Source organism: Hymenobacter sp. YIM 151858-1, assembly GCF_025979705.1.
Lineage (GTDB): Bacteria > Bacteroidota > Bacteroidia > Cytophagales > Hymenobacteraceae > Solirubrum.
The window spans coordinates 1478270-1592808 of record NZ_CP110136.1 but is presented as its reverse complement, the minus strand read 5'-3'; the positions used below and the strand labels follow the sequence as shown (position 1 = coordinate 1592808).

Sequence of the window (114539 nt, the reverse complement as noted above, 5' to 3'; positions counted from 1 at the left end):
GCGAAGGATACGGGGACAGCAACGCATACGCACAATGTTAGGTGCCGCAGTACCTAGGGCAAGTGTTTATGCCAGGCCTCAGCCGCTGGTAACCCAAACGCAAGCGGGGCCGCAGGTTCAATACCTGCGGCCCCGCCCGGCCATAGCTCAGAAAGGAGGGAGGCTTAGTGCATGATGAGGGCGGTAGTACCCAGTTGGGTAGGCTGAATCAACGCTAGCGGGCTTTGCTCCGATGGCAGGCTAAGCGGCTCGAGCTGCACTTTGCCCAGGTTGACGCGTGGCTGCAAAGCATTTACATTCAGCATGGTGTGCGGCTCCTCGTAGCCCAAAATAGTGGTGCGGAGCTTGTACTGGCCGAAGGGCAAGTTCCGGAAGCGGAAGCTGCCATCGGGGGCGGTGGTGGCCGTAGCTACGTAGGCGTTGTCGCGGGCCCGGAGCAGCACCACGTGGGCTCGCGGAATGCTTTCCTTGGTGGCCGCATCGAGCACGGTGCCCGTTATCTGACCTGTTCGGGAAGTAACGGCGGCGGTGGCGTAGAGGGCCAGCATGAGGGCGAGGGCCGAAAGAAGGGAACGGAAGGCTGCAGTCGTTTTCATGGTAGTGGTTGGTCGAAGTTGTGATGCTGGAGGGGCGGTGGCCCGAAGCAGCCGCGGTACTGCTCGTGGCCGGTGCCCGAAGGATGCGAAGCGAGAGCGGTTGGCAGGGCTGCCGGGGGCGGTTGGCGCGGTGGCTTTCAGTTGCTTACCGGGCGCCTAGGTTGCTCTGAGCTAACGTTACAAAGGTAGCCTGGCGTGGAGGCGCGTATCAATCGCACGATGATGTGATGCAATTGAAAATGTGCGTTTTAAGCGCGCAAGAGCGGTTTTTGCTGTATCTTTTTTCTGGGTATTTTTCACCTAGGGGCCAGCTCGGCAGCGGGCCCACATTATTGGGTGAGGCGCCGTTGCGCTAAGCCGGTAAACAGCGGGGCTGCCTCCCTACGGAAGCAGCCCCGTTGCACGTCGTTTCAGCAGGAGAGAAGCGGGCGTGGGGCTGCTTAGCCACCGAAGCCGCCACCGCCGCCTTGCGGCTGGTTTTCAATCTTTTTGGGCGGCTTGTTTTTGCCCATGTACCACGAGAAGCCGAGGTAGCCCACGCGCGACTCCCACTTGTTGTACATGGTGGCGCGGTAATCGGTAGTCGGCGTTTGGGCAAAGGCCTCCACGCGGTTGCGCTGCGTGTCGAAGATGTCGGACACGCGCAGGGTAAGCGCGGCTTTATCGTTGAAGAGGCGTTGGCGCAAGGCAATATCCACCGAGCCTACGGGCGCTACCCGGCCTTGCGCCGTGAGTACGGCCGCGCGGTAGTTGCCGGTGAGCTGCACATCGAGCTTGGGCGTGGGGCTGAAGGAGTTCATCAGGCGGGCCGTGCCCGACACCGTGCGGCGGCTCGATTCGTTGCCCGTGGCGGCCGTTACGTTCGTCTGAAACAACGAGCCGTTGGCCGTTACGCGCCACCACTTCGCCAGCGGCTGGTTCCAGGACATTTCGGCGCCGTAGCTGTAGGCCTGGCCAAAGTTGTCGGCGTACTGGCCCGTAATAACCGCACCGTTGCCGTAGAGGCGCGTAGCCAGCGTATCAATTTTGGTGAGGCGCTGAATGGCGTTGTTCGTTTGGCGGTAGAACAGCGTCGAGCTTAGGCTGGCCTGGCCCAGCGTAATCTGGTGGCCCAGCTCCAGGGCATTGATGTACTCGGGGCGCAGGCTGGGGTCTCCGATGCGGTAGCTGCGCTGATCCTGGTAGAGCGGGAAAGCCAACAGCTGCATAAAGTTGGGCCGGTTCAGGCGGCGCGAGTAGCTTAACTGCACGCGCTGGTCGGCAGTAGGCAAGGTGCGCACCACCGTTGCCGACGGAAACAGGTTGAGGTACTCCAGCTTGAAGGGGCCTTGGCCGTTTTTCACGGCGCCGCTGGTGTTGGTGTACTCGGCGCGCAGGCCGCCCTGCACGTTCCATTTGCCTACTTCGGTTTGGTAGGTGGCGTAGGCGGCTTGGGTGTACTCGGTAAAGGTGTAGGCGTACGAGCGGTCGGCTACGCGCTTGGCCTCTTCGCCTTCGGCGTCCTGGCGCATGAAGTCGTAGGTGCCGTCGTTGGTTTGCCACTGGCCCTTCAGGCCTAGGTCGAGGCGGGTTTTTTCACCTAGGGGGTGCGCATAGTCGGCCTGCCCAGCCACACCGTGCAGGTTCACACCGATGTCCTGCTTCCACTCGCGCAGGTCGTCGGTAACTTGGCCTTCGGTGTTGCGCTGGCCCACTACCACGTTGGCCATCAGGTAGGTGTAGCCTAGGTTAGCCGTCAGCTCGCGGCCCTTGTGCTGCTCCCAGGTGCGGCGGTAATCGGCGGAGGCTTCGTGGTTGTCTACGTTTTCGCGCACACCTAGGGTGCTGGCAATGCGGCGCGAGCCGGCGGCATCGGTAAGGGTGGCTACTTGCCAGCCGGTGTTGCGGCTGCGGTTCAGGTTCGGCTCAAAGGCAACGGTCAGGCTTTGGTTGGCGGGCAGGTTCAGATCGAAGCCCAGGCGGCCGTTGTAGGTTTTGTTTTGGCGCAGGTTGCCGCCCTGCTGCGCGGTGCGCAGCGCGTAGCCCTCCACGGTGGTGTACTGGTCCATCCACATCGTCGAGCGGAAGTCCATATCGCGCACATCGGCCGAGGCAAACAGGTTCAGCTTGCCAGCGCGGCGGTTCAGGCTTAGGCTGCCGTTGTATTTGTCGCGGGTGCCGATGGTGGCCGTAGCCTGGCCGTTCCAGCCGTCTTTCTTCTGCTTTTTGAGAATGATATTGATGACGCCACCCGCGCCAGCCGCATCGTAGCGGGCCGAGGGGTTGGTTACTACCTCCACCTTCTCGATGCTGCTGGCCGGGATTTGCTCCAGCCGGTTGCCCACGCCGCCGTTAGCCGCGCCGGTGGGCTTACCGTCGATAAGGATGGTGATGTTGGAGCTGCCGCGCATGCTCACGGTGCCATCGGGTGATACGGCCACCGAAGGCACGTTTTGCAGCACGTTTACGGCCGTGCCACCTACGCTCGTCAGGTCTTTCTCTACGTTGATGACCTTTTTATCCAGGTTATCCTGCACAGCGGCGCGCTCACCCGTTACCGTCACGCCCTTCAGCTGTTGCGTGGTGGGCTGCAGCGTCACCGTGCCCAGCTCCACATCCCCGCCGTTGGTACCCACCGTAACCGTGCGGCGCAGCGGCTGATACCCCAAAACCGTGGCCCGCAGGGCGTAGGTGCCGGGCGCTACTTTATCGAGCTTGAAGCGGCCGGTTTCGGAGGTAGCCGTGCCGGTTACCAGTGTCGAGTCTTGAGCACGAAGCAGTACCACGTTGGCGAAGGGCAGTGGCTGGTTGTTGGCCTTGTCGAGCAAAGTGCCGGCTACCGAGCCAGGAGCTTGTTGGGCCTGAGCGGCCATCGACGTGCAAACCACTACCGGAAGAGCGCACCACAGGGCTTTGGATGAGTATAGTGCAAACATGAGCTTGAATGGTGAGGTGAGGGGCAGCGCGACGGCCGCTTATCTGTTTGTGTATTAGCATGTACCTTGTTAAGCAAGGTACATGGCGGAAAAAAATGCGGATCGGATCCGCGAATAGGTTAGCAAAGGGGGCAGCCAGGTGGCCCTTCGGCCGGGGAGCAAGGCGGTTTTTCCAATGCTTGCTCCCCGGTTGGGCTAAATAGCGTGCCTAAGCACGAATAGGTAATTGAAGCGCGAAAGGAGGGAAGGAGACGCATACGAGGCAGGTAGCAGGTGATTAATCCTGAGCTACCAGCGTCATTTTCGGCGGCGTGGAGTTGGCAGCTACTGCCTTCAGCGGGATGAGGCCGTAGCTGCCTAGGTCCACTACATCGCGGCCGGCAGCAATGATTACTTCTTCGTGAAGAGGCTCGTAACCAGCAACTTCTACGTGCAGCATGTAGCGGCCAAAGGCGGCGCGGTCAAGGCGAAATTCGCCGTTGTCAGCCGTTACGGCACCGGCAATCAGCTGTTCGTTGTCTTGGCGCATCAAGGCTACGGTGGCCTGGTTTAGCGGGCGGCCAGTGTACTGGTCGATGAGCGTACCGCTGAAGGAGCCGGTGATTTGCACGCCGGTGTGGGTGCTGGGTGCTTCCGAGAAGTTGGCGGCAGCGGGTTGCGAAATGGATGCAGCGAGGAGGCCAGCACCCATCAGGGCGCGGTTGAACATTGAAAGTAACATGACTTGAGAGAGAAAAAGGTTACACGAACGGGGGTGCCGTCGGGCAGCCAGTGGCCGCGGTTCCACTCTGTGCTGTCCGTCCGACCAACGATGGCAGACGCAAGACTATCGGTTGATCTTCAAGGAAGTATCGGTAGTTGATAGTCGCCAAATACCGTGTGCGGGTTGCAGCCCGTTGGTGGGCGGCTGGCAGTCCGGTCGGTTACCGTGCCCCGCATGCGGCTTACTCTTTCAACGTTTCAAAGGTAATAATAGGTACTTTGTAACGCAAGGTACTTGCTATATTTTTTTATTGTTAATCTTCAATTCGCCTTCTGCTATGCTTGTGGGGCGTTTTCAGAAGGGTAGATGGAAAGTCGGAGAGAGGCGTTGCCTAGGTAATAAAGTTTTTTCCTAGGTGCTGGGCCAACTAAGTTGCTGCCAGCAGCATGCGGATTACCAGTACAGCCTAGTTGTAGGCCAGCCGGAGTTCGGTAAGTACCAACAGCCGCAACAAATTGGCTGATGGGTAAGCCGAACGAGAGCGGGTAGAACGACGGCCGCGGTCCGCCGTCCTTTTCACTCACCATTCAAACCAAAGACTACGAACAATTTCGTAGGATGCATCTGGCGGTAAAATTTTTTTCGATGCCTGAATGCGAAGGTGGAAACTCCGACCTAGGGCAATGGTTACAGCGGCCCCTGATTTTTTCATTAACGCTGCAGCCCCCCCTAATTATATGCTACATCATATATAAATGTGCAGGGCGCACCCCACTCTTTCGCCGAGGCCACCTAGGGCAAAAAAAACCGCCAACCCGGTACGGGTTGGCGGTTGTGTTTGTAACCGAACGGGCTGCGGTTTACTTGGTGCCGGGGGCAACTACCTGCCCGTTCCGGAACGTCTTCTTTTCCGATACAGCTTTGCCATCGGGGCCAAAGTAGCTCCATACGCCCGTTTCGCGGTTGTTGCGGAACTGGCCCTGCACCTCCAGGGTGCCGTCTTCGCGCAGCTGCCGGTACGGGCCCGATTTCAGCCCCGCTTTCCAGGCAGTTTCGCTGCGTAGCTTGCCCGATTGGTAGTATTCCTGTTCGGTGCCCACGGCTTTGCCGCCCTCGTAGTTTAGCTTGCGCTGCACCTGGCCCGAGGCGAAATAGGTGGTTTGCTCGCCCACCAAACGGCCGTTGAGGTAGGTTTCCTTGCGCTGCACCTGCTTGCTGTTGGGGAAAAAGGTGCGCCACGTGCCGTTGCGCTGGGTGTTCTTGTACTCCTGTTCTTCTTTCACGCCGCCTTCCTCGAAGAACACGGTCACTTTGCGGTCTTTGGCCGCGTTGGAGTACACCACTTCCTGCTCGGGCTTGCCCGAGGGGTAGAAGTAGCGCGACAGGCCCGTCAGCAAACCGGCTTTGTAGTTCTGCGTGCTTTTCAGCTTGCCGTCTTCGTAGTAGGTTTTTACGGCGCCTTCGAGGTTGGCCGTACCGGGGGCCAGCTGCTGGGCACGCTTGGTAAGGTCGTCGCCGAGCTGGTTGGTTACCTGGCGGGTAGCGGCGGTGGCAGGCACGTAGTTGCCCTCGGTGCGTAGCTTGCCCGTGGGGTAGTACGTGCGCATGGTGCCGCGGCCGGTGTTATCCATGGTCACCTCGGTTTCGAGTTGGCCGTTGCTGTACCACGTTTTGTAGCCGCCGGCCAGCAGGCCGTTGCGGTAAGCGCCTTCGCTCTGCAGCTGGCCATTGGGAAAATAGGTGCGCACCACGCCGTTGGGCTGCCCGTCTTTGTAGGTCATTTCAACCTGGGGCTTGCCCGAGGCATATACCTGGCGCACCACGCCGGAGGGTTGGCCCCGGTCGAGTGTGGTTTCAAGTTTCAGCTCGCCCGAAGGGTGGTACATCTTGATGTTACCCGTGGGCTGATCGTCGACGTAGGAGCCCTCCTGCGCTACTTTGCCCGTGGGGTAAAACGTACGGAAAGGCCCTTGCCGTTGGCCTTCCCTGAAGGTTACTTCCAGGCGGCGCTGCCCGCTCTCAAAAAACTCGACGTAGGCGCTATCGAGCTTGCCGCCGCGGTAGCTGGTTTGCACCTCCAGCTTGCCCGTGCGGTAAAAGCGTTTGTAGGGGCCTTCCAACACGGTATCGGCACCAACCAGGGCGCGGTATACCTCGCGCTTTTTGGTGTGGGTGGTATCGTAGTACGTGGTGAAGACGCGGGGGCGCTGCGCCCAGGCCGGAGCCGCCAGCAGCAGGAGGGAGCCCGCCAGCAGTAGTTTGTTCATGCCGTCAAATATGCGCTTTCGAATTAATAGCGCTGGTGCAGGAAAAATTGTGCCGAAGCTGAAGATGCGCTGTCGGGTAGTGGGCTCAACAATGCATTTGGCGTAAAGGTGCTGCAAACCTGCTTCTTACAACTCAGCCCCGGAGCACCTAGGGCACAACACAGCCCTAGGTAAAAAAACAGGTGCCGCGGCCCATGGGCCGCGGCACCTGTTTGGTTGTTCGCAAATACAGCGGCCTGGCAGGCCAGCAAAGGCGGCCAAATCCGGCGGGTTTGCGCTTACAGCTTCTCGAACACGAGGCTGCTGGCGCCACCGCCACCGTTGCAGATGCCGGTTACACCAATCTTGCCGCCTTCGTTGTTCATCACGTTCAGCAGGGTGGTTACGATGCGCGCACCCGAAGCCCCCAGCGGGTGGCCCAGCGACACGGCACCGCCGTACACGTTCACTTTCGAGCCTTCGAGGTTCAGCAGCTTGTTGTTGGCCAACGATACCACCGAGAAAGCCTCGTTGATTTCGTAGAAATCCACCTGCTCGGGCGTTACGCCAGCGTACTTCAGGGCCTTCGGAATAGCCAGCGAGGGCGAGGTGGTGAACCACTCCGGCGCCTGCTCGGCATCGGCAAAGCCCAGTACCCGCGCCATCGGCTTCAGACCTAGGGCTTCGGCCTTCTCCTTGCTCATCAGCAGCACGGCGGCGGCGCCGTCGTTGAGGGTAGAGGCGTTGGCCGCCGTTACGGTGCCGCCCTCTTTGATAAAGGCCGGCTTCAGGCCCGGTACTTTGGCGAAGTCGACTTTGGTGTACTCCTCGTCGTCTTCCACCACCACGGTTTTGCCGCGCTGCTCAATCGTTACGGGAATAATTTCGTCTTTCTTCTTGCCGGCTTTGGCCGCGTTAGCGCTGCGGGTGTAGCTCTCAATGGCAAAGGCATCCTGCTCTTCGCGGGTGATGCCCATTTCCTTGGCCGTGTTTTCGGCCGCGTTGCCCATGGCGTAGTTGTGGTACGGGTCCCACAGGCCGTCTTTCATCAGGCCGTCGATCATCTGACCGTGGCCGTATTTCGCGCCAAAACGGGCTTTGTCGAGGTAGTACGGCACGTTCGACATGCTTTCCATGCCGCCGGCCAGCACCACATCGGCGTGGCCCAGCATAATGGCTTGGGCGGCCATCATAATAGCTTTTGAGCCCGAGGCACACACTTTGTTTACGGTGGTGCACTCTACCTCGTAGCCGAGGCCGGCTTTAAGGGCGGCCTGGCGGGCCGGAGCCTGGCCCAGGTTGGCCGAAATCACGTTGCCCATGATTACTTGCTGCACCTCTTTGGGCTCAACGCCGGCTTTCTCGAGGGCGCCTTTCAGGGCAATGCCGCCAAGCTCGGTAGCTGAAAGCGAGGCCAGGCTGCCACCAAACGAGCCGATGGGCGTGCGCACCGCCGAAATGATATAGACTTCTTTAGTCTGCATGAATGTAAAAAGGGTGGGGTTGTAGTAGAAAGTAGGGCTGAGGCTGCCGGAGGCAGCGACAAGCCAAAAGTAGTAGGAATTTTCGGGTGCCTGGCTGCACTGCGCACCCAAGCCCCTAGGGCTACCAGGCGGGCTTGCGCGGATCGGGGCGCTGCGTACCCTTGTGCGGTATTTGCTGCAAATACTGCTGCTCGGCGGCTTGCAAAGCATCGAGCAGCTGCCGGGCCTGGGCTTCGTTGAGGTTCAGCGGAGCGAGGCGCTGGCGCGTAATCACGCGGTTGTCGTTGGGGTTGGCCGCTTCGCCACTGGCAGCACCGTTTCGGTTGCCCGCATCGGTGCCTTCGGCGCTGGTATCCAGTCCGCGCGTATTGCCTGGACTGTTGCCCTGTGCCGTTTCGCGGTTGGTGTTGCCGCCCAGGTTGCCGGCTTTGCTGCCTTGCCCGGTTCCCTGGTTGCCGCTGGCCGGGGCCGGCTGCGGCGGTGCCTGGCCGGGCTGCGTTTCGCCCGATTGCTGATCGGAGCCGCCTGGCTGGGGTTGGCGTTCGGCAGGTGGGGGTGGAGGCGGGGGAAGTTGCGGGTCGTTGCGGCGGCCGTGGTAGAGGCGGAGCAACTCGTAGTTGTAGCGTGCAGCCGTGTTGCGCGGGTTATCAAGCAGGGCTTGCCGAAGCAAAGTTGTTGCCTGGGGGTAATTCCCTTCGGTGGCAGCCAGTACGGCCAGCTGCTGGCGTGCCACGCTACGCACTTCCAGCGAAGCGCTCTGCAACAGGCCGCCGTAGGCCTGGCGGGCTTCGGTAGTGCGCCCGAGCCGGGCGTAGGCATGCCCTAGGTTTAGCAGTACCGATTCGTCGTGGGCACCTAGGGCGCGGGCACGGGCGTAAGCGGCGGCGGCGGCGGCGTAGTCGCGCCGGGCGTAGGCACCGGCACCCAGGCGCAAGGCCTGGTTGGCATCGTGAACGCGCTGCAAAGCGCCCCACCAGCCGCCGGCCAGCAACAGCAGTACGAGTAGCAAACCGCGCATCAGGGCTTCACAACGGTTACGGAAATCACCACATCGAGCGCCAGCAACAACAGCGCCGCCGCCAACGGGTACACAAAGCGGTTGTCGGCTACGGTTACGGTGCGCACCTGCTGCGTTTGGCCTTCTAGGCGCGAAATAGTCCGCAGCAGCAGCGGAAATTCGTTGCGGCGGTCGGTTAGCTCTACGTAAACCCCGCCGGTAGCTTCGGAAAGGCGGCGCAGCATGGCCGGTTGGAGGCGAGTAAGGGCCGGTTTGCCTTGGGCATCGCGCACGTAGCCGCCCGCCCTAGGTATGCGGCCGCCGGCCGTTGTGCCCACCCCAACGGTGTAGAGGCGCATGCCGCTGCGTACCACTTCGCGCAGCACGCCTTCCACGTTTTCGCTGTAGTCTTCGCCGTCGCTCACCAGTACCAAGGCAGTTGCCCTAGGTGCGCCGGCGCTGTCGGGCTTAATGGCCGAGGTGGCCATGCGCGTAAGCGCCAGCTGCAGCGGCTCGGCCAGCTCGGTGCTTCCTCGGGGCACAAGGCGCGTGTCGAGGGTGTTGAGCAGCAGCAGCAAGGCTTCCTGATCGTAGGTGAGGGGGCAGTGCACAAACGCTTCGGAGCTGAACACGATCAGCCCGATGCGGTCGGCCGGAAAGCGCTGCACCAGCTCCGTTAGCTCGGCCTTGGCTTTCTGCAGCCGCGAAGGGGCCACATCGGTAGCATCCATCGAGCGCGACAAATCGACGAGCAGCCACACATCTTTGCCGGCGGTGCGCACGGCCCGCTGCGTAAGCCCGTAAGCAGGACCCAGTAAGGCCACCAGCAGCAGCCCGAAGGCCAGCATCCGGGGAAAAGCTTTCCAGGCCAGGCGCCACCCCGACATACCTAGCGGCCGCGAAAGACGCACCGTGCGCCACACGTAACCAACATAAAGCACCAGCACCCCAGCGGTCAGCAAGGCTTCCCAAATAGTCCAGGAATACAGCCACGTAAGCATGCGAATGAAGCCGGTTGGGGCGGTGGTAGAGGTCAAAGATAATGGCCCTGCTGAGCTGAAACGTAGATTTTTTTTCGCTCAACAATTGTTTTCCGAATGCTGCTTGTATATTTGCGGCACCTAAGGGCAAGCGGCCAGTAGGTTATCAGCCTCAAATACGGAGAGGTGGGTGAGTGGCTTAAACCAGTAGTTTGCTAAACTGCCGTAGACCTAAAGTTTACCGGGGGTTCGAATCCCCCCCTCTCCGCCACGGGCTTCCCGTAATTCGGGAAGCCCGATTTTTTATAGCGTGGCAACATTTGCTGCCGCACTCGGGGTGTAGCGTAGCCCGGTATCGCGCCTGCTTTGGGAGCAGGAGGCCGCAGGTTCGAATCCTGCCACCCCGACAACTTTCGGAAGCCGTCTGCCCGCCTTGTGGGGTGGGCGGCTTTCGATGCTTAAAGCCAGCTACTTGCGTCGTGATAAGTACGCGGCTGAAGTAGCGACTTAAGCTTCTGATTCTCGTAAAGCCAAACATAAGCTCCCGTAGCTCAGCTGGATAGAGCATCTGCCTTCTAAGCAGACGGTCGCACGTTCGAATCGTGCCGGGGGTACCACTTACCATCAGCCACTTAGCCGCCGGGCCAGGTGGCTGATTTGTGTTTGGTGCTGAGGAGATTGGCTATCTGAAAGCTGTGCAGTAATCTGCTCAACGGAATGGCGGCTGATGCGTATCTATTAGCCTAACGCCACTCCACTATGAAAACACTGTACCTTACCGCATTAGCAGCACTGCTCTTTGTCGCCTACAGCCGTGGTTCCGAACAGGAAGCCGCACCAGGGCCCGCTACCTCCAGTAACTCCGTTGCTGTTAGCCGCGCCTGAACGGGCCGGCCTCCATGGCAACTGACAGACTGAAGCACCGCCCAAGTAGAGCACCCCGCGCCGCTTCGCAGTAGCACTGCGAAGCGGCGCGGGGTGTATTGTTATTCAAGGCGCGACAGGTACTGCAAAGGCAACAAGGAGTTGCCCCTACGCCCGGTGGTGCGTATGCAACCCTAGCGGGTTGCCCTAGGTGGAAATTGAAGCTGCGGCAGCGGGGCACCAAGAGCATTGCGCTTGCTTCTGGGTTTCCGGCGTTGAGCGTAGGTACGCAGTAAGTTGTTTACTACTGGTGCCGGATCGAGTATTCGGTTTTGTAAGAAAGCGGGGTGCCAGCCGCTGCCGCCACACCCGCCATGTAGTAAATGGCGGGCATGTTGCTGGTTACTACCCCATCGATGGAATACGAGCCCGTTACCCGGTAGCCCAAGCCGGCGCCCTGCGGCGGGGCGGTTTTTACTGTTACCTCACCGATAAGCACCGGCATGGGTGCGCCTTCGTAGGTATCGATAGCGGGCAGGTTGAAGTAACGCATGTACGGCTTGAGGGCCGTAGGAGGCAAAATCAGCTCGGCCGGTTTTAGCTCGAAGCCGCCGGCCGGCAGTGGTACCACCCGCCGCACGCTCACCGATACGAGCGGGTCTTCGGAGGGCAGCTGGCTGGCGTCGCCCTCGCTCATTACCAGCGCCGAGAGCAGTACCGTGTGGCTTTTGGGTACGGGGGCGGGCGCTGGTTTGGGCTTCGGAGCGGGCTCGGGCAGCGTGATGGTGCAGGCTGTGAAAGCCAGGGAAGTAAGCAGCAGTAGGTGTTTTTGCATGGGGGCGGAAATCACCTCAACAATACAAAAACAACCGCTTAAGTTATAGTGCAAGCGGCGGGCCCGTGGGGGCTTGCTTCCGAAGCAAATACAGGCTTCAGCAACGGTTATTCGCCGCCTATTGCGGCCTGCGCGCGCGGGGTAGTAAGCGTGGCGCCCATGCTGGCAACCACGATAAATGCAACGGCCAGCCATTGCACCAGCGTAAGCTGCTCGCGCAGAAACAGCCAGCCCGAAAGCGCCGCTGCCACGGGCTCCAGGCTCATCAGGATGCTGAAGGTGCGCGTGGGCATGGCCTTAAGTGCCTGCATTTCAAGCGAAAAAGGCAACACCGACGAGAACACCGCCAGCAACGAGGCCAGCACCAGCAGCGGCACCGTAAGCAGCTGCAACTGGCCACCGGCAATGCCAAACGGCAGCACCTGCAGCAAGGCGAACAGCATGCCAACGCTCACGGCCACCGGGCCCGGCAGTAGCGCGGCAGTGCGTCGGCCAAGCACGATGTACACGGCCCAACAGGCGCCCGCACCGAGGGCAAAAGCCAATCCCAGCACATCGATGCCGTGGCTGCTCCAGGGCGTGATGAGCGCGATGCCGCTGCCGGCCAGCGCCACCCACACCACATCGAACCAGCGGCGCGAGCCAGCCAGCGCCAACGTGAGGGGCCCAACAAACTCCAGCGTTACGGCCAAGCCCAGCGGCACCCGTTCGAGCGCGCAGTAAAATAGAAAGTTCATCAGCCCCAGGGCCAGGCCGTAGGGCGCCACGGCCTGCCATTGCGCTTTGCTGAGCTGCCGCAACCCGGGGCGCACAAGCAGTAACAACAGCAGGGCCGAAACCCCGATGCGCATGCTGGTGGTGCCCGCTGCCCCAAGCACCGGAAACAGCCCTTTGGCAATGGCCGCACCGCCTTGCACGCTTACAATGGCCAGCAATACGGCCACCACCGGGGGCAGCGAAACACGATTCGTACGGGGCATAAATTGGGGGGCAACTACAACTTCGCAAAGTAAGCAGCTGCCGCAATGGCCCGCAGGCCCTGGCCGGGGCTATTGCCCGGCATGCTAAGTTGGTGGCTACGGGTTGCTGGTCTTTCAACCCAAGCCCAGAGAATGAACCTAGGGCCAGGGGGCCTAGGTGCCGAGGCGGTTGAGGGGGAGCAGGGCAGCAAGCGACGGGGCAGCCTGGCCGAGGCTAAACCAAATGCCGGGAGGCAACGGGCACCTGGCGGCGCAGCCAGCCGAGGGCGGTGGCCTCGTCGGCGAAGGTGGCGAACTGGGGCGCCTCGGGCACCGGGGGCCACTTCAGTGCCTTCATGCAGGCCAGGGCCTCGGGGTCGGTGGGGGGCAGCACGGCGGCGTAGCGGTAGTTGCCCTGCACCACGGAGCGCGGCAGCCAGTCTTCGGCAATCCAGCTTTCTTCGGCGGGCGACAGGGTTGCCATGTTTCGCTGATCGACAAGCACTTTGCCCGTGCCCTGGCGCCGGCAGGCCTGCAGTAGCACGTTCATCACCAGCCGAAAGTCGTCGAAGTTGCGCGGGCCGCTCAGCCAGGTGAGGCGCAGGCAGTTATTGCAGTCGTTGATCAGCTCGGCAGCGGCATTGGCAACAATCAGATCGGCAACAGCAGGGGCTTCCATGTCCGAAAGTATAAATTATTAATTGCTAAATAGAATTTCGACTATTCTTGGTCGGGCGTACGGCCGCGCAGCGCGGCAGATTCGTAGAAGACACCACTCAAATTCTGCCGACGCATGAAGCGCCCGATGAGCATAGCTGGCCGCAAGCACGCCGCGGCAATTACTGCGCCGGCACCGCCAAAAAGCGCACTGGAGCAGCCGGCCTACGCCGAAGGCTTTGCCGAGTGGCTGGCTTATGTGTTTGCGCAACGCGCCAGCACCGCTGTGCAGGCAACGCTGGACTACTATTTCCCTGATGCCGACCTTATCGACTGTGCCTACGTGCTGGAGGTGCTGCACAGCATCGAGCAAACGCGCTACTGCGAGCGGGGCGTTGGCTGCGGAAGCGAGTTCGTGTTCTGGGGTACCCAATACGCGGCCCCAAGCATGGCCCAAGCGCGTGCGTGGGTAGCGGCCCGGCAGGCTCAGCTCGGCCGCGGGCAACCCTAGGTCGCAGCCGCGGCGGCAGCAGGGGCAGTCAGGCTACTTGCAAGTCGTCTTCGCGGTAACAATCCCAGTACCCGTCGTTCAGGCGGTACACGTTTACGCGGTGCACCAGGCCGGTGGCCGGGTGGCGCTCCTTCACTTGCCCGCGCCAGATAATGCGGTGCGCCCGTTTGTTGTAAGCTGCCTGAACGGCCTGCCCTAGGTTGAAAGCAAAAATGGTGGCCGGGGGGTAGTAAAACGTGGGGCTGGCGGTTGGGCCTTCGTCGGGGTCCGGAGCGCTTTCGGGCTGCGTGCTGAAGCAGGGCGTTTCGTGCCAGCCCAGCGGTTCGGCGCACAGCGGGCAAAGCGAGGCATCAACAGCATCGGCGGGCAGTGCTGCCTCCGGCGTTCGTTGCAGAGTATGGGTTGCCTCCGCGCCGCTGCCGGCCGCTTGGCCGGCTTCCGGACCTAGGGCAAATTCCTCCACAAGCACGCCCGACTCCCGGACTTTGGAAACGTTAGCCATTGCAGATTAGCTAAAAATTTGGGCTAATTTACCGGCTGCTAACGTATTTGGCAAAACTGGGTTTGCCTCAGGCCCGAATGCCAGGCCAGGTGGTCGCTTGCTCAATTGGCTTTTGGTCGGTGATGGGAAGCAGTTTGATTTGCCGGGGCTTTTCGGGAGTTATTTGCCCGGGCAAACTTGTTAGGCCACCAAGGCCTGGCCAAAATGGTTGTATTCCAAGTTTTAGTTGGGTATATTTTCAGGCCGCACCCATCCGTATTTCAGACTATTTATCCAATTCGGCATCGCGCTTATGAATATTATCCAGCGCAATAACGTGCATGTGCTTGGGAAAGGAGAGCAAACCCTGCTGTTTGTGAATGGCTTTGGCTGCGACCAAACCATGTGGCGCTACCTGCTGCCCGCGTTTTCCCAATCCTACAAAATGGTGCTGTACGATCATGTAGGAGCCGGTTTATCGGCCAGCGAAGCCTACATGCCCGAGAAATACAACAGCCTGCAGAGCTACGCCGACGATCTGTTGGAAATTTGTGAGCAGCTGCAACTCGAGCAGCCGGTGCTGGTGGGGCATTCGGTAGGGGCTATGATCGGAGCCCTGGCCGCCATTGCCCGCCCCGAGCAGTTCAGGCACGCCATTATGATTGGGGCTTCGCCTTGCTACATGAACGTGAACGGGTACCACGGCGGTTTTGAGCGCGCCGATCTGGAGGCCATGCTGCAGTTTATGGAGCGCGACTACGTAAGCTGGGCCGACACCTTTGGCCCGTTCATTATGGGCGCCCCCGACCGGCCCTCGTTGGCTGCCGAGCTTACGCACAGCCTTTGCCAAACCAACCCGGCCATTGCCCGTCAATTCGCGCGCGTCACTTTTCTCTCCGACAACCGCCAGGACGTAGCCCAGATACCCATTCCGTGCTTGCTGCTGCAGTGCGAACAGGATTTGATTGCTCCGCCCGAAGTAGGGGATTTTCTACAGGCCAATATTCCGGCTTCGCGGCTCATAACCTTGCCCGTTGCGGGCCACTGCCCTCAACTTAGTGCCCCGTCGGAAACCGCCGAAGCGATGGAGCTGTACCTGGCCGCCTAAGTGCTGTAAGGCGGGGCGCTGGCCGGGGAGGCTATGGCCTGCTGCGCATCTGGCCCAAACTTTGTACCCCGCACCGGTACATCATTTCCGCAACCTCATGAAACCCACTCTGCTGCTTGCCCTTGGCATATCGTTCGCTTCGGGGCCTGCCGTGCTCGCGCAAGGGCGCGGCCACGATAAAGACAAGAAAGAGTACAAGGGCGACAAGGACAAAGAGTATAAATACAAAGAGAAGGAAGCCAAAGACCGGTACAAGGACGATGACAAGCGCCGCCACGAAGGGCGCGACAACGACCGGTACGATACCCGCAGGGGCTCGGTAGGTGGCATTTTGGGCCGGGTGATTTTTCCGCCTGCCGGCAGTGCAGGGCCGCGGCGCCTCGAGGGCGTACCGCGCGGGCACTACCCGCCCCCTGGCCAATGCCGCGTTTGGTACCCCAACCGCCCGCCCGGCCATCAGCCACCGCCTACCGATTGCCGCAGCCTGGTTGGCCGACGTCTGGAGCCCGGTGCCTTTATTTTGCACGGCGACCAAGCCTACGACGCCGAGTACGACTGGCGCGAGGAGGAACGCCGCCGCCCAGGTACTGTGGTGCAGGATATTCTGGAAATTCTCTTCCCCCGAGGTTAGCTTACCTAAGCCCCGAACAGCAACGGCCGCCCGCTACATAGTAGCGGGCGGCCGTTGCTGTTCGGGGAGGTGCTAGTGCACAATAATCAATCATCCCAGCCTTTCCGGCCCTTCCATTTTTCTTTCCGTTTTTTGCCGCCTTCGCGCTCGTGTTCTTCGCGGCGTTTGGCTTCCTCGCGCAGCCATTCCTCCTGCTTTTTGCGCCTTTCGCGCGCTTTCTCAGCGTGCTTTTTATCGTACTCGCCGTCCTCGTAGCCGTGCTCGTCGTCTCCACCCAGGAAGTCTTCCAGCACGGCCCGAACCTGTTCGGCGGCTGGGTAAGCGGTGTATGCCTGGCGACGCTTGCTTGGCGAGGCCAGGGCCAGGCCACCGGCAGCAGGCACCACGCCCACCGCGTTGCCCTTGAGGTCGCAGCCCTGGCCTTCGCGTAACTCGGTGCGCTGGCCACGGGCATCTACCACAAAGCCATCCTTGGTGATAACCGAGCCGTTGGGCAAAGCCACGTCGTGCTGCATCGGGCGCAACTGGCCGTTGCGCAGCACGTGCATTTGCCCGTTGCGCCGCTGAAAGCCATCGTTGTTGGGGCGCTGGCCAACGGCTGTGCCCGCTGTAAGCACCATCAGGCCAATACTGAGCAGCAAATGTTTGCCCATAATCGGGGGAGAAGGAAAAGGTGTAGCCTTAAAAGCAGCAAATAAAACGCCAGCTTCGGCATTTAGGGCAGCTTTGGCGATACGCGGAAGGCTGACTTTGCGTGGTGGAGCGGAAGGGCCAGCCAAAATTTGTTAGTGCAGCGGGCGCTTTTTCACCATGCCGCCGCGCGTATCGCGCACGCTGTGCATCACCACAAAAGCCTGGCGGTCAATCTTGTCGATGGCATCCATGAGCTGCGTTACTTCCAGGCGCGTTACCACCGTGAAAACAATGTCGATGCTTTGGCTTTGGTGGCCGTGCGAGCCGTAGCCGCGCTTGCCGGCGTATACCGTGGCGCCGCGCCCCAGCTGCTCGGTTACCATGATGCGGATGGCCTCGCTGCGCGCCGAAATAATCGTAACGCCGGTGTACTCTTCGATGCCCTCGATGATGAAGTCGACGGTTTTGGCCGCCGAGAGGTAGGCCAGAATGGAGTACAGCGCCGTTTCGACGGAGAGCAACAAGGCCGCCGCCCCGAAGATGATCAGGTTGATGCACAGGATGATGTCGCCAACGCTGAGGGGCGTTTTCTTGCTTAGGTACACGGCCAGCACCTCGGTGCCATCGAGCACGGCGCCGCCCCGCACGGCCAGGCCGATGCCGGCACCCAGGAAGAAACCGCCAAACACGGCAATCAGCAGCTTATCCTGCGTGGGCGTCGGGAAACTAACCAGCAGCAGCACCACGGCCAGCCCCAGAATGGTAACCAGGGTTTTGACGGCGAAGCCCCGGCCCAGCTGGTAGTAGCCCATCACGATGAAGGGCACGTTGATGACCACGATCAGCACCGAAAGCGAAACGCCGGAAAGCTGATTAACCAGCAGCGAAATGCCCGTTACGCCGCCGTCGATGAAGTCGTTGGGCAACAAAAAGCCCTTCAGGCCGAAGGCAGCCGAAAACACGCCGGTTACCAGCATAAGTAATTGAACGAGCTGGCGCCGAAACCACGGCCGCGAGAGTAAATAACCCCACCGGATAGGGGGCGAAACCGCCGGGGCAGGCCGTTGTTGGCGCTGCCGCCGGAGGCGTTCAAGCAAGAGTTGCTGAATGAGCATAAGCTAGGAAGGATGCCCGCACGCCTGCCCGCAGTGCATTGCCACGCCGCTACCTAGGGCACATGCGCGGGTAGCAGCGGCCAATGCAACGCGAGCGGCCGCGGGATGAAACCAATTGGGCAAAGCCAGGCCCCCTGCGCACGGCGCAGGCCTGGTGTAGCGAAACCGGAAATCCTACCTAGGGAGCATTGGGGTAGATGGACGCCCGCAGCAGCCGCAACCGAAAAAAAGCCGGTACGGCTGCGGTGCTCAGCTGCACCTCGGGCGATACCACCACCCACCGCTTGCCAACCAGCAACGAAAGTGATGACAGCGTAGGCAACCACGGCAGCTTGCGCTCGGGCAGGGGCAGCGTAAGCCGCTGCACGCCGTGCGCCTGGTCGGAGCGTAGGTAATCGTGTTGCTGCAGGGCCTGGCGGCTGTGCGGCCGGCCCTGCTGTTGGCGCAGCACGTGGTTGCCGGAGCGCGTACCGGTCGGTTCGGCCAAATTGCCCGCGGGCGACGCACCCATGAACATGGCAACAAGCCACGTGCAGCTGAGGGCGAATATGGCAGAACGAAACAGGCTCACAGACTTCAAATCAACTGAAAATTTTGCCGGATGCGCGCTGCTGCTCCATTCGGGCCTTGGGCTGGCAACCACCTAGGGCCTAACAAGCGGGGCTGCTTGTAAGTATCTCGGAAGCCTGGATAAGCTGCCAAATCCTGTTTTATATAAGTTATGAAATATAATTATGCGTACTTTCATTTTCCGCGTCGGTAGTTGGCTTTGCTTGTGCCTGCCCGTTTGCCCCGCCGCCGGACTCACCACCATCCACGTACTCGTTGCCATGAAACAACTCCTACTCTCGCTGGCCGGCGCCATGCTGGCTTGCACCGCCGCGCTGGGCCAGGGCAGCACCCCGTTCTGGATTGCGCAAAACTTCGGCGCCAACGCCGTGCCGGCCAACCACATTGTGGAGCAGGTTACGGCCGTAAACGCCTCTACCGTGTGGGTACTGCTCAGCGAAAATGCGGAAGACGCCCTCGTGAACCGCTACGCCCGCTCGACCGACGGCGGCAACACCTGGACGGGCGGCCAGCTCACCGGCCTGCCGGCGGGGCTGAGCGTGGCCAACATCAGCGCCGTGGATGCCAACACGGCCTGGGTAGCGGCCTTCGCGGCCACCGAAACCGCCACGGCACCCGGCATCTACAAAACCACCAACGGCGGCCAAAGCTGGACGCGGCAGGCCACCGCCACCTTCAGCGGCGACGATGCCTACCCGAACGTGGTACACTTCTTCGACGCCAACCAGGGCGTGGCATTCGGCGACCCGAACCCCGGCGGCGCCGGCGCGCAGTTCGAGATATACACCACCGCCAACGGCGGCACCACCTGGACGCGCGTGAGCAACGCGCCCACCTCGGCCAGTGCCACCGAATACGGCATGACGGGCTCGTACTTTGTGCTGGGCAATACCATTTGGCTGAGCACCCTGGGCTCCAACAACGCCGGCGCCCGCCTGCTCAAATCGACTGACCGAGGCGCCACCTGGGCCGCCTACAACACGCCCATTACCGGCGCTATTCTCAACATTGCGTTTACCGATGCCCAGCGCGGCCTCCTGAACACAGGCTTTTCGTTGGCCAGCACCACCGATGGCGGGGCCACCAGCAGCACCCTCAACTACACGGGGCCGCTACGGGTGTTTGGGCTCGATGCCGTGCCCGGGCTGCCCAATACCTACATCAGCGTGGGCCAGAACGTGCGGCAGGCCAGCAGCATCAACGATTTCGGCAGCTCCATTTCGCGCGACGGCGGCCAAACCTGGACGAACATGGACATCGGCAAGTACCAGTTCGAAATCGACATGCTGAGCCCTTCCATCGGCTACACCGGGGGCTTTACCGGCGAGGCGGGCAGCGCCAGCACCGGCGGCATGTTCAAGCTCAACTCGGTAATCTCGTCTACGCGGGTAAGTGTGGCTACCGATGCGGCCGTTAAGGCTTTCCCCAACCCCAGCGCCAGCGGCCTGTTTCAGCTGAGCCTGGGCGAGCCCAACCTGCGCGTGCGCCGCCTGCAAGTAGCCGATGCCCTAGGTCGGGAGGTGTACAGCGCCACCCTGCAGCCAACGGCAGCCACCTCGCAGGAGGTGCTCATCGACCTGAGCCAGCACAAAGCCGGCCTCTACAACCTGCAGGTCGAAACCAACAAGGGGACGCTGGTGCGCAAGCTGGTAATTCGGTAGCCAAAGCAGCCGCAACCGCGGCACCGGCCCTAGGTTCGGCGGTGGCTTTCAGGGCTGTACGGCCTGGCTTTTTGAGGGCGCTGTTGGTTGCCACAGCAAGGGCCGTTTCGGGTAATCCGGAGCGGCCTTTATTTTTGGGTTTTTCTCACCGGAAAAGCCGGTTAAATCTAGTAAAAAAGGGATGTTTCGGTATCTTCGCGTGTTATACAGGAGCTGAACTTTAACCGCCGCACATGAGCGAAATTCAAGAGAAAAAAGCCCCCGCCGCATACTCGGCAGATAGTATTCAGGTACTGGAAGGGCTTGAAGCCGTGCGCAAGCGCCCGGCCATGTACATCGGCGACATCGGTATCAAAGGCCTGCACCACTTGGTATGGGAAGTAGTCGATAACTCCATCGACGAAGCGCTGGCCGGGTACTGCGACACGATTGACGTAACCATCAACGAAGACAACTCCATCACGGTGCGCGACAACGGTCGTGGCATTCCGGTGGATTTTCACCAGAAAGAAGGCCGCTCGGCGCTGGAGGTTGTAATGACCGTACTGCACGCCGGTGGTAAATTCGACAAGGACACCTACAAGGTATCGGGCGGTTTGCACGGCGTAGGCGTAAGCTGCGTGAACGCGCTGAGCAACCTGCTGCGCGTAACCGTGTACAAAAACGGCCACGTGTACCAGCAGGAGTACGAGCGCGGCGCTCCGCTGTACCCCGTGAAGCAGATCGGCGACACAGACCGTAGCGGCACGCAGGTAGAGTTCTGGCCCGACGACTCGATCTTTACCGAAACGGTTTACCGCTACGAAACCATTGCCACCCGTTTGCGCGAGCTGGCGTACCTGAACAAGGGCATCCGCATCAACCTGCTCGACCTGCGCGAGAAAGACGAGAACGGCGTTGCCCGCGGCGAGCAGTTCTTCTCGGAAGGTGGCCTGTCGGAGTTCGTGCAGTACATCGACGGCGAGCGTAACGTGCTCATGACGCGCCCCATTCACGTGGTGAGCGAGCGAGGCGGCACGCCCGTGGAGGTGGCCCTGCAGTACAACGACTCGTACCAGGAGCACATCTTCTCCTACGTCAACAACATCAACACCATCGAGGGCGGCACGCACGTGGCGGGCTTCCGCTCGGCCCTTACCCGCACGCTGAAGGCGTACGCCGACAAGTCGGGCATGCTGGCCAAGGCTAAGGTGGAGGTGCAGGGCGACGACTTCCGCGAAGGCCTTACCGCCGTTATTTCGGTGAAGGTGGCCGAGCCGCAGTTCGAAGGCCAGACCAAGACCAAGCTGGGCAACAACGAAGTAAGCGGCGCCGTGAACCAGGTAGTGGGCGAAATCCTCAACCAATACCTGGAGGAGAACCCCAAGGAAGCCATGGTGATTGTGGAGAAGGTGATTCTGGCCGCTAAGGCCCGCATTGCCGCCCGCAAAGCCCGCGAAATGGTGCAGCGCAAAACCGTGCTGGGCTCCAACTCGCTGCCCGGCAAGCTGGCCGACTGCTCCGAATCAGACCCGGCTATCTGCGAGCTGTACCTCGTCGAAGGCGACTCGGCAGGTGGTACGGCCAAGCAGGGCCGCAACCGTGCCTTCCAGGCCATTCTGCCGCTGCGCGGTAAAATCCTGAACGTGGAGAAGGCGCAGGAGCACCACATCTACGAAAACCAGGAAATCCGGAACATGATTACGGCCCTGGGCGTGAGCTTCGGGGTGCCGGCCGACCCGGAAAACGGCATCGAGAAGGATGATAAAGCGCTGAACATTTCGAAGCTGCGCTACCACAAGATCATCATCATGACCGACGCCGACGTGGACGGCTCGCACATCCGCACGCTGATCCTCACGTTCTTCTTCCGCTACATGCGCGAGCTGGTGGATAAGGGCTACATCTACATTGCCTTGCCGCCGCTTTACCTGGTGAAGAAAGGCAAGGAGGAACGCTACTGCTGGACCGAAGTGGAGCGCCAGGCGGCCGTGGAAGAGCTGGCCAAAGGCCGCCCCGAATCGGTGAACGTGCAGCGCTACAAAGGCCTAGGTGAAATGAACGCTGAGCAGCTCTGGACCACCACCATGCAGCCCGATACCCGTTCGTTGAAGCAGGTAACCGTGGAGTCGGCGGCCGAGGCCGACCACCTGTTCTCGATGCTGATGGGCGACGAGGTAGCTCCCCGCCGCGATTTTATCGAGAAGAACGCCAAATATGCCAAGCTGGACGTATAAGCAGCTTGCAGCCAGAAAAGCCCGCCTTGCGCGGGCTTTTTTGTTGCACACTCGGCATGCCGAGTAAAATTTCAGTGGCGGGCGGGGCCCAAGCGTAGCTAATGGCCACCCGGCAACCGGCGGGCCAGTCGGCCAACTACCCACGGCCCGCCCGACAAATAAGACAAGCACAATGCGACAACTGATTACATCAAATTCGCCTTGGGAGGACACCGTTGGCTACTCCCGCGCCGTGCGCGTTGGCAACGTAGTAGAGGTAGCAGGCACCACCGCGCAGGATGGGCCTACCATTACCGGCGGCGATGTGTACTCGCAAACCAAGCGCATACTGGAGAAGATTAAGGACGCGCTGGCCGAGGCCGGAGCGAGCCTGGAGCACGTGGTGCGCACGCGCATTTACATTACCGATATGCGGCGCTGGGAGGAGGTAGGCCGCGCCCACGGCGAGGTGTTCGATACCATCCGGCCGGCCACCACCATCGTGGAAGTGAGTGCCCTGATTGATCCGCGGCTGCAGGTAGAAATTGAAGCCACGGCCATTATTTCGTAACTCTGCGTAACTCCGTATCGCCTGGCCCGAATACGCAGGTAGGATTACTACTTTATGAAACTGTTTAAGTCGTCGGACCTCATCCGCAAGAGCAAATACATCAGCCGCGACCTGAGCTGGTTACGGTTTAATTACCGCGTACTCGACCAAGCCCGCGACTCGGCTCGCACGGTGCTCGATCGGCTGCGTTTCCTGAGCATCACGGCTTCCAACCTCGACGAGTTCTTCATGATTCGGGTGGGGTCGTTGTACAACTACCTCGACTACGGCAAGGTGCGCGTCGACTACTCGGGCCTGCGCGAGCTGCCGTTCCGGCGCAAGCTGCTCGACTTTGCGCACCGCTTCGTGCACGATCAGTCGCAGACGTATTTGCAGGAGCTGCGGCCGCTGTTTGCGCGCAACGGCTTCGATATTTTGCGGGTGGATGAGCTGACGGAAGTGGAACAGAAGAAAGCCGACGGCTACTTCAAGAACACGGTGTTTCCGCTGCTCACGCCGATGGTGTACGACTCGTACCACGGCTTTCCGCTGATGATGAACCAGCTGCTCATCTTCGGCGTGGTAACGCGCATGAGCGGCGAGGGGCCGGAAGAAGGGCAGGAGCGCCTCACCTTCGTGCAGATACCGGCCAACCTGGCGCGCTTTTTCGAGCTGACGCGCAAGGACAAGGTCATCTTCGTGCCCATCGAGGAAATCGTGCGCGCCAACCTAGGCAAGCTGTTCCGCAACGTCGATATCGTGTCGGCCACGCTGTTCCGCATCACCCGCAACGGCGACTTTACGCTCGAAGAATCCGACGACATCGATGTCGACTTTATCCAGGAAATTCAGCAAGGCCTGAAGACGCGCAAACGGGGCCGCGTGGTACGCCTGGAGGTGGAGCCCGATGCCTCGCACATTCTGATGCAGGTGCTGAAGGAGCGGTGGAAGATTGACAACGGCAACGTGTTCGTTATCAGCTCGCTCATCGACTTGCGCGGCGTAAACCAGATTGTGCGCCACCCTAGCTTCCGCGACAAGCTGCCTAGGTTGCTGGCGCCCGTGCAGCCCCTGAGCTTGCCCCTGGGTGCCGACGAGAACCTGTTTGAGTACCTGAAGCACCACGACGTGCTGCTGCACCACCCGTACAACTCCATTGAGCCGGTGGTGAAGCTGCTGGAGCAGGCCGCCGAAGACCCGCACGTACTGGGCATCAAGCAAACCATTTACCGCCTGGCCGATGACTCGCGCGTAACCGCGGCCCTGCTGAAAGCAGCCGAAAACGGCAAGCACGTATCGGTGCTGTTCGAGGTGAAGGCGCGCTTCGACGAGGAGCGCAACATCCGCGAGGGCGCCAAGCTCGAAAAAGCCGGCTGCTTTGTCATCTACGGGGTGAGCAAGTACAAGACGCACACCAAGATGGCCATGATTATCCGGAAGGAGGGCGAGAAGGTGACGCGCTACGTGCACATCGGCTCGGGCAACTACAACGAGCAAACCTCGCGCTTTTACACCGACGTAAGCCTGCTCACGACCAACGACGTGTATGGCCACGACGTGTCGGAGTTCTTCAACGTAATTACCGGCCACTCGCAGCCCGACGACTACGAGTACCTGATTACGGCGCCCAAGGACATGCGCCAGCAGCTCATTCAGCTCATCCGCGACGAGGGCCGCAACGCCAAGCGCGGGTTGCCTTCGGGCATCGTGATGAAGATGAATTCGCTGGAAGACCGCGACATCATCGACGAGCTGTACAAGGCCTCGAAAGCGGGCGTGCCCATCCGGCTGATTGTGCGCGGCATTTGCTGCCTGCGCCCGGGCCGGCCGGGCCTAAGCGAAAACATCGAGGTGCGCAGCATTGTGGGCGAATACCTCGAGCACACGCGCTTGTTCTACTTCCACCACGGCGGCCAGCCCAAGGTGTACTCGGGCTCGGCCGACGTGATGGTGCGCTCCTTCGACCGCCGCATCGAGGCCTTGTTCCTCATCGTGAACCCGCAGCTGCTGCGCGAGGCCATCAACATCCTCTACTTCAACCTGAAGGACAACTACAACACCTACCTGATGCGCGAGGACGGGGCGTACATCAAGCGCCACCCCGTTGACGGGGAGCCCGTGTTTAACCTGCACAAGGAGTTCTACCTGAAGAACTACGGTTTGGTGCAGGACACGGCCCTGTACCAGGATTTTCTGGCGGCTATGCCCATGGCCCGCGTGCCCGAAGGCGAAACCGTAGCGCCTTCGGAGGACAGCCTGATTGCCGGCGAAGAAGTGGTGCTGCCCGACGAGGACACCGATGAGCTCCTCGATGGCGCTGGCGAACCGGTGTTGGCCGTGGCGCAGTCCGATCCGCTTACGCCCGGCCCGGTGCCGCCGGTGGTGCCCGAGGAGCAGGACTAAGCACCTAGGGCAACTGCCTAGGTGCCAACAGCAGCCGCAACAAAAAGGCCCGCGTGCTCAGCACGCGGGCCTTTTGCTTTAGGCTCCTTCCGAATCGTTCTGAATTACCGGCACCGGCATTTTGTGCGACTGGTCGGTTATGGGCCTGATTTCTTCGAAGTGGTCTTCGAACAGCGCCTGCAGCATGCCGTCTTTTAGGCCTATATCGGGCACCAGCATGTCTTTGGCGCCCGACCATTCCATGGCCGACAAATAGATCTGACCGGCGGGCACGATGACATCGGCGCGGTCGGGGTTGAGCATGAGCAGGTTCACGCGCTCATCCATACTGAGGCTGCGCAAGTGGTCGAGGATGCCAGCGATGCGCTTGCGCTGAATGGGCTGCTCGGGCGGAAGCTGTGCCAGCGCGTAAATTTTGTTGATGTTGCCGCCGGTGCCGATGGCGCGGGTTACGTGGTAGCGCCGGGCGTTTTCCTTTACCCACGTTTCCATCTGCTGCCAGGTGTCCTGCAGTTGGGCGCCGGGCTGGCCGTCGTTTTGCAGGCGGCGGATGGAGCCCACCTCGAACGACTGCGACGCTACTTTACGGCGGTCGGAGTAGAGGTTAAACTCGGTGCTGCCGCCGCCCACATCGATGTGCAGGTAGTGGCGCTTGTCTTCGAGCAGCTGCATAATTACGCGGTTCACGTAAGCGGCTTCGGCCTGCCCGTCGATGATCTGCACCTCAATCCCTAGGTCGCGCTGCATGCGCTCGGCAATGGCACGGCCGTTTTCGGCGGAGCGCATGGCCGAGGTGGAGCAGATGAGGTAGTGCGCCACGTCGTGCACTTCCATCAGCAGCTTCAGCGCGTGCAGAAACTTCACGAACTTCTCTTCCTTGGTCGGCGAAATCCGGCCGGTGGCAAACACATCCTCGCCCAGGCGCAGCGGGTAGCGCACGTACTCCACGCGCTTCAGTCGGTAGGTGCCGCCAAACTCTAGCACGGCGGATATCTGACAGCGGACGGCGTTGGAGCCGATGTCGATGGCGGCTAGTTTCAGCAGCGGGTATTCCATGAGAGAGGCGGTAAAAGGCAGAAAACGGGCAAAGGTAAAAAGGCCGGGTTATTCCCGGCCTTTATTTACTCGGCATGCCTACTGTTACTGGTCGATGCGGAAACCTAAACCAAACTGCAGCAGGTACTTCTCTTCGGCCGAGCTTTGCACCGAAACGGATAAAGCCAGCGTTTCATACACGGGTGAGATGTAAAAACCGCCGCCGTAGCCGCGGTGCCACCCGCCCGCGGCCGCGCCTTTGTAGTACACCTGGCCCTGGTCGTAGAAACCGAACACGCCGTAGTAGAACGGCAAAAACTGGGTGTTGGCGTAGCCCAGCGACAGGCGAAGCTCGGAGTTCAGGTACAGCGAGGCGTCGCCGGTGAAGCGGTTGCGCACGTAGCCGCGCAGGTTTTGGCGCAAACCCAGTTGCGTGAACTTGTAAAACGGAATTTCATCGACGGGGCCGTAGTTTTTGCCGCCGCCGCCCTTTACCACCAGCGTTACCGGAATACCTAGGCGCGCCGTGCCGTAGTACTCGGCAAAGCCTTCGGAGAGGCCGAACGTGCGCTTGCCTTGGTTGAGCTGGCGCCAGGTGGTATGCTCGCCGTAGAGGCGCACGCCCTTGCGGGCGAATTGCTTCCGGTCGCGGAAATCCAGATCGAGCACGGCCCGGCCGCCCAGCAGGCGCTGGAAGGCCACATCGGGCACGGGGTCGTCGGAAGGAATGGGCTGGCCGTTCTGGTTTACCAGTTGCCCTAGGTAGCTGTTGCGGGCAAAGTCGCTTTGGTACTGTTCGTACACCGGGCCCACGCGCAACAGGCTTTTCTGCCGGATTACACGCTCAAAAAAGGCTTCGGTTTGGTAGCCACGGTAGCGCGCCCGGTAAAAATTGTCGTCGAAGAGGTCGTCGTCTTTGCGGGTGTTGTTGCCCAGCCCGAAGAAGTTGTAGAACGGGAAGTAGTTGCCGTAGGTGCCGCGCACGCCAAAATCGACTTTGCCGAAAAGGTAGCGCCAGCGCACGTTGCCCGTAAGCTGCCGGTTGCCGCCGGTGGTGTACTGCGCATCAATGCCGTAGCGCACGCGGTAATCGGGCTTGCGGAAACCCTGCTTTACCCAGTCGAAACCGGCTGCCACCCCGAAGCCGTCGTTGCGGTTGAACAAGATGGCACCCCGCGGCGCGTAGCCGTCGTACTCAAAAGCGTTGCGGTCGTAGTGGTTTATGCCCAGGCGGTTGGAGCGCCGATCGGCAGTTGGCGTGGTGGCTAGCAGCTCGGTGCCGGCTGCATCGTACACCTCGGTGCGGCCCCCGCTCGAGTTGTTGGTAATCTGGTCTTTGCCTTCGCCACCAATAACGCGCACCCGAATGCTACCCGATTCGTTGCCGGTCAGCCGAAACACGTCGCGGCCATCGAGCCCGTATAACCGGATGTCGCGCGTTTCGCCGCGCACAAACGTGCGGTCGAAAAAGGGCTGGCCTTTGGCATTGCCGTCGTCGTCGCGCTTGCTCACCTGCACCCGCACCTGGCCGCCGGCCAGGCGCTGCACCTCGAAGACCTCGCCCTTGTTCGAGCCTACCACGTCCACGTCGCGGGCCAGCATCAGGTAGTACTCGTCGAGGGCCTGGGGCAGCTCCTGAATGCGGCTTTTCAGCTTGCGGTTAATATCGCGGCCCGAAATACCCTGGATTTCCTGGGGCAGTTGCGCCGTAGCCGAGTCGATGGCGGCCGGCGTAATGCGCTGCTGCAGATACTGGCCGATGCGGCGCCAATCCTCGCGCGAGAGCGACTGCAGCAAGGCGCGGTCGAGGTGGCGAGCGGGCCAGTTCAGGCTTTCCAGGTCGCGGAAATGCTCGCCGAAATCCTCGATACTGGGCACGGCCCATTCGCGGTTGGCAATCCAGGTGAGGGCGCCGTTCCAGAGGGTGAACGACTGGTCACGGTCGCGCGGAATGGGCTTAAAGATCTTCTGCTTGCCTTCGTCGTACTCGGCCCATTTCCAGTTGTCGTCGTGCTTGCCAAAGTCGGCCACCAGCATGTCGAAAGCGCGGGCCTTACCTAGGGCCAGGGCATCAACGCGATTGTCGTTGTCTTTGTAGAGTTGCCGAAACATGCTGAAGGAGCGCCGCACCTCATCGGCGCCACCAAAGCCGTGCAGGTTGTATTTCTTATCCCAAGGGTCTTCCTCCAAGGTGCCGAGCAGCCCGGCGTATTGCTCCCGAAAGGTGCCGAGCTGTTGGTTGTCGGGCAGCGCAAACAACCTGGGGCGGGCGTGCAAAATGTCGGTGCGGTCGAGCAGCGGCGCCACCACCAGCGCCGAATACGGGTGCGCCGTGGGGGTGATGTCGCGCAGGATATCGGCCGCTACGGAATTGCGCAGCTCGGGCGGCAGAATTTTGGTGACGTCTTTATCAACCGAGCGGAAGGTGTACTCCGAGCTGTCGGCCGCAATAAACTTGAGCGACGTGGTTTGGCGTCCGCCGCCCCGTTTGTAGGGGCGCAGCCCACCTTTTTCGGTGCTGAGGTCGAGCACGGGTACGGTTACGGGCTGCGTCCAGGTGCTACGGTACAGCGGGCCCATCAAAGGCTTTTGCAAACCATGCGCCCGGTACTGCGGGCCTGGGGTTACAGTAGCGGTGGTGGCTGCAGAGCCCTCGGCCCTAGGTGCGCCAGCGGCGCTGGAGTTGGAGGGGCAGTTGGGCAGGTAGGGGTTGGTGGGTACGTCTTTGTTTTCGGGCAGGCAAGCCGACTGAAACAACGTAGCCGTAAAGGCCTCTTTTGTGGTGTCGGCGTTGCGCTTGTCAAAGGTGATGAACACGGCTTTCACGGTGCCATCGGGGGCGTAATCGAGGCGCGTATAGCCGGCTTCGGCCTCGTTGTAAAGCGACTTGGCGTTGCTGGCCACCGGCTCGACGTGCGAAAAGCTGCCCGACACCACATGGTAGTTACGCTCGAAGGGCGTAAGCTGCAGGTTGAAATCGTGGGCCGCAACGTACAGCGCGTTTGGGTGCTCCTTGAGCGTGCTCAGCATGGTTTTGCGAAACGCCTGATAACCAGGCGAGGCCATGTCGCGCGGGGTGCCCACGTTTTGCCGGTATGCCGCGTTTATGGTGCCGAGCACCGGCGGGGAGAGGTGGCGCTTAAGGGGCTGATAGCCGCCGTAGGTGCCATTGCTGATAACGGGCTGGTGCCCCACCAGCAGTACGTTGCGCCCGCGGGTTTCGTCGAGTACATCCTGCAGCTGCTCCCGAAACTCCCCGGCCGACATGGTTTTGCAGTCGGTATCGGGGGCCTCGGGCCGGTCGAAGGGGTGCGACCACCACGGCGTGTTCAGGGCAACGAGGCGCACCAGCGGCGCCACATCCACGATTTCGGGGCCGGGGCAGCCGTTGCTGGGCAAAAACACGTTCTGGCCGCCCAGCTGCGCTTCGATGTACTTCTCCAACCGCCGTACGCTCTTTTGCCCGTCGCGGCCCGAGTTGTTCCAGTCTTTGTCGCCGGGTACAAAGTAGATGCGGCCGTTGGGCAAATCTTTCACCAATGCCAGCAAGGCGTTGGCGCGGGCTTCGAGCGAGGCGCGGGTGGTATCCTGCTTTTCCGACAGGCCCTCGTTGCCTACGATGTCGCCTAGGTGCACCACCGTAAAGGGAGTCGTTTCCTGCTCCAGGGTGCGGCGCAAGGAGCGAAGCCGGGCTTCCGGAATGGGGCCGGCGGTATTGCCCAACAGGTACACATGGTGCGCGGCCGGCACCGACTGCGAACGGGCGGGCAAGGCAGCCGTCAGCAGCAAACCAGCCACAAGCAGCCGGCGGTAGATATAGCTCATAGATAAGCAGAAATGGAGCGGAAATGCCGCTGCCCACGGTGTGGTGCGCGGCACCAAATGCACTACCTACGCGAAAACTACCTAGGCGGATAACACGACAGTTGCGCCTGGGTGTGGCCACCCCACTTCGCCCGGTTATTGGTTGGCCGTTGCCCGATCGAGTAGCTCCTGCACGAGCCGCGGCACCCCAACGGTAGCCGGCTCGGCAATCAGCTCTACGTTGCCCCGCCGCGATACCCTCGGCAAGCTCGGATCGACGACGTAAAGCGGGCAGTTGCTGGGCAGGTAATGAATAAGCCCGGCCGCTGGGTACACCTGCAGCGAGGTGCCAATTACCAGCATTATGTCGGCCGTGGCGGCTTCTTCCATGGCGCGTTCCATCAGCGGTACGGACTCGCCAAACCACACAATGTTGGGGCGCAGCTGGTGGCCTCGTTCGCAGGTTTGGCCCAGCTCAATCCGGTCGCCCTCAACGGGGTACACCAGCTCCTCGAAACGGGTGCTGCGGGCTTCCATCAGTTTGCCGTGCAAATGGATAACGTGGCTGGAGCCCGCGCGCTCGTGCAGGTCATCGACGTTCTGCGTCACGATTACCACCTCGTAGGCTTTCTCTAGCTCAACCAATGCCAAATGGCCGGTATTGGGCTGCGCGTGGCGTGCGGCTGCGCGTCGTTGGTTGTAAAACTCCAGCACCAGCTTCGGGTCTTTGGCCCAGCCTTCGGGCGAGGCCACATCCTCCACGCGGTGGTTTTCCCAAAGCCCATCCGAAGCCCGAAAAGTAGCCAGGCCGCTTTCTGCCGAAATGCCGGCGCCCGTGAGTACAACGATTTTCTTGCGAGTCATGGTCCGAAATATAGTGGCTTGGCTTACCGCCCTGCCCGGTGCTGTTCAACGCAAAACCACCTAGGGCAGTTAAGCCGCTACTGCCAGCGCATCAGCTGCGCAGCCGTGAAATCCCACTCGGGCGTTTCAATCAGTTCGGCGGCGGGGTCGATGAGAAACCAGGCCCCCAGGCCCAGACCGGGGCGGTTGCGGAGCACGTGCATGTCCTGGGCCGGCATATAGCTTTGGGCCAGCAGCGCGTAGCGGCGTTTGGTGGTAGCGTGCTCGGCCACATCAAGCACCATTACCGCATGCCCCGGCGCGCCGCCCTTGATGAACACGTCGCCTGGCTGCACATCGTTCAGGGGCACGCGCCGCAGCTCACGGCTTAGCGAGAGCGAACCGGCGTAGGTGAAAATCTGATCGAGGTAGCGGCGCAGGGCGGCGTGCGTGGGTGCCTCGGCGGCCCTGGGTGCGGGCAGTACTTCTTCGCCCTGCACCCGGAAGCCCCGGCCCTCAACCCAGTCGCCGAACCAGATGTCGTGGCCGCTGGTCAGGTGAAAATGAATTTGCCGGTAGTTGCGGGTAAACTGATACTCGGCCCGCAGGCGCATCACGGCATCGGCGCACTGCTGCAAATCGCGCGGGCCCGTGTCGATATCGAGCACGGCGGCGTGCACGGTTTGCGGCGTTTTCAGGCGGCCGTTGTGCAGGTACACGGGCGTGTTTTTCGGGCGCAGCGGCAAGTGGCGCAACCACTCCGCAAAAGAGTTGGGTGCAGCGGCCACGCGCTGGCAACCCGCGGGCGGTGCAAAGCGTGCCGCCAACGTCTGCTGCTCGTGGTAGGGGTGCGTGAGCCAGCGGTAGGCGTTGCCGTCGGTTACTCCGGCCCTAGGTGGTTTGGGCTGGGCAACGAAATGGGGAGGGGCGAGGGGGCTGCCCGTAGCCAGGAGCAGTGCCAGACCTAGGGCCGGCAGAGGCAATGTCGAGAACATAAATCAGCAACGCAGCCCGCCTCGAATATTGTATAGGCTCAATACAGCAAAAGCCCCGCCGGCGGTTAGCGGCGGGGCTTTTTGGTTGAGTTGCCAGGGCTACTTAGCGGCTTTTTTGGTGGTGCCTGTAGCTTTCTTAGCGGCGGGCTTTTTGGCGGCTGCGGTGGCCTTTTTAGCCGGAGCTTTGGCAGCGGGTTCGGCCGTTTTCTTGGCCCCGAAGCGGCCGCGGGCGGGTTTATCGGGCGTAGCCTCGGCCAGCTCCAGGCAACGCGCTAGGCTTAGGCTACGGGGCTCTTCGCCTTTCGGGATTTTCACGTTTTTGCCGCCGCACACGATGTAGGGGCCGTACTTGCCGTTGAGCACCTGCACATCGGCACGGCCTTCGGGCTCAAACGTGAGAATCACCTTTTCGGCCTCTTGCTTGCGCTTGTCGGCGATTAGCTGAACGGCTTCTTCGGGCGTAACCGTATGCGGGTCCTGGCCTTTGGCCAGCGAGTAAAACTTGCCGTCGTGGCGGATGTAGGGTCCGAAGCGGCCGATGGCCGCCGTCATGTCCTTTTCCTCGTGCTGGCCCACCACGCGCGGCAGCTTAAACAACTCCAGCGCCTCCTCCAGCGTCAGGGTTTCAATAAACTGGCCTTTGCGCAGGTTGGCGTAGGCGGGCTTGGTTTCGCCTTCGGCTTCACCCAGCTGCACATAGGGCCCAAAGCGGCCCAGCTTGGCGTAAATCTTGTCGCCGGTTTCGGGGTGCTCACCCACCAGGCGCGTAGTGCCCACATCGGCGCGCTCCACCTCTTTGCCGCGCTCCACGGTTTCGTGGAAAGTGCCGTAGAAGCCCGCAATCATCTGCTCCCAGGCTTCCTGGCCCTCCGCAATACGGTCGAATTCTTCCTCCACTTTGGCCGTGAAGGAGTAATCGATAATCAGCGGGAAGTGCTCAACCAGAAAGTCGTTCACCACCATGGCCGTATCCGTCGGGAACAGCTTGCCGCGGTCGGCGCCGTAGACTTCGGTTTTGGTTTCGGTGTTTACCTGCTGGCCGTCGAGCGTCAGCACATGAAACTTGCGCTCCTTGCCCTCGCGGGTGTCTTTCTCCACGTAGCCGCGCTTCTGAATAGTGCTGATGGTAGGCGCGTAGGTCGACGGGCGGCCAATGCCCATTTCTTCCAGCTTTTTTACCAGCGAAGCTTCGGTGTAGCGAGCGGGCGGTTGCGCGTAGCGCTCCGTAGCCGACAGGCGCTGCAGCGGCAGCTGCTGGCCTACGTTGAGCGGGGGCAGACCCCGCGAAAACGACGATTCGCCGTCGTTATCATCCTCATCTTTCGATTCGCTGTATGCTTTCAGGAAGCCCTCGAAGGTGATAACCTCGCCCGTGGCCGTAAGCGTTACGCCCGGCTGGGTGCTGATACCAATGGTAGCGACCGTGCGCTCAATTTCGGCCTCGGCCATTTGCGAGGCCAGGGCCCGCTTGCGGATGAGGTCGTAGAGGCGCTGCTCGGCCGAATCTTCGCCGGCTTTCACCAACGAAAAGTCGGTGGGGCGAATGGCCTCGTGCGCTTCCTGAGCCGAAGCGGCTTTGGTTTTGAATTGACGCGTGTAGGAGTACTCCGGACCGTAGGCGCGGGTAATTTCGGCCTTGGCACCGTTCAGGGCTTCCTGCGACAGGTTCACCGAGTCGGTACGCATGTAGCTGATCTTGCCGGCCTCGTACAGACGCTGCGCAACGCTCATGGTTTGCGCCACCGAAAAGCCCAGCTTGCGCGAGGCTTCCTGCTGCAGGGTAGAGGTAGTAAAGGGCGGCGCGGGGCTGCGCTTGCCGGGCTTTTTCTCCAGCGTTTCGATGCGGTAGGCTGCACCTGCGCACCGGGCCAGAAATGCCTCGGCTTCCTCCAGCGTTTTCAGGCGCTGGGGCAACTCAGCCTCGAGCACGGCGCCGTTGCCCGCGTCAAAGCGTGCCACCACGCGGTAGGCCGACGAGGTTTTGAACTGCTGAATTTCCCGCTCGCGCTCCACCACCAGGCGCACCGCCACCGACTGCACACGACCGGCCGAGAGGCCGGTTTTCACCTTCTTCCAGAGCACCGGCGAAAGCTCGAAGCCCACGAGGCGGTCGAGCACGCGGCGGGCCTGCTGGGCGTTTACCAGATTCAGGTCAATCTCGCGGGGCGAATCGATGGCGTTCAGGATGGCGTTCTTCGTCAGCTCGCGGAAAACGATGCGCCGGGTTTTGGCATTCGTCAGGTCGAGCGTTTCGGCCAGGTGCCACGAAATGGCCTCGCCCTCGCGGTCGGCGTCGCTTGCCAGCCACACGGTTTCCGCTTCTTTGGCCAGCTTCTTCAGCTGAGAGATTACCTCGCGCTTATCGGGCGAAACGACATAAGTCGGTTTAAAGCCGTTCTGAATGTCAATGGCGTTGTTGTCCTTCGGTAAGTCGCGCACGTGTCCGAAGCTTGACTTAACGATAAAGTCTTTGCCTAGGTAGCCTTCAATCGTTTTGGCTTTGGCAGGCGACTCCACGATGACGAGGTTCTTAACCATAGAATAGGGGTGGGTAGTGGTAAGGCGCTAGTGGAGCTGCGGAGGTAAAAAAGGAAACGAAAAAGCTCAACAGGGTGTTGAACTCGGCCGCAAAGATGGGTGAATAATCCATCCTCGCTAGGAAACAGCGCCTAGGGCAAGTTCAACACCCATGTATCTAAAGGAGTTTCGACCTCCCGAAAGTATTGCCGATCAATACCCTGTCAACGATAAAAACCACGGCACCGATGCCAAAAAGAATATATAGTAGCGCGCAACCAACTGCGTTTGCTACTTTTGTCAGTGCTGCCCACTACCCCCAGCGGGCGGCCACCTGCCTTCACCGCGCTTTTTTGCGCTTCGACCCTTCCTTCTATGGCCTCCGGTAAGAACAGCAAACCTGCTACGAACCTTACGCCTCTCGACGACGACGCTGATCTGCCCGTTGACGCTGAGACGGGCAAGCCCGAAACGCCAGACCGCGTGAGCTCTGACCTGACGCGCAAGCGTGGGGCGGCTCGCGGCAGCTCGGCGGGTACGCAAGACCCTGACTACGTTAACGAGCAGCTGAACCGGGTTCTGTACGCCCTCGACGCCTTCAAAAAAGGCGACATTTCGGTGCGTTTGACCAAACAGAACGACGACATCTTCGCCGAAATAGCCGAAGCCTACAACTCGATGGTAGAGATGATCGGCGGCGTAGGTGGCGAGGTATCGCGCATCTCGAAAGTAGCGGGGGTAGAAGGCAACCTGAAGGCGCGCGCCTCCGGCGAAAACGCCACGGGCTTCTGGCGCGACATGATCAACAACATCAACGGTTTGGTTGACTCCATCGCCGTACCGGTGTTGGAGGTAGGCAAGGTACTGAAGAACATCAGCCGCGGTAACCTGGACGAATCGTTCCAGATTCCGGTGTCGGGTGACTTTAAGTTGATGGCCGAAACCATCAACAAAACCATCGACAACCTGAACGTATTCGCCAGCGAGGTAACCCGCGTGGCGCAGGAAGTAGGTACCGAGGGTAAGCTGGGCGGCCAAGCGTCGGTACCGAACGTAGGCGGGGTGTGGAAGGACCTCACCGACAACGTGAACACGATGGCCTCGAACCTGACCCTGCAGGTACGTGACATTGCCAACGTAGCAACGGCCGTAGCTAAAGGCGACCTGACGCAGAAAATCACGGTAGACGTGAAAGGCGAAATTCTGCAGCTGAAGCAGAACATCAACCAGATGGTGGACTCGCTGAACACGTTTGCCGGCGAGGTAACCCGCGTAGCACAAGAAGTAGGTACCGAAGGTAAGCTAGGTGGTCAGGCCGTTGTGCCCGGTGTAGGTGGTGTTTGGAAAGACCTCACCGACAACGTAAACAACATGGCCGCCAACTTGACGAGCCAGGTACGTGACATTGCCAACGTAGCAACGGCCGTAGCCAAAGGTGACTTGTCGCAGAAAATCACGGTTGATGTTAAGGGCGAGCTGTTGCAGCTCAAGATGAACCTCAACCAGATGGTGGACTCGCTCAACCTCTTTGCTGGTGAGGTAACCCGTGTGGCGCAGGAAGTAGGTACCGAAGGCCGTCTAGGTGGTCAGGCCAACGTACCGAGCGTAGCAGGTGTGTGGAAGGACCTGACGGACAACGTAAACACGATGGCTGCTAACCTGACTTCTCAGGTGCGTGACATTGCCAATGTAGCCACCGCGGTAGCCAAAGGCGACCTGACGCAGAAGATTACGGTAGACGTAAAAGGCGAGCTGCTCCAACTGAAGCAGAACCTGAACCAGATGGTGGACTCGCTGAACCTGTTTGCCGGCGAAGTAACCCGCGTAGCACTGGAAGTAGGTACCGAGGGTAAGCTAGGTGGCCAGGCCGTGGTGCCGGGCGTTGGCGGGGTTTGGAAAGAACTCACCGACAACGTAAACAACATGGCCTCCAACCTGACTTCTCAGGTGCGTGACATTGCCAACGTAGCAACTGCGGTAGCCCGCGGCGACTTGTCGCAGAAGATGACCGTGAACGTAAAGGGCGAAATTCTGGAGCTCAAGAACATCTTGAACCAGATGGTGGACTCGCTCAACATCTTCGGTGACGAAGTAACCCGCGTAGCACGCGAAGTAGGTACGGAAGGTAAGCTCGGCGGCCAAGCCGTTGTGCCCCGTGTAGGCGGTACCTGGAAAGAACTGACCGACAACGTAAACACCATGGCCTCGAACCTTACGAGCCAGGTGCGAGACATTGCCAACGTAGCAACTGCGGTAGCAAAAGGTGACCTGACCCAGAAAATCACGGTAGATGTTAAGGGCGAACTGCTGGATCTGAAGAACATTCTGAACCAGATGGTGGACTCGCTGAACATCTTCGCCGGCGAGGTAACCCGCGTGGCACGTGAAGTAGGTACCGAGGGTATCCTAGGTGGTCAGGCTAACGTGCCAAACGTGGGTGGGGTATGGAAAGACCTTACCGACAACGTAAACACGATGGCCTCGAACCTGACTTCTCAGGTGCGTGACATTGCCAACGTGGCTACCGCTGTAGCCCGCGGCGACTTGAGCCAGAAAATCACGGTAAATGTGAAAGGTGAGCTGCTACAGTTGAAGGAAAACCTCAACCAGATGGTGGACTCGCTGAACACGTTCGGTGACGAAGTAACCCGCGTGGCGCGCGAAGTAGGTACCGAAGGTAAGCTGGGTGGCCAGGCAGTAGTGCCGAACGTTCGGGGTACCTGGAAGGAGCTGACCGACAACGTAAACACGATGGCCGCGTCGCTGACCTCGCAGGTACGAGACATTGCCAACGTAACCACCGCCGTAGCCCGCGGCGATTTGAGCCAGAAGGTATCGGTAGACGTTCGGGGCGAGATGTTGGAGCTTAAGGACAACATCAACCGAATGGTGGACTCGCTGAACGTATTTGCCGGCGAGGTAACCCGTGTAGCTCAGGAAGTAGGTACCGAAGGCCGCCTAGGTGGCCAGGCCAACGTACCGAACGTGAGCGGGGTATGGAAAGACCTCACCGACAACGTAAACCGCATGGCTGCCAACCTTACCACGCAGGTACGTGGTATCGTGAAGGTAGTAACCGGTGTATCGCAAGGTGACCTTACTCAGAAGCTGACCCTGGAAGCCCGCGGCGAGGTGGCTGATCTGGCCGAAACCATTAACCGAATGGTGGACGACCTGAACCGCTTGGCGCAGGAAGTAAGCCGCGTAGCCGGTGTGGAAGGCAAGCTGACCGAGCGTGCCATGGTAACCGGTGTATCGGGCTCGTGGAAAGACATCGTAGACACGCTGAACGACCTGATCGAGTCGATTGCCTCGCCGGTACTGGAAGTATCGCGTGTGGTACGGGCCGTATCGGAAGGTGACCTGACGCAAAAGGTAGAAGTACCCACTGCGGGTGATATCTACGCCATGGCAATGGCCTTGAACACGGCCGTTGAGAGCTTGAACGAACTGCTTGCTGAAATCAACGACTCTTCGTTGGTAGTAGGGGCGTCGTCGGAAGAAATGGCGCAGAAAGGCCTCGAAATGAGCCGCGTAACGGTTGACGTATCGCTTGCCATGCAACAGATGGCAGAGGGTGCGCAAAACCAGGCTATGAAAACCGACCAGGCGTTTAAGCTGATCGAGGAAATCATGCAGGCCACGAAGGAAACCGCCAACAAGGCCGACGTGGTAAACAAAGCCGCCATCCTTGGTGAGCAAACCTCGCAGCTGGGTCTGAAAACGGTAGCGGAAGTGGTTAAGAACATGGAGGAAATCTCCAGCGCTTCGGCCCAAACGGCCAAAACCATCGATGTACTCTCGGTTCGCTCGCAGGATATCTCGAAGTCGCTGGGTGTAATCACCGACATTGCTGCTCAAACCAACTTGCTGGCGCTGAACGCTGCTATCGAAGCTGCCCGTGCTGGTGAAGCCGGCCGTGGTTTCGCGGTAGTAGCCGAGGAAATCCGCAAGCTGGCCGAAGGCTCGCGCAAATCGGCCAACGAAATTGCCACGCTGGTAGAGGACGTACGGAAAGACACCGCCTCGGCCGCAACCGCTATTTCGACCATGGAAGGCCGAGTACTGAAAGGGAAGAACGCAACCTTCGAGGCCAGCTCGGCCTTTAAGAACATTGCTACCTCTTCGGGCGAAATCCTTCGTACCTCGCGCGACATTCTCACGGCAACCGAGATTCAGAAGACCTCGATTGGCGACGTAGTAAAGTACGTAGAGGAAGTAGTAGCCATTGCCGAGCAAACGGCTTCGGGTACGCAGCAGGTAGCCAGCACGGCCAAGCAGCTTTCGAGCTCGATGTCGGAACTGACGGCTTCGAGCCAGAAGCTGACCGACATTGCCGACGACCTGCAGGTTGGTTTATCGGCCTTCCAGCTGATGGATCACCTAGCCGAAGACGTGTACTACGAGCCCGCGCCGCCCGTGCGCAGCAGCTTGCGGCGTATGCAGCAAGGGCATGTATCGGCACGCGAAGAGGTAGCGGCACGTGCAGCGCGCACGCCTAACCGTTCGGTAACGGCGGCAGCGGCGCGCACGGTAGCAAACAGCGGAACGGCCGTAACGCCCCCTAGCCGCCCAACTCGCCCGGTGCCAATGCCCCGTCCGCAATCGAACGGTACGCCCGAGCCCGCCCGTGCTACCCGCAAACCGGCAGCAGCCGAAGCGGCTCCGGCAGGCCCGGCTCCGCGAAAGGCTCCGGCACGTCGCCCGGCACCGCCGGCTCCTAATGGCGAGCCGCATGCTCCGGCTACGGCCAAGGCCGGGAAAGAAGAGGGCGAAGCACCCAAGGCTGCTCCCAAACGCAAGAATAAATAACTCGCTGTAAGGTAATTGGCGGGCAGAACGCATGAGTGCATGCGTTCTGCCCGACCAGCCTGCTCCGCTCAGCTACTCCTAGCGCATGACTGAAAATTCGGCTGCCGCAGAAAAGAAGCCACAAAAGTCAGAAGCACCTGTTCAGCTTATCGTTTTCCGCCTAGGTAACGAGGAGTATGGAATCCGCATTGAGCAGGTAAAAGAGGTGACGGTGACTCCGGAAATTGCCCGTATGCCCAAAACACCTCGTTTTGTCAAGGGCATCGCCAATCTTCGCGGCGACATTATTGCCATCATCGATCTGGAAGAGCGGTTTCGGTTGCGCCGGACCGATCAGCCCTTGCCGGCGCAAACCTTTACGCTGGCAATCGAAGCGCGTGATTATACCATCGGTATCATCGTGCGCGAAGTACCACAGCCAATCTCCATTCCGGCTTCCAGCATCGAACAGGCTCCTGACTTCATTCAGGACATCAACATTCACGACAAGTACATCGAGGGAATTGCTCGGGTCGACAACCGCATAATCATCGTGTTGGACATGCTCAAGTTGCTCACTCCCGAAGAAATCATGCAGCTCCGGCCTCGCGCAGCATCTTCTGCCAGTGCTGAGCGTAAATAGCCCTGATTTCAATCACATTTTCCCATCGAGTCTTCTTAATCCGACCCTATGAAAAACCGCATCCTCATCGTAGACGATTCTTTCTACATGCGCACGATGCTGAAGAACATGCTCACCGACGCCGGTTACGACGTGGTGGGCGAGGCCGCCAATGGCCAACAGGCACGGGAGCTGGCCTCGCAAACCAAGCCTGACCTGATTACGCTCGACGTAATTTTGCCTGATAACACCGGTTTGGAAGTACTGAAGGACATCCGACTGGAGCTGCCCGATGTAAAAATCGTGATGTGCAGCGCAGTAGGGCAGGAGGTTATTGTAAACGAAGCACTCGAAAGCGGTGCCATGGCTTACATCGTGAAGCCTTTCTCCGAGGACAAAGTACTCGAAATCGTGAGCAGTGCTTTGCAAGAAGCCGGTGGCGATTCGTCGGCCTCGGAAACCGCTGAGTAACAGTTTTTGCCTGAGCTTGCTTGCAGCTGCCCAATGCAGCTGCTTGGATGAGCCTACTTCAATCCACCAGTTTCGTTTTGCTTAATTCTTCCGTTGTGCCTGCACCCCTGACCATCCTACTTGGCGATTTGCCAGGTTTGGTGCGCCTGGCTGTGTCCAAGGTGCTGCGGACGGACAAAGACGTGCGGATTGTTGCCAGCACCTCCGGCGCCGACGACCTGCTCGATCAAACCAAGGCTTTGCGTCCTGATTTGGTTATTGTAGGAGATCAATCGGCTCCAATGCTGCACAAGCTGGCTACCTGCCACCGGGGGCCTGTGCTCTTGTATTCGGCTCAGCAACTGCGCACGGGCCTGCTGCGCGACACTGCCAAATGGGGCGTGTACGATCATTTCGGCCCCATGCCCGCCGCCTCGCACCCCGATCATGCGTTTGCTCGTCGGGAGCTGCTCAGAAAGGTACACCGCTCACGTCGGGCGGTTACGGCGTACGTTGGCCGCTCAGCCCATAAAGCCGAAGCTGCAACAGAGGTGGCTGCCTTCCGCCGCATTAGCAGTGCTCCACCTAGGGGAGTAGTGGTACTGGGTGGATCGACGGGCGGAGCCGCCGCGGTTGAGCAAATTGTGCGTCAGCTGCAATCCGGACTTCGGCATGCAGTGGTAGTGGCGGTGCACTTGCCTGCTTCTTTTACTGCTACGCTGGTGGAGCGGCTGCGCAAAGCCTCGGTGCTACCCGTAGTAGAGGGTGCTGCCGGCATGCGACTCGAACCCGGCAAAGTAGTGGTGGTACCCGGCGGCCGTCATTGGATGATTAAGGGTAACCTGCCGCAACAAATGTGGCTGGCTCCGGCTACTGAGCAGGCCCCCGCGCTCGACGAACCCAGCATCGACTTGCTGCTTAGCTCTGCTGCCCGTGCGGCGGGCCGCAATACCCTAGGTGTGGTACTAACCGGGCTCGGCAACGACGGTACGGTGGGCGCGCAGGTAGTGCGTCAGCTTGGTGGTACGGTGGTTGCCCAAGACGAAGAATCCTCAGTAGTATTCGGCATGCCCAAATCGGTGATTCGTGCCGGTCATGCATCCGTGGTGCTCGGCCTGGGCGAGGTACCACGCTTTATCACCGCCCACACGCAGTTGATGCGCCCGTGGCCGATGATTTCTCGAACCACTTCCGTTTCCCGCTCCTACACCCGATGAAATCGCGCGAACAGGAATACCGGGAATTGTTTATGGCTGAAGCCCTTGAGGCTTACGATGCCATGAGCCAGCACATTTCGGTGCTGGAGAAGCGCCCCGACGACGAGGCTGCCCTGCAGGAGCTGTTTCGCCTGATGCACAATCTGAAGGCCAACGCCCGCGCCATGGGCTATACCGAGATTGGCGAGGTGGCTCACCGGATGGAGACCATCTTCGGCGAAATCCGCAGCAAGGAGCGCACTTTCTCAGGTACTTTGGTGCCGGTGCTGTTTGCGGGCATCGATGCCCTAGGTGAAATGATCCGGGCAGTAGGCGCCAACCAGCCCTTGCCCGAAAGCACGGACTTGCTGGACAACCTCGACCGGGTGATGCGCGGGGAAGAACCCGTGCTGGATGCCAACCAGGTTACGCACTCCGACGAGGATGCCAACCGTAAGCTGGAGCTTTCCGACCTGGTTTACATCCCCATCAAAAAGCTCGACCACCTGCTCAATCTGGTTGGCGAGCTGATTATTGATCGGGACCGGGTGCTGACCCTAAGCCAGGAAATCGGCGACATCGGTTTGACGAGCGTAGCCGCGCACCTCAGCCGCCTGGCCGACGACCTGCAGTATTCCGTAATGGATGCCCGGCTGGTAGGGGTGGGTACGCTGTTCAACAAGTTTCCGCGGGTAGTGCGCGACGTAGCCACCGCCGAGCAGAAGCAGGTGGAGCTGACCATCAGCGGGCAGGATATCCAGATTGACCGGAACATCCTGCAGATTATCACCGATGCGTTGCTGCACTTGGTGCGCAATGCCATCGGCCACGGCATCGAAACGCCCGAAGAGCGTGCTCGGGCTGGCAAATCGCCGATGGGACATCTCACGCTTTCGGCCCAAACGGAGCGCGACGACGTACTGATCCGGATTATCGACGATGGCCGCGGCATCGACGTGGAGCGCGTGCGGCGCAAGGCGGTGGAGCGCGGTCAAATCCCAGCCGATGTTGCCAGTCGGCTGAGCGACGTTGAAGTGTACGGCCTGATGTTCGAGGCCGGGTTTTCGACGGCGGAGCAGGTGACCGAAATTTCGGGTCGTGGCGTGGGTCTTGACGTTGTTAAGCTCGCCATCGACTCCCTAGGTGGTCAGCTGCGCGTGGAGTCGCAGCTGGGCCAAGGCACCACCTTTACGCTGGTGCTGCCCACCTCAATTGCCGTTAAAGGCGCTTTGTTGTTCCAGCTCGATGGCCACTCGTACGCTTTGCCGCTGATGCACACCGATTCGGTGGTTTCGTTGCGGCCCGAGCAGTTGCACGCGGTTGGCGGCATGTTGCTGGCCAAAGTGCAGGAAGAACACATTCCGGTGGTGAAGCTGGCCGAATTGCTCGACGATTCCGACGAGCCATTGCAACCCGCCGACCGGGAGGCCCTGATGGGCCGCCAAGACATCATTATTACCAGCTATAATGGTCGTAAGCTGGGCCTGATTGTCGACCAGTTTCTGCGTCAGCAGGACATTGTAATTAAACCCGTGAGTCAGCCGCTCGACATGATTGATTTGTTTGGTGGCGTCACACTACTCGGCAGTGGGCAGGTGTGCCTGGTACTGGATGTACCAGCCCTGACGCGCCTTTTCATAGCCCGCCGCCCATGATACACGTACAGCCAAATTCGGGTCGCCGCCGAGTTGCCGCCGGCCTGCTACCTAACTGACCCACCCGTATGGACCTGCACATGAACGATCTGGAACGGGACATTATCCGCGAAATCCTCAACATCGGATTGGCGCGGGCAGCCGACTCGTTTGCTGCCATTGCCCAAGAAAGGGTGTTGCTGGAAGTGCCGAGCCTCGAGCTCGTCCGTCCGCGCGATATACTCAAGATGGTGAACAAGTACCAGGCGCAACACGTCGTTGTGCAGTCGGACATCAAAGGCGACTTCAATGGTACAACCCTGATGTTCTTCTCGGGGCAGCACATTCAGCGCTTATCGCGGGTGTGTTTGCGCCAAACGGTTGAGGAAACCCTTAACCTGAGCGAGATGCAGGAATCGTTGCTGCTTGAAATCAGTAACATCATCACTGGGGCGCTGGTAACGCAACTGGCCAACATTCTGAAGGCCAAGATTTACGGCGCCCCGCCGCGGGCCCCCAAAGGCGACCTGGCGCACGCCCTTGATAACCTGCTGCTGTCGCATCCGCAGATGCAGCCGCTGATCTTCTCGGTTATCACGCAGTTCTCCGATCAGAACAGCAACGTGGAACTGCCGCTCATGCTGTTCTTCGACCGCGCCACTTTCGACAAAATTCTTTCCATTATCCGCACCTACGACCTGCCCGGCAACGGCCCAACCGCCTAGGTGCCAGGTAGCAGTGCCTCTTACCGCATCCTCATGCACGACCCCATCACGCTTTCGCTGCAGCAGAAACTGGCCAACTTCGACCCGAATGCCGTTGGCGATACTTCGGGTGGCTTGTTTGGTTTGCCCTTCACCGTTGATGAGGCCCAAGTAGTTGTGGTGCCTGTGCCGTGGGAGGTGACGGTATCCTACCGCGCCGGTACGGCTCAAGGGCCCGCGGCTATTGCCGAGGCTTCTTCGCAAGTCGACCTCTACGATCCGGACATTGCCGATGCCTGGAAGCTGGGCCTGGCTATGGAAGCCGTGGACCCCGAGTGGGAAGCCGAAAGCAAAAAGCTCCGCGAAAGCGCCGAGGACTACATCAACTGGCTGGAGGATGGCCAACCGCAGGAAAACGCGGCCAACCTCCAGGTTATCCCGGCAAAGGTTACCGAGCGAGGCAAGGCGCTGCTGCAGTGGCTGAAAGAAAAAACCGGCCGGTACCTTGATGCCGGCAAAGCCGTGGTGGTACTCGGCGGCGACCACAGCACGCCCCTGGGCTACATGCACGCCCTGGCCGAGCGCCACGAAGAGTTTGGGATTCTGCAGATTGATGCGCATTGCGACCTGCGCGTAGCCTACGAAGGCTTCCAGTACTCGCATGCCTCCATCATGTACAACGCCTTGCAACTCCCGCAGGTGAAAAAACTGGTGCAAGTAGGCATTCGCGACTTGTGCCAGCAGGAAGCCGACGTGATTGCGCAATCGGGCGGGCGTGTAGTAATGTTCCACCACCGCTTTTTGCGCGACGAGATGTACGGCAAGAAGTCGTGGAAAAAGCAATGCAGCAAGATCATCGCCCAGCTGCCCCAAAAGGTGTACCTGAGCTTCGATATCGATGGACTTGACCCCAAACTGTGCCCCGGCACGGGCACGCCGGTACCCGGCGGGCTAGAGTTTGAAGAAGCGCTGTACCTGCTTCGGGCGGTGGTACGCTCCGGGCGCCAGATCATTGGCTGCGACCTGAACGAGGTTGCCCCCGGCGACACTGACTGGAACGGTAACGTGGGTGCTCGTTTGCTGTATCAGATGGCCAACTGGATGGCCGTTTCGCAAGGCCGGCTTACTGCCAACGGTATGGATGCCGTATAGCAGCTAAATATTTGCTTTTTCGTATAGTTGCCCATCAGCTCCTCCGTGCGAGCTGATGGGCAATTTCTTTTCCACCAAACAGCTGCTCATCATGGGCTTCATCCTGAAATTTATTCTTAGCGGCATCATCGCCTACGTGCTTACCAAAGTGTTGCCGGGGGCTCACCTAGGAAGCTTTGTAGATGCGTTGTTGTTGGTAGTAGTGCTGGGCTTGCTGAACGCGATTGTCAAGCCGATTCTCAAGTTCATCGGTTTTCCCATCACCATCCTGACCCTAGGTCTGTTCCTGTTGGTCATCAACGCCATCATCCTGCTGCTGGCCGATTGGATCCTGCCCGGCTTCAAAGTCGATGGCTTTATTTCGGCCCTTATCTTTAGCTTCGTGCTCACCATCGTCACGGCCATTGTCGATATGATTATTGACTGAGGCGACAGCGTTACATGCAGCAAAAAGGCCGCTCCTTCGCAAGTAGGAGCGGCCTTTTTGGTTTGCAGGAAATCAGAGGCCTTGGGGCCCCAGCCCTTTTATACGCGCTTGATTTGCGCACCTAGGGCTTGCAGGCGGCCGTCGATGTTCTGGTAGCCGCGGTCGATTTGCTCTACGTTCAGGATGGTGCTCTTGCCCTCAGCCGACAGCGCGGCAATCAGCAGAGCCACACCAGCGCGAATATCGGGCGAGGTCATGGTAATGCCGCGCAGGGCGTGGCGCTTGTCAAGGCCGATAACGATGGCACGGTGCGGGTCGCAGAGGGTGATTTGCGCGCCCATGTCGATGAGCTTGTCCACGAAGAACAGACGCGACTCAAACATCTTCTGGTGAATGAGCACGGTGCCTTTGGCCTGGGTAGCTACCACCAGCGCAATACTCAGCAAATCGGGCGTGAAGCCGGGCCAAGTGTGGTCGGAGATGGTAAGAATGGAGCCGTCGAGGTACGTGGCAATTTCGTAGCGGTCCTGGGCCGGCACAAAGATGTCGTCGCCGCGGTACTCCAGCTTGATACCCAGCTTGCGGAAGGTATCGGGGATGAGGCCGAGCTCCGGAATCTGGCAGTCTTTAATGGTGATTTCCGAACCCGTCATGGCCGCCAGGCCGATAAACGAGCCAATCTCGATCATGTCGGGCAGCATGCGGTGCTCGGTGCCACCGAGGCGCTCCACGCCTTCGATGGTAAGCAGATTCGAACCGATGCCCTGAATGTTGGCACCCATGCGCACCATCATTTTGCACAACTGCTGCAAGTAAGGCTCGCAGGCGGCGTTGTAAATGGTGGTAGTGCCTTCGGCCAGTACCGCGCCCATCACAATGTTGGCTGTGCCGGTAACGGAGGCCTCATCGAGCAGCATGTGGGCGCCGTGCAGCTTGCCCGGAGTCGAAATCTTGTAGAAATCGGTGCCCTCTACCTTTAGCTCGCCGCCCAGCTTTTGCAGGCCTACAAAGTGGGTATCGAGCGGACGACGGCCGATTTTGTCGCCGCCGGGCTTGGGCAGCTGGCACTTGCCGAAGCGAGCCAGCATGGGGCCCAAAATCATGACCGAGCCGCGCAGCTCGCGCGCCTGCTTCACAAACGCCGGCGTGTCGAGGTAGTCGATGTTCACGTCGTCGGCCTGAAAGCGGTAGGTATCGGCACCCAGGCGCTCCACCTTCACGCCCATGTCGGCCAGCAGCTCTATGAGCTTGTTGACGTCGCGAATGTCCGGGATGTTGGAAATGGTAACCGGCTCCGAGGTCAGGAGCACGGCACAAATAATTTGCAGAGCCTCGTTTTTGGCTCCTTGCGGCACGATTTCGCCGCGTAGCGGTTGCCCGCCGATTACTTCAAAAGCTGCTGACATGTACTCTATTGCGGCGGTTGTTGCTGGTCGCGTCCTCCTTTTTTGCCCCGGCGCTTGTCGCGGCGGTCGTTTTTACCACCGCCGCGGCGCTGTTCACGGTCGCCACGCTCGGCCCGTGGTTGTTGCACCACAAAGGCGCCGCCACGCCCGGCCCCGGCAGGGGCAGCGCCGGCGATGGTATCGAGGCCACCTAAGGTTTCAAGCTGGTTGATATCGAGTACCAGCTTGCCACCCGAAAGGTCTTTCAGGTGCTTCAGAATGGTTACATCCTTCGGCACATCCTTGCTGTGCATGCGGTATAAGAACTTCATCACCCGGCCAACGGAAAGGGCTGCCTGCTCGCGCTCGGTGGCATCCTCAATCTCGGTGGCCTTGGCAATAAGCTCCTCTACGTTTTTGCCGTAGGGGCGCAGCTTGGGCGCCTTGCTGGGGTAGGCAAGGGGCTTGGGTTTCTGGTTAAACTGATCGAGGCCAGTCAGCGGGAAAGGCGCGTCCACGTCCAGCTGGTTGCCGGTCATGGCGTAGAGGTGGTTCCAGAGCTTGTGCTGGTAGTCCTGCTGCTCGCGCACGCCCGGGTTCAGGCGAAACATCAGCTGCACTACCTGCTGGGCACGCTTCGTGCGCTCGGCGCGGTCTTCCAGCGTGAGCAGCGTTTGGGCCAGCTGGTAGGTGTTATGGCCGTATTCGCGCACCAGCAGCTGGAGCTGCGGAGGGAGGGTTTCAGTCATGGGTAGGTCAAGAAAGACTTCGGCGGCCCGAGGGGGCTCAGCTGAGCAAGTAAGCCAACCGAGAGGCCTGGCAAAACAGCTCGGCCATTTGAAGTGCTAAATATACGGCAGTTGCGCGGGTTCGGTACTTAGTGTATCGCTCCGCGCTTTCGCTTCGGATTGGTGGCTGGCACCGAGGCGCCAGCCACCAATCCGAAGCGAAAGTAATTTTTGTACGCGGCAGGCTTACAGAATCCGCAGCTTAGCGAAGCTCAGCAACAACGTCTTCTCGCCCACGCCCCCCTCAAACTGAATGGTGGCTTTGGTCTGGCCGGCTTGGGTTTCCACCTTCGAAACGGTGCCAAAGCCAAACTTGGGGTGCTCTACTTTATTGCCCGCGGCCAGGTTGCTCGTGTCCGAAGGCTTAAAGTCGGCCGAGGGCACGTAGGGCTTCACCGGAGCGGCAGCGGGCTTGATCTTCTGGGCACCTACCAGGTTGGAGCGGCGCTCCAGCACCGGAGCAAAGGGGCTTTCCTCGGTGCCGTACTTAAAGTCGACGTACGAGGGGTCGATTTCGTCGATGAAACGGCTTTTCTCGCAGCTGCGCAGGTTGCCCCACTGGTAGCGCGAGGTGGCGTAGCTTAGGGTTAACTTCTTCTCGGCGCGCGTAATAGCCACGTAAAACAGGCGGCGCTCTTCCTCCAGGTCGGCCCGCGACGTAATCATCATTTGGGACGGGAAGAGGTTTTCCTCCATGCCCACGATATACACGTTGCGGAACTCCAGACCTTTAGCCGAGTGAATGGTCATCAGCGTAACCGACTCGCCGTCGTCTTTGGCATCCTTCAGGTCGGTATCGGTTACCAGGGCAATGTCCTGCAGGAACGAAGCCAACGACTTGTCCTCGCGTTCGGGGTCGTCGACGTACTCCTTGATACCGTTCAGCAGTTCCTGAATGTTCTCGTAGCGCGAAAGGCCCTCGATGCTCTTATCGGCATACAGGTCCTCGATCATGCCGGAGTTTTTGGCAATGAACTTGGCAGCTTCGAAGGCGTCGTCTTTAGCGGCCACCACGGCGTAGCTCTTAATCTGCTCGGCAAAGCCCACCACGGGATTCGACACGCGCGCCGGCAAGAACTTCTCGGCGTTGGCCACCACGTCCCACAGCGTTTCGTTCGCCTCGTCAGCCGCGTTAATCAGCTTGCTGATGGTGGTGTCGCCGATGCCGCGCTTGGGGTAGTTGATTACGCGGCGCAAGGCCTGCTCGTCGTTGGGGTTTACGGTGAGGCGCAGGTAGGCTACGAGGTCCTTGATTTCCTTGCGCTGGTAAAAGCTCAGGCCGCCCACAATCTTGTACTTGATGTTGAGCTTGCGCAGGGCTTCTTCCATGGCGCGGCTCTGGGCGTTGGTGCGGTACAGGATGGCAAAGTCTTCGTAGGACAGATGGTGGTTCATCTTGTCCTCGTAGATGCCGTTGGCCACCAGCTTGCCTTCTTCGTTGTCCGAAGCCGCCCGAATCACCTCGATGCGCGGGCCTTCCTCGTTGTCGGAGAAAACGCTTTTGCGCAGCTGCGCCTGGTTGTTCTTGATTACCGAGTTGGCCGCCTTTACGATGTTCTTGGTGGAGCGGTAGTTCTGCTCCAGCTTGAAGATGGCCAGCTCGGGGTAGTCCTTCTCGAAGTTGAGAATGTTCTGAATATCGGCGCCGCGGAAGGCGTAAATGCTTTGCGCGTCGTCGCCCACCACGCAGATGTTGCGGTTCTTGGCCGAGAGCTTCCGCGTGATGAGGTACTGCGAGTAGTTGGTATCCTGGTACTCGTCCACCATCACGTAGTGGAATATATTCTGGTACTTGTTCAGGGCATCGGGGTGGTCCTTGAACAGCACGTTGGTTTGGTACAGCAGGTCGTCGAAGTCCATGGCGCCGGCCTTAAAGCAGCGCTGCTGGTACTGCTGGTAAATTACCCCAATCTTGGGGCGCATGGCGGCCTCGTCGTCCTGCCGGATTACGGGGTCATTCAGGTACTGCTGCACCGAAATAAGCTTGTTCTTGGCCGCCGAAATCCTACCCAAGACGGTACTCGGCTTATAGAGCTTGTCGTCAAGATCGAGCTCCTTCACGATCTGCGAAACGAGGGTTTTGGTGTCCTGCGTATCGTAAATAGTGAAGTGGCGCGGGTAGCCCAGCTTATCGGCTTCCGAACGCAGAATACGCGCAAAGATGCTGTGGAAGGTGCCCATCCAAAGGTTCTTCGCCTCGGGGCCAACAACCTTCTCAATACGGGCCCGCATTTCGCGAGCGGCCTTGTTGGTAAACGTAAGGGCCAGGATGTTGAACGGGTCGACACCCTTCTCCAGCAAGTGAGCAATGCGGTAAGTAAGTACCCGCGTTTTGCCCGAACCCGCACCCGCAATAATCATCGCCGGGCCTTCGGTGTGCAACACCGCGCCGCGCTGCGACTCGTTCAGTAAGTTCAGATAATCCAGTGCCATTCGCTTTCTCGTAGCCCGATTACAGGCTAAACAACAAAGGTAAGCCGAAAGCTCCGCCGGGGGAAAGGGAATGTGGTTTAGGTGCTCGGCCAATAGGGCATCTGGCTTACCTAGGCGAACTTCAGCTCCGGCTCAGGTGTTCCACACCGAATCTGCCGCTGTATCTTTGCGGTTCGCTTTTGCCTACTCCGATGATTGTCATCCAGAATACCATCGTTTCCGACGATGTCCGCGACCAGTTCTTCGTGTGCAACCTCGAGCGCTGCAAAGGCGCCTGCTGCGTGGAGGGCGACCTAGGCGCTCCGCTCGAAGAAGAGGAGCTGCGCATTCTGGAGCAGGAGTACGACAAGATCAAGCCTTTCCTGACCCTAGGTGGCCGCTATGCCATTGAGCAACAGGGGCTCTACATCAAAGACTGGGAAGGCGACTACAGCACCACCACCATTGATAACCGGGAGTGCGCTTACGCGCTGTACGACGAGCGCGGCATTCTGAAGTGCGGCATCGAGCAGGCGTACCTGGCCGGTGCCACCACCTTCAAAAAGCCCATCAGCTGCCACCTGTATCCCATCCGCATCAGCAAGTACGACGAGTTTGAGGCGCTGAATTATGAACGCTGGGAAATCTGCAACCCGGCCTGTGCCTTCGGGGCGCAGCTGGGTGTGCCGGTGTATAAATTCCTGAAGGAGCCACTCATCCGCAAATACGGCGAGGGGTGGTACCAGGAGCTGGTGCAGGAAATCGAGCAGCCCAAAGCCGCCGGGCCGCAGGCCTAGGTGCCAAAAGCCCAGAAACAAAAAAGGCCGGCTACGCTCGTAGCCGGCCTTTTTTTATGCGCCAACGCAGGCAATTACTGCCAGGTATCGGTGCGGGTTACGCTGGTGCCGGTGGGGGTAAAGGCGCGGTTGGAGCCGCCTTCCCACAGCACGTTGCCAGCGCCGTCCTTGCGAATGTATTTGTACTGCACGGCCGTGCCGCTGGTCAGGTTGATGGTGCCGCGCCACGTGGGCCAGGCGGCGCCGCTCAGCTTAATGGCGTTGGCCGTATTCCAGCTGCCCAGCTGCGCCGTGCTGCCGATTACGTACACATCCTGCCCGCTCACGGTGTTGCTGTAGTTCACCTGAAACGTTACGGCCGTGGTGGTGGTGCTGGGCGGCGGGGGCGTGGTGCTGCCGCTGCCGGGCACCCATACCGAGTAGCTGCGCGCATTTACCGGGAAGTTGCCGGTACCGTTGGCATCGGTGGTAACGGTGCCGGTGCGGTTGCCGGTTTTGTCCGTAAGGGTAGCGTTCTTGAAGGGCGTGGTCAGGGTTTTGGTGCGGGCCGTGGAGCCGTCGTTCAGCAGCAGCAGCAAGCCGGGGCGGGTGCCGTCGCCGGCGCGCGAGTAGGCGTACACGTCGGCGTCGTTGGCGCTGGTGTACTCGGCGCCGGCACCGTAGCCGTTGGCCCGCCGAATGTCAATCAGCTGCTTGATTTGCGGACCCAGGCCGTACTCGTAGTAGTCGCGGTAGTACACGCAGGGGTAGCCGTTGGCGCGCGTCAGGATGTAGGCATAGGCCAGCATCTTCAGGTTCACCACGGGCGAGTACAGGGCGCCGCCCTGGTGGTCGGTGTCGTGGTTGTCGACAAACGATACCGACAGCGTGGGGTTCGACTCGGTAAAGCCCGCAAACTGCAGCCCGCGCATATCCCAGGCGCCGTTGCCGTTGCTCATGTCCTGGAAGGTGTAGTGCAGCGGCACGTCGAAGAGGCTGGTGCGCCCGCCGGTAGCGGCGGCGTAGTTGCGCAGCTCCTGCAGGTTCCGGAACCAGGCCTCACTCACGGCAAAGCGGCCGCTCGTGCCCTTCACCGCATCCAGCCACTGGTTTACGTAGGGCGTGTAAATGTGCTTGGTGGCATCGAGGCGGTAGCCGTCGAGCTGCAGCTTGGTGGTCAGCCAGTTGCCCCAGTTAATGGTTTCGGTTTGGTTGGCCGGGTTGCCGTTGTACTGAATTTCCGAGCCCAGCAGGTTGTCGTATGCGTCGTTGTTGGCGTAGGGCTGAAAGTCCCAGCTTTTCCACTGGTACCAGCCGTTGTTGGGTGCCTGCTGCGTGCCCGTAAAGTTGGCGGAGCTCCAGCGGTAGCTGCTGTAGGTGCTGCCGCGGCCGGGGTAGTTAAACCGGGTGTACACCAGGTTGCCGTTCACGGTTTCCTGCGCATCGGCCCAGGTCAGGTGGTTCATCACGATGTCCTCGTATACCTGAATGCCCTGGCCTTTGAGCGAGGAAATAGCCGACTGCAGCTGGCTGATGGTGCCGTAGCGCGTGGCCACCGTGCCCTTCTGGTTGAACTCGCCTAGGTCGTAGCGGTCGTACACGCCGTAGCCAACGTCGGTGGCGCTGCCGCCTTTATAGGCTGGCGGCAGCCAAATGGCCGTAATGCCGGCAGCCTTCAGCTCGGCGGCTTTGCTGCCCAGGTTTTGCCACCAAGTGCCCGCGGGTGTGGTGCGGGGCACATCCCAGTAAAAACCCTGCATCATTACCCCGTTCACGGCTACGGCCGAGTTGGAGCTGGATGCTGCGGCTACCCGGGGCTGTACCGCTTGGGTAGCGTCTTTGTTGCAGGAAGACAACAGGCTTCCTGCAGCCAGTAGCCATGCGGCGGCTGCTAGTTGTTTCACCATCTGATGTTTTGGTTTGGTTAGTATAGTGGTGGTCAAATATGTAGCATCTTTTTAAAACTTTAAATAAATAACACAACATTGGTAAGGATTGCGGAGGCTTTAAGCCAGGTATAATACAATTCATATCCGGCTGAAAATGCCTTCCGGTTACATTCATTCTTCAGAAAAGGCAACGCACTTTTTTTCAGGTTTATGCCCGAGCGCTGGCTGCCGAAGACCGCATTGGTCGAGTAGGAGGGACAAGCTGCGCTAGGGATGATGCTGGCAGGTAGCACTGCCACGTAGCCCGCGGCCCTAGGTCGCCGTCGGGCGCACCAGCTGGGCACCCCGCTGGGTAGTGGCCCTTCCGCGGTGGTTTGCCAAACGGTTTTGGGTAGGCTCTGAAGCTGCCGTATGGCGCAGTCACTGCTCCCCCAACCCAGCTTTTGCCATTGGCTCCTGTCCGGCTTATTGATCATGGCCACCTAGGGCTTGCCTGTTTTGCGCCTGTGTCACAGCACTGCGCCCGTACGCGCTACCTCACGCTAAGCAAAGCGCCTAGGTGCGTGCATAAAAAAACGCCCGGCCAACTAGGCCGGGCGTTACTTGTGTATGCCGCTCTGAGCAGGTTTACAGCGTCGAGAAGTCAAACGACTCCAGGAACTTCGTGGTGAAGTTACCGGCCTTGAAATCCTCGTTGTCCATCAGCTTCAGGTGGAAGGGAATGGTGGTTTTGATGCCTTCCACCACGAACTCCGACAGGGCGCGCTTCATTTTCACCACGCACTCCTCGCGAGTTTGCGCCACGGTGATGAGCTTGGCAATCATCGAGTCGTAGTTCGGCGGAATCTGGTAGCCCGCATACACGTGGGTATCCACGCGCACGCCGTGGCCGCCGGGGATGTGCAGCACCGTGATTTTGCCGGGCGAAGGGCGGAAGTCCTTCGTGGGGTCTTCGGCGTTGATGCGGCACTCCATGGCGTGCAGCTTGGGCATGTAGTTTTTGCCCGAAATCGGAATACCGGCCGCTACCTTGATTTGCTCCTTGATGAGGTCGAAGTTGATTACCTCTTCCGTCACGGGGTGCTCCACCTGAATGCGGGTGTTCATCTCCATGAAGTAGAAGTCGCGGTTCTTGTCAACCAGGAACTCGATGGTGCCCACGCCTTCGTAGCCGATAGAGGCAGCGCCGGCAATGGCGGCCTGGCCCATTTTCTCGCGCAGCTCCGGCGTCATGAAGGGCGAAGGCGCTTCTTCAACCAGCTTCTGGTGGCGGCGCTGAATGGAGCAGTCGCGCTCCGAAAGGTGGCACACAGTGCCAAACTGGTCGCCGGCGACTTGGATTTCGATGTGGCGGGGTTCCTCCACAAACTTCTCCAGGTACACGCCGTCGTTGCCGAACGCGGCTTTGGCTTCGGTGCGGGCGTCGTTCCAGGCTTTCTCGAACTCCTCTTCGCTCTTGATGATGCGCATGCCGCGCCCACCGCCGCCGGCCGTAGCCTTCAGGATAACCGGGTACTTGATTTCGAGCGCTACCTTTTTGCCTTGCTCCAGCGAATCGAGCAGGCCATCGGAACCCGGAATGGTGGGTACGCCGGCCTTCTTCATCGTGTCCTTAGCCGAGGCTTTGTCGCCCATGGAGTTGATCATCTCCGGCGAGGCCCCGATGAACTTGATGCCGTTTTCGCGGCAGATGCGCGAGAACTCCGCGTTTTCCGACAAGAAGCCGTAGCCCGGGTGAATGGCATCGGCGTTCGTGATTTCGGCGGCGGCAATCAGGTTCGGAATGTTCAGGTACGAGTCGCGCGAGGGCGCCGGCCCGATGCACACGGCTTCGTCGGCGAAGCGCACGTGCAGGCTTTCCTTATCGGCGGTCGAGTAAACAGCCACCGTCTTGATGCCCATTTCGCGGCAGGTGCGAATTACGCGAAGCGCAATTTCGCCGCGGTTGGCAATGAGTATTTTCTTGAACACAGTTCGTTGAGAATTATGAATTAAGAATTATGAATTATGAATTACCCAAACCAACCGGGAGCACCTGGCAAACGGGCTGCCTGTCAATTCACAATTCATAATTCATAATTCATAATTAGCCAGATTACATCGGCTCGATGAGGAACAGCGGCTGGTCGTACTCCACGGGCGAAGCGTTGTCGACCATTACTTTCACGATGCGGCCGCGTTGCTCGGCTTCAATCTCGTTGAAGAGCTTCATGGCTTCGATGATACAAATCACCTGACCCTGCTCTACCACGTCGCCCACGCCTACGAAAGGCGGGTTGTCGGGGCTGCTCGAGCGGTAGAACGTGCCAATCATCGGGGCCTTCAGCGCTACGGTGTTGCTGGCGGCCGGAGCCTCGGCGGGCGCAGCGGCCGGAGCGGCCGCCTGTGGGGCCGGAGCGGCTACCGGAGCAGCCTGCGGAGCCGGTGCCGCAGCCGGGGCGGGGGCATGCTGCGCGGGGGCGCCGCCTACGCTCAGCACTTTGGTGTTGGGCTCGCGCTGTACCGAGATTTTAAACTCCTCGGTTTCGATGTTGACTTTGTTCAGACCCGACTTCGCGATGAAGTCGATCAGCTCTTGCAGTTCTTTGGCTTTCATGGCAGCGGGGGAGGGCTTTTGCGGCACCTTGTCCTTATTTGACTCTTTCGACATAAGTGTAGTCGCGGGTGTCGACGCGGATTTTCTGGTCTTGATCGATGAACAGCGGTACCTGGATGCGGGCGCCCGTTTCCACGATGGCCGGCTTCAGGGTGTTGGTAGCCGTGTCGCCGCGCAGGCCCGGCTCGGTGTAGGTAACCACCAGCTCAACAAAAGCGGGTAGTTCGGCCGTGAGGGGCTGTTCGGTTTCGGCGTGGAACAGGATGGTTACTTCCTGGCCTTCCTTCATCAGGTCGGCAAACGGCACCATGGCTTCGGGCAGGGTTACCTGCTCAAAGCTGCTGTTGTCCATGAAGTTGTAACCGTAGTCGTCTTTGTACAGGAATTGGTGGGGGCGCTGCTCTACGCGGGCGGTTTCAACTTTTACACCTGCGTTAAAGGTGTTGTCGATAACCTTACCGGTTTTGATGTTGCGCATTTTGGTGCGCACAAAAGCAGGGCCTTTGCCCGGCTTTACGTGCTGGAATTCCGTGATGACGTGCAGGTCGCCGTTGTAGTTAAGAACGAGACCATTGCGAAAATCCGCGGTGGTTGCCATTGCTGGGGAAAGAAATGTGGGAAATCGAGGTGTTGTGTGGAGAGGCCGGATGGAAACTCCGGATTTTGTACCAACTGCTTAAGTAGCAGTTACTAGGTGTTTTGGATGGAAACAAAACGTGCCGACCCGTTGAGTGGCGGGGCGGCACGTCGGGGGTGCAAGTATAGGAGTTTTCCGCGTCAGGCCGCCCTAGGTCAGGCGTTCTGTGGATCGGGCTTGGGGTCGTAGGCCCATTTCAGGTACAACGAGCCCCAGGTGAAGCCGCCCCCAAACGCCGCGAAAATCAGGTTGTTTCCTTTGCGCAACTGGCTTTCGTAATCGGCCAGGCACAGCGGAATGGTGGCGTTGGTGGTGTTGCCGTACTTCTGAATGTTCAGCATCACCTTATCGGCCCCGATGCCTACGCGCTGCGCCGTGGCATCAATGATGCGCTTGTTGGCCTGGTGTGGCACCAGCCAATCGATGGTATCGGGGGTGAGGCTGTTGCGCTCGGCCACCTGGGCGGCAACATCGGCCATGCCTTTCACGGCGAACTTGTAAACCGTTGCGCCTTCCTGGTACACGAAATGCTCACGGTTGGCAACAGTTTCGGCAGACGGCGGACGGCGCGAGCCACCGGCTTTCTGGTGCAGGAACGGCTCACCCGAACCATCGGAGTGCAGTTCCTGATCGAGCAGACCTAGGCCGTCGGTATTTGGTTCGAGGAGCACGGCCCCGGCGCCGTCGCCGAAGATGATGCAGGTGGCGCGGTCGGAGTAGTCGACGATGCTCGACATCTTGTCGGCGCCTACCACAATTACCTTACGGTAGGTACCGGCCTTGATGAACGAAGCGCCGGTGGCCAGGGCGAACAGGAAGCCCGAGCAGGCCGCCTGCATATCGAAGCTGAAGGCTTTGCTGAGGCCTACGGCCGCCGAAATGATGTTGGCCGTTGCCGGAAACACTAGGTCGGGGGTGGTGGTGGCGCAAATCAGCAGGTCAATATCCTCGGGACGGGTGCCGGTTTTTTGCAGCAACTGCTCAACGGCTTTGATGCCCATCACCGAGGTGCCTTGGTTTTCACCTTTCAGGATGCGACGTTCGGAGATGCCCGTACGGGATTGAATCCATTCGTCGTTCGTCTCAACAAGGGTTTCGAGCTCCTTGTTGGTCAGGACGTAATCGGGTACGTAGGCGCCTACGCCGGTGATGGCAGCGGTCAGCTTCATTGCAAAGGATTAAAAAGCGGCGGAGAGAAACTGGCAAGTAAAACGGCCGCCAAGGTAACAAAAAGTCCGGCCCTCAGGGCCGGACTTACAAGCGAATTTAATTCCGCATTACGATTTGAACGTGCTCTTGATTTGCTCGGCAATGCCCGAGTGGGCCATTTGGTAGCCTTGCAGCAGCATGTTGCAAATGGCCAAGGGCGTGCTTACGCCGTGGCCAATAATAGCGTTGTCGTTGATACCCAGAATGGGCGACCCGCCTACCGACTCGTAATTAAACTTGTCGAAGAAGGGGTCGTGCATGTTGCGGTCAGCCAGCAACTCGTACACCGACTCGGCCATTTTCAGCACAACGTTGCCCGTGAAACCGTCGCACACAATCACGTCGGCTTTGTCGTTGAACAGGTCGCGTCCTTCGATGTTGCCGATAAAGTGAATGTGGGGGTTTACTTTCAGCAGCTGGTGCGCCTGCTGCGTGAGGGTAGTGCCTTTGCCTTCTTCCTCGCCTAGGTTCATGAGGCCCACGGTGGGCTTCTCAATACCCAGCACGTACTGCGCATACAGCGAACCTAGCTCGCCGAATTGCTCCAGCATTTCGGGCTTGCATTCGGCGTTGGCACCTACGTCGAGCATAATGCCAAAGCCGCCGTGCTCCTTCGGAACGAAGTTGGCAATGGCGGGGCGCAGTACACCGGGTACGGGCTTAACGCTGAACATGGCGCCCACCAGCATTGCGCCCGTGTTGCCAGCCGAGCAAAAAGCCTCTACCTCGCCGGCGTGCAGCATCCGGTAACCTACGGCAATGCTCGAGTCCTGCTTTTGTTGGTAGGCTTTGGCCGGGTGCTCACCCATCTGGATGATTTGGGAGGCGTTTACCAGCTCCAGTGCGGCAGCGGCTTCGCCGTGGGCCTCCAATAAGGGCCGCACGGCCTCTTCCTGGCCAATGAGCACGATATGGGCCTTGCCGGCCAGCTTTGCAGCGGCCAGTACGGCGCCGTCCACGGCAGCTTGAGGGGCGAAGTCGCCCCCCATTGCGTCGAGGGCTATTTTCATGAAAGCAGAATGAAGAACAGTCGGCGGTTATAACTGAAACCGGCGGCCGAATGTCGGCCGCCGGTCAGGAAGGAGAGGCTAGGTTATTCCTCGTCGGTTGAAGCGGCGGCCGAAGCTACGGGAGCGTAGTTCTTAACCGCGATTTTACCGTTGAGGTACAGGTCACCGTCCACTACGTAAGCGCGGTGGCGCAGGTGCAGTTCGCCAGTGGTTTGGCAAACAGAAACTGCTTTAGCGTCGAGTTTGTAGTGGGTGCGACGCTTGTCGCGGCGAACGGCGGAGACGCGTCGTTTGGGGTGTGCCATGAGTGAAAGTGGGTATTAAAACAAAAAGAAAAGTGTCAGCAGGAAAAACTAGTTGAGGTTGCGCAGCGCGTTCCAGCGTGGGTCGCCGGCATCCTCGTCGTCATCGTCGTCGTCGGACGCATTGCCCGTCGAGTAGATGAGCTTGGCGTCGGCGTCGGGGTTTTCGTCGGGCTCGTCCTGGAAGCGCGGGTGCAGCTTCTTCATCGGAATAGCCAGCCCGATGTAATCGAAAAAGTGCTGAGCCAGGGGCAGCGTCTGCGTATCGGGCGTGATTTGCAGCACATCCTCGTCGAGCTCGGCCTCGTGGTCGCCGAAGCGCACCAGCAGTTGGTGCGTCACGTCGATGGGCTGATCGTACTCGTCGAGGCTCCGGTCGCAGATGAGCTTCACGGTGCCTTGGATGTGGATATCGAGCACGATGCGCTGCGCGGTTTTATCGAGCGTCACATCGGCCCGCAGCTTGCCGTCCGGAATCAGCGTCTGGTCGAATTGCTCGAAAAAGTCCGTGCCCAGGTCGAAAACGTACTCGTGCGTTTTCTCGCTAAGCGCGGCTATTTGCAAATCGTATTGCGTGTCCTTTTTCACGGGTTGCTTTTTAGCAGGCGGCAAAACTAGCTATTATTTGCCGCACAGGGAATGAAACAGTGGCTTTTAGGCTGAAATCAGGCCTTCTTGAGAATGAACTCGGGGCTGATTCCAAGGCGTTCGTAGAGCTTCTTGGCGAGGTCGAGCGTTACGCGGCGTTTGCCGCTGAGAATCTGCGACAAGCGCCCGGCAGGCACTTCCAAGAGCTCGGCCAGCTCCTTTTGCTTTAGCCGCATCTGCTGCCGCTTCAGCTCGATCATGTCGGCTAGGGTGGCGGGCAGAGTAGGAATTGGCATCAGGCCAAGCTGGTCTTCGTACGCGTCGATGGCAACTACCAGCTCCCGAAATTCTGCTTCCAAGGCCTCGTTGCCCTCAAAACCGGCTGCTACCAAAGCGTCGAGCCGACGCAGCGCAGCTTTGTATTCTGAAGGGTTGTTGAGCGTCATGGAAAAGTAAATCGAGAGAAAGAAGCAATGACCACCTAGGGCACTCAGTCTTTCCGAATGCAAAGGTGGGGAGAAAATTGCAAATCGAAAAATTAAGTTTCGATTTTGGAAAGTTTATTTCGTGCAGGGAAAAGAAAAGCCCCGCTGATCAAATTCAGCGGGGCTTGCGGAAACGTTTCGAAACAGGGAGTGCGCCAGCCACAAAGTGCCCTGGGTGTCCGGTCTTACTTGGTGGCTAACTGCTTATCGGCCGCGCGGTTACGCACCAGGTCGCAGGCCAGGTACAGCGCTTCGCGGAAGGAAGTAGGATCGGCCGCGAATTTGCCGGCCAGTCCGTACGCCGTGCCATGGTCGGGCGAGGTGCGAACCACGGGCAAGCCCGCCGTAAAATTCACCCCACGTTCGAAGGCAATGGTTTTGAACGGGATGAGCCCTTGGTCGTGGTAGAGCGCCAACGTGGCATCGAACTGCTGGTACTGCCGCGTGCCGAAGAAGCCATCGGCCGGGTAGGGGCCGTACACCAGCTGGCCCTCGTTGAGAAACTGCTGAATTACCGGCTGCACCAAATCCTGCTCCTCGCGGCCAAGCAAGCCGTTTTCGCCGGCGTGGGGGTTCAGGCCCAGCACGGCTACCCTAGGTTTCTGAATACCGAAATCCTGGCGCAGCGAATGCAGCAACATCCGCAGCTTGCCGGTGAGCACCTCGGCGGTAAGGCGGGTAGGGACATCCTTCAGCGGAATGTGGCCGGTAGCGGTAGCTACGCGCAGGTTGTCGGCCACCAAAAACATCAGGCTGTCGTTGTTGGTGCTGAAGTGGTGCGCCAGAAACTCGGTGTGGCCCGGGAAGTTGAAGCCTTCGCCCTGGGTGTTGTCTTTGCTGATCGGGGCGGTAACCAATGCATCGATCAGTCCGGCCTTCAAGTCGTTGGCCGCAGCAATCAGCGATAGACGAGCGGCCCGGCCCGAAGCTTCGGTGGGTTGGCCGGGCGTCAGCGCAAAATCTTCGTCCCAGCAGGTAACGGCGTTTATCTTGCCGGCCACGATGTCGGCCGCCTCGCGCACCTGGCGGAAAGCCAGCGGGGTGTGGTTTTTATCCTGCGGAAAATCGTCGAAAAGCGTAGCGGCCGTGCCGTACACTACCGGCGTGCAGAAACGCAGGATGCGCGCATCCTGCAGCGTGCGGTAGATGATTTCCGGACCGATGCCGGCCAGGTCGCCGGTACTAATGCCAATGCGGGGAAGCATTTTGGGAAGGAGGGTTAGACGGAAAACTCCCCTCCGCAGTTGAGGAGGGGATGCCAGGCCGCAGGCCTGGCTGGGGTGGTCGAAGGCGTTCGGGCCGTTGGGGCCGACAGAATGATTTTGCTGCTGGGTCGTTCAACATCAGCAACGATTGTCAACCACCCCCGTTGCGCCGGTGGCGCAACATCCCCTCCTCAGCTGAGGAGGGGAGTTTTTTGGGCGGCTACAGGCGGCTCGTCAGGAATGAGTACAACAGCCGCACGGCCGTGCCGGTGCCGTTTTTACCGCGGTACGAGTCGGGGGCGGTGAGGAAAGCGGGGCCGGCAATGTCGAGGTGAATCCAGGGGTAGCCTTCGGTAAAGCGCTCGAGGAACTTGCCGGCCGAAATGGCGCCGGCTTCGGCTTTGCCCAGGTTGTTGATGTCGGCAATATCGCTCTTGATGTGCTCGGCGTACTCGTCCCACAGCGGGAACTCCACAATGCGCTCGTGCGTGCGGCGGCCTGCGGCAGCCAGCTCGCGCATTACGTCTTCATCGGCAGTGCCCATAGCTACAATGCCTTCCTTGCCGATAGCCCGGGCCGCGGAGCCCGTAAGCGTAGCTGCGTCGATTACGAGTTGGGGCTCGTATTTCTTGGCGAAGTGCAGCGCATCGGCCAAAATCAGGCGGCCTTCGGCATCGGTGTTGAGCACTTCTACTGTGAGCCCGCTGTGCATCGTGAGCACGTCGCCGGGGGCGTAGGCGGGGCCGCCGGGGCGGTTGTCGGTAGCGGGTACGAGGGCAATTACGTGCAGCGGCACCTGGTTTTTGGCCAAGGCATACATTACGCCCGTCATGGCAGCGGCGCCGGCCATATCGCACTTCATCATGTCCATCGAAGCGGGCGTGGGCTTCAGGCTCAGGCCACCCGTATCGAACACCACGCCTTTGCCCACCAGCACGAAAGGCTTTTCGTTGCGGGCACCCTCGGGCTTCCACTCCATAATGGTGAAAGTGGGCGGCTCGGGGCTGCCTTGGTTTACGGCCAGCAAACCACCCATGCGCAGCGCTTCGATGCGAGCCTGGTCGAGGATTTCGGTGTGGTAGCCGGCGTCTTCGCCCGCGGCGGCCATTTGCTCGGCAAACATGGTAGCCGTGAGCTTATTCTGCGGCATGTTCACGAGGTCGCGGGCAAGCGTAACACCCAGGAGCAGGTTCTCCAGCTCGCGCACCTTGGTTTCCTCCTCGTTCACCAGCACCACCCGGAACAACTCGGGCGCTTGCTTCGATTTCTCGTCGGTTTTGTAGCCCTCAAACTGATACGCCGTGAGGTACAAGCCCTCGGCCAACGACAAGGCGGCTTGCTTATCGGCCGAGAGGTTGAGGATGTGCAGCTCCTTTACGCGAGCGGTTTTTAGCTTGGCGTGCAGCTGGTTGCCGCTACGGCGCAGTTGTTCGGCGTTGAGGTCGGCGGTTTTCTTATCGGCTGCCACTACCACGTACACCCGGTGGGTGTAGAGGTTCACCGCAAATAGCTTTTCATCGGCAGCAAGCTGCGCGTTGGCGTAGGTAAGGGCGGCTTCGGGTAGTTCAGGGGCTTGGCTCGGCAGGGCTTTGGTGCCAGCGGGCAAAATCAGAACAACGTCGGCAGTGCCCTGGGGCAGCGCAGCAGCGGTGGCGAGGTGTAGTGGCATAGGGGGAAATCTAGCTTTGGCGCGCAAGTTATCGGGTTATGCGTTACCGGCCGCGCCTCGGGTTCGGCAGCCCCGGCGGGGCTTTCGTACTTTTGCCGGCCAATCCTATACGCGAAGCTTGCCTTCGTGCCCATGCCTGTGGAACGCGTCACCCCGAAAAAGCACCTAGGCCAGCACTTTCTGGCCGATCTGAACATCTCCCGCCGAATTGCCGAATCGTTGCAGCTGCCTGATGGCGTGCGCCACGTGCTGGAAGTGGGCCCCGGCATGGGCGTGCTGACGCAGTTTTTGCTGGAGCGCACGGCCGACTACGAAACCACGGTAATTGAAATCGACCGCGAATCGGTGGCCTACCTGCAGCAGCACTTTCCGGCGCTGGAGGGGCGCATCCTGTCGGCCGACTTTCTGCGGCAAGACCTAGGCCAACTGTTCCCCGACAAGCCCCTGGCCGTTATCGGCAACTTCCCCTATAACATCAGCTCGCAGATTTACTTTAAGGTGCTGGAGCACCGCCAGCAAGTGCGCGAGTGCGTGGGCATGATTCAGAAGGAAGTAGCCGAACGCATTGCCGCCAAGCCGGGCTCCAAAACGTACGGCATTCTGAGTGTGCTGGTGCAGGCTTTTTACGACACCGAATACCTGTTTACGGTGGGGCCGCACGTGTTTGTGCCGCCGCCCAAGGTGCAAAGCGCGGTGCTGCGCCTCACGCGAAACCAGGTACAGCAGCTTGAGTGCGACGAAAAGCTGTTCTTTCAGGTAGTAAAGCAAGCCTTTAACACCCGTCGCAAAACCCTGCGCAACTGCCTCAAGCCAATGGGTATGCCGGCCGAGGCCATGACGGATGCCATCTTCGACAAGCGGGCCGAGCAGCTGAGCGTGCAGGACTTTATCGGCCTGACGCAGCGCGTAATGGCGGCGCGCAGCGCCTAGGTTGCGCACAAGCGTACTTTCGTTCGTAGTTCCACCAAGTCGAGTTTGCCGTGATACGTTGCCTGGTAATTGATGAAATGCATTCCTCGCTTAAAAGCCTGTTGCGCGAGGTAGGAGTGCAGATCGATTACGAACCCGATTTATTGCCCGCCGAGGTGCCCGCTGCCTTGGCCGAAAAGCCCTACGAAGGGCTGATTGTGCGCTCCAAGGTGCGCGTGACGGCCGAGCTGCTGCGCCACGGCAAACACCTGCGCTTCGTGGCCCGGGCCGGCGCCGGCGTCGACAACATCGACGTGGCGGCGTTGGAGGCGGCCGGCATCTCGCTCATCAACGCCCCCGAAGGCAACTCCCAGGCCGTGGGCGAGTTTGCGGTGGGTTTGCTGCTGAGCCTGCTGCGCAAAGTAGCCTCGGCCGATGTGGAGGTGCGCCGCGGCGAGTGGCAGCGCGAAGCCAACCGCGGCTACGAGCTGCAGGCCCGCACCGTAGGCATTATCGGCTGCGGGCACATGGGGCGCAGCTTTGCGCGCTGCCTGCGCGGGTTTGGCTGCGAGGTGCTGGGCTACGACAACGACCCCGCCGTGCAGCCCACCGACTACCTGCCGTTGGTTTCGCTCGAGGAGCTGCAGCAGCGTTGCGACGTGCTGAGCGCGCACATCCCGTACTCGGCGGCCAACCACAACTTCATCAACGAAGCGTTGCTGCGCGGTTTCCGGCGGCCCTTGTGGTTGCTGAACACGGCCCGCGGCGAAGTGCTCGACCACGCCGCCCTGGTGCAGCTGCTGCGCGAAGGCAAGCTGCGCGGCGCCGCCCTCGATGTGCTCGAAAACGAACGCCTGGGTGCGCTCAAGCCCGAGCAGCAGGCCCGCTTCGAGTACCTGCGCAAGGCCAGCAACGTGGTGCTCACGCCGCACGTAGGCGGCTGGACGCACGAGTCGTACCACCGCATCAACGACGTGCTGGCGCGCAAAATTGAGGCGTTCCTGCGCAGCGCGTAGCTGGCCCGCACAAAGCAGCTGCGCGCTACCTAGGGCACGTAGCTGCCGAGCTGGGTTTGCGAGGGGCTCTTGCGCACAGTGGTTGCCGTTTCGTATATTTGCTGATGCCTGTTCGGGAGAACGGCCGGCACCGCCGGCCGTTCTCCTTGTTTTTTTACCTGTTTGCCCACCACTCATTGTCATGGCTGTCAACTATTATACCCCCGAAGGCTTGCAAAGGCTGAAGGATGAACTGCAGGATCTGAAAATCCGCGGCCGGGCCGAGGCAGCCCGCCAGCTGGCGGAAGCACGCGACAAAGGTGACCTGAGCGAAAACGCGGAGTACGACGCGGCCAAAGAAGCCCAAGGCCACCTCGAGCTGAAGATTTCGAAGTTGGAGGAGGTTATCGGCAACGCCCGCATCCTCGACGAAACCAACCTCGATACCAGCAAGGTGCTCATCATGAGCAAAGTGAAGCTGAAGAACCTCAAGAACAACGCCGTGCTCGACTACGTGCTGGTTGCTGAAGAGGAAGCTAACCTGGCCGCTGGTAAAATCTCGGTGAAGTCGCCGATTGGCAAAGGTTTGCTGGGCAAATCGGCCGGCGACGTGGCCGAAATCACCGTGCCCGCCGGCAAGCTGCACTTCGAGATTCTGGAGGTTTCGCGTTAAGCAACTCAGCTGCATTGCCCTGGGTGGTGCAGCCCCTACATAATGGCATTTGCGAGGCGCGGCTGGTCTGGGAAGACCGGCCGCGTTTTTTTGCGCCCGTTGGGTAGCGGTGCCGCGCCTAACGCCGGAAACTTCCTAGCTTCACCGCGACGGGCCATTCGGCTCGTATCACGTGTCATCCGTTATAAAACGCCCGAAAATGCCGTCTATTTTCTCCCGCATTGTGGCCGGCGAGCTGCCCGCCTACAAAGTAGTCGAGGACGAACACCACCTGGCTTTTCTCGACATCACGCCCCTGGTAGAAGGCCACACGTTGGTAATTCCCAAGCGCGAAGTTGATTACATCTTCGATTTGCCGGCCGACGAGCTGGCTGCCCTGCACCAATTCGCGCAGCGCGTAGCCAAGGGCCTGAAGGAAGCCGTGCCGTGCCGCCGCATTGGGGTGGCCGTAATTGGCCTGGAGGTGCCGCACGCCCACATCCACCTGATTCCGATGCACCGCGTGTCGGACATGAACTTCGCCAACGAGAAAATTAAGGTGCGCGAAGAGCGCATGAAGGAGTTGGCGGCGGCCATTTCGGCGAAGGTGACCGAAACGAGCGGCGGCGCCCTAGGTGCCCAACCGGCTTCGGCAGCCAGCCACCAGGCCCCGCAAACGGCCCAAGCCGACGGCGTTGCCGATGCAATGGTGGAGCAATTGCGCACCCTCACCGAAGGGCTGTATTTCATGAGCGAGTCGGAGTCGGTGCTGACGCCCGTGAGCTATACCCTTCCTGCCGGGTTTCAGCTAAGCCCCGAAAACGTGTTGCCGCTGCTGGGCCACTCGCCGGCCGGCGCCAAAGTAGAAACCCAGGAGCTGACGTACTTTCTGCGCAACCACACCGCCGACCAGGGCGTGCTCGGCAACGTGGAGCTGGCCAACCGCTTTAAGGCCCTGCAAATGTTTATGAAGCAGGAGCTCGAAGACACGCAGGTGTACCGCGTGGGCAGCGGCTCGCAGATAGAGGCGTACGCCCTGGGCAAGACCTCCGAAGGCAAGCTGGCAGGCTTCAAAACCATCCTTATCGAGACCTAAACCCAACCCGACAGGCTGCGCCCCTAGGTGCTGGCTACTCGGTAGTAGTTGAACAACCGCCCCGGCCGGAACACCCGCTTTTGGCGACACTCCGCTATTTGCCTTAGCCCAACGCAAGCGCAAAAAGCCCGACGTGCAGAAGCCAATGTTCCGGCCGGGGCGGTTTTGGTGCTGTATTTCCTTTATCCCTTATTCATGATTCGTAATCTATTGCGGCGTTTGCCTCTTCTGGCAGCGGTGCTTATGCTGAGCCACGCGGCGCTTGCCATCAAGCCGCTGCGCAAGTATTACCAAACGCCCGATTCGGTAGGCATGGCTTACCAGCCAATCCGCATCAGCACCCCCGATAAGCTGCAACTGCAAGCCTGGGACTGCCCGCCCGCGGCGGGGCCCGATAAGCGCACCACCATTGTGCTGGCCAACGGCGACGCAGGCAACATGGGCGGCTGGGTGCACATGGCCAAGGAGCTAACCACCCAGGGCTACCGCGTGCTGCTATTCGATTACCGCGGTTTCGGCCAAAGCGACGAGTTTGCAATTGACCAGGAGCGCCTGTACTACAACGAGTTTGCCGACGACCTAGGCGCCGCACTGGCTTATGCCCGCCGGCAGCACCCGCGCAACCGCACCGGAATATTGGCATTCTCCATGGGCACCATCATGGCCACCAAAGTAGCCGCGCGCGAAAAGCTCGATTTCCTGATTGGCGAGGGCTACGTAGCCGACCCGATCTGGCACGTCGAGAATATCAAGCAGCTGAAGGACAAGACGGTTACCCTGCCGGCCGACGCCGAGCGGTACCAACAATTGCTGCCGCGTATAGGCTGCCCCATGCTGTTGGTGGCCGGCACTACCGATGCGTTTACGCCGTTGGCTCACTCGGAGCAAGTGGTAAACGCGGCTACCGGCAAGCAAGTACGCCGCTTGGTGAAGTTTGAAGGCGGCCACCTCCAAGGCTCGGCCAAGCTAAGCCAGCAGCGCTACGCCGATGCCTACGTGCAGATGATTAGTGATTTCATAACAGAAACTAGCTCGAAAGCCAAGCGGCGCAAAGCCTAAGCCCGCTTCTGCGTATGCTACCGGAAGCCAACCACGGCCTTGGTTGGGTTATTGCATGTGCGCGTGCAGCAACCCGTGGCTACCCAGCGTGTACCGATGAGCAACGTGCCCAACACCCCCAATGAGCTTGACCTGCAGGTGCCGCATGGGCTGCTGGGCATGCCGCGGTATTTGCGCATCAGTGGCAATGCGCTGAGTTACAGCGGCGGAAAATGGGTTGGCAGTAAGTCGTACGAGTGGCTGCTGAGCGAGGTGGCGGGCGTGCGCTTCGGGCATCAGCTGCTGGTGTTTTACCGCTACAAGTTTGGCAACAGCTACACCGTGGAGCTGCGCCACCAGTCGGGCGAGGTGCTGCGCATCCGGATGTACTCGTTTGATGCGGCCGAAGACGACGAGGATTGGGACCGGTACGAGCAGATACTGGCCGCCTTGGAACAGCCCGTTTTCGAGCGGCTCGAGGAGCACGCCCTGCGCAGCATCGGGGCCGGCGAAACGGTGCTGCTGGCCGGCGTGGCCGTAAATCACCGAGGGCTCAGCTGGGCCGTGGATCAGCAGCTCAGTTGGGCCGATTGCGACTTGCTGCAAACCCCGCATTCCTTTACGCTTAACTCGCGGCAAAACAGCCGTTTATTCACGACAATCAGCTATCAGCGCGAGTGGAACGCGGGGGTACTGCTGTCGGTTATTCAGGCGCTGCTAAAAAAACAGTCGGCCTCGTACTGTTGAGTTAACTAATTCAGATATTATTGCACTTTCATAAGTGTTTCGTTGTAATCATTAAGCGTACTGTACCTCTTTGTTTATGTTGAAAGCATTAGTTCTGGTGCTGAGCCTGGCGGCCTTCAGTGCAACCACCGGCCTCGCGCAGTCGGGCACCGCTGCCGGGGCACCGGCCGTGGCCGCCGCCCCGGCGGCTCCCAGCCCCGCCGAGGTAGAGGCCTTCATCAAGGCTCAAACCACCAAAGGCGGTGAGCTCGACTTTAGCCAGATGCTGGCGTCGCGCAAGCAAACCATGTTCCTGCACCAGGGCGCCATGTACAACAAGCAGGAGTACGCGCTGGTGCTGTGGGGTATGCGCGTAAAGGCCCTGGGCGTGCCCACTGCCGAAAAAGCCTGCGCCCTGTTTGCCGCTGCCAACAACCGCCCCATCAGCAGCGCCGAAAAACAGGCCCTGACCAGCGGTTTCGATAGCACCATCCGCGAATAACCGCTGGCGCCTCCATCATCAAAAAGCCCGAAACAGTACCAGCTGTTTCGGGCTTTTTGTTTGCGTGGCACCTAGGGCGGCTAGCGGGTTGGGCCGTTGTCGACGCGAGCCTCCAGGCGCTCCTGCACCTCGGAGGGCAGTTTGCTGAGCAAATCGAGGCCGGTGGCGTTTTCGATAGCGTCGACGCTGACGCGGTAGCGGCTCCAATCGGGGTTCACGGCGTTGTCGTTGGGCGTATCGATGGCCACGAGGCGGGCTTGGCCGCTGGCAATGCGCTGCAGATCGTTGCCGCCCTCGGGCAGCACCACCAGTACCTTCCACACGCGCTTGGGCACGGTTACGCGGCCTTGGTCGAGGGTGGTGGCGGGGCCGTTGGTGCCGGTGCCACCTTTGCCGTAGCTGCCCATCAGCACGTACACCTCGTTGCCGGCTTTCACCAGGTCGCGCGAGTACTCCTCCAGGCTGTTCCAGGTGCGCTGGTTGTTCATCGGCGCCTGCGGAATCATGTTGGTCATCAGGAAGGTAGCCGAGTTATCGTCCAAGTCGTAACTGCGGTCGGCGGAGGGGCAGTTGTGGCCGCGGTCGAAGCCTGAGCCTGAGTAGGAGCGGGGCGTAACCTGGTACCAGCCGCGGGGCAGGGCCGGGTCGGGGCGAAAATCGTCCTGGCGCGGGGCGGAGCCCATCCAGGCTTTGCTCAGGTGCCACATTACCCAGTTCGGAATGCCCCGGTCGCGCGAGTAGCTCAGCACAAACTGCGGCTTCTGCATCAGGTAGTTGTTGGGCGAGGCCGTGGGGTTGCTGGTGGCGCCGCTGGGGTTGCCTAGGTCGAGCGGGTTGTCGCGGCCCGAGGCAGCCGAGCTGGTGCGGCTTGGGGCCGGGGTAGCAACCGGGGTGCGGCTTGGTTGGGCCGGGCTGCTGGGCGATGTTGCCACGTTGGGCGCGCTGCCGCCGCGGTACGGCTCCACGGTAAAGTCGTCGATGTTCAGGCGGTCGTCGCCGCCGTCTACTTTCCGGATTTCGAGGCGCAGCGGGCCGGGGCGGTTTACCGCTACCTCGGTGGTGATGCCGGCGCCTTCTACTTTCACCTCGGTGCCTACGGGTTGCCAGGTGCGGCCACGGTCGTTGCTTAGCCACAGCTGCCAGCGCACCGAGCCATCGCGGCCGTAGCTGGCGTTGAACACGCGCACGCGGCCCGCGCCGCCGCCCAGGTCGAAGCGCATTTGGGCGCGGCCTTTGCCGCGGAGGCGCAGGGCTTTGGTGCCGTGTTTATGGTCTTGCTCAGAGGTGCCAATCAGCGCATCGTCGAGCAGCCAGGTGCCCGAAGTCAATTGCTCGTCGCCGCTGGCGTACGAGCCTTTGCTGCCGGCCTCGAACGTTTCGGTAAGGGTACGGGCCGTGCTCTGCACCGGCAAGGCAGTGGTTTCGGTGCTGGCATCAGGGTTAGCCTGAACAACGGCCGTGTTCGAAGCCGAATCATCGGACTTCTGGAGGCACGCGGCCAAAGCTCCGCTGAGCAGCAGGCCGGAAAGAAGGGGAGAGGCGGTAAGACGCATGAGCGAAGGTATCAAGGGAAAGCAACCCGGCAACTAGGCCGAGGCAGGCTTTGTGGCAGCCCAACCATATTACGCTAGGGCTGCGGCTGCCGATTGCCTAATTTGCGGCTTGGAGCAACGGGGTTATGGCAGTTTTATTCACAAGTCCGGTTCGTACGGCGCGGGTAGCCGTGGCGCATTTGTTTGCCACCGGTGCCTATCGCCCCGATACCAAACATGGCTTGTTGCACCTAGGGGTGCTGCCGCTGGAGCCCGGCGCCGAGGTGCAGCAATGGCTGCTCAACCCCGAGCGCGACTACTCGGCCGCCGTAAGCACCGCTAGCGGCGTAGCCAACGCCCGCGCCAAGGAAGCACCCACCTGGGCCGAAGTGGCCGCAGAGGCCCAAGCGGCCCTAGGTGCGTTCGATGCCTTGCTGATTATGGACCGCGCTGGGCAGTCCTCGCCCGAGCGGCTGTGGCTGGAGCAGCACGTGCTGGCCGGCATGGCCAAGCCACCCATGTGCGTGGGCCTCGATGAGCTGCTGGCGTTCTTTCTGCCTAGCGAAGTGCTCGACGATGCCGACGAGCTGCTCGAGAAGCTAGTGGTGCAGGATAAAGCCTTCAGCGAAAAGCTCGGCTACGCCAAGCGCAACGACGAGGGCGCCGTGCCCCAGCTGCCTTTTTTGCTGCACGCCATGCGCCGGGCAGTGCGCCGCGTGCTCGAGAGCTTGTTGCAGCCCCAAGGCCAACCCGGGCAGCAATGGCTACCCGGCTACACCCTGCTGGATGCGGTAATCAGCCTCGCCCCGCGCCGACCCGAGCTGCGCGCTTTTCGGCTGCTACGAGCCCTGGCGCAGCAACCCGATTGCTGCGACGACACCGCCCGCCGCGACAAGCCTAACGCCCCCAACCGCCTGCCGCTGCCACCGCCGCAACCCGCCTGGCCGCAGCCCGAGCAAATGGCGCTGCTCCTCAATAACTACCTGGCCCGTTGGCGCGACAAAGCCGACGACAGCGCCGCGCCCGAGCTGGGCCTAGGTGATGTATCGGAGCAGCAGGTAGAGGAGGCGTTCGAGCAGCTGGCCAAGCGCATGAGCAGCGGCAAGAGCACCTTTCAGCCGCGCCCGCAGCAGCTGGAGTTTGCCCGATTTGTGGCGCGTGCGGTGGGCCGCCGCGGTGCTTATGCCATTGAGGCCGGCACGGGTACGGGTAAAACGTTCGGCTACCTGGTGCCGTCGTTAGAGTACCTGCGCCACGCGCCTGAGGCCTTGGTGGTAGTGGCTACCTCTACCAAAAACCTGCAAGAGCAGATGCGCCAAGGCGAATTGCCGGCGCTGCTGCGCGAAGCCGATGGCTGCCGCACGGCCCGCTACAAAGCCATTCGTACGGCTACGCTCAAGGGCAAAAACTGCTACTTGTGCGTGGAGGCGCTCGGCCGGGCGTTCGACGATTGCCTGGGTCGCGGGGCTGAATGGCCGGCGGCGCTGGCGTGGTTTTACCTGGCCCTGCGCCTGCGCGACACCGAAGGCGAAATCGAAGGCATTGCCCGCCCGCTGAGCGCCCATCCGCAGCTCGGACCGGCATTGCGGCAGCTGCTGCGGCGCATAACCGCCGACCGCGCTTGCCGCCATGGCGCCTTGCCCGGCCGCAAAGCCTGCGTGTATCCGGCTCACCGCCTGCGGGCCGAGCAAGCCAATCTGCTCATCGTCAACCACCACAAATTAGCCTTGCTGCCGCCGAAAGTGGTGGAGCGAGCCACTGTGTGCATCATCGACGAGGCCGACCGCTTTCCGGATAACTTCCGCTCGGCGCTGGCCCGCAGCCTCGATGCCCGCGAGCTGCACGACGAGCTATTGGAGCCGTTGCTGCACGGCCAGCCAATGCCCAACCGAAACGCCCGCCAAACCGCTGAAGAACCCGAGGCCCCAACCAAAGCCCTGCGCCGCTCCGAGCCCTTCCTGAACCAGCTGCGTGAGCGGCTGCGCGACGAGGAAGAAGCCCTGTGGCGGCAAGTGCCCGTGGCCGATCAGCCCGGCCCCGACGATGCCAGTCGCGCCGCTTACGAGGCCGTTGAGGAAGCCCGCTTGGAGGAACTAGGGGCCAAGGTGGCGCTGCTCGAGCAAGTGGCCGAGCTGATGCGCGAAACCCCCGCAGCCCTCGACGCCCGCCAAACCGCCGATGCGGCCTGGATGCGCTACGCCATTGAGGCCGCGCCCTACCGCCGCCGCCAGGCCGTGCGCACCGCGCTGCACGCCCTTACCGAAGCCGCCGTGCCGTTGCAGGAGTCGTTGGTGGCCCTAGGTGCCGTGAGCAGTCAGTTTCAGAACAAGGGCGGGAGGCCGGCCGCATTACCGTTCCCGCTCGGCGAAACCCACTGGCACGACAACGTGCGCGTGGAGCAACCCGGCCGCGCGCCGCTGGTGCGGCCCTTCCACCGGGAGCTGGTGGCGGCGCTGCCCCCGCTGAGTGCCCCGCTCAAAACCTCGGCTAAGCACCTAGGGCAAGTGCGCCGGCACCTGGCCGTGGCCCTGAACATCAACCTGACCGAAGACGAAGACGGCGCGCCCATCAGCGACGACGACGATGCCGGCGCCAGCAACTACGACGAACGCCTGTGCCGCCGCACCGAGCGTTTCGCCGAAATAGCGGAGGGCCAGGCCGATGTGCTGGAGCGTTTGCTGGAAGAATTTCCGTGCCGCGAATTTGTGCCCGTGGTAGTGCGCGAGGCCGAAGCCAACGGCCTGGGTTGGCAGCTGGTGCGGCAGCCCTACGCCCTGTGGCCTTACCTGGGCGCCACACCTGACCCCGAAACCGGCGAGCCGCTTCAGCAAGCCCCCAACGAAACCTCCGAAGCGTACACCAAGCGCCTGCTGGCCGCCCGCGCTGCCTTGCGCCGCCTGAGCGGCGAGCCGGCTACGCCGCTGTTCGATCAGTTTCGGACGGTGGTATTTACCTCGGCCACGCTCTACGTCGAAAACCACCTGGGCTACTTCCGGCAGCTGCTCGATATGCGCGTACCCTTCGTGGCCGAGCAGCGCATCCTGCCCATTTTCGACTACGACAACCCCAAGGCCGAGCCGGTGCTGGGCGGCGTGCCTACGTACCTGCCCATGTTCCGGGCCAGCGCGCCGCCGCAGGAGCGCCGCGCCTGGTGCGAGGCCCAGCTGCGCACCTTGTTGCCGCTGCTGATTACGCTGGAAGGCCGCACGCTGGTGCTGTTTACCTCCAACGAGGAAATGCGCTACGCCGCCGATTGGCTGGAGCCCCGCCTGGCCGAGCACGATATTGAGCTGCTGATGCAAAACGGCGCCAGCCAGTGGGAAATCCGCCGTTTCCGGCGCGTCGAGCAAACCGTGCTCCTAGGTGTCGACCGCATGTGGACGGGCGTCGACTTTGCCGGGCCCACGTTGTCGCAGGTGGTGGTGTGGCGGTTGCCGTTTCCGTCGTTGGGCGAACCGCTCATCAGCCACCGCAAACGCTACGAGGCCGACGAAACTTTCTGGGGGCAGTTTTACCGGCCCGCCGCTCGCCTGAAGCTGCGGCAAGGCTTTGGCCGCCTGGTACGCCGTCAGCGCGACCGGGGCGCGTTCATCATCCTCGACCGCCGCGTGGCCGCTGCGTTTTATGCCGATGTGCTGGCGGAGTTCGAGCTGAAGGACTTCCAGCACTTCAGCTCGCCCGAGCGGCTGCTCGAGCAAACCACCGGCCCCTTGCTGCACCTGCTCCGGCTGGGCGAAGATTTTAAGCGGCGCGAGCTGAGCGTGGAGCGCTTGCTGGAGCTGAGCCGCGGCTGGTACCCCGAGCTGGTGTAGGAGCGAGGCAACGAAGTGGGTAAAACCCGCGTCGTTACGGCCCTTGCCGGGCTTGTTGCTCGAAATCCACCTAGGGCCCGCTACCTTGCTGCCCGCAATTCTACTCCCCACCGCACATGACCCCTCGTTACTCCCTGGCGCTGCTGGGCCTGGCCACGGCCGGCACGCTTGCCATGGCCAGCTGCCAAAGCCGCTCCGACAAACCCAACGACGAAGCCTCTACCGCCGATGTGGGCTTCGACCGCTACAAGCAGCGCTTCGTCGATTCGCTGTGGTACTACAACCCTGGCTGGGCCTCGTCGGTGGGCTACCACAAGTACGACTCGTTGCTGGTGATACCTACGGCCGGCCGCCGGCAGCAGGAGGCCCGGGCCTACGACCGGTGGCTGCAAGAGCTGCGCGGGTTTGAGCTGGAGAAGCTGTCGGTAAACAACCAGACCGACTACCAGCTGATGCGCAATATGCTGCAATCGTCGCGGTGGTACGACGACACGCTGCGTACCTGGCAGTGGAACCCCGCGCAGTACAACCTCAGCGAGCCGGTGGCCGAAATCCTGAACGGCCGCTACCAGCCCCTCGACCGCCGCCTGCGCAGCATCTCGCTGAAAATCAGCCGCGCCGCCGAGTTCTACGAAGCCGCTAAGAGCAACCTGAAGAACCCGACTAAGGAGCACCTCGAGCTGGCCATACTGCAGAACCGCGGCGGGCTGGAGGTATTCGGCAAGGCGCTGCAGGATTCGATTGCCCGCTCGGGCCTGAAGGAAACCGAGAAAGCCGAGCTGCGCACGCGCATCGGCACCACGCGCATGGCCATCGAGAGCTACATCGGCTTCCTCGATAAAGACCTACGCCCGCAGGCCACGCGCAGCTTCCGCATCGGCAAAGCCTTGTTTGATCGGAAGTTCTACTACGACATTCAGTCGAGCTCCACGGCCGACCAAGTCTACCAGAAAGCCCTGGCCCATAAGCAGATGTTGCTGCGCGACATGGGCATGCGTGCCACCCGTTTGTGGCCGAAGTACTTCGCCGGGAAACCCATGCCCGCCGATACGCTCACGCGCATTCGGGAGGTAATCGGCAAGCTGTCGGCGGTGCACACCACGCCGCAGGGTTTTGTGGATGCCGTGAAGCAGCAGATTCCGCAGCTCGTGAAGTTCGTGGACGAGCATAAGCTGCTGACGCAGGACCCCAGCAAGCCGCTGGTGGTGCGCGAAACGCCCCTGTACATGCGCGGCAGCGGGGCGGGCGCGTCGGTATCGGCCCCTGGCCCCTACGACAAAGGCGCCAACACCTACTACAACGTGGAGCCGATTGTGGACTGGAAACCCGAGCAGGCCGAAAGCTACCTGCGCGAGTACAACCAGTACACGCTGCAAATCCTGAACATTCATGAGGCCATTCCGGGCCACTACACGCAGCTGGTGTACGCCAACCAGTCGCCCAGCATCATCAAGGCTGTGCTCGGCAACGGCGCCATGATTGAGGGTTGGGCCGTGTACTCGGAGCGCATGATGCTGGAAAGCGGCTACGGCAACAACTCCGACGAAATCTGGCTGATGTGGGACAAATGGAACATGCGCGTAACGCTCAACACCATTCTCGACCACCTGGTACACGTGGGCAACATCTCGGAGCAGGACGCCGTGCAGATGCTCGTGCGCGACGGATTTCAGGAGCAGGCCGAAGCCACCAACAAGTGGCGCCGCGCCACGCTCAGCCAGGTGCAGCTGAGCTCGTACTTCACGGGCTACACCGAGATTTACGACTTGCGCGAAGAGCTCAAGAAGAAGCAAGGCAAAGACTTCGACCTGAAAGCCTTCAACGAGCAGTTCCTGAGCTACGGCAGCGCCCCGGTGAAATACATCCGCGAGATGATGCTGAAAAAGTAAGCTGCCCTAGGTAGCAAACAAGCCCGGCGCAGTGGCTGCCAGCCACTTGCGCCGGGCTTTTTGCTGCACTTTACCAACCCGTAGGGCAGCGCGTACTGCCTGCCATCGCAGCAGCCACATTTTAAGTTGCCTGCATTTTGCTTGGCCGCATTTCCGACGCTGTGCGTATAGCCCCCAACCACTGCCATACTACTCACTACCTAGGGCTGACCAAATGACTATTTTCGACACCGACGATACTGGCCTGCGCACCCTTATTCACGATCATCTGAAGGTATTTGCAAAGTTCACCTCCTCGCGCGACTGCGAAGTGTGTGAGCTGCTCTCGCCGCATTTCGAAAAATTTGCCCAGGAGGCCGCGTACGAGGGCATCTACTTTATCCGGCTCGATAGCGACCAGAACCCCGTGGCCCGCAAGCTGATGAACGAGCGAGTAGCGCCGTTCTTCGTGTCGTACTGCCAGGGCCGCATGATTGAGTGCGACACCCGAAGCACCGATGGCGAAGTGCGGGAGCAACTGGATCGGCTGCGGGCCTTTATGCCAATACCAGGTGTGTAAAGCCACTTTGCTGCGCCGATGCAGCCCAACTTTCGGCTAGTTTCGCGGCCGTGTTCTTCGTCCTTTCCAAGCTTCTCGATTTTGTATTGGAGCCCGCACTGTGGCTCGTGTTGCTGCCCGTTGCGGCACTGGTTACGCGTTCGGCTCGGTGGCGCTACCGGCTGCTGGTGGCGGCCACCGTCCTAGGTGTCGTGTTCACCAACCCGGCCCTGAGCAACGAGTTGCTGCGCTGGTGGGAGCTGCCGCCCGTGCGCCTCTCACAGCTAGCGCCGCAACCGTACGATGCGGCCGTGCTGCTCACCGGTGTAACGGAGCCGCGCAACGGCCCCGCCGACCGCGTGTACCTGGGCCGCGGCGCCGACCGTTTTACCAACGCGCTTTGGCTGTACCGGGCCGGCCGCGCCAAGCGCATCATCATCAGCGGCGGCTCGGGTAGCCTGCGCCCCAAGCCCGGCACGCGCACCGAAGCCCAGGACCTAGCCGTGCTGCTGCGCCTTGCCGGGGTGCCTAGCCAGCACATTTGGCTGGAAACCCAAAGCCGCAACACCCGCGAAAACGCCCGAAATACCCGTGCGTTGCTCCAGCAGCGCTTGCCCCAAGGGCAGCCGCGCCTGCTGCTGGTTACCTCAGCTTTTCACCAGCGGCGCGCCCTGGGTTGCTTTAGCAAAGCCGGGCTGCAGGTAACGGCTTTTCCGGCGGGTTACCTGACGGCGCAACGCGAAGCCACACCTGCCTACTGGCTGCTGCCCAGCTCCGAGGCGCTGCAGCAGTGGAGCGTGCTGCTGCACGAGGTAGCGGGCTACGTGGTGTACCGGCTGCTCGGTTATGCTTGATGCGCAACTTAAAATACCCGTAAGTGCCGCGCCGCCGTTGCTGCCTCTTAAGTGGGCAGCAACGGCGGCGCGGCTTGTTTTCAGCGGAAGCTTTCGTGCTTACTCCGCGAGGTTCTTCGGTGCTTCGGGCTTTTCGCCGGCAACCCAAATGCTCTTTTGGTTCACGAATTCCTTGATGCCCAGGTGCGAAAGCTCGCGGCCGTAGCCCGACTTCTTTACGCCGCCAAACGGCATTTCGGGCGACGATTTCACCAGGGCATTCACAAACACGGCGCCGGCTTCCAGCTCGCGGGCTACGCGCTGCCCGCGCTCCTCGTCGCGCGTCCACACGGCGGCACCTAGGCCGTAGCGCGAATCGTTGGCCAGGCGAATGGCCTGCTGCTCGTCGCGGGCTACCAGGATGCTGGCCACCGGGCCAAAAGTCTCTTCGTCGTAGGCGGGCATGCCGGGCTTCACGTTGGCGAGCATAACCGGCGCAAAACGGGCCGAGCCCGCCTTGGGCTGCCCGCCCTGCAGCACTACTTTGGCCCCGGCTGCTACCGATTTTTGCACTTGCTGGGCTAGGTCGTCGGCGAGGTCGGGGCGGGCGAGGGGGCCGTACTGGGTTTGCTCGTCGAGCGGGTCGCCGGCCCGGTAGGCCTCCAGGTGCTGGCGCATGCGGTCAATGAACTCCGCGGCAATCGATTTCTCCACCACAAAGCGCTTGGCCGCAATGCAACTCTGGCCAGCATTAATCATGCGTGCCTGGGCGGCGGTTTTGGCGGCTAGCTCCAGGTCGGCGTCGGCGAGTACCACAAAGGCATCGGAGCCGCCCAGCTCCAGCACGGTTTTCTTGATGTAGCGGCCCGCCGCGGCGGCCACCTGGCTGCCCGCGCCTTCGCTGCCTGTAAGCGTAACGGCCCGCACGCGGTCGTCGGCAATCAGCGGCTCCACGGCCTTCGACTCGATCAGCAGCGTGCGGAAGCCACCCTGTGGCAAGCCGGCATCATGGAAGATCTTCTCCAGCGCCAAGGCACATTGTGGCACATTAGATGCGTGTTTCAGCAGGCCTACGTTGCCGGCCATGAGAGCCGGGGCAGCAAAGCGCACTACTTGCCACAGCGGGAAGTTCCAGGGCATTACGGCCAGCACGGCACCTAGGGGCTGGTGCGCAATGTAGCTGCGGCGCGCTTCGGTTTGCACCGGCTCGTCGCGCAGCATTTGCTCGGCGTGCTCGGCGTAAAAGTCGCAGGTAAGGGCGCACTTCTGCGCTTCGGCCCGGCCATCGGTCACGGGTTTGCCCATTTCGAGGGCCATGATGCGGGCCAGCTCGTCGTGCCGCTCGCGCAGCAACCCGGCGGCGCGGTGCAGCACCTGCGCCCGCTCCCGGAAACTCGTGCGGCGCCACTCCTGAAACGTTTTGTCGGCTTGGGCCAGCATGCGCTCCACTTGGGCGCCGGGGTGGGGCTTAAAGCGCCGCAACACTTTATCGGTATAAGGGTTGTACGACTCGATGGGCATAATACAGGCGTTTGGGGCCGAACTGCGGCAAAGTAAGCACGCAGCCCGGCAAGCAATGTTCCGTATAACTGCTGCCGCCCACCCAGGGTTGGCCGCGGGCATGCCGCTGTGTCCGTTTTGTCATTACTTTTGACCGCCGTGCTGCGCGCATAAACCTGCGCGGCGCAGGGCATTCCACGCCACACTGTGACCAATTTGCTACCCGAGCCGCCTTCCGTCGCCGAAGAACAGCTTATCGCCCGGCTAAAAGCCCACGATGAGTCGGCAATGGCGGAGTTTTACGACAAGTACTCGGCAGCCCTCTACGGCGTCATCCTGCGCATTGTGCGGCGCGAGGAAGAAGCCGAAGACGTGCTGCAGGAAAGTATGGTCAAGATCTGGCATTCCTTTCAGAGCTACGATGCCACCAAAGGGCGGCTGTTTACGTGGGTGATGAATGTTTGCCGAAATCTTGCCATCGACAAAATCCGCTCGCGACAGTACCGCGTAGGTACTCGCACGCAGCCACTCGACGACAGCCCCGCCGAACGGCAGCCGGCCGTAGCCACCTTCCGCCCCGAGCACATCGGGCTGCAGGAGCTCACGCACCAGCTCACGCCCGATCAGCGCCAGGTAGTTGATATGCTGTATTTCGAAGGCTACACCCAAAGCGAGGTAGCCGAAGAGTTGAATTTGCCGCTAGGTACCGTGAAAACCCGCGCCCGCGCCGCTATTAAAGTCCTTTCCAAACTGATTCGGTAAGCCAAAGCAGTGAACATCGAGGAATACATCGAATCAGGACAGCTGGAGCTGTACGTGCTGCAGCAGCTTAGCCCGGCCGAAGCCGCCGAGGTGGAGCAGCTGGCTGCCCAGCACCCGGCTATTCGGGCCGAGCTGAGCCGCATTGAGCAAACGCTTGGTGCATACGCCGAAGCCCACGCCGTAGCGCCGCCCGCCGGCATGCGCGAGCGGGTGCTAGGTGGCTGGCAGCAAGCCATACGGCAGCAGGCCCCGGCCGAAGCCGCCGTGCCGCCCGCAGCCGCCCCCCAACCCACCATGACGGTTTCGTCGGCCCCGCAACCGGAGCCGGCTCAACGCCCCGCACCGGCCGCCGCCGAGCCCGTAGTACGGACCATGCCCGCCCCCGCAAGCGGCGGAGGCTACCGCTGGCTTGCTGCCGCAGCGGCTGTGCTGCTGCTGCTGAGCGTGGGGGCCAACTGGCTGTTTTACAACCGTTGGCAGCGGGCCGAGTCGCAGCTGGTAATTGCCCAGAGCGAGCAGGCCCGCTACGCCGCCGCCACGCAAGCCGTGGAAAAGCGACTGGCAACCCGCACCAACGAGCTGGCCATGCTGCGCGACGAAACCTACCGCACGGTGGTGATGACGGGCACGCAAATCGCGCCCGGCGCCCGCGCCCGGGTGCACTTCAACCCCGCCACCAAGGCCGTTTACGTCGACGTAAACAACCTGCCGCCCGCCCCCGAAGGCAAGCAGTACCAGCTGTGGGCCCTCGACAAGGGCAAGCCCGTGGATGCCGGCATGCTGGCCCGGCACACCGCCGCCGGCGACAGCCTGCAGCGCATGAAAAACATCATCAACGCGCAGGCGTTTGCCGTAACGCTGGAGCCCGCCGGTGGCCGCCCCGAGCCCACGCTGGCCGCCCTTACCGTGATGGGGCAGATGCAATAACTTAACCGTTGAGGTTGCGTACCTTCAAGCCCCTGGCCTTTTCTGCCGGGGGCTTTTTTCTTATGCACGGTTCCATTTTCGCTCTGCTAAAGCGCTACGTACAAACCCAATACGACCACAGCACGTGGGTACGGCTGCTGGAGGCCGCGGAGCTCTCGGGCACCGAGTTCGACTACAAGGAGGTGTACCCCGATCAGCATATGTACGCGCTGGTGGGCCAGGCCGCGGAAATGACCGGCATTCCGGCCGAGGTACTGCAGGAAAAATTCGGCGAGTACCTCGTGCCCGATCTGATGTATATGTACGGCAAGCTGCTGCAACCCGAGTGGCGCACCCTCGAGATGCTGCTGCACACCGAGGGCGTAATGCACAAGCGCGTACGCGAAGAGCACCAGCACAACGCCCCGCCCGTGCTCGATGTGCGGCGTGTATCGGGCACCGAAGTGGAAATCGAGTACGTGTCGCAACGGCGCATGAGCGCGTTGGCCGTGGGCATTGTACGCGGCCTGGCTACTTATTTCGACGAGGCCGAGAAAATTGAGATTCAGCCCACTACCCGCGACGACGGCCAGCACGTGCACATCCGGGTGCGGCGCCTAACCTAGGGGAGGCATTTGCGGTTATCTTGCCCGTAGCCGGACCAATCGCATGGGCCCGGCGCAAACCTTTGTTCGCGCAGCTATGGAAAAGACCTATTACAACCCCGCCGACCTGGCCAAGTTTGGCAACATCACCGAGTGGCAGTCCGAAATGGGCCGCAAGTTTTTCGACTACTACGGCGAGGTTTTCAAGGAAGGAGCCCTTACAGAGCGCGAAAAGTCGCTGATTGCCTTAGCGGTAGCCCACGCCGTGCAGTGCCCGTACTGCATCGACGCCTACACCTCCGACTCGCTCCAGAAGGGCGCCGACGAAGCCCAAATGATGGAAGCCGTGCACGTGGCCGCGGCCATCAAGGGCGGGGCGGTCCTGGTGCACGGCGTGCAAATGATGAACAAGGCCAAGGAGCTGACCATGTAAACAGCTGATTACAGCTGATTTATTTGATTTCGCGGATTTTTTGTCGGGCTGTTTAGCGCTGAAGTATTGTTCTCGCTGAACGCCTGTTGATGAGCCATGACTTGGTGGATGAGCGGTACGCGCATTCGGGTTTTACCGGCCAGCACCTAGGGGCGCCATGCGGGTGCATGCGGCCCTAGGTGCTGGCTTCCCCGAAATCAGTTACCAGCGGGCGTTGGCCGTCGAAATGACGGCGGTTGGGCTGGCCTACACTGAGGAGTTTGCGCAGCCCGTGTACTACCGCAACGTGTGCACCGGTACTCGCTGGGTTGTTTTTTGGTGAACGGCCAGGTGCTGTTCGAGCTGAAAGCCACTTCTGAACTGACCAATCTGCACTTCGCCCAAACCATCAACTACCTGCGCGCTTTTCAGCTGAAGGTGGGCTTGCTGCTCAACTTCGGAAACAAAAGCTTGCAGTACAAACGCTTCGTAAAGTCGGCACAGCCAAATCTCTAGGTGGCAGCCCGGCTACCTCCGGGTACCAGCGTCGGCACGGTCGCCATTCGGCATCAACTGCAGGCTATCAACCGTCCTGGCTACGCAGTCAATCAGCGAAATCAAGTAAATCAGCGTGAATCAGCGATTGAGTCTAAGAGCCCAACAGCATCCGCTGGCCGACACCAGCTACCAGCTTACTGTGCTCAACGCGGCGCAGCAGGCGGGGCAGGCGTGGCCGGCTTTCGCCAGCAAACTGCGCGAAACCGGCTTGCTGCCGCTGCGGCCCCTAGGTATCGGCACCCTGCAGCTGAACGTGGGCAAGATGTGCAACCAAACCTGCAAGCATTGCCACGTGGATGCCGGCCCCGACCGTACCGAAATCATGACGCGCGAGACCATGGAGCTGTGCTTGGCCGCGCTGCGCCAGGCGCCCGACATGCAGGTGGTCGACCTGACGGGCGGCGCCCCCGAAATGAACCCGCATTTCCGGTGGCTGGTGGAGCAGGTAGCAGCCCTGGGTCGGCAGCTGATTGTGCGCTGCAACCTCACCATCATCGTGGCCAACCCAAAGTACCACGACCTGCCCGCGTTCTACCGGCAGCACGGCGTGCGGGTGGTGTCGTCGCTGCCGCACTTTTCGGCGGCCCGCACCGATGCGCAGCGCGGCGAGGGCGTTTTCGAGCGGAGCATCAGGGCCCTGAAAATGCTGAACACCGAGGGCTACGGGCAGGAGGGAAGCGGGCTGGTGCTCGATTTGGTGTACAACCCATCGGGGGCATTTTTGCCTGGCGCTCAGCAGGCTTTGGAGCGCGAGTTCAAGCAACGCTTGCGGCGCGAGCACGGCATCGGGTTCAACAACCTGCTCACCATTACCAACCTGCCCGTGAGCCGATTTCTCGATTACCTGATGGAAAGCGGCAACTACGCCGCCTACATGGATAAGCTGGTGCAGAGCTACAACCCGGCCGCGGCCGCCAACGTGATGTGCCGCAGCACCCTCTCGGTAGGCTGGGATGGGTACCTCTACGACTGCGACTTCAACCAGATGCTGGAGCTGCCGGTGGAGGCGGCTGCCCCCCAGCACATCCGCGACTTCGACCTAGGCGCCCTCCAGGCCCGCAGCATCGTGCTTAATCAGCATTGCTACGGCTGCACGGCGGGGGCAGGCTCGAGCTGCGGCGGCGCTACCGTGTGATGATGGCCCCTGCCGCTGCCGCGCCCGACCACCTGCTGGTGTTTGCCCGTTACCCCGAGCTGGGCAAAGTAAAAACCCGGCTGGCCGCCCACTTAGGCGATGCCGCCGCCCTCGATGCCTACCAGCAACTGCTAAGCCACACCCGCGCCGTAGCCCAGCCTTTGCCCGGCAGCCGTACGCTGTGGCTGGCCGCCGCGCCGCCCACGGGCGCCGCCCCGCTGTGGCCCGATTGGCCCCAACGCGTGCAGCCCCCGCTACCCGACCTAGGGCAGCGGATGGAGCACGCCTTTACGCAGGCCTTTGCCGCGGGCGCCGGGCGGGTGGTCATCATCGGCACCGATTGCCCGGGCCTGCAAACCCGGCACTTGCAGGAGGCATTTGCCCTTTTGCACACGCACGAGGTAGTGCTGGGCCCCGCCCACGACGGCGGCTACTACCTGCTGGGCATGCGGCAGTTACGGCCCGAGCTCTTCGGTGGCATCCGGTGGAGTACCGATACCGTGCTGCGCGACACCTTGCAGATTGCCCACCGCCTCCGGCTGCAAGTAGCGCAGCTGCCCCCGCTGCACGACGTGGACACCGCCGCCGACTGGCATGCCTGGCAGCAGCGCCCCTAGGTGCTGCCGGAGGCTTAAGTGCTTAGGAGCCAGCTACCGGCGCGCTGCCTTACATGCTGCGCGAACTGCGGCGCTTAAGTACCCGGCGGTGCCAGCGGCCGGCGCGGTTGCTGGCGTGCATGGCGGCTTCCTCGTCAATCACCAGAAATAGGCAGCAGCCAAAAACTGCCGCCGTCACGGCGCTCAGCAGCCAGCCCCAGCCCGCCGTAACGGCCATGTACACATCGTAGGCGGTAACCAAAGCAGGTACGGCGGCGGCCAGCAGGGCAATGCGCCGCGTGGGCCGCGGGTGCTCGAACAGCAGCGTGAACAGGAAGGCCGTGAGGAGCACCGTTTGGTGGATGGCCTCGCCCATCCAGGAAGGCAGCAGGGTGTTCAGGCCGATAAAGCGCGACAAAGCCCGCAGCACGTAGCCCAGGGCGCCGGCCTCGAGCACGGCCAACAGCAGCGGTAAGTAAGGGCGGAGTATAGGTCGGGCCATAGGCACAGCTTTGGTAGGCAAACAATCCACTGAAGGGGCATCGTGCAAAAAAACAAAGCCGCCGTTGCCAGGTTTACAACCCTGTTGTACGTACGCAAGCCCAGTGCCCGGCGATTGTGCCAGGCCGCTGGTTGCGCTTCAGATGCGTGCCATTTTGTTCTAATTTACTGATTTTAACAATGTTGCAAATAGGCGACGCTGCCCCCGATTTCACGCTGAAAACCACCGACGGCGCCAACTTTACCCTGAGTGCCCAACGGGGCCGGGCCGTGGTGCTCTATTTCTACCCCAAAGACGACACGCCCGGCTGCACGGCCCAGGCCTGCTCGTTCCGCGACCAGTACCAGGACTTTCAGGACCTAGGGGCGGAAGTAGTCGGCATCAGCTCCGACTCCGAAGCCTCGCACCAGAAGTTCACCCAAAAGCACCGCCTGCCCTTTCCGCTGCTTGCCGACGCAGGCGGCCGCGTGCGCAAGCTCTACGAGGTGCCCCGGGCCATGCTGGGCCTGTTGCCGGGCCGCGTCACGTTCGTAATCGACGCCGCGGGCAAAGTGCGCTACATCTTCAACTCGATGAGCCGCGCTACCGACCACGTGGCCGAGGCCAAGCGGGTATTGCAGGAGTTACAACCGGCCCGCTAAGCCATACAGCTCGCGTTTGAACTAACGTAAGTTGCGGTTGTGTTATGGCAATCTTTAAATTTGCTCCGATGGCTTACGTACAACCCGATTCGCTGATTCCCGATAATGAGCTGGACCGCTTGCGCACGCTCTATCATTATCAGATACTTAACACTACGTACGAGAAGGTTTTTGACGACTTCGTAGCCCTTACCGCTCAGTTGTTTAACCTACCGATTTCGCTGCTCTCCCTGATCGACGAAGAGGAGGTTTATTTCAAGGCCAACAGCGGCATGGATGGGCTGCCGGCAACCCTGCCCCGCGCCGACAGCCTGTGCTCGGCCGCGGTGCTCGAAGAGGCCACCCTGGTATTTCCCGACCTTACCCAGGAGCGCTGCAACCTGGTGAACCCGGCCGTGGCCGAGTCGGCGGGGTTGCGCTCCTACGCGGGCGCGCCTTTGCGCATGCCCAACGGGCACAACATTGGTACGCTGTGCGTTATCGGGCGCGAGCCCCGCGCGTTTACGGCAGGCGAAGAGGAGCTGCTGATGCACCTGGCCAAACTCGTGAGCCTTACCATTGAGGTGCGCAGCGTTTTGTTGCAGCAGGAGTTGGCCGAGCAGTGGCAGCAAACCCAGGCCCAGTTGCAAACCCAGCTGCTCGATGCCTCTACGCTGGCGCGCTACCTGGCCGCCCGCACCAACGGCGCCGCCTACTTCAGCGAAGACGTGCAGCAAACCGTGGTGCGCCGCCTCGATGACATCGCGCAGGTGCTGCGCCGGCAGTTAGCCGAAGTACACCGGCTCGCCAGCAAAGCGTAGCTATTGGCCGCAGGTAGCCATTTATTCGGCAATTTTGGCGCTCCAATTCACCCATGCGCGGCCTGCGGGCCAACCGGGGTCGGTTGGGCATAACTACACATATTACCTCCGGGCGGGCCTGTGGCCGGCCATTTCCTATGGGAGCTTTATTGGTTGATTTGCTGCAGCGGGCCCAGCGCAGTCGGCGCATGGTATCGGTACAAACCGCCGGCGGCACGTTTCTGGGGTACGTGCTCAGCTTTAATCCCGAACTGCTGGTGATGCGCACCGTTACGCGCCAGGGCATGCTCACGAGTGTGCGCACCGTAACCTTGGCCGAGGTGTCGCAGGTGCATTTCGACGATAAGTACGTGCGGCTGATCGAGTTTAAGGAGCACAACCCCGACGCCGTTTTTGGCCTGGCCGCCGCACCCGATGGCCTGGAGCACGCGTACCTGACGGTACCGGCCTTGCTGCAGCGCGCCCTGGAGGTGCGGCAGCTGGTGCAGCTCATTACCTCGTCTGAAAACGACCCCTACGGCTACATCGTGCGTCTCACCGACGACGAGCTGCTGCTGGAGGCCTTTACCCAGTACGGCGACCCCGACGGCCACTCCGTGCTGCAAATCGACGACGTGCGCAGCGTGGTGTGGAGCGACGAAGACACCCGCACGATTGAGCTGCTCCTGAAGCAGCGCGCCGCGGCCGGGCAATAGCCCTAGGTAGGGCAGGCGCACGGCGGCGCAAAGCAAGGGCAGCAAGCTGGTGGCGCTGGCCCAGGGGGCCACATGCCGCATCTGGGGGCTCCGCAGCAGTTCCATCAGGCGTTGCTGGCACTTTTGCGGTAAGCCTGCCACCTAATGCTTTACGGCGCAGGCGCTGGGCTGCCTGCCCAGGCGCCGCTTAGTGGTGATGATGGTCGTCGGGCTTGCCGTAGAGGTTGCTGAGCGAGCCTAGCACGAACAACACCGCCCAGCACACATACAGCCAGTGAAAACCCTGCGGGCGCGGTTGCTGAAGTAAAAACAGCACCAACTGGGCCCCAAGACTCATGATTACGCCCGTGAAGGCAATGTACTGCCACGCGTTGAACGCGCCGGGGTGGTAGAGCTTGCGGTAATCGGGTTTGTCACTCATGGAAGGCGTTTGAAGGGAGCATCAGCCGAAAGCACAAATGCTGAACGGCTTAGCTGAAAGTAGAAGCGGGTAGCGCCCGGCAGCCGTAACGGAAATGCCGGCGCAGGGCCCGAAATTAGTCAGCCCTGGGTTATCGGGCATTGGCGCCTCACCAACAGCGAGGTTTGGGCAATGGTTGCACGCGGGGGATTGGGCTCTGGTTCTGCCGGTCAGGTCTCCGCCAGGCAGGCCATCGGTAAACGCACCTAGGGTTTGGCAGGAGCAAGCCAACGCTAATGCGGCCGGCGCGTACAAGCTACCAGAACCTAATCGCTGAACGATATGCCTAACCCATTGAACTTTAACGTCGAAGGAACCGAAGGCGACGAAAACGAACAAATCAAGCGTCAGAAAAACGTGGCCAGGCGCGATGAGCAGCAGGAGCAGGAGCGCGACTTTGAGCAGATCGTCAACAACAACACCGACGTCGACAAAGACCCCACCGCCTACCGCAACGCCGGCGCCAACGGCTACAGCCAGCGCACCGGCCAGATGGATCAGCTCGAAAACCTGCACATCGGCGGCGACGACATTACGCCCTACGGCGGCAACGACCACGACACCGACCCCGGCAAAGTGCAGGGCCCCGGCCACGAGGTAGAAGGCAGCTACGAGCTCGACTACGAAGCCAACCTGCGCACCCGCGAGCAAAAGTTTGGCGACAAAGCCCCCAGCGGCCCCAGCAACCCCGCCCAGGACTAGCCCGCCAACCCCCTGATTAGCAAGCCCCGTTGCCCTTGTGGCGGCGGGGCTTTTTTGTGCGCAAAATGTTATTGCAGTTTTGCGGTTTAATATTATTTGCTCAATAAATTTAGCACCAAGCGCGCCGGCGCTGTTCGGCTGCGCTTGATCCGTTCTACTTTTCTCCCACTCATCTTACCACCTACAGCTCAATTGCCTATGAAAGTTGATTACGAACCAAATAATACCGAGCAGCAAGCTGATTTCGACGAGGAGGCCTCGTTGGATTCGGGCAACCGCAAGCTCGGGATGATAGCCGGCGCAGTAGTGCTGATGATTGGCGCCGCTATTGCCTTTGTACCGGCCGAAAACCGCGAGCGTATCGCCAACGGCCAAATGCCCTCGTTCGAGCTGATGGGCGCGAGCGTAGTGGGCACCCGCGAAGCCGAAAAGCCCGCCGAAGCACCAAAGGCGGAAACCGAGGAGGAAGCCGACAAAGCCGTGGCTTCCAAAACCCCGCTAAAGCCGGTGGTTCGGCCCAAAACGGCTGCTGTGGCAGCCCAGCCAGGCGCTCCGGCAACTGAGGTAGCTGCTCCGGCGGTAGAGGCCGAGCCCGTGGCCGCCCCCGAGCCCGCTGCTCCAGTGGTTGAAGAAGCCCCCCGCACCGTTACGCTGGCCGGCCGCGTGCTGGATGAGAACGGCCGCCCCCTGGCCGGGGCCACGGTGTATGTGAAAGCCACGCGCAAGGTGGTGAGCACCGACCAGAACGGGAAGTACGCCGTGGAGGTACCCGCCGGCGACAACACGCTGGTGTACGGCTACGGCGGCTACGAAGACCAGGAAATGCGCAGCCGCTCCGATCAGGCCATGAACGTAACCCTGGTACCGAGCGAGAAATCGACCCGCCGTCGGCGCTAAGGCTAGCATGTGCAACGCACGCCATCCGGGTGGTTTCTTCGGAAGCCGCGCGGGTGGCGTGCCTGTTTTTGGGCGCTATTGGCCGGAGCTTGCGGTGCTGCCTGTTGGGTAAGCTTGCGCAAGCACCTAGGGCCTGGCAACACAGGTGCCGGGTGCAAACACAACGGCCGCTTGCCCTGGGGCAAGCGGCCGTTGTGTTTGCGTTGAGGGGAGCAAGGTCAGCCCTAGGTGGTGGTTTTCTCCTTGGCCTTTTCGGTGGCGGTGCCCGCAAAGCGGTGCCCGAAGAAGAAGTACACCGGCACGCCCAAAGCCACAAGCAGCAGCCCGCGCCGCGAGAATTCGGCGGTAGGCTCGGCAAACAGCAAAATCAGGCAGAACATGCTGGCCAGCAGCACATAAATGGCCGGCAGCACCGGGTAGCCCCAGGCGCGGTAGGGGCGCGGGGCCTCGGGCCGCGTGCGGCGCAGCACAAAAATGCCCACGATGGTGATGACGTAGAACAGGATCACCGAGAACATCACGTAGTTCAGCAACTGCCCGTACGAGCCGCTCAGGCACAGCAGGCAGGCCCACAGGCACTGGGCCCACAGGGCGCGGGCAGGCACGCCGGCCGCGTTCAGGCGAGCCAGGCCGGGGAAAAACAGCCCGTCTTTGGCCATGGCAAAGTAGGCGCGGGCCCCCGACAGGATGATGCCGTTGTTGGCCCCGAACGTGCTGAGCATGATGAGCACCGCCAGCACCACCGCGCCCGAGGGGCCCAGCACGTGCTCGGCCACGGCGGTGGCCACGCGGTCGTCGGTGGCGTACATAATGCCGCGGCCGGCAATGGTGGTGGCATCGGGCGAGCCTTGCAGCGGCAGCACCAGCAGGTACACCACGTTCGAGAGGATGTAGAGCGCCGTTACGATGGCCGTGCCGATGGCCATGCTGCGCACCAGCGTGCGCTCGGGGTTCTTGATTTCTTCGCCCGCGAAACCGATGTTGTTCCAGGAGTCGGAGGAGAACAGGGAGCCCGTCATGGCCATGCCGATGGCCACCACCAGCCCGCCCGTGCTCAGCGACCTAGGGAGCCAGCTTTCGCCGGGGGGCGGAAAGCTCATTTGCTGCCACATGTTCGAGAAGTTGGCCTGCACGGCTTCGGCGTTCAGCCCCAGCGTGAGGCCGCCCAAAATCAGCAGCGCCAGCGCCACCAGCTTGGTGCTGCCCAGCACGTTCTGGATGAGCTTGCCGGCCCGCACGCCCCGGGCGTTGATGGCCGTGATGCCCACAATCAGCAGAATAGCCAGCAACTGCACGCTGCTGAACTCGAAGGTGTAGTCGCCGATGAGCGGCAACGACACGGGGCCGGCGCTGAACAGCACGTTTTTCACGCTGAACCATGGCACAAGCACCCCCGTGAACTTGGCAAACGCCACGGCTACCGCGGCAATTACCCCGGTCTGAATCACCAGAAAGAGCGACCAGCCATAGAGAAAGGCAATTAGCTTATTGTAGGCTTCTTTGAGGTACACGTACTGGCCGCCCACTTTGGGGAACATGGAGGCCAGCTCGCCGTAGCTCACGGCCCCGGCCAGCGTGATAACGCCCGTAAGCAGCCACACCACCAGCAGCCAGCCGCTGGAGCCAACCTGCCGGCCGATGTCGGCCGAAACAATAAAAATACCGGAGCCGATCATGCTGCCGGTTACAATCATAATGGCATCAAACAGCCCGATGGCCCGCTGAAAGTGGCCTTGTTGTTCGCTCATGCAACTGGTGGAGGTGAAATGGGGCAGGAATATAGAGGTTTGGGTACAAATCCTAGCGCTGCTTGCACCTAGGTTAAGCCCAGCGCCATCCAACTATTTGGTAAGCGGAGCCTGAAAGCCGGCGCTGATACGCTGAGCGGCTTCGGAATTGCCTAGGTCGGCGGCACGCTGCCAATCCGCAGTAGCATCGGTAATGTTGCCGGTTTGCATGTGTAAGTCGCCGCGCTCGAGGTACAGCCAGCCTTTGCTGGTTGCTTTGGCGGCTAGCTCATTGTAGAGTTGCTGCGCTTGAGCCTGTTGGCCGCTCTTTTCGGCTACAAAGGCACTAATAAGCTGCAGCTGCTCATCGGCAGGCTTAAGCTTAAGTGCTTGTTCGGCATCTTGTTGCGCTTGGGTGGTGTTGTTGGCAATCAGCTGCAACAGGGCCCGGTTGGCGTAGCCGCAAGGGTCTTTAGGATGACGCCGGATTTGCTCGGAGCTGCTGAACTTGGCCTCGGTGTACCGGCCAGCAACCATCTGCACGATGCAGCGGTACGTCCAAACTTCCTCCTCGTTGGGGCCAAATTCAACGGCCTTGTTCAGGTCGAGCAATGCACCGGGCAGGTCGTTGGTATACAGCCGGCAAACCCCGCGGTACAGAAAAACGAGCGGCTGCCTCGGATGCGTAGCGGCAGCGTGGTTTAAATCGGTCAGGGCTTCGGGAAAGCGCCGCAGATGCATGAACGCAGCCCCACGCGAGGCCAACAGCAGCCCGTCGTTTGGGGCGAAACGCTCGGCCTTGTTATAGTCGAGCAGAGCAGCTTCGTGTTCCTTGAAGAACATTCGGCATTCGGCTCGCAAGTACAAATAATTGGGGTTCAGGCTGTCGGTTTGCAACAGCCGATTCAGCTCGGTCAAGGCCTCGGCATATTCTTCTTTGATCAGCTTTCGTTGCAGCGCCGGTTTAACAGCCGCCAGCGGATTCGAAAAGCGCTGAGCCGCGGCAGGCAACGCAAGCCCTAGGCCGACCATCAGCACCAACAGCTTGCATAGGGTAAAACGTAGCGAATAATAGGGCGTAAGATTCCAACGCATAGGCAAATGAAGGGGAAGGCAGTAGTGTAGGCTTGCAAAGGTATACCGCAGGCGTAGCGGCTACATGGGCCGTGCTCAACTTTCGGCCGCCGCGCCCTGAATACCTACCTTTGCCGCCGTTGTTCCTGATTGATACTGCATGTCGCAACGCCTACTGGTTTTGCTTTCGGGGTTACTGCTGTTTTCGGCGCTGGCGTCGTACGTGTACTACCGCCGGGCCGAGGCCCGTACTCCCGTGGACCTGTGGGCCCTGGTGCCCGACGACGCCGTGCTGGTAACCGCCACCCACGACCACCGCACGCTGGTGCGCCACCTCAAGGAAACGCAACTGTGGGACAACCTGGCCACGCTCAGCTACTTTCAGCAGGTGGAGGAGCACGTGGCCCTTCTCGATAGCCTGGGCGGCGGCAAGCGCAACTCGGTGCTGGGTTTTTTGGGCACCAAAACCGTGCTTACCTCGGTGCACGTAACCGGGCCGCGCAGCTTCGATCTGCTGTTCGTGGTGCCCGTGAGCAGCGTGCGCGAGCATCGGCAGGTGCGCACCCTGGTAGAGGGCATTGGCCGCGATGCGCGATTCGAGGTAAGCCAGCGCACCTACGAGGGCGCCCAGCTCACGCAAATCAGGCAGCGCAGCACCGGCGGGGGTATTACGTACTTCAATTACCGCAACACCTTGGTGCTGAGCGCCAACGCCGAGCTGGTAGAAGCCGTGGTTCGGCGCACCGAACACGAAAACCAGCCCACGGTGGCAGCCGACTTTGGTGATACCGACTACCTGAAAATCAAGGGTGTAGATGCGACCGTGCTGGTGAACTACCGCCAGCTGCCGCCGTTTCTGGAGGTGTTTTTTAGGCCCGAGCTGCGCGCCGAGTTTGAGGCCGTAGCCAGCCTCTGCGACAAGGGTATGCTGCAAATGAAGCTGACCGGTAACCGGGTGCTGTTCAACGGGTTCTCGAACCCAGAGCGGGCCGCCGGCTCCTTGCACCAGCAACTGCGCGGCCAGCCCGCCGGCCGCCTGCGCATGGCCGATGTGCTGAGCAGCCGCACGGCCGTGCTGCTGCACCTGGCCGCCTCGCCGCGGGCCCTGCGCACTGCGCGCGGCGCAGCGGCCCCCGATACGCTGGCCGCCGCCCTCATCGACAGCACCGCCGCCACCCTCGACGACGAAGCGGCCTTGTGCTACCTGGCTACGCCCTCGGCGCGGGTGCTGCCGGGGCGCCTGGTGCTGGTGCGCAGCCGCAACGCCGCCCGCACGGCGCAGTGGCTGGGTTTGCTGCGGCGGCGCACCAATACCAGCCCCAGCTTCGAGCGGGTGGGGCCGTATCAGCTGCACCAGGCGCCGGTGCCGCAGCTGGCTCAGCGGCTCCTAGGTTCGTTGTTTGCCACCGGGGCCACGGGGGGTGGTGGCGCGGCCACGGCTTTGGTAGGCGACTACCTCGTGCTGGCGGAAGATGCCGCCGCCCTGCGCACGTACCTCACCGATATAGCCGCCGACCAGGTATGGAGCCGTGCGCCCTCGCAGGTGGCTTTTCTGCAGGAGAATACGCCGCTGGCTCGCCTCAGCCTGCTGCTCGACACGCGCAATACCTGGAACCTGCTGCTGCGGGCGCTGGTAGAGGAGCGCCGCGCCGGCCTGCTGCGCAACGAAACCCTGTTCAAGCGCTTTCCGCAGGTGGCGCTGCAGTTTGCCCCCGCCGATAACGGCCAGTACTACACGCAGCTGGTGCTGCGCCACCCGCCGGTGGGGCCCGCCGTGGCCACGCCGCAGGCGCGCGATGGCAGCAGCAGCAGCCTCAGCTTCGAGGCCGGACTTACCGACCTAGGGCCGGTGCTGTTGCCCACCGAGGGCAGCCGCTCGCCGGCCACCGTGGTGCAAGACCGCACCGGGGCCCTGCACTACGTTACGCCCGACAACACCGTGGCCTGGTCCGATACGTTGGGGGCGCCGCTGGTGGCCCCGCCGGGCTTGCTGCCGCGCGCGTTCGGGGCGCGGCCCGGGCTGCTGTTGGCCACGCCCAACCGCCTGCATCTGCTCGATGAACGCGGGCAAATGGCGCCGTACTTCCCCCTGAACCTGCCCGACACCGTGCAGCTTGGCTCAATTAGCAGCTTGCCCGCTGCCGACGGCCAACCGGCCTATCTGCTGGCCGCCGACCGGTATTCGAGCTTGTTCTTGTTCAACGCCCGCGGCAACGCGCCGGCGGCTTGGCAGCCCAAGCGCCTCGATTTTGCCTTGGCCGCCGCCCCGCAGCTGCTGCGGGTAGGGGGGCGTACCGTGGTGCTGGCTCCGCTCGAAAACGGCTACATCTTCGCCTACGACCTCGAGGGCAACACTTTGCCGGGCTTCCCCATCAGCCTGGGGGCGCGGCTGCACACGGGCGGCTTCGTGGAAACCGGCCCCACGCTGCGGCGCACGCGCATTACGGTGGTCAACCAGCACGGCGAGCTGATCAGCTTTAGCCTGAGCGGTGATATTACCCAGCGGCGCCGCCTCACCACCTGGAGCCGCACCAGTACCTTTCAGGTAGTGCCCGATCAGGATAAAACGCGCTTTGTGGTGCTGCGCGACGACGGGCAGGGCCGGGTGGCTGTTTTCGATGCCGCCGGGCGCCGCCTGCTCGAGCAGCGCTTTGTTACCTCGGCGCCCAAGTCGTGCCAGGTGTTCAGCTTCGCGGAGGGGCGGCAGGTGCTGGTGCTTACCGAAACCGGCCCCGGCAAAGCCTACATCTACGATTCGCGCTACCAGCTGGTGGGCGGGCAGCCGTTTGATAGCAACGCGGCCAACGTGGGCCTCACCTTCGATGCCAGCGCCGGGCTGTACCAGCTGTACCGCATTGTGGGCCGCGAGCTGCGCCGCACCGCCCTGCGCATGAACTAACCCGCTGATTAGATGCGCCGTGGCTTGGTAGTGGGCAAATTTGCCCCGTTGCACCTAGGGCACCAGTACCTGCTGGAGGCCGCGGCCGCCCAGTGCGACGAGCTGCACGTGTGGGTGTACTCAAACCCCGACCCTGGGCGCATGCCGGCCCCGGTGCGCGCCCACTGGCTCGAAACCATTTATGCCCAGCCGCAGGGCCCGGCCATTGGGGCTACGCCGCTGCGCATCAGGTACTTTCGGCCCGAAACAGACGATTTGCCGCCCAATACGGCCTCCGATTACGCGCACCGCGAATGGGTGCGGCAGCGGCTGGCGGCCCTAGGTGTGCGCATCGATGTGGTGTTCAGCAGCGAGGCCTACGGGCCGGGCTTTGCCGCGCACCTAGGGGCCAAGCACGTGTTGGTGGATGCCAGCCGGCGGCAAGTACCCGTTTCGGGTACGCAAGTGCGCGCCGATGTGTACGCCCAAACCCACTGGCTGCACCCCGTGGTGCAGGCCCATTTTGCCTCGCCCGGCTACGTGCAGCGCGTGGTACTGCTCGGGGCCGAGAGCACCGGCAAATCGACGCTGGCGGCGGCCCTGGGCCAGCACTTTGGCACCCGCTACGTGCCCGAGTACGGCCGCACGCTGTGGGAAGAGCAGCAAGGCCACTTGGCCTACGACGACCTGCTGCGCATTGCCCACCGCCACCGCGCGCTCGAAGACGAAGCCCTGCCGCAGGCCCGGCATTGGCTGTTCGTGGATACCAACGCCATTACCACGCTCTTCTACTCGTACGCCTACTACGGCCGCGCCGAACCGGAGCTGCACACCCTGGCCGAAGCCTCCCGCACGCGCTACCAGCACACCTTCGTGTGCGCCCCCGATTTTCCGTTCGAGCAGGATGGTACCCGGGCGCCGGCCGCGGCGCAGGCCTTCCACCAGGCGGCGGTACTGGTGCAGCTGGGCCTGCTCGGCATACCCTATATCGTGCTTACCGGCAGCGTTGCCGAGCGCCTGAGCCAGGTGGCGGCGGTACTTGCTAACGAAATATTTAAAGAGCTATAATCAGCAAACTATCAATTGCTTAGCCAGCCTTTTCTGTAGAAGTAAATGAGCTGGCCCGAAACGATAATCAGCAAAATACCCAGCAGCACCGGGTAGCCCAGCGGGTGGTACAGCTCGGGCATGTTCAGGGGGTTGATGCCGCCGTTGGGGTTTTCGCGCTGGAAATTCATGCCGTACAAACCCACCACAAAACTCAGCGGGATGAAGATGCTGCTGATGATGGTAAGCACCTTCATTACCTCGTTCATGCGGTTGCTCTGGTCCGACATGTACAGGTCGATGAGGCTCGATACGGATTCGCGGTAGCTCTCGGTGAGGTCGAGGGCCTGGATGGCGTGGTCGTAGCAGTCGCGGAAAAACACCTTCATGTCCTCCGACACTATCTCGTCGGGCATGCGCAGCAGCTCGGCAATTTTTTCGCGCTCGGGGTACACCAGGCGCCGGAAGCGCACGATATCCTTCTTGATCTGCAGGATGCGGGCCAGCAGGCGCTTGTTGGGGCGCCCGCGCAAAATCACGTTTTCCAGCTCCTCAATGTAGTCGCCGATGGCGGCCATGGTGGGGTAGTAGTGGTCGAGCACCACGTCGGTGAGGGCGTAGGCGAGGTACAGCGGGGGGCGCTGCTTTATCTGGCTGTAGCCCGAGCGAATGCGCTGCCGCACCGAGTCGAGGCAGTCTTCGTAGTCGTCCTGAAACGAGAGCACGTAGTTGGGCCCCGTGAACAGGCTCAGCTGGTCGTCGTCGATTTCGAGTTGCTGCGAGAACTCCGTCATGCGCGACACCAGGAACAAGCGGCCGTCTTCGTTCACCTCCACTTTGGCGCGCTGGTAGTCGCCCAGTACGTCTTCCATTTGCAGCGGGTGCAGGCTGAAATCCTGCATGATGCGGCGCATCAGCTCCACGTCGCCGTAGCCGCGCACGTCAATCCAGTGGCGGCGCTCGGGCTGGCTCCGGAAGCGTTGCAGCAGCTCGTCGTAGCTGGCGCACTCGCATTCGTCGTAGCTGCCCGTGTCGTAGCTCATCAAAAACAACCTAGGCGGCAGCGCCTCGTCCGATACCGTGAGGGTGCCCGGGCGGGCGCCCACGCCTTTCATGTGCGCCTGCCGGGTGGCGTCGCGGTCGGCTACGCTGGTGGTTTGGTCGACTTCCTCGTCGTCATCGGCGGCTGGCGGGGGCGGGGCAGCGGTGTTGGCAAACGTGCCGGAGGTGGCGGGGTGCGGATTGGCCGCGTTCAAATCAGACATACAAAGCGGGGAACGGGGGCGCGGTAAAGCACACTTTGGCGTAATGCTACGCAGGCGCGGGCAAAAATGTGCCGCTCCTTGGTTCGCGGCCGGTATTGGGCACCTAGGGCGGCCGGGCCAGCTTAGCCAGTTACGGCCGTTTTTTGCGTTACCTTCGCAGCCTTACCTGCTTTCCTGCGTGACTGAAATGCCCTTCTCCGACGTGTCTGCTGCTGCCGTTTCGGGCGAGGTGTGCGCGTTGCGGAGCGGCAACGGCCGCTACCACCTGCGCTGGCAAGCCCAGCCAGTGCCCGCGCTGCCCCTGGCCGATGAGCTGTACCTGTACGTGCAGCCAACCCAACTAGCGCAACCCAACGCGGCGGGGCAACGGCTGCTGGTGCTGCTCGAAGACCACCACCTGACCCAAACCGTGGGCTGGTGGCCAGTGCTTATCGGCCCCGATGCCGTGGCGCGCAGCCCCTGGCAGGCGCCCTTTGGCGGCCCGCAGCTGTTGCGCCCCGATGTACCCGCCGGGGTGCTCGACGAGTGGCTGACGCTCGGGCACCTAGGGCTGGCCGCCCGCGGCGCGCGGCAGCTGGTGCAGCGCCTGGCGCCCTTTGCCTACGAGCCCCGCACCATGGGGCCACTGGTGGCAGCCCTGCAGCGTACCGGCAACCGCGTAAGTCTGGCCGAAATCGACAGCTACCTGCCGCTGGATCAGGCTTACGAGGCGCGGCTGCACCCCTCGGAGCGCCGCCGCCTGCACAAGTGCCTGCGCCACGGGTTTCGGGTGGAGCAGGAGCCCCCGCTGCTGCTGCCGCTGGCCTACGAGTTTCTCAGGCGCTGCCGCGAGGAAAAAGGCCAGGCGCTTTCGCTCACGCAGGAGCAGCTCCTCGACTTGTTTCGGCGCTTTCCGCGCGAGTACCTGCTGTTTTCGGTGCGCGATGCCGCCGGCGAGTGGGTAGCCCTCACGGTGGCCGTACTGGCGGGCCGCGGCGTGCTCTACAACTTTTACCCGGCCAGCCCGCTGCAGTACAACTCGTTTAGCCCGGTGGTGTTGCTGAACGCCGGGCTGCATGCCTTTGCCCAAGCCAGCGGCCTGCGCCTGCTCGACCTAGGCACTTCCACGCTGCCCACCGGGCTCAACGAATCGTTGCTGCGGTTTAAGCGCCACCTAGGCGGCGTGCCAAGCCTGAAGCTTACGCTGGAGCGGGAGCTTTGAATTAAGGAAGAAGGAAGAATGAGGAAAGAGGATTGGGGCGCCGCGCGGGGCGTAGCTGCGTTTCAGTAACTGTACAATACAATCAGCATAGCCTCCCAGGCGCCGCTCGGTTGCCGGGCACCTAGGGGTACTCGCCCCGCGGTAGTACTTTGCGCTTCCGTACTGCCCTTGCATGAGCCTGCCCGCCGCCGAAGACGAAACCACCGCCGCTAGCCTGCCCGCGCCGCCCAGCGGCCTTGCGCGGTTTGTGCGCGGCACGCTGGGCTCGGGCGTTTCGGTGGTGGCCCGGGCCGGTGGGGCGCTGGCGCTCAACAAGTTGCTGGCGGTGTACGGCGGCCCGGGCGGGCTCGCGCTGCTGGCGCACTTCCAAAACCTGATGGCCCTGCTCACCACGCTGCCCAACGACGGCGTGCACGTAGGCATCGTGAAGTACCTGGCGCCCCGGCGGCCCGGCTCCGGCGCCTGGCGGGCGTGGTTTGGGGCGGGGGTAGGGCTGAATTTGCTCATGCTGCTGCTGGGCTTTGCGGCCCTGCCGGTGCTGCGCGGTGCCCTGCTCGATGCTTTTCGGCCAAGCGGGGCCTGGGTGCTGGGGCTCGTGGCCGGCATCACGCTGCTCACCGTGCATGCCTACCTGGCGGCGGTGCTGCTGGCGGCGCAGCGGCTGCGGGCCTACATCGGCCTCACGGTAGCGCTCAGCTTGTTCGGGCCCTTGGCGGTGGCCGCGGCGCTGTGGGCCCAGTGGCCGGTGCGCTGGGTGTTGCTGGCTTACCTGCTGGCCCAGGGGCTCACGGCCGTACCCACGGCCTGGCTGTGCGCGCACTACGGCTTGCTGCCTGGCCGGCCTGGGTTGCGCATCAGCCGAGCGGCGGTAGCCGGGCTCGGCCGGTATCTGGTAATGGCCCTGAGCGTATTGCTGTGCAGCAAAGCCCTCGATTTTGCCGTGCGCGATTTGCTGATTGCCCGCTTCAGCCTGGCTCAAACCGGCCTGTGGCAAGCCGTAGCCAAGCTCTCCGACAACTACACCATGGTATTTTCGGGCGTAATGGGCGCCGTGTTCTACCCCCGCGTGGCGGCGCTGGCCGGGAGCCCCACCGAGCAGCGCGCATTTGTGCGGGCAGTATTCGGCTTGCTGACGGTGGTGCTGGCGGCAGGCTTTGCCGTGCTCTGGCTGCTGCGCGATTGGCTGTTGCCGCTGTTGTTCGACGCGCGCTTTGCCGCTGCCCGCGAGCTGCTGGCCCCGCAGCTGCTCGGCGATTGGGCCAAGCTCCTGGCCTGGACGCTCCTGTACCTCTTGCTGGCCCAGGCCCGCGCCATGCGCTACGTGCTGGTGCAATGCGCTTCGGCGGCGCTTTACGCGGGTTTGCTGGTGCTGCTGCTGCCGTGGTGGGGGCTGTATGGCGCGCCGCTGGCCCACGCGCTGCGCTTTGGCGCGGTGCTGGTGTGCTGCCTGCTGTACTTTCGGCGGTATTTTCGTCGCTGAATGCCCGTGCCTACCGTCCCGCTCGCCCCGCCCGCCGCCACCGTGCCGCCCCTGGTTACCATCGTGGCCTTGTGCCACAACCACGCGCGCTTTCTGGCCCCGGCCCTCGACTCCATAGCCGCCCAAACCTACCCGCACCTGGAGGTGTGGCTGGTCGACGACGCCAGCACCGACGGCAGCCCCGAGGTGCTGCGCCGCTACGCCGCCCGCCACCCGCATTGGCACCTGCTGCTGCTGCCCCGCAACGTGGGCAATTGCCAGGCTTTCAACCAGGCGCTGCGCCAAAGCCGCGGGGCGTACGTGATTGATTTTGCCACCGACGACGTGCTGCTGCCCGAGCGCGTGGCCCGGCAGGTAGCCTTTATGCAGGCGCAAGGCCCTAGGTGCGGCGTGGCCTACCACGATTGTGAGCTGATTGACGAGCAGGGCCAGCACGTGCGCTACCACTTCCGGCGCGATGCCGCCGGGCGCCCCGTGCACCCCGTACCCGCCGCCGGCGACGTGTTTGCCGAGGTGCTGCGCCGCTACTTCATCAGCACGCCCACCATGATGTTCAGCCGCCCGATGCTCGACGACCTAGGGGGCTACGACGAGACGCTGGCCTACGAGGATTTCGACCTGTGGGTGCGGGCCGCGCGCAACTGGGCGTTTGGGTTTCAGGACGAAGTGCTGACCCAAAAGCGGCTGCACCCGCAGTCGATGTCGCGCAAGGCCTACCGCCCCCACGACCCGTACGTGGCCTCCACCATTCGGGTGTGCAAGAAGGCGCTGGCCCTGTGCCGCACCCCCCACGAGCTGGCCGCCTTGGCCACGCGTTTGCGCTGGGAGCTGCGCCAGGCTGTGCGCTTCGGCCGCGGCCCCGAGGCCCGCCAACTGTTCCGGCTACTCCGCCAAACCAAGCAAGCCAAACCCCTCGATTACGCCATTGGGGTATTGGGCTTTCTATTGAAGTAAAAGTTGCTCTTTGTGGCTACATGCGCCTTGATAAGCAATGTGTTATGCGACCAAAACGCTAATCGGTTTAGCCTGCCGAAGCTTCCGAATTTGGTAGCACACCACTGAGCTATCTGGCGCTAAATCCTCCTTCATCCTTCCTCATTCTTCCTTAACCCAATACAGCTCCACCGGCCCATCCTGCGCCACCAGTTGGCGGTTGGGGTACCAGCGCAGCACGCTATCGGGGGAGTAGCGGAGCAGCTTGCGCGTGAGTTCAGGGTTGCTGAGCGTGGCGCGGTTTAGCAGCAGCCAGGCCTGTTGCGGCGGGCGCAGCTGCACCGAGTCGCGGGCCCAGTAGCGGCGGTACTGCAGCCCGCTGGGCACTTCGTACGCGTAGTAAAAATCGTAGTTGCCGATCAGGTAATCATCCACGAACACCACGCCCGGCTGCTGCCCGCCGAGGTGTTGCCGGATCAGGCGGTGCTGCGGGAAGTGGCCCGATACGCTGGGCTTGCGCATGAAGTGCGCCGGGCGCAAAGCCAGTACCAAAGCCACGCCCAGCAACCCCAGGGCCACGTAGGCCGGGCCGTTGGGCTGCAGGCGGCGCAGGCGCGGAGCCAGCCACAAGGCCCCCATCACCAGGGCCCAGCCGGCGTACAGGATGGCGGCGCTGCCCCGGTCGGAGGCGGCGCAGGCCAGCAGCAACAGCGCATACAGCCACGCCCGGCGGCCGGTGCGCAGCACATCGGCGAGGCCGTAGCCGGCGGCCAGGCAGAGCGGCGGCAACAACGGCGTGGCCATGCGCGGCAGCAGCGTAATGGGGTTGTACTGCGTGAGCGAGGTGCTGCCAAACCAGTAGAACGCCAAGGTGCTGAAGGCCAGCCCCAGCCAGAAGCGCCGGTCGTCGTCGGGCGGCGCGCTGCTGCCGTGGTGCTGGGTAGCGGTGGGCCGGAACGCGGCGCCCACGGCCAGCAACACCGCCAAACCAAGCCCCGTGCCCACCAGAAACTGTACCGGACCTAGGGTAAGGCGGGCCCAGAGGGCGGCGCGGTTGCCCAGCAGGTAGTTGCCTTCCTTCAGAAACTCGTTGGTGTTTTCGATGAGGTGCACCCGGTACAGCGCATCGTTGGTCTGGAGCTGATAGAAGCCCAGGTAAGCCGCCAGCACAGCCGCGCCCGTGGCAAACGCCGCCAGCCAAAACCGCCCGTGTTGCCGCCGCACGGCATCAAGGCCCAGCACGCCCAGGTAAAAAGGCGCGTAGTACACCACGGTTTCCTTGCAGAGCAATGCCGCGAAGTTCAGCAAGGCAAACCCCGCGCCCCAGCGCACCGCGTGGCGGCCGGGCTGCCGGCCCACCAGCAAGGCCAGGGCCGCGGCAAAGCAGGCCAGCATGTTGATGTTGTCGGGGTAGAGGTAGTTGGTAAGGTTGAGCGCGAAGTAGTGCAAACCCAGCAGCAGCATGGCCCCGCAGGCCACCACGGGCTGCCGGCGGCGGTAGCGGGCCCAAATCAGCACCGAGCAGAGCAGCGTAGCCACCAGGGGCCAAAGCGTGGTGCTCCAGATGTTCAGGCCAAACGCGGCGTAGCACAGCGCCACCGGCCCGAATATCAGCCAACGCTCGTGCAAGGGGTCGTGCAGCAGGCCCTGCGGGTCGGGCCCTAGGTGAAACGTGCCGTGCAGCAGCTGGTGGGCGTAGCGCGCGTAAAAGTAGTCGTCGAGGGCGTAGAGGCCTTCGTGGCTGAAGACGAAGTACGCCACCGTAAACACCACCACAAACCCCAGCGTGAGGGTGGGCAGCCAGGGGCGCAGGCGGGCAAATGCATTCACCGGGGCAAGTTGCGCAGAAATCGGCAGCCCGCCCCGCCGCTACCGATGCGCCGCAGCCCGTACCTTGCGCCCCGATGAACCACGAAATCCGGGCTTACTGGCTGCGCATGTGGGGGCTGCCCCTGGGCTTGTTGCTGCTCGTGGCGCTGGGGCTGGGCTGCTACTACGAAACCAACGACGACTTCGTCATCACGCTGCTGTTGCGCGGGCGCACGGCGGCCGAACCCGTCGCCAACCTGCACCTGTACCTGCACGGCTGGGCCGGGCTGCTGGCCGCGCTCTACCAGCATTGGCCCACGGTGCCGTGGTACGGGCTGCTGCTCTACGGCTTGCTGTACCTGGCGCTGGCGCTGCTCACGGCCGTGCTCGATGGGCTGCTGCGCCCGCACCTGGGCGGCCGCGCCCGCACGGCTTGCCTGGCAGCGTTTCTGCTGCTGGCCGGGCTCGAGCATTTCATGTGGTTCAACTACGTGCGGGTGCCGCTGTTGCTGGCCGGCGGCGCGGTGCTGTACGGGGCCCAACGCCAGGCCCATAGCCGGCGCAGGGGCGGGGTGTTGCTGCTGGCGGTAGTGGCGTTTGCCATGGCCTGGGCTGTCCGGCCCAGTGCCGCCGTGCTCGGCCTGGCCGTGGTAGCCCCCGCGGCGGCCTGGCTGGCCGGGTGGCGGCGCGGCTGGCTGGTGGTAGGGCTGGCGGCCGGGGTGGCCGTGGTTGGTGGGGCGGTGCTGCACCTGGGGCGCAGCCCCGAAGCCGCACGCTACCGGCAGCTCGATGTACTGAAATCCAACGCGAACGATTACCAGCTGTACGCGCCCAACCCGCGCAGCCCCGCCGATAGCCTGGGGGCGCAAGCCGTGCAGCACTGGGTGCTCGGCGACTCCACGCTCGTCAATGAGGGCTTGTTCGCTAGGGCGTTTCAGCTCAACCCTGATTTCCTGCGCCGTATCGCGCCGGCCAAATTGCAGGCAGTACTGGGCCAATTGGTGCGCGACTACTTTCCGCTGCTCCTCCTCAATGCGTGGCTGGCATCGGTAGCCCTAGGTGCTTTGCCGCCGCCGAGGCGCAAGGGGTGGCTGCTTTACGTGGTGGGAGCGGGGCTGCTGCTGTTGGGGCTGGGGGTAGTACTTAAGCTGCCGCCCCGCATAGCCGGGCCGCTGCTTACCCTGCTCACGGTGGGCCACACCGCCGCAGTGCTGCAGGCCGCCGGGCGTTGGCAGCCCATCGGGCACCTAGGGCGCCGCCTGCTGCTGGGTGTGGCTGTGCTGGTAGCGGGCTTGTACGCCTACAAAGTGCTGCACCGCAGCCGCGTGCTGGCTGCCGAAGAAGCGCACCGAAGCCGGGCACTGGAGCAGCTGCAGCGACAGCTGCAAGGGCGGCAATTGGTGGCCGTAGGGCTCGAGGAGCAGTTCAAGTCGCTTTCGCCGTTTGGGCAGTACGTGGCCGATGGCGGCAAGCCCTGGCTGCTGGTGGTGGGCTGGAACACCCTCGACCCCTCGCAGGCGCGGTTGCGGCAGCGGCTTACCGGCACGCGCAGCCAGCCCGAGGCCCTGCGCCGCCTGGCCGCACGCCCCAATACCGTGTTGTACCTGCCGCCCGGCGAGGCCGCCGCATTTTGGCGCGTTTATTTGTACAATTGGGTGGGCGTAGCGTGGCCCACTGCCCGTACCATTGCCGGGCCGGCAGTTCAGCCGTAATGCCGTTTTGTACGTATAGTAGGCAGCGCGTAGGCACCGGTGGTAACAAGCTGCTGCCGATTGCCTACTTTTGAGCTTTCCCCAACTGCTCCAACATCCCCTCATCACCTCTTTTCCCCATCGTACATGATTGCCTCCATGACATCGCGCGGCGAAGTACTTGAGCACCTCGAAGTATTTCTGCGTGAGAACATTGGTACTTTCCTCAAGAAAGTTGAAGACAGCTGGCAGCCCTCTGATTTTCTGCCCGATTCGCGCCTCGACAACTTTTTCGACGAAGTGAAGGCCCTGCGCGAGCGGGCCAAGGAGCTGAGCTACGACCTGTTGGCCGTACTTATCGGCGACACCATCACCGAAGAAGCGCTGCCCAACTACGAAGCCTGGTTTCATTCGCTCGACAACCTGAACCGCGACCCCAACAACGGCTGGGCCCAGTGGATCCGGGGCTGGACGGCCGAGGAAAACCGCCACGGCGACCTGCTGAACCGCTACCTCTACCTGTGTGGCCGCGTAAACATGCGCGAGTTCGAAATCAGTACCCAGTACCTTATTGCCGACGGTTTCGACCTGGGCACCGCCCACGATCCGTACCGCGCTTTCGTGTACACTTCGTATCAGGAGGCCGCTACCAACCTCTCGCACCGCCGCGTGGGCACCCTGGCCCGCAAAGCCGGCGACGGGGCTCTTTCCAAGCTTTGCGGTATGATTGCCGGCGACGAATCGCGCCACGCCCGCGTGTACCAAACCTTCGTGGAGAAAATCTTTGAAGTAGACCCGTCGGAAATGATGCTCGCCTTCGAAGACATGATGCGCAAGAAGATTGTGATGCCCGCGCACTACATGCGCGAGCTGGGCGTGGAGATGGGCAAAACCTTCGGCCACTTCACCGATGCCGCCCAGCGCCTGGGCGTGTACACCAGCCAGGATTACACCGACATTCTGGAAGGCCTGATCAACACATGGAAAATCGACCAGATTACCGGCCTCAACGGCCAGGCCGAAAAAGCCCGCGACTACATCATGGCCCTGCCGGCCCGCCTGCGCCGCGTAGCCGACCGCATGCCGGTGCCCAAGCTCGAGTACAAGTTCAAGTGGATTGAGTAGCCGCTGAACGTGTTGGAATACCAACCGCGCCCCGACCTGCCTGCAGGCCGGGGCGCGGTGTTTTGGTAGCCGCCCGGGCCGGGCACCTAGGGCAGCGTGCGGTGCCTCACCATGGTAATGGAGCCGCCCTGTTTGGGCAGTTCGTACTCCACCACGCGCGTGCCGCCCGAGGGCGAGCTGTTGGGGTCGGTGGGCAGGTACACCGGAAAGCTGCGGATGATTTTGCGGTCCTCAACCCGAAACGAGTCGTGGCCTAGGTAGCCCACCGCGGCAGGGCCATCGAGGGCCGGCAACACCAGGTTGCGGCGGCCCCGGCTCAGAAATTCGTAGCCCACGAGCTTGCCGTACGAGCCGCTGCCGGCCGCGTTCATGAACACGAGCAGCTCGGGGTAATCGTCGTTGTTGAGGTTGGTAACCACGGCATCGGCCACCACGCCCTCGATGCTGGTGCTGGAGGCCATCAGCTCGCGGCCCAGGCGTTTGGCCTCCAGCGTAAGCTGGCGCTGCGAGCCGCTGCCTACGGTGCGCACGGCAAAATTGTAGTCGCCGCGGCTCATCTCTTTCCGGAAGCTCTCGTTCGGCGCGGGCACGGCGGTACTGGCCGTGGGGTTGGGGGCGGCGGTTTCGGTGGCCGTGCGCTGCGAGTCGCAGCTGCTAAGCAGGGCCGCCGCCAGCCACCCCAGGGCAGCGGGGCGCAGGCAAAAGGCAGGGCTGGTCATAAAGCAGGCAAATGGATGAGCGGATGCCTTCGGCACACAATTGCCTTATACAAACGCCCTGCCGCCTAATGAGTTGCGCACCTGCGGCGGCCGCCCTGCCGCCCAACAAAAAAGCCCGCCTGGGAGGCGGGCTTTTGAGCAATAGCTGGCAGTGGGTACTAGCGCTTGTTGTTGGTGCCGGCAGGCGTGCTCACGGGCATCAGCATGCCGTCCTTGTTCAGGGTGTACTCCACGGTACGGGTGCTGCCGGTGGTGCCGGCATCGGCCGAGGTGGTAGTGCCGCTGGCCGTGCCCGCGCTTACCGGGAACGTGCGCACCAAACGGTTGCCGCGCACCTCGTACTTATCCTGGCCGCTGTAGCCGGCAGCCAGGTCGGCGCTCAGCTTGGGCGGAGCCTGAATGGGGCGGAAAGCGCGCTCCACAAACTCGTAAGCCTCCACGCCGCCAAACGAGCCCGTGCCCGAGCCGCTGGTAATCACGTACAGCTCGGGGTTGCCGTTGCCGTTCAGGTCGCCCATGATGGCATCGGTAACGCTGCCTTGCACGTTCAGGCGAATGGGGTCGGTAACCAGCGCGTCGCCCCGGCGGGTACGAATGGTAAGCTGCTGGCCGTTGTCGAGGTTAGCCGATTGCACCTGGAAGCGGTATTCGCCCTGGGTCAGGTCGCGGTTGAAGGTAACGTCGGCGGGAGTGGATTCAACGGCAGTCGAAACAGCGGCGTCGCTCGTCGCATCGTCGGTCGCGTTGCGCGCCGAGTCGCAGCTGGCCGTAAGAAGCAGGGCGGCGGCACCAAACCACCAGGCCGTAGCAGAAAATTTCATGAGTTGCTGAAAAAGGAGTGGAGAAGAAGTAGCAAAGCAAATATGGAAATCCATATATGCAAACGCGAGTGTTGGCAGCGGGTTACAAAAACTGCTACCGAACCACTTGCACGCCCTTCCAGAAGGCCACGCGATTACGAATATTTTCGGCCGCAGGTTTCGGATCGGGGTAGTACCAGGCGGCATCCTTGTTCAGCTCGCCGTTTACGCGCACCGAGTAGTAGCTGGCCCGGCCTTTCCAGGGGCAGCTGGTTTGGGCTATGCTGTCCTCGAAGTATTCGCGGTTGAGCGACTCGGCCGGAAAGTAATGATTGTTTTCAACCACCACGGTATCATTGCTTTCGGCCAGCACGGCATTGTTCCAGATAGCTTTCATGTGGTATAGGGGTGATAAGGTGACAAGTAACAGGTAACAAGTGAGCATAACTACCGGAAAACCTGTCACGTGTCACCTGTTACGTGTTACTTCTATCGCAAACGAAAAACTAACCTGAGTTGGCCGTTGTTTTCCGGTACATTCCTCTGAACTATGGCAGTTGGCTTCCGCTTCCGCGATTTTGTGCCCGAAGAATCCACCGAAAAGGGCTTCGACACGCTATTTAAGTTGTTTATGCAGTTGGTCACCATCACGTCGGGCGACGTGGCGGAGGCCCTTTCCTGGCTTTCGGAGCTGGATAAGCAGTACGGCCTCACCGACGACGAGTACGGCATGGGCGACTTCATCGAAGACCTGAAAAAGAAAGGCTACATCGATGAAAACGAGCAGCAACTGGGCGAGCTGCGCATTACGGCCAAATCGGAGCAGCTCATCCGCAAATCGGCCCTCGAAGAAATTTTCGGCAAGCTGAAGCGCGGCACGCAGGGCAACCACCGCACCCCGCACGCGGGCCAGGGCGACGAGCTGACCACCGACCTGCGCGACTACCAGTTTGGCGACACCATCGAGCAAATCGAGATGACCGAGAGCCTGCGCAACGCCCAGCTCAACCACGGCCTCGATGGCAATTACCTGCTCACCGAAGGCGACCTGGAGGTGCGCGACACCGAGCACAAAACCCAGACCTCCACGGTGCTGATGATTGACATCTCGCACTCGATGATTTTGTACGGCGAAGACCGCATTACACCGGCCAAAAAAGTAGCCATGGCCCTGGCCGAGCTGGTGAAGCAGAAGTACCCCAAGGACTTCCTCGACATCATCGTGTTCGGCAACGATGCCTGGCAAATTGAGGTGAAGGACTTGCCGTACCTGCAGGTGGGCCCCTACCACACCAACACGGTGGCGGGCCTGGAGCTGGCCATGGATTTGCTGCGCAAGCGCAAAACCGCCAACAAGCAGATCTTCATGATAACCGACGGCAAGCCCACCTGCCTGAAGGAGCCCGGCGGCTACTACAAAAACTCGTTTGGCCTCGACCGCAAAGTGGTGAACAAGACGCTGAACCTGGCCGCCGCTGCCCGCCGCCTCAAAATCCCCATCACCACCTTCATGATTGCCTCCGACCCGTACCTGCAGCAGTTCGTGCGCGAGTTCACCGAAACCAACCAGGGCAAGGCGTATTATAGCTCGCTTAAAGGCCTGGGCGGCCTGATTTTCGAGGACTACAAGCGTAACCGCCGCAAGAATTTGTAGGGCCCAAGCGGCTGCCTAGGTATTTGCCTTGTTTGTGCCGCGGAGCACCTAGGGATACAAAAGCAAAACGGCCGCCCTTGTTGGGCGGCCGTTTTTTGTGCCGGACTTCGTTTTTCCCTAACGCGCAGCCACAGCGGTGCCAGCGCCATCTTCGGGCGTGGCATTTTTTATTACGGGCACGGTGCGCAGATAGGCGTAAATCGCCTTGGCTTCGGCCTCATCCATGAGGGTAAACTTGGGCATGGGCAGCTTCAGCGTGCCGTTTGGCCCCTGGCCGTAGCGCACCGATTGCACAAACTGCGCCTCCGTCCAGTCGCCGATGCCGGTTTCGGGGTCCATGGTGATGTTGCGGCTCGGAATTTCCTCGCCGTCGGGGGTGATGAAGGCGGTGCCGCCGCCTAGGTAGCCTTCCGACTTTTCGGGCTCGAGGGCGTTGTTGGACTTGTGGTCCTTGGAGTGGCAGTCGTAGCACTTGTAGCGCCCCACCACCAGGTAGCGGCCGTAAGCCACAGCATCGGAGGCGGGTGGCGTTGCCACGGCCGAGGTGGGCACGGGCGTGGGCTTCATCACGGTGTTCACCAAGGCTTTGGCCAGGAACGACGGCTCCTGCGCGTGCGAGGGCGTGGGGTTGGCCTGCACTTGCGGGTTGTTGGAGCGCAGGTAGGCTACCACGCTGGCCACGTCCTCGTCGGACATGTGCACGAAGTTGGGCATCACGATGCGAAAGCGCCCGTCGCGGCCGATGCCGGTGCGCAGCAAAGCAATCAGCTCGGCGTCGGTCCAGGCGCCGATGCCGTGCGTTTTGTCCTGGGTGATGTTGGCCGAGTAAAGTTTGCCGAACTCCGGTGGTACTTCGGTCAGCAATTTGCCGCTGAGGGTACCCGTGTTGCGGTCCAGGTGGCAGTCGCCGCACAACGCATTGACGATTTTGTGCCCTTGTGCTACGCGCTCCGGCGTGAGGGCCACGGTTTGAGCCGGCACCTTCGGTACGTCGTAGCTCGGAATGCCGCGCACTTGCACAAACGCAGCGGCGCACACCGCCACGAACAATACCGTTGCCAGCGCCAGGCCGAGGAGCTTGAGGACTTTTTTCATGATAAGAAGGCTGTTAAGAGAGTGTGACAAAAGTAATTTTGTCTTGCACTCAAGGCACTAGCATAATCATGTGATGCAACGGTAAAGAGCTGTTATACAGCATCTTAACACTGGATGATTTATTCTGAGCCTGCTGGGTAATTACATCGGGGCCCTAGGTCGGCAGGCTAGCTTGAACCCCGGGAGCGAGAGGGGTGCGCGGTTGGTGCCAATCGGGCGCAACGTTGGCTTGTGGAAGGCGAAAGGAAAAGCGCCTTACCCGCGGCGGTTTGCGTAAACTGCGCATCGCCTTCGAACCTAGGTGCCTACCTCGTGGTTTAGAGCCAGGGGGCATGTGCCCACCCATTCCGCACTACCTGATGAATCACGAACAAATCAGCACCCTCGGCCAGTTGAAAGCCGCGGGGTATCGGTCGCGCTCCGTGCGCGAGGAACTGCGCGATAACCTTATCCAGAAACTCCGCCGGCGCGAAAATGCCTTTCCGGGCATCCACGGCTACGAAGAAACCGTTATTCCCGATCTGCAGCGCGCTATCCTGAGCCTGCACCACATTAACCTGCTGGGCTTGCGTGGCCAGGCCAAAACCCGCATTGCGCGCCAACTGGTGGAGCTGCTCGACGAGTACATGCCCGTGGTAGAAGGCTCCGAGCTGAACGACGACCCGCTGCAGCCCCTCTCGCGCTACGCCCGCGACCTGGTAGCCGAGCGCGGCGACGACACGCCCATTGCCTGGGTGCACCGCGCCGAGCGCTACACCGAAAAGCTGGCCACGCCCGATGTATCCGTAGCCGACCTCATCGGCGACGCCGACCCCATTAAAGCGGCTACGCTAAAGCTGCCGTATTCCGATGAACGCGTCATTCACTTCGGCCTGATACCTAGGGCGCACCGCGGCATTTTCGTCATCAACGAGCTGCCCGACTTGCAGGCCCGCATTCAGGTAGCGCTGTTCAATATTTTGCAGGAAGGCGACATCCAGATTCGGGGCTTTAAGGTGCGCCTACCGCTCGATCTGCAGTTCGTGTTCACGGCCAACCCCGAGGACTACACCAACCGCGGCTCCATCGTGACGCCGCTCAAGGACCGCATCGACGCGCAAATCATCACGCACTACCCCAAAACCATCGATATCGGCAAGCGCATTACCCGCCAGGAGGCCCGCCTGCGGCCCGAGCAGCAGGAGCGCGTGGCCGGCACGGAGGTAGTGCTCGATCTGGTTGAGCAGGTGGCCATTGAGGCCCGCGGCTCGGAGTACGTCGATGCTAAATCGGGCGTGTCGGCGCGCCTCACCATTTCGGCCTACGAGCAGGTGGTGGCGGCCGCCGAGCGCCGCGCCCTGCTCAACGGCGAAGAAACGACGCGCATTCGGGTAGCCGATTTTCTGGCGGCCGTGCCGGCCATTACCGGCAAAGTGGAGCTGGTGTACGAGGGCGAGCAGGAGGGAGCCGGCATCGTGGCCGAAAAGCTGATGGGCAAAGCCCTGCGCACGCAGTTTCTGCAGTACTTCCCCGACCCCGAGAAGGTGAAAAAGCAGAAAGACAAGCCCAACGCTTTCAAGCCCGTACAGGATTGGTTTGGTGCGCACACGATTGATGTGCTGAACGACGCCTCCGAAGCCGATTACCGCACTGCCCTGGAGGCCGTGCCCGGCCTGCGCGACCTGGTGCAGCAAAGCGTACCAGCCGAGCTGCTCAAAAACGACCAGTATTTCTGGATGGAGTTTGCCTTGCACGGCATGGCCGAGATGAGCCTGATTTCGCGCAACCGCCTCACGGCCGGCACCCAGTTTAAAGATTTGTTTTCATCGATGTTCACGATGCCCAGCTTTGGCTCGGATGACGACGATGAGGACGAAGAGGATTTTGACTCGCGCAAGCGCCGCCGGCGCTAGACCGTAGCCCCACGGCCCACAAAAAAAGCCCGGAGCCAACGCTCCGGGCTTTTTTGTGGGCCATGGGGCGGAACTTACGCCTCGCTCACCACGATTTTGTCGATCGAGTCGTTGGGCTTGATCTGGTCAATCACGTCCAGGCCCTCCACCACTTTGCCGAACACGGTGTGCACGCCGTCGAGGTGGGCGGTGTTGTCGCGCGAGTGGCAGATGAAGAACTGCGAACCGCCGGTGTTGCGGCCGGCGTGGGCCATGCTCAGGATGCCGCGGTCGTGGCGCTGGTTGCCGCCCGAGGTTTCGCAGGCGATTTTGTAGCCCGGGCCGCCGGTGCCGGGCATGCCCTTGGCGCCGTCGCGGGTGTTGGGGCAGCCGCCCTGAATAACGAAGTTGGGAATTACGCGGTGAAACTTCAGGCCGTCGTAGTAGCCTTTCTGGGCCAGGTCGGTGAAGTTTTTAACCGTGTTGGGGGCGTCTTGCTCGAAGAACTCGACCTTCATCACGCCTTTGTTGGTGTGGATTTCGGCTGTTTTCATGGGGTGGGTTTACGGTAAATACGGCCCGAAGGCCGTGGTAAGGGCGCAAAGGTAGCTTTTCGGCGCAGTACCTTGCTGCCGTGGTTAAACAATGGCCGCCGCTCAATGATTCAGCCTAGGTGCCGGCAACCCCTACGCCAACCCGGCACGTACTTTTGGCTATACCCAACTCCACTTACCTGCATGTACCAACGCCTTGTACCCCTGGCCGGCCTGCTGGCGCTGCTGGCGGCCTGCAACTCGGGCCCTACCGAAACCACCGGCCCGGCCAGCGCCGAAGAAGCTGCCGCCGCCGATACCTCCCGCTACGACCCCAATGCCAGCACCGACTCGGCGCGCATGGGCAAAACCACCGGCGTAATGGTGGGTAAAGTTTCGCTCACACCCGATAAAACCCTGGCGCAAAACACCGCCGCCACCCCCGAGCTGAGCCAGTTGCTGGAGGCTGCCCAGCTGGCCGGGCTGGCCAGCAACCTAGGCAACGAGGGGCCCTACACCGTGTTTGCGCCTTCCAATGCCGCATTCAGAAACCTGCCCTACGGCGCCATGGCCGGCCTGAAGAAGCCCGAAAGCAAGGAAAACCTCAAGGGCCTGGTGAACTACCACATCATCCAGAGCCGTCTGCTGGCCATGGATTTGCGCGACGGGCAGGAGCTAACCACCCTGAACGGCCAGAAAATCAAAATCGGCGTGAAAAACGGCAAAATCACCGTGAACAACGCCACCGTGAGCACGCCCGATGTGGTATCGAGCAACGGCGTGCTGCACGTGATTGACAAGGTGCTGCTGCCCCCCAAAGAATAGCCCGCCGGCACCTAGGCCCGCATGCCGCGCGGCCCGGTTGCATAGCTGCCGGGCCGCGCAGTGCGCTTGGGCGCCTAGGGTTATCGGCTGAGGCCGGCTCCTTCGGAAATGCGGCGGGCAAAGGAGGTCCAGTCTTCGTCGGCGGAGGAGCGGCGGGCCACGGTGGCCGTGAGGTGGTCGAGCACGATGTTGGCCACGGGCATGGGCACGTGGTGCTCGCGCGCTTCGGCCAGCGTCAGGCGCAAATCCTTTTGTAGCAAAAAGGGAGCCGCGCCGGCCGGTTTGTAGTCTTCGTCGGCAATCATGCGGCCGTAGCTGCGGTAGGCCAGGCTGTCGAACAGCGACGTAGTCATGATTTCGTAAATCTGTTCGCGGCTTACCCCACACTTTTCAGCCAGCGTAAACGCCTCGGCCATGGCCTCGATGGCCGCGCCCAGCATAAAGTTGCCGCACAGCTTTACCACGTTGGCGGCGCCCACATCGTCGCCTAGGTCGAACGTGCCCTGGCTGAGCGGCAGCAGCAAGGGCGTAATGCGCGCTTTAGCCTCGGCGGGCCCCGCGAGGCACACCCACAGCTGGCCGGTAGCTGCCACAATGGGTTTGCCGAATACCGGCGCGGCTACCAGCTGCGAGCCTTTTTCCTGATGCGCCTGGGCCAGCCGGGTGTTGGTGCCCGGCGCCACCGTGCTGCACGATACGTGCACGGCTCCGGCCTGAAGTCCTTCCAGAATGCCGTCGGGGCCGGTGGTAAGCTCCTCCAGCGCCTCGTCGTCGGTTACCATGGTAAATACTACCTGCACATCGCGCACGGCCTCGGCGGGCGAGTCGGCCACGCGGGCGCCGCGCTCTTCGAGGGCGGCCGCCCGGCCCGGGGTGCGGTTGTAGATAGAAAGGCGGTGGCCGGCCAGCAACAGGTTGGTAGCCATGGCCTGGCCCATCTGACCTAGGCCAACGAAAGCAATGTTTTCCTTCATGGGTGCGCGGGGTGAAGGCAGGGAACGAACTGCTGCCTCCGTATTCGGGGCCCAGCGCACATAAGTTGTGGTGGCCGCGGGGTTTAGTGGCGGTTGTCCTCGTCGGCCATCATGCTCAGGTAGCTGTCGTAGCGCGGGAAGGCAATTTTCCCTTTCTCCACGGCCTCGCGCACGGCGCACCCGGGCTCTTCGAGGTGGCGGCAATTGTGGTAGCGGCACTGGTTTAGCCGCTCACGCATTTCGGGAAAGTAGTGCGCCAGCTCGCCCTGCTTCATGTCAACCAAACCCAGCTCCTTAATGCCGGGCGTGTCGATGAGGTAGGTGCCGGGGCGCACTTCCAGCATTTCGGCAAAGGTGGTGGTGTGCTTGCCCTTGTCGGAATATTCGCTGATTTCGGCCGTTTTCAGCTCCAGGTCGGGCACCAGCGCGTTGATGAGCGTGCTTTTGCCCACGCCCGAGTGGCCCGAAAGCAGCGTGGTTTTGCCGTCGAGCAAGGCATCAATGGCGGCCACGCCCTCGCCGGTGTGGGCCGAGCTGCGCAGGGTGGGGTAGCCCGTACGCTCATACATCTTTTGCACCTGACCCAGGTAGTCGAGCAGTTCTTCGTCGTAGATGTCGGTTTTGTTGAACACCAGCGTGGCCGGAATGCTGTACGCCTCGGCTGTTACCAGAAACCGGTCGATAAACCCGAACGAGGTGGCCGGCGACGCCAGCGTAACCACCAGCATGGCCTGATCGAGGTTGGCCGCCACAATGTGCGAGTGCTCCGATTTGTGCACCGAGCGCCGGATGATGTAGTTGCGGCGCGGCTCGATGTGGTCGATAACCCCCGTGCCTGCGTCGCCGGTTTCGTCGGTTTCAAACTCCACCACGTCGCCTACGGCCAGGGGATTGCTCACCTTCAAACCCTTGTGCTTGAAGCGCCCGCGCAGGCGGCAGCGGTGCAGGTGCAGCGTGGCGTGGTCGCGCACCACGTACCACGAGCCTGTGGATTTGACGACGGTTCCGGTCATGTGCGGAGAGATGAGTAGATGCGTGGATGAGTGAATGAGTAGGTGAGTGGATGCGTAGATGAGTAGATGAGTAGATGGGTGGATGAGTGAATGAGTGGATGCGTGATTTGCACCGGTCTTATATCTACTCATCTACTCATTTGCTCATTCACTCATCCACTGCCCCGCCGCCTGCATAATGCGCCCCGTAGCGCCCGCCGACTCTTGTACATACGCGCGGGCCCGCTGGCCGAGTTCGGTGCGGTACGCGGCATTGTTGAGCAGGAGCGCGAGTTGTTGCTCGTTTTCCTCTGCAGTGGTAACGGCAGCGGCGGCACCTAGGGCTACCAGGTCGCGGGCTTCTTTGAACTTCTGATACCTAGGGCCGAAGAGCAACGGCAAGCCGAAGGCCGCGGCCTCCAGGGTATTGTGCAAACCCTTACCAAACGCCCCACCGATGTAGGCCACCGAGCCCGCCCGGTACAGCTCGCGCAGCAAGCCGATGTTGTCGATGAGCAGCACGCGGGCTTGTCCCACGCTTGCCGTGGTGGCCTGCGAGTACCGAACTACCTGACCCGGCAAAACGGCCTCTACCTGCTGCAGGTGCGCTTCGGTTATTTCGTGCGGGGCTACAATTGTGCGCAGGCTGCCCTGCCAATGGCGCAGCGCCAGGGCCAGCACCTCCACGTCGGGCGGCCATACGCTGCCGGCCACCAGTACGGGGGCGCCATCGGCCACAAACGCGGCTACCAACGGCAGCTCGCGCGCAGGAGCGGCAGCAGTATCCACAACTGTATCGAAGCGCGTGTCGCCGGCTACGCTCACCTGGGTTAGCCCGATGCCGCGCAGCAGCTCCGCCGAGGCTTCGTCCTGCGTGAAAAGATGCGTCAGTTGGTGCAGTACCTTCCTGAAAAAACCGCCCCAAGGCTTAAAAAACA

At 61.5% G+C, this 114539-nt stretch carries 99 protein-coding genes and 3 tRNA genes (1 of these 102 cut by a window edge); 53 read left to right on the top strand and 49 right to left on the bottom strand.

Going from position 1 to position 114539, the window contains the following annotated elements:
- Window positions 1-164 precede the first annotated feature (164 nt).
- The 7 genes from OIS50_RS07090 to OIS50_RS07060 all read right to left on the bottom strand — a co-directional run bounded on the left by OIS50_RS07090 (window position 165) and on the right by OIS50_RS07060 (window position 9942).
- On the bottom strand, window positions 165-596 hold the full coding sequence (locus OIS50_RS07090; RefSeq protein WP_264693617.1) for a carboxypeptidase-like regulatory domain-containing protein: 432 nt from the start codon (window positions 594-596) through the stop codon (window positions 165-167).
- A gap of 440 nt (window positions 597-1036) precedes the next feature.
- Complete coding sequence (locus tag OIS50_RS07085) at window positions 1037-3511, bottom strand: TonB-dependent receptor (protein WP_264693616.1); 2475 nt, start codon at window positions 3509-3511, stop codon at window positions 1037-1039.
- A gap of 277 nt (window positions 3512-3788) precedes the next feature.
- Window positions 3789-4232 (bottom strand): carboxypeptidase-like regulatory domain-containing protein, encoded by a 444-nt coding sequence (locus tag OIS50_RS07080; RefSeq protein WP_264693615.1) that lies wholly within the window; start codon window positions 4230-4232, stop codon window positions 3789-3791.
- Between the two features lie 842 nt (window positions 4233-5074).
- Window positions 5075-6481 (bottom strand): toxin-antitoxin system YwqK family antitoxin, encoded by a 1407-nt coding sequence (locus tag OIS50_RS07075; RefSeq protein ID WP_264693614.1) that lies wholly within the window; start codon window positions 6479-6481, stop codon window positions 5075-5077.
- Window positions 6482-6759: 278 nt separating this feature from the next.
- Window positions 6760-7944: an acetyl-CoA C-acyltransferase gene (locus tag OIS50_RS07070; protein WP_264693613.1), complete on the bottom strand. Its 1185-nt coding sequence runs from the start codon at window positions 7942-7944 to the stop codon at window positions 6760-6762.
- Between the two features lie 121 nt (window positions 7945-8065).
- The gene (locus OIS50_RS07065; protein WP_264693612.1) at window positions 8066-8962 is read right to left on the bottom strand and encodes a tetratricopeptide repeat protein; all 897 of its coding nucleotides are present in this window, start codon (window positions 8960-8962) and stop codon (window positions 8066-8068) included.
- On the bottom strand, window positions 8962-9942 hold the full coding sequence (locus tag OIS50_RS07060) for a vWA domain-containing protein (protein ID WP_264693611.1): 981 nt from the start codon (window positions 9940-9942) through the stop codon (window positions 8962-8964). The genes OIS50_RS07065 and OIS50_RS07060 overlap by 1 nt, the downstream gene beginning before the upstream one ends.
- A gap of 159 nt (window positions 9943-10101) precedes the next feature.
- On the opposite strand from OIS50_RS07060, the gene OIS50_RS07055 reads away from it, so the two are divergent.
- From OIS50_RS07055 to OIS50_RS07045, 3 genes are all read left to right on the top strand, one after another.
- A tRNA-Ser gene (locus OIS50_RS07055) sits at window positions 10102-10192 on the top strand.
- Between the two features lie 62 nt (window positions 10193-10254).
- A tRNA-Pro gene (locus tag OIS50_RS07050) sits at window positions 10255-10328 on the top strand.
- 133 nt (window positions 10329-10461) lie between these two features.
- Window positions 10462-10538: transfer RNA gene (locus OIS50_RS07045), tRNA-Arg, on the top strand.
- Between the two features lie 551 nt (window positions 10539-11089).
- Here OIS50_RS07045 and OIS50_RS07040 read toward each other — a convergent pair.
- The 3 genes from OIS50_RS07040 to OIS50_RS07030 form a co-directional block, all read right to left on the bottom strand.
- The gene (locus tag OIS50_RS07040; RefSeq protein ID WP_264693610.1) at window positions 11090-11620 is read right to left on the bottom strand and encodes a hypothetical protein; all 531 of its coding nucleotides are present in this window, start codon (window positions 11618-11620) and stop codon (window positions 11090-11092) included.
- A gap of 107 nt (window positions 11621-11727) precedes the next feature.
- Window positions 11728-12600, bottom strand: a complete 873-nt coding sequence (locus OIS50_RS07035) for an EamA family transporter (protein ID WP_264693609.1) — start codon at window positions 12598-12600, stop codon at window positions 11728-11730.
- Between the two features lie 214 nt (window positions 12601-12814).
- Window positions 12815-13258 (bottom strand): hypothetical protein, encoded by a 444-nt coding sequence (locus OIS50_RS07030; protein WP_264693608.1) that lies wholly within the window; start codon window positions 13256-13258, stop codon window positions 12815-12817.
- Between the two features lie 114 nt (window positions 13259-13372).
- Between OIS50_RS07030 and OIS50_RS07025 the strand changes: the two genes are divergently transcribed.
- Entirely contained in the window at window positions 13373-13747 is a 375-nt protein-coding gene (locus OIS50_RS07025; RefSeq protein ID WP_264693607.1) for a hypothetical protein, read from the top strand.
- Window positions 13748-13775: 28 nt separating this feature from the next.
- Here OIS50_RS07025 and OIS50_RS07020 read toward each other — a convergent pair whose 3' ends face one another.
- On the bottom strand, window positions 13776-14249 hold the full coding sequence (locus tag OIS50_RS07020; RefSeq protein ID WP_264693606.1) for a hypothetical protein: 474 nt from the start codon (window positions 14247-14249) through the stop codon (window positions 13776-13778).
- A 292-nt stretch (window positions 14250-14541) separates the two neighbouring features.
- On the opposite strand from OIS50_RS07020, the gene OIS50_RS07015 reads away from it, so the two are divergent.
- Both OIS50_RS07015 and OIS50_RS07010 read left to right on the top strand, forming a co-directional pair.
- Window positions 14542-15336, top strand: coding sequence for an alpha/beta fold hydrolase (locus OIS50_RS07015; protein ID WP_264693605.1), 795 nt, complete (start codon window positions 14542-14544; stop codon window positions 15334-15336).
- Between the two features lie 97 nt (window positions 15337-15433).
- Entirely contained in the window at window positions 15434-15967 is a 534-nt protein-coding gene (locus OIS50_RS07010) for a hypothetical protein (RefSeq protein ID WP_264693604.1), read from the top strand.
- 86 nt (window positions 15968-16053) lie between these two features.
- On the opposite strand, the gene OIS50_RS07005 is transcribed toward OIS50_RS07010, so the two are convergent.
- From OIS50_RS07005 to OIS50_RS06995, 3 genes are all read right to left on the bottom strand, one after another.
- Window positions 16054-16620, bottom strand: coding sequence for a DUF6799 domain-containing protein (locus OIS50_RS07005; protein ID WP_264693603.1), 567 nt, complete (start codon window positions 16618-16620; stop codon window positions 16054-16056).
- Between the two features lie 132 nt (window positions 16621-16752).
- Window positions 16753-17577: a YitT family protein gene (locus OIS50_RS07000; protein ID WP_264693602.1), complete on the bottom strand. Its 825-nt coding sequence runs from the start codon at window positions 17575-17577 to the stop codon at window positions 16753-16755.
- A gap of 316 nt (window positions 17578-17893) precedes the next feature.
- Window positions 17894-18286: a hypothetical protein gene (locus tag OIS50_RS06995; RefSeq protein WP_264693601.1), complete on the bottom strand. Its 393-nt coding sequence runs from the start codon at window positions 18284-18286 to the stop codon at window positions 17894-17896.
- Window positions 18287-18545: 259 nt separating this feature from the next.
- On the opposite strand from OIS50_RS06995, the gene OIS50_RS06990 reads away from it, so the two are divergent.
- From OIS50_RS06990 to ppk1, 4 genes are all read left to right on the top strand, one after another.
- The gene (locus tag OIS50_RS06990; RefSeq protein ID WP_264693600.1) at window positions 18546-19946 is read left to right on the top strand and encodes a T9SS type A sorting domain-containing protein; all 1401 of its coding nucleotides are present in this window, start codon (window positions 18546-18548) and stop codon (window positions 19944-19946) included.
- 233 nt (window positions 19947-20179) lie between these two features.
- Window positions 20180-22162: a DNA topoisomerase (ATP-hydrolyzing) subunit B gene (gene gyrB / locus OIS50_RS06985; RefSeq protein ID WP_264693599.1), complete on the top strand. Its 1983-nt coding sequence runs from the start codon at window positions 20180-20182 to the stop codon at window positions 22160-22162.
- A 172-nt stretch (window positions 22163-22334) separates the two neighbouring features.
- Window positions 22335-22712, top strand: coding sequence for a RidA family protein (locus tag OIS50_RS06980; RefSeq protein WP_264693598.1), 378 nt, complete (start codon window positions 22335-22337; stop codon window positions 22710-22712).
- A 54-nt stretch (window positions 22713-22766) separates the two neighbouring features.
- Entirely contained in the window at window positions 22767-25094 is a 2328-nt protein-coding gene (gene ppk1, locus OIS50_RS06975; RefSeq protein ID WP_264693597.1) for a polyphosphate kinase 1, read from the top strand.
- 78 nt (window positions 25095-25172) lie between these two features.
- Here the strand turns inward: ppk1 and OIS50_RS06970 are convergent, their stop codons facing one another.
- From OIS50_RS06970 to topA, 5 genes are all read right to left on the bottom strand, one after another.
- A complete protein-coding gene (locus OIS50_RS06970; RefSeq protein ID WP_264693596.1) occupies window positions 25173-26150 on the bottom strand; it encodes a Ppx/GppA phosphatase family protein in 978 nt (325 codons plus the stop codon).
- 84 nt (window positions 26151-26234) lie between these two features.
- On the bottom strand, window positions 26235-29954 hold the full coding sequence (locus OIS50_RS06965; protein ID WP_264693595.1) for a metallophosphoesterase family protein: 3720 nt from the start codon (window positions 29952-29954) through the stop codon (window positions 26235-26237).
- A gap of 135 nt (window positions 29955-30089) precedes the next feature.
- Window positions 30090-30797: an SIR2 family NAD-dependent protein deacylase gene (locus OIS50_RS06960; RefSeq protein ID WP_264693594.1), complete on the bottom strand. Its 708-nt coding sequence runs from the start codon at window positions 30795-30797 to the stop codon at window positions 30090-30092.
- A 77-nt stretch (window positions 30798-30874) separates the two neighbouring features.
- On the bottom strand, window positions 30875-31771 hold the full coding sequence (locus tag OIS50_RS06955; RefSeq protein ID WP_264693593.1) for a DUF4846 domain-containing protein: 897 nt from the start codon (window positions 31769-31771) through the stop codon (window positions 30875-30877).
- A 99-nt stretch (window positions 31772-31870) separates the two neighbouring features.
- On the bottom strand, window positions 31871-34309 hold the full coding sequence (gene topA, locus OIS50_RS06950) for a type I DNA topoisomerase (protein WP_264693592.1): 2439 nt from the start codon (window positions 34307-34309) through the stop codon (window positions 31871-31873).
- 354 nt (window positions 34310-34663) lie between these two features.
- On the opposite strand from topA, the gene OIS50_RS06945 reads away from it, so the two are divergent.
- The 8 genes from OIS50_RS06945 (at window position 34664) to OIS50_RS06910 (ending at window position 45264) form a co-directional block, all read left to right on the top strand.
- A complete protein-coding gene (locus tag OIS50_RS06945; RefSeq protein ID WP_264693591.1) occupies window positions 34664-39100 on the top strand; it encodes a methyl-accepting chemotaxis protein in 4437 nt (1478 codons plus the stop codon).
- Window positions 39101-39185: 85 nt separating this feature from the next.
- A complete protein-coding gene (locus tag OIS50_RS06940) occupies window positions 39186-39722 on the top strand; it encodes a chemotaxis protein CheW (protein WP_264693590.1) in 537 nt (178 codons plus the stop codon).
- Window positions 39723-39770: 48 nt separating this feature from the next.
- Window positions 39771-40172, top strand: a complete 402-nt coding sequence (locus OIS50_RS06935) for a response regulator (protein ID WP_264693589.1) — start codon at window positions 39771-39773, stop codon at window positions 40170-40172.
- Between the two features lie 95 nt (window positions 40173-40267).
- On the top strand, window positions 40268-41368 hold the full coding sequence (locus tag OIS50_RS06930; RefSeq protein WP_264693588.1) for a chemotaxis protein CheB: 1101 nt from the start codon (window positions 40268-40270) through the stop codon (window positions 41366-41368).
- Window positions 41365-43002, top strand: coding sequence for a chemotaxis protein CheA (locus OIS50_RS06925; protein ID WP_264693587.1), 1638 nt, complete (start codon window positions 41365-41367; stop codon window positions 43000-43002). The genes OIS50_RS06930 and OIS50_RS06925 overlap by 4 nt, the downstream gene beginning before the upstream one ends.
- A gap of 68 nt (window positions 43003-43070) precedes the next feature.
- Entirely contained in the window at window positions 43071-43706 is a 636-nt protein-coding gene (locus OIS50_RS06920; RefSeq protein WP_264693586.1) for a chemotaxis protein CheC, read from the top strand.
- Window positions 43707-43739: 33 nt separating this feature from the next.
- Window positions 43740-44837, top strand: a complete 1098-nt coding sequence (locus tag OIS50_RS06915; RefSeq protein ID WP_264693585.1) for an agmatinase family protein — start codon at window positions 43740-43742, stop codon at window positions 44835-44837.
- A 55-nt stretch (window positions 44838-44892) separates the two neighbouring features.
- Window positions 44893-45264, top strand: coding sequence for a phage holin family protein (locus OIS50_RS06910; RefSeq protein ID WP_264693584.1), 372 nt, complete (start codon window positions 44893-44895; stop codon window positions 45262-45264).
- 98 nt (window positions 45265-45362) lie between these two features.
- On the opposite strand, the gene murA is transcribed toward OIS50_RS06910, so the two are convergent.
- The 3 genes from murA to OIS50_RS06895 all read right to left on the bottom strand — a co-directional run bounded on the left by murA (window position 45363) and on the right by OIS50_RS06895 (window position 49864).
- Window positions 45363-46670, bottom strand: coding sequence for a UDP-N-acetylglucosamine 1-carboxyvinyltransferase (gene murA, locus OIS50_RS06905; protein WP_264693583.1), 1308 nt, complete (start codon window positions 46668-46670; stop codon window positions 45363-45365).
- A gap of 5 nt (window positions 46671-46675) precedes the next feature.
- The gene (locus OIS50_RS06900) at window positions 46676-47398 is read right to left on the bottom strand and encodes a DUF4290 domain-containing protein (protein WP_264693582.1); all 723 of its coding nucleotides are present in this window, start codon (window positions 47396-47398) and stop codon (window positions 46676-46678) included.
- A 225-nt stretch (window positions 47399-47623) separates the two neighbouring features.
- Window positions 47624-49864 carry an ATP-dependent helicase gene (locus OIS50_RS06895; RefSeq protein ID WP_264694346.1) on the bottom strand — a complete coding sequence of 747 codons (2241 nt, stop codon included), beginning with the start codon at window positions 49862-49864 and terminating at the stop codon, window positions 47624-47626.
- Window positions 49865-50061: 197 nt separating this feature from the next.
- Between OIS50_RS06895 and OIS50_RS06890 the strand changes: the two genes are divergently transcribed.
- A complete protein-coding gene (locus OIS50_RS06890; RefSeq protein WP_264693581.1) occupies window positions 50062-50646 on the top strand; it encodes a DUF3109 family protein in 585 nt (194 codons plus the stop codon).
- A 74-nt stretch (window positions 50647-50720) separates the two neighbouring features.
- Here the strand turns inward: OIS50_RS06890 and OIS50_RS06885 are convergent, their stop codons facing one another.
- The 11 genes from OIS50_RS06885 to OIS50_RS06835 form a co-directional block, all read right to left on the bottom strand.
- A complete protein-coding gene (locus tag OIS50_RS06885) occupies window positions 50721-52481 on the bottom strand; it encodes an alpha-amylase (protein WP_264693580.1) in 1761 nt (586 codons plus the stop codon).
- Window positions 52482-53141: 660 nt separating this feature from the next.
- Entirely contained in the window at window positions 53142-54485 is a 1344-nt protein-coding gene (accC, locus tag OIS50_RS06880; protein ID WP_264693579.1) for an acetyl-CoA carboxylase biotin carboxylase subunit, read from the bottom strand.
- A 124-nt stretch (window positions 54486-54609) separates the two neighbouring features.
- On the bottom strand, window positions 54610-55110 hold the full coding sequence (gene accB, locus OIS50_RS06875; RefSeq protein ID WP_264693578.1) for an acetyl-CoA carboxylase biotin carboxyl carrier protein: 501 nt from the start codon (window positions 55108-55110) through the stop codon (window positions 54610-54612).
- A 34-nt stretch (window positions 55111-55144) separates the two neighbouring features.
- Window positions 55145-55708: an elongation factor P gene (gene efp / locus OIS50_RS06870; protein ID WP_059071146.1), complete on the bottom strand. Its 564-nt coding sequence runs from the start codon at window positions 55706-55708 to the stop codon at window positions 55145-55147.
- Window positions 55709-55902: 194 nt separating this feature from the next.
- Complete coding sequence (locus OIS50_RS06865; RefSeq protein ID WP_264693577.1) at window positions 55903-56916, bottom strand: beta-ketoacyl-ACP synthase III; 1014 nt, start codon at window positions 56914-56916, stop codon at window positions 55903-55905.
- A gap of 108 nt (window positions 56917-57024) precedes the next feature.
- Window positions 57025-57966, bottom strand: coding sequence for a phosphate acyltransferase PlsX (plsX, locus tag OIS50_RS06860; protein WP_264693576.1), 942 nt, complete (start codon window positions 57964-57966; stop codon window positions 57025-57027).
- A gap of 83 nt (window positions 57967-58049) precedes the next feature.
- The gene (gene rpmF, locus OIS50_RS06855; RefSeq protein WP_059071149.1) at window positions 58050-58271 is read right to left on the bottom strand and encodes a 50S ribosomal protein L32; all 222 of its coding nucleotides are present in this window, start codon (window positions 58269-58271) and stop codon (window positions 58050-58052) included.
- 48 nt (window positions 58272-58319) lie between these two features.
- Entirely contained in the window at window positions 58320-58856 is a 537-nt protein-coding gene (locus OIS50_RS06850) for a YceD family protein (RefSeq protein ID WP_264693575.1), read from the bottom strand.
- 77 nt (window positions 58857-58933) lie between these two features.
- Complete coding sequence (locus tag OIS50_RS06845) at window positions 58934-59365, bottom strand: helix-turn-helix domain-containing protein (protein WP_264693574.1); 432 nt, start codon at window positions 59363-59365, stop codon at window positions 58934-58936.
- Window positions 59366-59526: 161 nt separating this feature from the next.
- Window positions 59527-60546, bottom strand: coding sequence for a 4-hydroxythreonine-4-phosphate dehydrogenase PdxA (pdxA, locus tag OIS50_RS06840; RefSeq protein ID WP_264693573.1), 1020 nt, complete (start codon window positions 60544-60546; stop codon window positions 59527-59529).
- A gap of 220 nt (window positions 60547-60766) precedes the next feature.
- On the bottom strand, window positions 60767-62215 hold the full coding sequence (locus OIS50_RS06835; protein WP_264693572.1) for a leucyl aminopeptidase family protein: 1449 nt from the start codon (window positions 62213-62215) through the stop codon (window positions 60767-60769).
- A 138-nt stretch (window positions 62216-62353) separates the two neighbouring features.
- Between OIS50_RS06835 and rsmA the strand changes: the two genes are divergently transcribed.
- The 7 genes from rsmA (at window position 62354) to OIS50_RS06795 (ending at window position 68133) form a co-directional block, all read left to right on the top strand.
- A complete protein-coding gene (gene rsmA, locus OIS50_RS06830) occupies window positions 62354-63145 on the top strand; it encodes a 16S rRNA (adenine(1518)-N(6)/adenine(1519)-N(6))-dimethyltransferase RsmA (protein ID WP_264693571.1) in 792 nt (263 codons plus the stop codon).
- Window positions 63146-63195: 50 nt separating this feature from the next.
- Entirely contained in the window at window positions 63196-64140 is a 945-nt protein-coding gene (locus tag OIS50_RS06825; RefSeq protein WP_264693570.1) for an NAD(P)-dependent oxidoreductase, read from the top strand.
- Between the two features lie 181 nt (window positions 64141-64321).
- Window positions 64322-64792: a transcription elongation factor GreA gene (gene greA / locus OIS50_RS06820; protein WP_059071155.1), complete on the top strand. Its 471-nt coding sequence runs from the start codon at window positions 64322-64324 to the stop codon at window positions 64790-64792.
- Window positions 64793-64991: 199 nt separating this feature from the next.
- Window positions 64992-65867 carry a nuclease A inhibitor family protein gene (locus OIS50_RS20515; protein WP_319805324.1) on the top strand — a complete coding sequence of 292 codons (876 nt, stop codon included), beginning with the start codon at window positions 64992-64994 and terminating at the stop codon, window positions 65865-65867.
- 195 nt (window positions 65868-66062) lie between these two features.
- Window positions 66063-66926: an alpha/beta hydrolase gene (locus OIS50_RS06805; RefSeq protein WP_264693569.1), complete on the top strand. Its 864-nt coding sequence runs from the start codon at window positions 66063-66065 to the stop codon at window positions 66924-66926.
- 75 nt (window positions 66927-67001) lie between these two features.
- Window positions 67002-67652: a hypothetical protein gene (locus tag OIS50_RS06800; RefSeq protein WP_264693568.1), complete on the top strand. Its 651-nt coding sequence runs from the start codon at window positions 67002-67004 to the stop codon at window positions 67650-67652.
- Window positions 67653-67728: 76 nt separating this feature from the next.
- Window positions 67729-68133 carry a hypothetical protein gene (locus OIS50_RS06795; RefSeq protein ID WP_264693567.1) on the top strand — a complete coding sequence of 135 codons (405 nt, stop codon included), beginning with the start codon at window positions 67729-67731 and terminating at the stop codon, window positions 68131-68133.
- An 80-nt stretch (window positions 68134-68213) separates the two neighbouring features.
- Here the strand turns inward: OIS50_RS06795 and OIS50_RS06790 are convergent, their stop codons facing one another.
- A complete protein-coding gene (locus OIS50_RS06790) occupies window positions 68214-69686 on the bottom strand; it encodes a DNA/RNA non-specific endonuclease (RefSeq protein ID WP_264693566.1) in 1473 nt (490 codons plus the stop codon).
- Between the two features lie 125 nt (window positions 69687-69811).
- On the opposite strand from OIS50_RS06790, the gene OIS50_RS06785 reads away from it, so the two are divergent.
- The 4 genes from OIS50_RS06785 (at window position 69812) to OIS50_RS06770 (ending at window position 76758) form a co-directional block, all read left to right on the top strand.
- Entirely contained in the window at window positions 69812-73477 is a 3666-nt protein-coding gene (locus tag OIS50_RS06785) for an ATP-dependent DNA helicase (protein ID WP_264693565.1), read from the top strand.
- Window positions 73478-73593: 116 nt separating this feature from the next.
- A complete protein-coding gene (locus tag OIS50_RS06780; protein ID WP_264693564.1) occupies window positions 73594-75366 on the top strand; it encodes a DUF885 domain-containing protein in 1773 nt (590 codons plus the stop codon).
- A gap of 214 nt (window positions 75367-75580) precedes the next feature.
- Window positions 75581-75925: a thioredoxin family protein gene (locus OIS50_RS06775; protein ID WP_264693563.1), complete on the top strand. Its 345-nt coding sequence runs from the start codon at window positions 75581-75583 to the stop codon at window positions 75923-75925.
- Window positions 75926-75975: 50 nt separating this feature from the next.
- On the top strand, window positions 75976-76758 hold the full coding sequence (locus OIS50_RS06770) for a YdcF family protein (RefSeq protein WP_264693562.1): 783 nt from the start codon (window positions 75976-75978) through the stop codon (window positions 76756-76758).
- Window positions 76759-76857: 99 nt separating this feature from the next.
- On the opposite strand, the gene OIS50_RS06765 is transcribed toward OIS50_RS06770, so the two are convergent.
- Window positions 76858-78258, bottom strand: a complete 1401-nt coding sequence (locus OIS50_RS06765; protein ID WP_264693561.1) for an NAD-dependent succinate-semialdehyde dehydrogenase — start codon at window positions 78256-78258, stop codon at window positions 76858-76860.
- Between the two features lie 186 nt (window positions 78259-78444).
- Here OIS50_RS06765 and OIS50_RS06760 point away from each other — a divergent pair, with 186 nt between their 5' ends.
- The 8 genes from OIS50_RS06760 to OIS50_RS06725 all read left to right on the top strand — a co-directional run bounded on the left by OIS50_RS06760 (window position 78445) and on the right by OIS50_RS06725 (window position 83232).
- Complete coding sequence (locus OIS50_RS06760; RefSeq protein ID WP_264693560.1) at window positions 78445-78999, top strand: RNA polymerase sigma factor; 555 nt, start codon at window positions 78445-78447, stop codon at window positions 78997-78999.
- Window positions 79000-79008: 9 nt separating this feature from the next.
- The gene (locus tag OIS50_RS06755) at window positions 79009-79926 is read left to right on the top strand and encodes an anti-sigma factor (RefSeq protein WP_264693559.1); all 918 of its coding nucleotides are present in this window, start codon (window positions 79009-79011) and stop codon (window positions 79924-79926) included.
- 62 nt (window positions 79927-79988) lie between these two features.
- Window positions 79989-80531 (top strand): heme NO-binding domain-containing protein, encoded by a 543-nt coding sequence (locus OIS50_RS06750; protein WP_264693558.1) that lies wholly within the window; start codon window positions 79989-79991, stop codon window positions 80529-80531.
- Window positions 80532-80607: 76 nt separating this feature from the next.
- Complete coding sequence (locus OIS50_RS06745; RefSeq protein ID WP_264693557.1) at window positions 80608-80943, top strand: arsenosugar biosynthesis-associated peroxidase-like protein; 336 nt, start codon at window positions 80608-80610, stop codon at window positions 80941-80943.
- Window positions 80944-81100: 157 nt separating this feature from the next.
- Window positions 81101-81265: a GxxExxY protein gene (locus OIS50_RS06740; protein WP_264693556.1), complete on the top strand. Its 165-nt coding sequence runs from the start codon at window positions 81101-81103 to the stop codon at window positions 81263-81265.
- A complete protein-coding gene (locus tag OIS50_RS06735) occupies window positions 81232-81438 on the top strand; it encodes a GxxExxY protein (RefSeq protein WP_264693555.1) in 207 nt (68 codons plus the stop codon). The genes OIS50_RS06740 and OIS50_RS06735 overlap by 34 nt, the downstream gene beginning before the upstream one ends.
- Window positions 81439-81565: 127 nt before the next feature.
- The gene (gene arsS, locus OIS50_RS06730; RefSeq protein ID WP_264693554.1) at window positions 81566-82615 is read left to right on the top strand and encodes an arsenosugar biosynthesis radical SAM (seleno)protein ArsS; all 1050 of its coding nucleotides are present in this window, start codon (window positions 81566-81568) and stop codon (window positions 82613-82615) included.
- Between the two features lie 2 nt (window positions 82616-82617).
- The gene (locus OIS50_RS06725) at window positions 82618-83232 is read left to right on the top strand and encodes a TIGR04282 family arsenosugar biosynthesis glycosyltransferase (protein WP_264693553.1); all 615 of its coding nucleotides are present in this window, start codon (window positions 82618-82620) and stop codon (window positions 83230-83232) included.
- A gap of 49 nt (window positions 83233-83281) precedes the next feature.
- Here the strand turns inward: OIS50_RS06725 and OIS50_RS06720 are convergent, their stop codons facing one another.
- Window positions 83282-83713, bottom strand: a complete 432-nt coding sequence (locus OIS50_RS06720; protein ID WP_264693552.1) for a hypothetical protein — start codon at window positions 83711-83713, stop codon at window positions 83282-83284.
- A gap of 179 nt (window positions 83714-83892) precedes the next feature.
- Here OIS50_RS06720 and OIS50_RS06715 point away from each other — a divergent pair, with 179 nt between their 5' ends.
- The 3 genes from OIS50_RS06715 (at window position 83893) to OIS50_RS06705 (ending at window position 85849) form a co-directional block, all read left to right on the top strand.
- Window positions 83893-84354: a peroxiredoxin gene (locus tag OIS50_RS06715; protein ID WP_264693551.1), complete on the top strand. Its 462-nt coding sequence runs from the start codon at window positions 83893-83895 to the stop codon at window positions 84352-84354.
- Window positions 84355-84422: 68 nt separating this feature from the next.
- Window positions 84423-85154, top strand: a complete 732-nt coding sequence (locus OIS50_RS06710) for a GAF domain-containing protein (protein ID WP_264693550.1) — start codon at window positions 84423-84425, stop codon at window positions 85152-85154.
- A gap of 137 nt (window positions 85155-85291) precedes the next feature.
- Complete coding sequence (locus OIS50_RS06705; protein WP_264693549.1) at window positions 85292-85849, top strand: hypothetical protein; 558 nt, start codon at window positions 85292-85294, stop codon at window positions 85847-85849.
- Between the two features lie 187 nt (window positions 85850-86036).
- On the opposite strand, the gene OIS50_RS06700 is transcribed toward OIS50_RS06705, so the two are convergent.
- Window positions 86037-86270: a hypothetical protein gene (locus tag OIS50_RS06700; protein ID WP_264693548.1), complete on the bottom strand. Its 234-nt coding sequence runs from the start codon at window positions 86268-86270 to the stop codon at window positions 86037-86039.
- 321 nt (window positions 86271-86591) lie between these two features.
- On the opposite strand from OIS50_RS06700, the gene OIS50_RS06695 reads away from it, so the two are divergent.
- Both OIS50_RS06695 and OIS50_RS06690 read left to right on the top strand, forming a co-directional pair.
- Window positions 86592-87011 (top strand): hypothetical protein, encoded by a 420-nt coding sequence (locus OIS50_RS06695; protein WP_264693547.1) that lies wholly within the window; start codon window positions 86592-86594, stop codon window positions 87009-87011.
- 198 nt (window positions 87012-87209) lie between these two features.
- Window positions 87210-87908: a carboxypeptidase-like regulatory domain-containing protein gene (locus OIS50_RS06690; RefSeq protein WP_264693546.1), complete on the top strand. Its 699-nt coding sequence runs from the start codon at window positions 87210-87212 to the stop codon at window positions 87906-87908.
- A 224-nt stretch (window positions 87909-88132) separates the two neighbouring features.
- Here OIS50_RS06690 and OIS50_RS06685 read toward each other — a convergent pair whose 3' ends face one another.
- Together OIS50_RS06685 and OIS50_RS06680 are read right to left on the bottom strand one after the other, a co-directional pair.
- Window positions 88133-89656 carry an APC family permease gene (locus tag OIS50_RS06685; RefSeq protein WP_264693545.1) on the bottom strand — a complete coding sequence of 508 codons (1524 nt, stop codon included), beginning with the start codon at window positions 89654-89656 and terminating at the stop codon, window positions 88133-88135.
- Between the two features lie 93 nt (window positions 89657-89749).
- The gene (locus tag OIS50_RS06680; RefSeq protein WP_264693544.1) at window positions 89750-90730 is read right to left on the bottom strand and encodes a tetratricopeptide repeat protein; all 981 of its coding nucleotides are present in this window, start codon (window positions 90728-90730) and stop codon (window positions 89750-89752) included.
- Window positions 90731-90869: 139 nt separating this feature from the next.
- Here OIS50_RS06680 and OIS50_RS06675 point away from each other — a divergent pair, with 139 nt between their 5' ends.
- On the top strand, window positions 90870-93608 hold the full coding sequence (locus OIS50_RS06675) for a hypothetical protein (RefSeq protein ID WP_264693543.1): 2739 nt from the start codon (window positions 90870-90872) through the stop codon (window positions 93606-93608).
- A gap of 12 nt (window positions 93609-93620) precedes the next feature.
- Entirely contained in the window at window positions 93621-94655 is a 1035-nt protein-coding gene (locus OIS50_RS06670; RefSeq protein WP_264693542.1) for an AAA family ATPase, read from the top strand.
- Window positions 94656-94666: 11 nt separating this feature from the next.
- Here OIS50_RS06670 and corA read toward each other — a convergent pair whose 3' ends face one another.
- Entirely contained in the window at window positions 94667-95899 is a 1233-nt protein-coding gene (gene corA / locus OIS50_RS06665; RefSeq protein WP_264693541.1) for a magnesium/cobalt transporter CorA, read from the bottom strand.
- 178 nt (window positions 95900-96077) lie between these two features.
- Between corA and OIS50_RS06660 the strand changes: the two genes are divergently transcribed.
- The 3 genes from OIS50_RS06660 to OIS50_RS06650 all read left to right on the top strand — a co-directional run bounded on the left by OIS50_RS06660 (window position 96078) and on the right by OIS50_RS06650 (window position 99534).
- On the top strand, window positions 96078-97100 hold the full coding sequence (locus tag OIS50_RS06660) for a GNAT family N-acetyltransferase (protein WP_413617040.1): 1023 nt from the start codon (window positions 96078-96080) through the stop codon (window positions 97098-97100).
- 172 nt (window positions 97101-97272) lie between these two features.
- Window positions 97273-98580, top strand: coding sequence for an MATE family efflux transporter (locus OIS50_RS06655; RefSeq protein WP_264693540.1), 1308 nt, complete (start codon window positions 97273-97275; stop codon window positions 98578-98580).
- Window positions 98581-98586: 6 nt separating this feature from the next.
- Window positions 98587-99534 carry a glycosyltransferase family 2 protein gene (locus OIS50_RS06650; RefSeq protein ID WP_264693539.1) on the top strand — a complete coding sequence of 316 codons (948 nt, stop codon included), beginning with the start codon at window positions 98587-98589 and terminating at the stop codon, window positions 99532-99534.
- 141 nt (window positions 99535-99675) lie between these two features.
- On the opposite strand, the gene OIS50_RS06645 is transcribed toward OIS50_RS06650, so the two are convergent.
- Window positions 99676-101343, bottom strand: coding sequence for a glycosyltransferase family 39 protein (locus OIS50_RS06645; protein ID WP_264693538.1), 1668 nt, complete (start codon window positions 101341-101343; stop codon window positions 99676-99678).
- A gap of 74 nt (window positions 101344-101417) precedes the next feature.
- Between OIS50_RS06645 and OIS50_RS06640 the strand changes: the two genes are divergently transcribed.
- Window positions 101418-103034 (top strand): hypothetical protein, encoded by a 1617-nt coding sequence (locus OIS50_RS06640; protein ID WP_264693537.1) that lies wholly within the window; start codon window positions 101418-101420, stop codon window positions 103032-103034.
- Between the two features lie 126 nt (window positions 103035-103160).
- Window positions 103161-104138, top strand: coding sequence for an acyl-ACP desaturase (locus tag OIS50_RS06635; RefSeq protein WP_264693536.1), 978 nt, complete (start codon window positions 103161-103163; stop codon window positions 104136-104138).
- A gap of 86 nt (window positions 104139-104224) precedes the next feature.
- Here the strand turns inward: OIS50_RS06635 and OIS50_RS06630 are convergent, their stop codons facing one another.
- The 3 genes from OIS50_RS06630 to OIS50_RS06620 form a co-directional block, all read right to left on the bottom strand.
- On the bottom strand, window positions 104225-104857 hold the full coding sequence (locus OIS50_RS06630) for a hypothetical protein (RefSeq protein ID WP_264693535.1): 633 nt from the start codon (window positions 104855-104857) through the stop codon (window positions 104225-104227).
- Between the two features lie 158 nt (window positions 104858-105015).
- Window positions 105016-105678 carry a hypothetical protein gene (locus OIS50_RS06625; protein WP_264693534.1) on the bottom strand — a complete coding sequence of 221 codons (663 nt, stop codon included), beginning with the start codon at window positions 105676-105678 and terminating at the stop codon, window positions 105016-105018.
- Between the two features lie 94 nt (window positions 105679-105772).
- On the bottom strand, window positions 105773-106054 hold the full coding sequence (locus tag OIS50_RS06620) for a DUF427 domain-containing protein (RefSeq protein ID WP_264693533.1): 282 nt from the start codon (window positions 106052-106054) through the stop codon (window positions 105773-105775).
- 153 nt (window positions 106055-106207) lie between these two features.
- Here OIS50_RS06620 and OIS50_RS06615 point away from each other — a divergent pair, with 153 nt between their 5' ends.
- Window positions 106208-107311, top strand: a complete 1104-nt coding sequence (locus tag OIS50_RS06615; RefSeq protein WP_264693532.1) for a vWA domain-containing protein — start codon at window positions 106208-106210, stop codon at window positions 107309-107311.
- Between the two features lie 117 nt (window positions 107312-107428).
- Here the strand turns inward: OIS50_RS06615 and OIS50_RS06610 are convergent, their stop codons facing one another.
- The gene (locus OIS50_RS06610; RefSeq protein WP_264693531.1) at window positions 107429-108406 is read right to left on the bottom strand and encodes a c-type cytochrome; all 978 of its coding nucleotides are present in this window, start codon (window positions 108404-108406) and stop codon (window positions 107429-107431) included.
- A 359-nt stretch (window positions 108407-108765) separates the two neighbouring features.
- Here OIS50_RS06610 and OIS50_RS06605 point away from each other — a divergent pair, with 359 nt between their 5' ends.
- The gene (locus OIS50_RS06605; protein ID WP_264693530.1) at window positions 108766-110298 is read left to right on the top strand and encodes a sigma 54-interacting transcriptional regulator; all 1533 of its coding nucleotides are present in this window, start codon (window positions 108766-108768) and stop codon (window positions 110296-110298) included.
- A gap of 74 nt (window positions 110299-110372) precedes the next feature.
- Here OIS50_RS06605 and OIS50_RS06600 read toward each other — a convergent pair whose 3' ends face one another.
- Complete coding sequence (locus OIS50_RS06600; protein WP_264693529.1) at window positions 110373-110831, bottom strand: peptidylprolyl isomerase; 459 nt, start codon at window positions 110829-110831, stop codon at window positions 110373-110375.
- 183 nt (window positions 110832-111014) lie between these two features.
- On the opposite strand from OIS50_RS06600, the gene OIS50_RS06595 reads away from it, so the two are divergent.
- Complete coding sequence (locus OIS50_RS06595) at window positions 111015-111635, top strand: fasciclin domain-containing protein (protein ID WP_264693528.1); 621 nt, start codon at window positions 111015-111017, stop codon at window positions 111633-111635.
- A gap of 80 nt (window positions 111636-111715) precedes the next feature.
- Here OIS50_RS06595 and OIS50_RS06590 read toward each other — a convergent pair whose 3' ends face one another.
- From OIS50_RS06590 to OIS50_RS06580, 3 genes are all read right to left on the bottom strand, one after another.
- Window positions 111716-112609: an NAD(P)-dependent oxidoreductase gene (locus OIS50_RS06590; RefSeq protein WP_264693527.1), complete on the bottom strand. Its 894-nt coding sequence runs from the start codon at window positions 112607-112609 to the stop codon at window positions 111716-111718.
- A gap of 83 nt (window positions 112610-112692) precedes the next feature.
- Window positions 112693-113622, bottom strand: a complete 930-nt coding sequence (rsgA, locus tag OIS50_RS06585; protein ID WP_264693526.1) for a ribosome small subunit-dependent GTPase A — start codon at window positions 113620-113622, stop codon at window positions 112693-112695.
- Window positions 113623-113766: 144 nt separating this feature from the next.
- Window positions 113767-114539: the 3' portion of a 3-deoxy-D-manno-octulosonic acid transferase gene (locus OIS50_RS06580; protein WP_264693525.1), read on the bottom strand. 478 nt of this gene lie beyond the right edge of the window; 773 of the gene's 1251 nt are visible here — the last part of the coding sequence; its start codon lies off the right edge, out of view — the gene reads right to left on this strand; its stop codon occupies window positions 113767-113769.

What these genes read in the sequence shown, in the direction of transcription:
- OIS50_RS07090 (WP_264693617.1), bottom strand. Translation starts at nt 596, where the DNA reads ATGAAAACGACTGCAGCCTTCCGTTCCCTTCTTTCGGCCCTCGCCCTC.
- OIS50_RS07085 (WP_264693616.1), bottom strand. Translation starts at nt 3,511, where the DNA reads ATGTTTGCACTATACTCATCCAAAGCCCTGTGGTGCGCTCTTCCGGTA.
- OIS50_RS07080 (WP_264693615.1), bottom strand. Translation starts at nt 4,232, where the DNA reads ATGTTACTTTCAATGTTCAACCGCGCCCTGATGGGTGCTGGCCTCCTC.
- OIS50_RS07075 (WP_264693614.1), bottom strand. Translation starts at nt 6,481, where the DNA reads ATGAACAAACTACTGCTGGCGGGCTCCCTCCTGCTGCTGGCGGCTCCG.
- OIS50_RS07070 (WP_264693613.1), bottom strand. Translation starts at nt 7,944, where the DNA reads ATGCAGACTAAAGAAGTCTATATCATTTCGGCGGTGCGCACGCCCATC.
- OIS50_RS07065 (WP_264693612.1), bottom strand. Translation starts at nt 8,962, where the DNA reads ATGCGCGGTTTGCTACTCGTACTGCTGTTGCTGGCCGGCGGCTGGTGG.
- OIS50_RS07060 (WP_264693611.1), bottom strand. Translation starts at nt 9,942, where the DNA reads ATGCTTACGTGGCTGTATTCCTGGACTATTTGGGAAGCCTTGCTGACC.
- OIS50_RS07040 (WP_264693610.1), bottom strand. Translation starts at nt 11,620, where the DNA reads ATGCAAAAACACCTACTGCTGCTTACTTCCCTGGCTTTCACAGCCTGC.
- OIS50_RS07035 (WP_264693609.1), bottom strand. Translation starts at nt 12,600, where the DNA reads ATGCCCCGTACGAATCGTGTTTCGCTGCCCCCGGTGGTGGCCGTATTG.
- OIS50_RS07030 (WP_264693608.1), bottom strand. Translation starts at nt 13,258, where the DNA reads ATGGAAGCCCCTGCTGTTGCCGATCTGATTGTTGCCAATGCCGCTGCC.
- OIS50_RS07025 (WP_264693607.1), top strand. Translation starts at nt 13,373, where the DNA reads ATGAAGCGCCCGATGAGCATAGCTGGCCGCAAGCACGCCGCGGCAATT.
- OIS50_RS07020 (WP_264693606.1), bottom strand. Translation starts at nt 14,249, where the DNA reads ATGGCTAACGTTTCCAAAGTCCGGGAGTCGGGCGTGCTTGTGGAGGAA.
- OIS50_RS07015 (WP_264693605.1), top strand. Translation starts at nt 14,542, where the DNA reads ATGAATATTATCCAGCGCAATAACGTGCATGTGCTTGGGAAAGGAGAG.
- OIS50_RS07010 (WP_264693604.1), top strand. Translation starts at nt 15,434, where the DNA reads ATGAAACCCACTCTGCTGCTTGCCCTTGGCATATCGTTCGCTTCGGGG.
- OIS50_RS07005 (WP_264693603.1), bottom strand. Translation starts at nt 16,620, where the DNA reads ATGGGCAAACATTTGCTGCTCAGTATTGGCCTGATGGTGCTTACAGCG.
- OIS50_RS07000 (WP_264693602.1), bottom strand. Translation starts at nt 17,577, where the DNA reads ATGCTGGTAACCGGCGTGTTTTCGGCTGCCTTCGGCCTGAAGGGCTTT.
- OIS50_RS06990 (WP_264693600.1), top strand. Translation starts at nt 18,546, where the DNA reads ATGAAACAACTCCTACTCTCGCTGGCCGGCGCCATGCTGGCTTGCACC.
- gyrB (WP_264693599.1), top strand. Translation starts at nt 20,180, where the DNA reads ATGAGCGAAATTCAAGAGAAAAAAGCCCCCGCCGCATACTCGGCAGAT.
- OIS50_RS06980 (WP_264693598.1), top strand. Translation starts at nt 22,335, where the DNA reads ATGCGACAACTGATTACATCAAATTCGCCTTGGGAGGACACCGTTGGC.
- ppk1 (WP_264693597.1), top strand. Translation starts at nt 22,767, where the DNA reads ATGAAACTGTTTAAGTCGTCGGACCTCATCCGCAAGAGCAAATACATC.
- OIS50_RS06970 (WP_264693596.1), bottom strand. Translation starts at nt 26,150, where the DNA reads ATGGAATACCCGCTGCTGAAACTAGCCGCCATCGACATCGGCTCCAAC.
- OIS50_RS06965 (WP_264693595.1), bottom strand. Translation starts at nt 29,954, where the DNA reads ATGAGCTATATCTACCGCCGGCTGCTTGTGGCTGGTTTGCTGCTGACG.
- OIS50_RS06960 (WP_264693594.1), bottom strand. Translation starts at nt 30,797, where the DNA reads ATGACTCGCAAGAAAATCGTTGTACTCACGGGCGCCGGCATTTCGGCA.
- OIS50_RS06955 (WP_264693593.1), bottom strand. Translation starts at nt 31,771, where the DNA reads ATGTTCTCGACATTGCCTCTGCCGGCCCTAGGTCTGGCACTGCTCCTG.
- topA (WP_264693592.1), bottom strand. Translation starts at nt 34,309, where the DNA reads ATGGTTAAGAACCTCGTCATCGTGGAGTCGCCTGCCAAAGCCAAAACG.
- OIS50_RS06945 (WP_264693591.1), top strand. Translation starts at nt 34,664, where the DNA reads ATGGCCTCCGGTAAGAACAGCAAACCTGCTACGAACCTTACGCCTCTC.
- OIS50_RS06940 (WP_264693590.1), top strand. Translation starts at nt 39,186, where the DNA reads ATGACTGAAAATTCGGCTGCCGCAGAAAAGAAGCCACAAAAGTCAGAA.
- OIS50_RS06935 (WP_264693589.1), top strand. Translation starts at nt 39,771, where the DNA reads ATGAAAAACCGCATCCTCATCGTAGACGATTCTTTCTACATGCGCACG.
- OIS50_RS06925 (WP_264693587.1), top strand. Translation starts at nt 41,365, where the DNA reads ATGAAATCGCGCGAACAGGAATACCGGGAATTGTTTATGGCTGAAGCC.
- OIS50_RS06920 (WP_264693586.1), top strand. Translation starts at nt 43,071, where the DNA reads ATGGACCTGCACATGAACGATCTGGAACGGGACATTATCCGCGAAATC.
- OIS50_RS06915 (WP_264693585.1), top strand. Translation starts at nt 43,740, where the DNA reads ATGCACGACCCCATCACGCTTTCGCTGCAGCAGAAACTGGCCAACTTC.
- OIS50_RS06910 (WP_264693584.1), top strand. Translation starts at nt 44,893, where the DNA reads ATGGGCAATTTCTTTTCCACCAAACAGCTGCTCATCATGGGCTTCATC.
- murA (WP_264693583.1), bottom strand. Translation starts at nt 46,670, where the DNA reads ATGTCAGCAGCTTTTGAAGTAATCGGCGGGCAACCGCTACGCGGCGAA.
- OIS50_RS06900 (WP_264693582.1), bottom strand. Translation starts at nt 47,398, where the DNA reads ATGACTGAAACCCTCCCTCCGCAGCTCCAGCTGCTGGTGCGCGAATAC.
- OIS50_RS06890 (WP_264693581.1), top strand. Translation starts at nt 50,062, where the DNA reads ATGATTGTCATCCAGAATACCATCGTTTCCGACGATGTCCGCGACCAG.
- accB (WP_264693578.1), bottom strand. Translation starts at nt 55,110, where the DNA reads ATGAAAGCCAAAGAACTGCAAGAGCTGATCGACTTCATCGCGAAGTCG.
- efp (WP_059071146.1), bottom strand. Translation starts at nt 55,708, where the DNA reads ATGGCAACCACCGCGGATTTTCGCAATGGTCTCGTTCTTAACTACAAC.
- OIS50_RS06865 (WP_264693577.1), bottom strand. Translation starts at nt 56,916, where the DNA reads ATGAAGCTGACCGCTGCCATCACCGGCGTAGGCGCCTACGTACCCGAT.
- plsX (WP_264693576.1), bottom strand. Translation starts at nt 57,966, where the DNA reads ATGAAAATAGCCCTCGACGCAATGGGGGGCGACTTCGCCCCTCAAGCT.
- rpmF (WP_059071149.1), bottom strand. Translation starts at nt 58,271, where the DNA reads ATGGCACACCCCAAACGACGCGTCTCCGCCGTTCGCCGCGACAAGCGT.
- pdxA (WP_264693573.1), bottom strand. Translation starts at nt 60,546, where the DNA reads ATGCTTCCCCGCATTGGCATTAGTACCGGCGACCTGGCCGGCATCGGT.
- OIS50_RS06835 (WP_264693572.1), bottom strand. Translation starts at nt 62,215, where the DNA reads ATGCCACTACACCTCGCCACCGCTGCTGCGCTGCCCCAGGGCACTGCC.
- greA (WP_059071155.1), top strand. Translation starts at nt 64,322, where the DNA reads ATGGCTGTCAACTATTATACCCCCGAAGGCTTGCAAAGGCTGAAGGAT.
- OIS50_RS20515 (WP_319805324.1), top strand. Translation starts at nt 64,992, where the DNA reads ATGCCGTCTATTTTCTCCCGCATTGTGGCCGGCGAGCTGCCCGCCTAC.
- OIS50_RS06805 (WP_264693569.1), top strand. Translation starts at nt 66,063, where the DNA reads ATGATTCGTAATCTATTGCGGCGTTTGCCTCTTCTGGCAGCGGTGCTT.
- OIS50_RS06795 (WP_264693567.1), top strand. Translation starts at nt 67,729, where the DNA reads ATGTTGAAAGCATTAGTTCTGGTGCTGAGCCTGGCGGCCTTCAGTGCA.
- OIS50_RS06790 (WP_264693566.1), bottom strand. Translation starts at nt 69,686, where the DNA reads ATGCGTCTTACCGCCTCTCCCCTTCTTTCCGGCCTGCTGCTCAGCGGA.
- OIS50_RS06785 (WP_264693565.1), top strand. Translation starts at nt 69,812, where the DNA reads ATGGCAGTTTTATTCACAAGTCCGGTTCGTACGGCGCGGGTAGCCGTG.
- OIS50_RS06780 (WP_264693564.1), top strand. Translation starts at nt 73,594, where the DNA reads ATGACCCCTCGTTACTCCCTGGCGCTGCTGGGCCTGGCCACGGCCGGC.
- OIS50_RS06775 (WP_264693563.1), top strand. Translation starts at nt 75,581, where the DNA reads ATGACTATTTTCGACACCGACGATACTGGCCTGCGCACCCTTATTCAC.
- OIS50_RS06765 (WP_264693561.1), bottom strand. Translation starts at nt 78,258, where the DNA reads ATGCCCATCGAGTCGTACAACCCTTATACCGATAAAGTGTTGCGGCGC.
- OIS50_RS06750 (WP_264693558.1), top strand. Translation starts at nt 79,989, where the DNA reads ATGCACGGTTCCATTTTCGCTCTGCTAAAGCGCTACGTACAAACCCAA.
- OIS50_RS06745 (WP_264693557.1), top strand. Translation starts at nt 80,608, where the DNA reads ATGGAAAAGACCTATTACAACCCCGCCGACCTGGCCAAGTTTGGCAAC.
- OIS50_RS06740 (WP_264693556.1), top strand. Translation starts at nt 81,101, where the DNA reads ATGCGGGTGCATGCGGCCCTAGGTGCTGGCTTCCCCGAAATCAGTTAC.
- OIS50_RS06725 (WP_264693553.1), top strand. Translation starts at nt 82,618, where the DNA reads ATGGCCCCTGCCGCTGCCGCGCCCGACCACCTGCTGGTGTTTGCCCGT.
- OIS50_RS06720 (WP_264693552.1), bottom strand. Translation starts at nt 83,713, where the DNA reads ATGGCCCGACCTATACTCCGCCCTTACTTACCGCTGCTGTTGGCCGTG.
- OIS50_RS06715 (WP_264693551.1), top strand. Translation starts at nt 83,893, where the DNA reads ATGTTGCAAATAGGCGACGCTGCCCCCGATTTCACGCTGAAAACCACC.
- OIS50_RS06710 (WP_264693550.1), top strand. Translation starts at nt 84,423, where the DNA reads ATGGCTTACGTACAACCCGATTCGCTGATTCCCGATAATGAGCTGGAC.
- OIS50_RS06705 (WP_264693549.1), top strand. Translation starts at nt 85,292, where the DNA reads ATGGGAGCTTTATTGGTTGATTTGCTGCAGCGGGCCCAGCGCAGTCGG.
- OIS50_RS06700 (WP_264693548.1), bottom strand. Translation starts at nt 86,270, where the DNA reads ATGAGTGACAAACCCGATTACCGCAAGCTCTACCACCCCGGCGCGTTC.
- OIS50_RS06695 (WP_264693547.1), top strand. Translation starts at nt 86,592, where the DNA reads ATGCCTAACCCATTGAACTTTAACGTCGAAGGAACCGAAGGCGACGAA.
- OIS50_RS06690 (WP_264693546.1), top strand. Translation starts at nt 87,210, where the DNA reads ATGAAAGTTGATTACGAACCAAATAATACCGAGCAGCAAGCTGATTTC.
- OIS50_RS06685 (WP_264693545.1), bottom strand. Translation starts at nt 89,656, where the DNA reads ATGAGCGAACAACAAGGCCACTTTCAGCGGGCCATCGGGCTGTTTGAT.
- OIS50_RS06680 (WP_264693544.1), bottom strand. Translation starts at nt 90,730, where the DNA reads ATGCGTTGGAATCTTACGCCCTATTATTCGCTACGTTTTACCCTATGC.
- OIS50_RS06675 (WP_264693543.1), top strand. Translation starts at nt 90,870, where the DNA reads ATGTCGCAACGCCTACTGGTTTTGCTTTCGGGGTTACTGCTGTTTTCG.
- OIS50_RS06670 (WP_264693542.1), top strand. Translation starts at nt 93,621, where the DNA reads ATGCGCCGTGGCTTGGTAGTGGGCAAATTTGCCCCGTTGCACCTAGGG.
- corA (WP_264693541.1), bottom strand. Translation starts at nt 95,899, where the DNA reads ATGTCTGATTTGAACGCGGCCAATCCGCACCCCGCCACCTCCGGCACG.
- OIS50_RS06655 (WP_264693540.1), top strand. Translation starts at nt 97,273, where the DNA reads ATGAGCCTGCCCGCCGCCGAAGACGAAACCACCGCCGCTAGCCTGCCC.
- OIS50_RS06640 (WP_264693537.1), top strand. Translation starts at nt 101,418, where the DNA reads ATGAACCACGAAATCCGGGCTTACTGGCTGCGCATGTGGGGGCTGCCC.
- OIS50_RS06635 (WP_264693536.1), top strand. Translation starts at nt 103,161, where the DNA reads ATGATTGCCTCCATGACATCGCGCGGCGAAGTACTTGAGCACCTCGAA.
- OIS50_RS06630 (WP_264693535.1), bottom strand. Translation starts at nt 104,857, where the DNA reads ATGACCAGCCCTGCCTTTTGCCTGCGCCCCGCTGCCCTGGGGTGGCTG.
- OIS50_RS06625 (WP_264693534.1), bottom strand. Translation starts at nt 105,678, where the DNA reads ATGAAATTTTCTGCTACGGCCTGGTGGTTTGGTGCCGCCGCCCTGCTT.
- OIS50_RS06620 (WP_264693533.1), bottom strand. Translation starts at nt 106,054, where the DNA reads ATGAAAGCTATCTGGAACAATGCCGTGCTGGCCGAAAGCAATGATACC.
- OIS50_RS06615 (WP_264693532.1), top strand. Translation starts at nt 106,208, where the DNA reads ATGGCAGTTGGCTTCCGCTTCCGCGATTTTGTGCCCGAAGAATCCACC.
- OIS50_RS06610 (WP_264693531.1), bottom strand. Translation starts at nt 108,406, where the DNA reads ATGAAAAAAGTCCTCAAGCTCCTCGGCCTGGCGCTGGCAACGGTATTG.
- OIS50_RS06605 (WP_264693530.1), top strand. Translation starts at nt 108,766, where the DNA reads ATGAATCACGAACAAATCAGCACCCTCGGCCAGTTGAAAGCCGCGGGG.
- OIS50_RS06600 (WP_264693529.1), bottom strand. Translation starts at nt 110,831, where the DNA reads ATGAAAACAGCCGAAATCCACACCAACAAAGGCGTGATGAAGGTCGAG.
- OIS50_RS06595 (WP_264693528.1), top strand. Translation starts at nt 111,015, where the DNA reads ATGTACCAACGCCTTGTACCCCTGGCCGGCCTGCTGGCGCTGCTGGCG.
- OIS50_RS06590 (WP_264693527.1), bottom strand. Translation starts at nt 112,609, where the DNA reads ATGAAGGAAAACATTGCTTTCGTTGGCCTAGGTCAGATGGGCCAGGCC.
- rsgA (WP_264693526.1), bottom strand. Translation starts at nt 113,622, where the DNA reads ATGACCGGAACCGTCGTCAAATCCACAGGCTCGTGGTACGTGGTGCGC.